At 66.9% G+C, this 111520-nt stretch carries 113 protein-coding genes, 2 tRNA genes and 2 pseudogenes (2 of these 117 only partly in view); 70 read left to right on the top strand and 47 right to left on the bottom strand.

The features are described from left to right. On the top strand, positions 1-487 hold the 3' portion of the coding sequence (locus tag ACIP5Y_RS40985; protein WP_400358460.1) for an SDR family NAD(P)-dependent oxidoreductase. Its footprint begins 281 nt before the window's first position; the window shows 487 of its 768 coding nt (coding positions 282-768); its start codon lies beyond the left edge, outside the window; it ends in the stop codon at positions 485-487. Between the two features lie 79 nt (positions 488-566). Then, positions 567-1457, top strand: coding sequence for a hypothetical protein (locus tag ACIP5Y_RS40980; protein WP_400358458.1), 891 nt, complete (start codon positions 567-569; stop codon positions 1455-1457). Between the two features lie 36 nt (positions 1458-1493). Here ACIP5Y_RS40980 and ACIP5Y_RS40975 read toward each other — a convergent pair whose 3' ends face one another. Beyond that, on the bottom strand, positions 1494-2366 hold the full coding sequence (locus ACIP5Y_RS40975) for a helix-turn-helix transcriptional regulator (protein ID WP_400358456.1): 873 nt from the start codon (positions 2364-2366) through the stop codon (positions 1494-1496). Positions 2367-2512: 146 nt separating this feature from the next. On the opposite strand from ACIP5Y_RS40975, the gene ACIP5Y_RS40970 reads away from it, so the two are divergent. The 3 genes from ACIP5Y_RS40970 to yidC all read left to right on the top strand — a co-directional run bounded on the left by ACIP5Y_RS40970 (position 2513) and on the right by yidC (position 4069). Then, a complete protein-coding gene (locus ACIP5Y_RS40970; RefSeq protein ID WP_400358454.1) occupies positions 2513-2800 on the top strand; it encodes a putative quinol monooxygenase in 288 nt (95 codons plus the stop codon). 47 nt (positions 2801-2847) lie between these two features. Continuing rightward, the gene (locus ACIP5Y_RS40965) at positions 2848-3141 is read left to right on the top strand and encodes a DUF6412 domain-containing protein (protein ID WP_400358979.1); all 294 of its coding nucleotides are present in this window, start codon (positions 2848-2850) and stop codon (positions 3139-3141) included. Between the two features lie 136 nt (positions 3142-3277). After that, on the top strand, positions 3278-4069 hold the full coding sequence (yidC, locus tag ACIP5Y_RS40960; RefSeq protein ID WP_400358452.1) for a membrane protein insertase YidC: 792 nt from the start codon (positions 3278-3280) through the stop codon (positions 4067-4069). On the opposite strand, the gene ACIP5Y_RS40955 is transcribed toward yidC, so the two are convergent. The 6 genes from ACIP5Y_RS40955 to ACIP5Y_RS40930 all read right to left on the bottom strand — a co-directional run bounded on the left by ACIP5Y_RS40955 (position 4012) and on the right by ACIP5Y_RS40930 (position 12040). Then, complete coding sequence (locus ACIP5Y_RS40955; RefSeq protein ID WP_400358450.1) at positions 4012-5814, bottom strand: hypothetical protein; 1803 nt, start codon at positions 5812-5814, stop codon at positions 4012-4014. The genes yidC and ACIP5Y_RS40955 overlap by 58 nt on opposite strands. A 10-nt stretch (positions 5815-5824) precedes the next feature. Next, on the bottom strand, positions 5825-6403 hold the full coding sequence (locus tag ACIP5Y_RS40950; protein ID WP_400358448.1) for a hypothetical protein: 579 nt from the start codon (positions 6401-6403) through the stop codon (positions 5825-5827). Between the two features lie 40 nt (positions 6404-6443). Next, entirely contained in the window at positions 6444-6731 is a 288-nt protein-coding gene (locus tag ACIP5Y_RS40945) for a hypothetical protein (protein WP_400358447.1), read from the bottom strand. Between the two features lie 43 nt (positions 6732-6774). Further along, on the bottom strand, positions 6775-7314 hold the full coding sequence (locus tag ACIP5Y_RS40940; RefSeq protein WP_400358445.1) for a hypothetical protein: 540 nt from the start codon (positions 7312-7314) through the stop codon (positions 6775-6777). A gap of 70 nt (positions 7315-7384) precedes the next feature. After that, complete coding sequence (locus tag ACIP5Y_RS40935; protein ID WP_400358443.1) at positions 7385-11653, bottom strand: hypothetical protein; 4269 nt, start codon at positions 11651-11653, stop codon at positions 7385-7387. Between the two features lie 78 nt (positions 11654-11731). Beyond that, positions 11732-12040, bottom strand: a complete 309-nt coding sequence (locus ACIP5Y_RS40930) for a hypothetical protein (RefSeq protein ID WP_400358441.1) — start codon at positions 12038-12040, stop codon at positions 11732-11734. A gap of 196 nt (positions 12041-12236) precedes the next feature. On the opposite strand from ACIP5Y_RS40930, the gene ACIP5Y_RS40925 reads away from it, so the two are divergent. From ACIP5Y_RS40925 to hisH, 5 genes are all read left to right on the top strand, one after another. Beyond that, positions 12237-12959, top strand: a complete 723-nt coding sequence (locus tag ACIP5Y_RS40925; protein ID WP_400358977.1) for a DsbA family protein — start codon at positions 12237-12239, stop codon at positions 12957-12959. A gap of 79 nt (positions 12960-13038) precedes the next feature. After that, on the top strand, positions 13039-14376 hold the full coding sequence (gene hisD, locus ACIP5Y_RS40920) for a histidinol dehydrogenase (protein WP_400358439.1): 1338 nt from the start codon (positions 13039-13041) through the stop codon (positions 14374-14376). Then, positions 14373-15527, top strand: coding sequence for a histidinol-phosphate transaminase (locus ACIP5Y_RS40915; protein WP_400358437.1), 1155 nt, complete (start codon positions 14373-14375; stop codon positions 15525-15527). Before hisD ends, ACIP5Y_RS40915 begins: the two co-directional genes overlap by 4 nt. Continuing rightward, entirely contained in the window at positions 15524-16168 is a 645-nt protein-coding gene (gene hisB, locus ACIP5Y_RS40910; protein ID WP_400358435.1) for an imidazoleglycerol-phosphate dehydratase HisB, read from the top strand. The genes ACIP5Y_RS40915 and hisB overlap by 4 nt, the downstream gene beginning before the upstream one ends. Continuing rightward, positions 16165-16803, top strand: coding sequence for an imidazole glycerol phosphate synthase subunit HisH (hisH, locus tag ACIP5Y_RS40905; protein ID WP_400358433.1), 639 nt, complete (start codon positions 16165-16167; stop codon positions 16801-16803). The genes hisB and hisH overlap by 4 nt, the downstream gene beginning before the upstream one ends. 26 nt (positions 16804-16829) lie before the next feature. On the opposite strand, the gene ACIP5Y_RS40900 is transcribed toward hisH, so the two are convergent. Beyond that, positions 16830-17351, bottom strand: coding sequence for a hypothetical protein (locus ACIP5Y_RS40900; RefSeq protein WP_400358431.1), 522 nt, complete (start codon positions 17349-17351; stop codon positions 16830-16832). Positions 17352-17377: 26 nt separating this feature from the next. On the opposite strand from ACIP5Y_RS40900, the gene ACIP5Y_RS40895 reads away from it, so the two are divergent. Both ACIP5Y_RS40895 and ACIP5Y_RS40890 read left to right on the top strand, forming a co-directional pair. Further along, on the top strand, positions 17378-17608 hold the full coding sequence (locus ACIP5Y_RS40895) for a type II toxin-antitoxin system RelE/ParE family toxin (RefSeq protein WP_400358429.1): 231 nt from the start codon (positions 17378-17380) through the stop codon (positions 17606-17608). 61 nt (positions 17609-17669) lie between these two features. After that, the gene (locus tag ACIP5Y_RS40890; protein ID WP_400358428.1) at positions 17670-18122 is read left to right on the top strand and encodes a MarR family winged helix-turn-helix transcriptional regulator; all 453 of its coding nucleotides are present in this window, start codon (positions 17670-17672) and stop codon (positions 18120-18122) included. Positions 18123-18147: 25 nt separating this feature from the next. On the opposite strand, the gene ACIP5Y_RS40885 is transcribed toward ACIP5Y_RS40890, so the two are convergent. Beyond that, positions 18148-18615 carry a hypothetical protein gene (locus ACIP5Y_RS40885; RefSeq protein ID WP_400358426.1) on the bottom strand — a complete coding sequence of 156 codons (468 nt, stop codon included), beginning with the start codon at positions 18613-18615 and terminating at the stop codon, positions 18148-18150. 93 nt (positions 18616-18708) lie between these two features. Continuing rightward, entirely contained in the window at positions 18709-19386 is a 678-nt protein-coding gene (locus ACIP5Y_RS40880) for an LppP/LprE family lipoprotein (protein WP_400358424.1), read from the bottom strand. 125 nt (positions 19387-19511) lie between these two features. Here ACIP5Y_RS40880 and priA point away from each other — a divergent pair, with 125 nt between their 5' ends. From priA to hisI, 4 genes are read left to right on the top strand one after another with little or no spacing between them, the layout of a single operon-like run. Further along, a complete protein-coding gene (priA, locus tag ACIP5Y_RS40875; protein WP_400358422.1) occupies positions 19512-20243 on the top strand; it encodes a bifunctional 1-(5-phosphoribosyl)-5-((5-phosphoribosylamino)methylideneamino)imidazole-4-carboxamide isomerase/phosphoribosylanthranilate isomerase PriA in 732 nt (243 codons plus the stop codon). Between the two features lie 4 nt (positions 20244-20247). Further along, a complete protein-coding gene (locus tag ACIP5Y_RS40870; protein WP_400358421.1) occupies positions 20248-21063 on the top strand; it encodes an inositol monophosphatase family protein in 816 nt (271 codons plus the stop codon). Between the two features lie 16 nt (positions 21064-21079). Continuing rightward, positions 21080-21853, top strand: coding sequence for an imidazole glycerol phosphate synthase subunit HisF (gene hisF / locus ACIP5Y_RS40865; protein WP_400358419.1), 774 nt, complete (start codon positions 21080-21082; stop codon positions 21851-21853). Further along, positions 21850-22218: a phosphoribosyl-AMP cyclohydrolase gene (hisI, locus tag ACIP5Y_RS40860; protein WP_400358418.1), complete on the top strand. Its 369-nt coding sequence runs from the start codon at positions 21850-21852 to the stop codon at positions 22216-22218. Before hisF ends, hisI begins: the two co-directional genes overlap by 4 nt. Positions 22219-22260: 42 nt before the next feature. Here hisI and ACIP5Y_RS40855 read toward each other — a convergent pair whose 3' ends face one another. The 4 genes from ACIP5Y_RS40855 to ACIP5Y_RS40840 all read right to left on the bottom strand — a co-directional run bounded on the left by ACIP5Y_RS40855 (position 22261) and on the right by ACIP5Y_RS40840 (position 24509). After that, complete coding sequence (locus tag ACIP5Y_RS40855) at positions 22261-22758, bottom strand: MarR family winged helix-turn-helix transcriptional regulator (RefSeq protein ID WP_400358416.1); 498 nt, start codon at positions 22756-22758, stop codon at positions 22261-22263. A gap of 189 nt (positions 22759-22947) precedes the next feature. Next, complete coding sequence (locus tag ACIP5Y_RS40850; RefSeq protein WP_400358414.1) at positions 22948-23544, bottom strand: permease; 597 nt, start codon at positions 23542-23544, stop codon at positions 22948-22950. A 115-nt stretch (positions 23545-23659) separates the two neighbouring features. After that, positions 23660-24118, bottom strand: a complete 459-nt coding sequence (locus ACIP5Y_RS40845) for a peroxiredoxin (protein ID WP_400358412.1) — start codon at positions 24116-24118, stop codon at positions 23660-23662. Between the two features lie 145 nt (positions 24119-24263). Then, positions 24264-24509 (bottom strand): hypothetical protein, encoded by a 246-nt coding sequence (locus ACIP5Y_RS40840; protein ID WP_400358410.1) that lies wholly within the window; start codon positions 24507-24509, stop codon positions 24264-24266. Positions 24510-24741: 232 nt separating this feature from the next. On the opposite strand from ACIP5Y_RS40840, the gene ACIP5Y_RS40835 reads away from it, so the two are divergent. From ACIP5Y_RS40835 to ACIP5Y_RS40780, 12 genes are all read left to right on the top strand, one after another. Beyond that, positions 24742-26307: an anthranilate synthase component I gene (locus ACIP5Y_RS40835; protein ID WP_400358408.1), complete on the top strand. Its 1566-nt coding sequence runs from the start codon at positions 24742-24744 to the stop codon at positions 26305-26307. Continuing rightward, complete coding sequence (locus ACIP5Y_RS40830) at positions 26304-27179, top strand: TIGR02234 family membrane protein (RefSeq protein WP_400358406.1); 876 nt, start codon at positions 26304-26306, stop codon at positions 27177-27179. The genes ACIP5Y_RS40835 and ACIP5Y_RS40830 overlap by 4 nt, the downstream gene beginning before the upstream one ends. A 149-nt stretch (positions 27180-27328) precedes the next feature. Beyond that, complete coding sequence (gene trpC, locus ACIP5Y_RS40825; protein WP_400358405.1) at positions 27329-28147, top strand: indole-3-glycerol phosphate synthase TrpC; 819 nt, start codon at positions 27329-27331, stop codon at positions 28145-28147. Between the two features lie 8 nt (positions 28148-28155). Then, positions 28156-29442 carry a tryptophan synthase subunit beta gene (gene trpB, locus ACIP5Y_RS40820; RefSeq protein WP_400358403.1) on the top strand — a complete coding sequence of 429 codons (1287 nt, stop codon included), beginning with the start codon at positions 28156-28158 and terminating at the stop codon, positions 29440-29442. Continuing rightward, a complete protein-coding gene (gene trpA, locus ACIP5Y_RS40815) occupies positions 29439-30239 on the top strand; it encodes a tryptophan synthase subunit alpha (RefSeq protein WP_400358401.1) in 801 nt (266 codons plus the stop codon). The genes trpB and trpA overlap by 4 nt, the downstream gene beginning before the upstream one ends. Positions 30240-30287: 48 nt before the next feature. Then, a complete protein-coding gene (gene glpT / locus ACIP5Y_RS40810) occupies positions 30288-31652 on the top strand; it encodes a glycerol-3-phosphate transporter (protein ID WP_400358399.1) in 1365 nt (454 codons plus the stop codon). 90 nt (positions 31653-31742) lie between these two features. Next, positions 31743-32993 carry a prolipoprotein diacylglyceryl transferase gene (gene lgt, locus ACIP5Y_RS40805; protein ID WP_400358397.1) on the top strand — a complete coding sequence of 417 codons (1251 nt, stop codon included), beginning with the start codon at positions 31743-31745 and terminating at the stop codon, positions 32991-32993. Between the two features lie 77 nt (positions 32994-33070). Then, positions 33071-33610 carry a TM2 domain-containing protein gene (locus ACIP5Y_RS40800; RefSeq protein ID WP_400358395.1) on the top strand — a complete coding sequence of 180 codons (540 nt, stop codon included), beginning with the start codon at positions 33071-33073 and terminating at the stop codon, positions 33608-33610. A gap of 196 nt (positions 33611-33806) precedes the next feature. Next, a complete protein-coding gene (locus ACIP5Y_RS40795) occupies positions 33807-34565 on the top strand; it encodes a transporter substrate-binding domain-containing protein (protein WP_400358393.1) in 759 nt (252 codons plus the stop codon). Between the two features lie 20 nt (positions 34566-34585). After that, the gene (locus tag ACIP5Y_RS40790) at positions 34586-35254 is read left to right on the top strand and encodes an amino acid ABC transporter permease (protein ID WP_400358391.1); all 669 of its coding nucleotides are present in this window, start codon (positions 34586-34588) and stop codon (positions 35252-35254) included. A 90-nt stretch (positions 35255-35344) separates the two neighbouring features. Then, positions 35345-36766, top strand: coding sequence for a pyruvate kinase (gene pyk, locus ACIP5Y_RS40785; RefSeq protein WP_400358389.1), 1422 nt, complete (start codon positions 35345-35347; stop codon positions 36764-36766). 12 nt (positions 36767-36778) lie between these two features. Then, positions 36779-37690 carry an acyl-CoA thioesterase gene (locus tag ACIP5Y_RS40780; protein WP_400358976.1) on the top strand — a complete coding sequence of 304 codons (912 nt, stop codon included), beginning with the start codon at positions 36779-36781 and terminating at the stop codon, positions 37688-37690. A gap of 67 nt (positions 37691-37757) precedes the next feature. Here the strand turns inward: ACIP5Y_RS40780 and ACIP5Y_RS40775 are convergent, their stop codons facing one another. From ACIP5Y_RS40775 to ACIP5Y_RS40760, 4 genes are all read right to left on the bottom strand, one after another. Next, a complete protein-coding gene (locus tag ACIP5Y_RS40775; RefSeq protein WP_400358387.1) occupies positions 37758-38123 on the bottom strand; it encodes a hypothetical protein in 366 nt (121 codons plus the stop codon). A gap of 220 nt (positions 38124-38343) precedes the next feature. Next, positions 38344-39045, bottom strand: coding sequence for a low molecular weight phosphatase family protein (locus tag ACIP5Y_RS40770; RefSeq protein ID WP_400358385.1), 702 nt, complete (start codon positions 39043-39045; stop codon positions 38344-38346). A gap of 51 nt (positions 39046-39096) precedes the next feature. After that, positions 39097-39579, bottom strand: coding sequence for a phenylacetaldoxime dehydratase family protein (locus tag ACIP5Y_RS40765; RefSeq protein ID WP_400358383.1), 483 nt, complete (start codon positions 39577-39579; stop codon positions 39097-39099). Positions 39580-39758: 179 nt separating this feature from the next. Beyond that, positions 39759-40679: a LysR family transcriptional regulator gene (locus tag ACIP5Y_RS40760; protein WP_400358381.1), complete on the bottom strand. Its 921-nt coding sequence runs from the start codon at positions 40677-40679 to the stop codon at positions 39759-39761. 55 nt (positions 40680-40734) lie between these two features. On the opposite strand from ACIP5Y_RS40760, the gene ACIP5Y_RS40755 reads away from it, so the two are divergent. Both ACIP5Y_RS40755 and ACIP5Y_RS40750 read left to right on the top strand, forming a co-directional pair. Further along, a complete protein-coding gene (locus ACIP5Y_RS40755; RefSeq protein ID WP_400358379.1) occupies positions 40735-41133 on the top strand; it encodes a muconolactone Delta-isomerase family protein in 399 nt (132 codons plus the stop codon). A 1-nt stretch (position 41134) separates the two neighbouring features. Beyond that, the gene (locus ACIP5Y_RS40750) at positions 41135-42307 is read left to right on the top strand and encodes a YbfB/YjiJ family MFS transporter (RefSeq protein ID WP_400358378.1); all 1173 of its coding nucleotides are present in this window, start codon (positions 41135-41137) and stop codon (positions 42305-42307) included. A gap of 52 nt (positions 42308-42359) precedes the next feature. On the opposite strand, the gene ACIP5Y_RS40745 is transcribed toward ACIP5Y_RS40750, so the two are convergent. From ACIP5Y_RS40745 to ACIP5Y_RS40735, 3 genes are read right to left on the bottom strand one after another with little or no spacing between them, the layout of a single operon-like run. Beyond that, positions 42360-42704 (bottom strand): hypothetical protein, encoded by a 345-nt coding sequence (locus tag ACIP5Y_RS40745; RefSeq protein WP_400358376.1) that lies wholly within the window; start codon positions 42702-42704, stop codon positions 42360-42362. A 36-nt stretch (positions 42705-42740) separates the two neighbouring features. Then, positions 42741-43301: an AAA family ATPase gene (locus ACIP5Y_RS40740; RefSeq protein ID WP_400358374.1), complete on the bottom strand. Its 561-nt coding sequence runs from the start codon at positions 43299-43301 to the stop codon at positions 42741-42743. Positions 43302-43349: 48 nt separating this feature from the next. Continuing rightward, positions 43350-44333 carry a hypothetical protein gene (locus ACIP5Y_RS40735; protein ID WP_400358372.1) on the bottom strand — a complete coding sequence of 328 codons (984 nt, stop codon included), beginning with the start codon at positions 44331-44333 and terminating at the stop codon, positions 43350-43352. A gap of 277 nt (positions 44334-44610) precedes the next feature. Between ACIP5Y_RS40735 and ACIP5Y_RS40730 the strand changes: the two genes are divergently transcribed. Genes ACIP5Y_RS40730 through ACIP5Y_RS40720 form a run of 3 tightly spaced genes read left to right on the top strand, consistent with a single transcriptional unit; the run spans position 44611 to position 47547 of the window. Further along, positions 44611-44952, top strand: coding sequence for a hypothetical protein (locus ACIP5Y_RS40730; RefSeq protein WP_400358370.1), 342 nt, complete (start codon positions 44611-44613; stop codon positions 44950-44952). A gap of 3 nt (positions 44953-44955) precedes the next feature. Continuing rightward, entirely contained in the window at positions 44956-46386 is a 1431-nt protein-coding gene (locus ACIP5Y_RS40725; RefSeq protein WP_400358368.1) for a hypothetical protein, read from the top strand. A gap of 9 nt (positions 46387-46395) precedes the next feature. Continuing rightward, positions 46396-47547, top strand: a complete 1152-nt coding sequence (locus tag ACIP5Y_RS40720) for a hypothetical protein (protein ID WP_400358367.1) — start codon at positions 46396-46398, stop codon at positions 47545-47547. A gap of 344 nt (positions 47548-47891) precedes the next feature. Here ACIP5Y_RS40720 and ACIP5Y_RS40715 read toward each other — a convergent pair whose 3' ends face one another. Together ACIP5Y_RS40715 and ACIP5Y_RS40710 are read right to left on the bottom strand one after the other, a co-directional pair. Further along, positions 47892-48101, bottom strand: a complete 210-nt coding sequence (locus ACIP5Y_RS40715; RefSeq protein WP_400358365.1) for a hypothetical protein — start codon at positions 48099-48101, stop codon at positions 47892-47894. 330 nt (positions 48102-48431) lie between these two features. Then, positions 48432-48956, bottom strand: coding sequence for a lytic polysaccharide monooxygenase auxiliary activity family 9 protein (locus ACIP5Y_RS40710; protein ID WP_400358363.1), 525 nt, complete (start codon positions 48954-48956; stop codon positions 48432-48434). Positions 48957-49202: 246 nt separating this feature from the next. On the opposite strand from ACIP5Y_RS40710, the gene ACIP5Y_RS40705 reads away from it, so the two are divergent. Then, entirely contained in the window at positions 49203-49616 is a 414-nt protein-coding gene (locus ACIP5Y_RS40705; RefSeq protein WP_400358361.1) for a secondary thiamine-phosphate synthase enzyme YjbQ, read from the top strand. 89 nt (positions 49617-49705) lie between these two features. On the opposite strand, the gene ACIP5Y_RS40700 is transcribed toward ACIP5Y_RS40705, so the two are convergent. The 3 genes from ACIP5Y_RS40700 to ACIP5Y_RS40690 all read right to left on the bottom strand — a co-directional run bounded on the left by ACIP5Y_RS40700 (position 49706) and on the right by ACIP5Y_RS40690 (position 52918). Next, positions 49706-49921, bottom strand: coding sequence for a hypothetical protein (locus ACIP5Y_RS40700; RefSeq protein WP_400358360.1), 216 nt, complete (start codon positions 49919-49921; stop codon positions 49706-49708). 174 nt (positions 49922-50095) lie between these two features. After that, on the bottom strand, positions 50096-50656 hold the full coding sequence (locus tag ACIP5Y_RS40695; protein ID WP_400358358.1) for a DUF2165 domain-containing protein: 561 nt from the start codon (positions 50654-50656) through the stop codon (positions 50096-50098). 1062 nt (positions 50657-51718) lie between these two features. Further along, positions 51719-52918 carry a hypothetical protein gene (locus ACIP5Y_RS40690; RefSeq protein WP_400358356.1) on the bottom strand — a complete coding sequence of 400 codons (1200 nt, stop codon included), beginning with the start codon at positions 52916-52918 and terminating at the stop codon, positions 51719-51721. Between the two features lie 314 nt (positions 52919-53232). On the opposite strand from ACIP5Y_RS40690, the gene ACIP5Y_RS40685 reads away from it, so the two are divergent. Together ACIP5Y_RS40685 and ACIP5Y_RS40680 are read left to right on the top strand one after the other, a co-directional pair. Next, a complete protein-coding gene (locus tag ACIP5Y_RS40685; RefSeq protein ID WP_400358354.1) occupies positions 53233-53910 on the top strand; it encodes a hypothetical protein in 678 nt (225 codons plus the stop codon). 278 nt (positions 53911-54188) lie between these two features. Beyond that, positions 54189-54461 (top strand): hypothetical protein, encoded by a 273-nt coding sequence (locus ACIP5Y_RS40680; protein WP_400358352.1) that lies wholly within the window; start codon positions 54189-54191, stop codon positions 54459-54461. 72 nt (positions 54462-54533) lie between these two features. On the opposite strand, the gene ACIP5Y_RS40675 is transcribed toward ACIP5Y_RS40680, so the two are convergent. After that, positions 54534-54971: a hypothetical protein gene (locus ACIP5Y_RS40675; RefSeq protein WP_400358350.1), complete on the bottom strand. Its 438-nt coding sequence runs from the start codon at positions 54969-54971 to the stop codon at positions 54534-54536. Between the two features lie 165 nt (positions 54972-55136). On the opposite strand from ACIP5Y_RS40675, the gene ACIP5Y_RS40670 reads away from it, so the two are divergent. The 6 genes from ACIP5Y_RS40670 (at position 55137) to ACIP5Y_RS40645 (ending at position 59743) form a co-directional block, all read left to right on the top strand. Next, entirely contained in the window at positions 55137-55457 is a 321-nt protein-coding gene (locus ACIP5Y_RS40670) for a hypothetical protein (protein WP_400358348.1), read from the top strand. A gap of 3 nt (positions 55458-55460) precedes the next feature. Then, positions 55461-55721 (top strand): hypothetical protein, encoded by a 261-nt coding sequence (locus ACIP5Y_RS40665; protein ID WP_400358346.1) that lies wholly within the window; start codon positions 55461-55463, stop codon positions 55719-55721. Then, complete coding sequence (locus tag ACIP5Y_RS40660) at positions 55658-57826, top strand: hypothetical protein (protein ID WP_400358344.1); 2169 nt, start codon at positions 55658-55660, stop codon at positions 57824-57826. Before ACIP5Y_RS40665 ends, ACIP5Y_RS40660 begins: the two co-directional genes overlap by 64 nt. Positions 57827-57849: 23 nt before the next feature. Beyond that, positions 57850-58632, top strand: coding sequence for a hypothetical protein (locus ACIP5Y_RS40655; RefSeq protein WP_400358342.1), 783 nt, complete (start codon positions 57850-57852; stop codon positions 58630-58632). Between the two features lie 128 nt (positions 58633-58760). Continuing rightward, positions 58761-58901, top strand: coding sequence for a hypothetical protein (locus tag ACIP5Y_RS40650; protein ID WP_400358341.1), 141 nt, complete (start codon positions 58761-58763; stop codon positions 58899-58901). Between the two features lie 458 nt (positions 58902-59359). Next, on the top strand, positions 59360-59743 hold the full coding sequence (locus ACIP5Y_RS40645; RefSeq protein WP_400358339.1) for a tyrosine-type recombinase/integrase: 384 nt from the start codon (positions 59360-59362) through the stop codon (positions 59741-59743). Between the two features lie 14 nt (positions 59744-59757). On the opposite strand, the gene ACIP5Y_RS40640 is transcribed toward ACIP5Y_RS40645, so the two are convergent. Continuing rightward, a tRNA-Leu gene (locus ACIP5Y_RS40640) sits at positions 59758-59844 on the bottom strand. A 222-nt stretch (positions 59845-60066) separates the two neighbouring features. Here ACIP5Y_RS40640 and ACIP5Y_RS40635 point away from each other — a divergent pair. From ACIP5Y_RS40635 to ACIP5Y_RS40610, 6 genes are all read left to right on the top strand, one after another. Then, entirely contained in the window at positions 60067-60690 is a 624-nt protein-coding gene (locus ACIP5Y_RS40635; RefSeq protein WP_400358337.1) for an ANTAR domain-containing response regulator, read from the top strand. 261 nt (positions 60691-60951) lie between these two features. Then, entirely contained in the window at positions 60952-62133 is a 1182-nt protein-coding gene (locus tag ACIP5Y_RS40630) for a branched-chain amino acid ABC transporter substrate-binding protein (protein ID WP_400358335.1), read from the top strand. Between the two features lie 74 nt (positions 62134-62207). Further along, on the top strand, positions 62208-63257 hold the full coding sequence (locus tag ACIP5Y_RS40625) for a branched-chain amino acid ABC transporter permease (RefSeq protein ID WP_400358333.1): 1050 nt from the start codon (positions 62208-62210) through the stop codon (positions 63255-63257). Next, positions 63254-64480, top strand: a complete 1227-nt coding sequence (locus ACIP5Y_RS40620) for a branched-chain amino acid ABC transporter permease (RefSeq protein WP_400358331.1) — start codon at positions 63254-63256, stop codon at positions 64478-64480. The genes ACIP5Y_RS40625 and ACIP5Y_RS40620 overlap by 4 nt, the downstream gene beginning before the upstream one ends. Next, positions 64477-65445 carry an ABC transporter ATP-binding protein gene (locus ACIP5Y_RS40615; protein WP_400358330.1) on the top strand — a complete coding sequence of 323 codons (969 nt, stop codon included), beginning with the start codon at positions 64477-64479 and terminating at the stop codon, positions 65443-65445. Before ACIP5Y_RS40620 ends, ACIP5Y_RS40615 begins: the two co-directional genes overlap by 4 nt. Next, positions 65442-66218, top strand: coding sequence for an ABC transporter ATP-binding protein (locus ACIP5Y_RS40610; RefSeq protein ID WP_400358328.1), 777 nt, complete (start codon positions 65442-65444; stop codon positions 66216-66218). The genes ACIP5Y_RS40615 and ACIP5Y_RS40610 overlap by 4 nt, the downstream gene beginning before the upstream one ends. Before the next feature lie 63 nt (positions 66219-66281). Here ACIP5Y_RS40610 and ACIP5Y_RS40605 read toward each other — a convergent pair. Then, positions 66282-66354: transfer RNA gene (locus tag ACIP5Y_RS40605), tRNA-Trp, on the bottom strand. 123 nt (positions 66355-66477) lie between these two features. Between ACIP5Y_RS40605 and polA the strand changes: the two genes are divergently transcribed. The 3 genes from polA (at position 66478) to ACIP5Y_RS40590 (ending at position 70161) form a co-directional block, all read left to right on the top strand. Beyond that, complete coding sequence (gene polA / locus ACIP5Y_RS40600) at positions 66478-69213, top strand: DNA polymerase I (RefSeq protein WP_400358326.1); 2736 nt, start codon at positions 66478-66480, stop codon at positions 69211-69213. 280 nt (positions 69214-69493) lie between these two features. Further along, complete coding sequence (locus tag ACIP5Y_RS40595) at positions 69494-69625, top strand: hypothetical protein (protein WP_397013548.1); 132 nt, start codon at positions 69494-69496, stop codon at positions 69623-69625. Between the two features lie 92 nt (positions 69626-69717). Then, a complete protein-coding gene (locus ACIP5Y_RS40590) occupies positions 69718-70161 on the top strand; it encodes an alpha-isopropylmalate synthase regulatory domain-containing protein (RefSeq protein ID WP_400358324.1) in 444 nt (147 codons plus the stop codon). 93 nt (positions 70162-70254) lie between these two features. On the opposite strand, the gene trxA is transcribed toward ACIP5Y_RS40590, so the two are convergent. Then, positions 70255-70623 carry a thioredoxin gene (gene trxA, locus ACIP5Y_RS40585; RefSeq protein WP_400358322.1) on the bottom strand — a complete coding sequence of 123 codons (369 nt, stop codon included), beginning with the start codon at positions 70621-70623 and terminating at the stop codon, positions 70255-70257. A 313-nt stretch (positions 70624-70936) separates the two neighbouring features. On the opposite strand from trxA, the gene ACIP5Y_RS40580 reads away from it, so the two are divergent. The 4 genes from ACIP5Y_RS40580 (at position 70937) to ACIP5Y_RS40565 (ending at position 74876) form a co-directional block, all read left to right on the top strand. Further along, positions 70937-72034 (top strand): isocitrate/isopropylmalate dehydrogenase family protein, encoded by a 1098-nt coding sequence (locus tag ACIP5Y_RS40580; RefSeq protein WP_400358320.1) that lies wholly within the window; start codon positions 70937-70939, stop codon positions 72032-72034. Positions 72035-72188: 154 nt separating this feature from the next. Next, on the top strand, positions 72189-73097 hold the full coding sequence (locus ACIP5Y_RS40575; RefSeq protein WP_400358318.1) for an ABC transporter substrate-binding protein: 909 nt from the start codon (positions 72189-72191) through the stop codon (positions 73095-73097). Between the two features lie 6 nt (positions 73098-73103). Continuing rightward, a complete protein-coding gene (locus tag ACIP5Y_RS40570) occupies positions 73104-74057 on the top strand; it encodes an amino acid ABC transporter permease (RefSeq protein WP_400358316.1) in 954 nt (317 codons plus the stop codon). 12 nt (positions 74058-74069) lie between these two features. Continuing rightward, positions 74070-74876 (top strand): amino acid ABC transporter ATP-binding protein, encoded by an 807-nt coding sequence (locus ACIP5Y_RS40565; protein WP_400358314.1) that lies wholly within the window; start codon positions 74070-74072, stop codon positions 74874-74876. Between the two features lie 112 nt (positions 74877-74988). On the opposite strand, the gene ACIP5Y_RS40560 is transcribed toward ACIP5Y_RS40565, so the two are convergent. From ACIP5Y_RS40560 to ACIP5Y_RS40550, 3 genes are read right to left on the bottom strand one after another with little or no spacing between them, the layout of a single operon-like run. Next, entirely contained in the window at positions 74989-75831 is an 843-nt protein-coding gene (locus ACIP5Y_RS40560; protein ID WP_400358312.1) for an alpha/beta fold hydrolase, read from the bottom strand. Then, positions 75828-76259, bottom strand: coding sequence for a helix-turn-helix domain-containing protein (locus ACIP5Y_RS40555; protein ID WP_400358311.1), 432 nt, complete (start codon positions 76257-76259; stop codon positions 75828-75830). Before ACIP5Y_RS40555 ends, ACIP5Y_RS40560 begins: the two co-directional genes overlap by 4 nt. 55 nt (positions 76260-76314) lie before the next feature. Next, positions 76315-77226: a LysR family transcriptional regulator gene (locus ACIP5Y_RS40550; RefSeq protein WP_400358309.1), complete on the bottom strand. Its 912-nt coding sequence runs from the start codon at positions 77224-77226 to the stop codon at positions 76315-76317. 71 nt (positions 77227-77297) lie between these two features. Here ACIP5Y_RS40550 and ACIP5Y_RS40545 point away from each other — a divergent pair, with 71 nt between their 5' ends. Continuing rightward, positions 77298-78668: an FAD-binding oxidoreductase gene (locus ACIP5Y_RS40545; RefSeq protein ID WP_400358307.1), complete on the top strand. Its 1371-nt coding sequence runs from the start codon at positions 77298-77300 to the stop codon at positions 78666-78668. Between the two features lie 23 nt (positions 78669-78691). Here ACIP5Y_RS40545 and ACIP5Y_RS40540 read toward each other — a convergent pair whose 3' ends face one another. Continuing rightward, positions 78692-79951, bottom strand: coding sequence for a hypothetical protein (locus tag ACIP5Y_RS40540; protein ID WP_400358305.1), 1260 nt, complete (start codon positions 79949-79951; stop codon positions 78692-78694). Between the two features lie 147 nt (positions 79952-80098). Between ACIP5Y_RS40540 and ACIP5Y_RS40535 the strand changes: the two genes are divergently transcribed. Beyond that, on the top strand, positions 80099-80968 hold the full coding sequence (locus tag ACIP5Y_RS40535; RefSeq protein ID WP_400358304.1) for an SPFH domain-containing protein: 870 nt from the start codon (positions 80099-80101) through the stop codon (positions 80966-80968). Beyond that, positions 80968-81138, top strand: coding sequence for a hypothetical protein (locus ACIP5Y_RS40530; protein WP_400358302.1), 171 nt, complete (start codon positions 80968-80970; stop codon positions 81136-81138). Before ACIP5Y_RS40535 ends, ACIP5Y_RS40530 begins: the two co-directional genes overlap by 1 nt. On the opposite strand, the gene ACIP5Y_RS40525 is transcribed toward ACIP5Y_RS40530, so the two are convergent. Beyond that, the gene (locus ACIP5Y_RS40525; protein WP_400358300.1) at positions 81135-82007 is read right to left on the bottom strand and encodes a class I SAM-dependent methyltransferase; all 873 of its coding nucleotides are present in this window, start codon (positions 82005-82007) and stop codon (positions 81135-81137) included. The two genes, ACIP5Y_RS40530 and ACIP5Y_RS40525, sit on opposite strands and share 4 nt — an antisense overlap. A gap of 278 nt (positions 82008-82285) precedes the next feature. On the opposite strand from ACIP5Y_RS40525, the gene rpsA reads away from it, so the two are divergent. Then, entirely contained in the window at positions 82286-83758 is a 1473-nt protein-coding gene (rpsA, locus tag ACIP5Y_RS40520; RefSeq protein WP_400358974.1) for a 30S ribosomal protein S1, read from the top strand. Positions 83759-83879: 121 nt separating this feature from the next. After that, positions 83880-84071, top strand: a pseudogene (locus tag ACIP5Y_RS40515) (TetR/AcrR family transcriptional regulator); the annotation flags it as partial. Positions 84072-84359: 288 nt separating this feature from the next. Here ACIP5Y_RS40515 and ACIP5Y_RS40510 read toward each other — a convergent pair. Further along, positions 84360-86714 (bottom strand): MMPL family transporter, encoded by a 2355-nt coding sequence (locus ACIP5Y_RS40510; RefSeq protein WP_400358298.1) that lies wholly within the window; start codon positions 86712-86714, stop codon positions 84360-84362. Positions 86715-87007: 293 nt separating this feature from the next. Here ACIP5Y_RS40510 and ACIP5Y_RS40505 point away from each other — a divergent pair, with 293 nt between their 5' ends. Continuing rightward, complete coding sequence (locus tag ACIP5Y_RS40505; protein ID WP_400358295.1) at positions 87008-88552, top strand: phospholipase C; 1545 nt, start codon at positions 87008-87010, stop codon at positions 88550-88552. Positions 88553-88631: 79 nt separating this feature from the next. Here the strand turns inward: ACIP5Y_RS40505 and ACIP5Y_RS40500 are convergent, their stop codons facing one another. Further along, the gene (locus ACIP5Y_RS40500) at positions 88632-88847 is read right to left on the bottom strand and encodes a hypothetical protein (protein WP_397013592.1); all 216 of its coding nucleotides are present in this window, start codon (positions 88845-88847) and stop codon (positions 88632-88634) included. 562 nt (positions 88848-89409) lie between these two features. Here ACIP5Y_RS40500 and coaE point away from each other — a divergent pair. After that, positions 89410-90345 (top strand): annotated as a pseudogene (gene coaE / locus ACIP5Y_RS40495) (dephospho-CoA kinase); the annotation flags it as partial. Between the two features lie 152 nt (positions 90346-90497). On the opposite strand, the gene ACIP5Y_RS40490 reads toward coaE, so the two are convergent. Continuing rightward, on the bottom strand, positions 90498-91022 hold the full coding sequence (locus ACIP5Y_RS40490) for a DUF402 domain-containing protein (protein ID WP_400358294.1): 525 nt from the start codon (positions 91020-91022) through the stop codon (positions 90498-90500). 105 nt (positions 91023-91127) lie between these two features. Beyond that, positions 91128-91637, bottom strand: a complete 510-nt coding sequence (locus ACIP5Y_RS40485) for a DUF402 domain-containing protein (RefSeq protein ID WP_400358292.1) — start codon at positions 91635-91637, stop codon at positions 91128-91130. A gap of 378 nt (positions 91638-92015) precedes the next feature. Between ACIP5Y_RS40485 and uvrB the strand changes: the two genes are divergently transcribed. Next, positions 92016-94181: an excinuclease ABC subunit UvrB gene (gene uvrB / locus ACIP5Y_RS40480; RefSeq protein ID WP_400358290.1), complete on the top strand. Its 2166-nt coding sequence runs from the start codon at positions 92016-92018 to the stop codon at positions 94179-94181. Between the two features lie 92 nt (positions 94182-94273). On the opposite strand, the gene ACIP5Y_RS40475 is transcribed toward uvrB, so the two are convergent. Next, entirely contained in the window at positions 94274-94744 is a 471-nt protein-coding gene (locus ACIP5Y_RS40475) for a VOC family protein (RefSeq protein WP_400358288.1), read from the bottom strand. A gap of 56 nt (positions 94745-94800) precedes the next feature. Here ACIP5Y_RS40475 and ACIP5Y_RS40470 point away from each other — a divergent pair, with 56 nt between their 5' ends. The 3 genes from ACIP5Y_RS40470 (at position 94801) to ACIP5Y_RS40460 (ending at position 96977) form a co-directional block, all read left to right on the top strand. After that, entirely contained in the window at positions 94801-95673 is an 873-nt protein-coding gene (locus tag ACIP5Y_RS40470; RefSeq protein WP_400358286.1) for a DUF6597 domain-containing transcriptional factor, read from the top strand. A gap of 92 nt (positions 95674-95765) precedes the next feature. Next, a complete protein-coding gene (locus ACIP5Y_RS40465; protein WP_400358285.1) occupies positions 95766-96185 on the top strand; it encodes a DoxX family protein in 420 nt (139 codons plus the stop codon). 339 nt (positions 96186-96524) lie between these two features. Beyond that, positions 96525-96977 (top strand): universal stress protein, encoded by a 453-nt coding sequence (locus ACIP5Y_RS40460; protein ID WP_397013619.1) that lies wholly within the window; start codon positions 96525-96527, stop codon positions 96975-96977. A gap of 133 nt (positions 96978-97110) precedes the next feature. Here ACIP5Y_RS40460 and ACIP5Y_RS40455 read toward each other — a convergent pair whose 3' ends face one another. Both ACIP5Y_RS40455 and ACIP5Y_RS40450 read right to left on the bottom strand, forming a co-directional pair. Next, the gene (locus ACIP5Y_RS40455) at positions 97111-99408 is read right to left on the bottom strand and encodes a HelD family protein (RefSeq protein WP_400358972.1); all 2298 of its coding nucleotides are present in this window, start codon (positions 99406-99408) and stop codon (positions 97111-97113) included. Between the two features lie 147 nt (positions 99409-99555). After that, on the bottom strand, positions 99556-100896 hold the full coding sequence (locus ACIP5Y_RS40450) for a diguanylate cyclase domain-containing protein (RefSeq protein WP_400358283.1): 1341 nt from the start codon (positions 100894-100896) through the stop codon (positions 99556-99558). A 165-nt stretch (positions 100897-101061) separates the two neighbouring features. Between ACIP5Y_RS40450 and ACIP5Y_RS40445 the strand changes: the two genes are divergently transcribed. Then, on the top strand, positions 101062-102258 hold the full coding sequence (locus tag ACIP5Y_RS40445; protein WP_400358281.1) for a beta-ketoacyl synthase N-terminal-like domain-containing protein: 1197 nt from the start codon (positions 101062-101064) through the stop codon (positions 102256-102258). A 116-nt stretch (positions 102259-102374) separates the two neighbouring features. Here ACIP5Y_RS40445 and ACIP5Y_RS40440 read toward each other — a convergent pair whose 3' ends face one another. Both ACIP5Y_RS40440 and ACIP5Y_RS40435 read right to left on the bottom strand, forming a co-directional pair. Beyond that, positions 102375-104105 carry a GAF domain-containing sensor histidine kinase gene (locus ACIP5Y_RS40440; protein WP_400358971.1) on the bottom strand — a complete coding sequence of 577 codons (1731 nt, stop codon included), beginning with the start codon at positions 104103-104105 and terminating at the stop codon, positions 102375-102377. 70 nt (positions 104106-104175) lie between these two features. After that, positions 104176-104823: a response regulator gene (locus tag ACIP5Y_RS40435; protein ID WP_397013639.1), complete on the bottom strand. Its 648-nt coding sequence runs from the start codon at positions 104821-104823 to the stop codon at positions 104176-104178. 218 nt (positions 104824-105041) lie between these two features. Between ACIP5Y_RS40435 and ACIP5Y_RS40430 the strand changes: the two genes are divergently transcribed. Together ACIP5Y_RS40430 and uvrA are read left to right on the top strand one after the other, a co-directional pair. Then, positions 105042-105878 carry a hypothetical protein gene (locus ACIP5Y_RS40430; protein WP_400358279.1) on the top strand — a complete coding sequence of 279 codons (837 nt, stop codon included), beginning with the start codon at positions 105042-105044 and terminating at the stop codon, positions 105876-105878. A gap of 107 nt (positions 105879-105985) precedes the next feature. Next, the gene (gene uvrA / locus ACIP5Y_RS40425; RefSeq protein WP_400358277.1) at positions 105986-109054 is read left to right on the top strand and encodes an excinuclease ABC subunit UvrA; all 3069 of its coding nucleotides are present in this window, start codon (positions 105986-105988) and stop codon (positions 109052-109054) included. A gap of 57 nt (positions 109055-109111) precedes the next feature. Here uvrA and ACIP5Y_RS40420 read toward each other — a convergent pair whose 3' ends face one another. After that, positions 109112-109711 (bottom strand): DUF2867 domain-containing protein, encoded by a 600-nt coding sequence (locus tag ACIP5Y_RS40420; RefSeq protein WP_400358275.1) that lies wholly within the window; start codon positions 109709-109711, stop codon positions 109112-109114. Positions 109712-109837: 126 nt separating this feature from the next. Here ACIP5Y_RS40420 and ACIP5Y_RS40415 point away from each other — a divergent pair, with 126 nt between their 5' ends. Then, the gene (locus ACIP5Y_RS40415; protein ID WP_400358273.1) at positions 109838-110410 is read left to right on the top strand and encodes a TetR/AcrR family transcriptional regulator; all 573 of its coding nucleotides are present in this window, start codon (positions 109838-109840) and stop codon (positions 110408-110410) included. Between the two features lie 39 nt (positions 110411-110449). On the opposite strand, the gene ACIP5Y_RS40410 is transcribed toward ACIP5Y_RS40415, so the two are convergent. Continuing rightward, entirely contained in the window at positions 110450-111235 is a 786-nt protein-coding gene (locus ACIP5Y_RS40410) for a glucose 1-dehydrogenase (protein ID WP_400358271.1), read from the bottom strand. Positions 111236-111304: 69 nt separating this feature from the next. Then, positions 111305-111520: the end of a helix-turn-helix transcriptional regulator gene (locus ACIP5Y_RS40405; protein WP_400358269.1), read on the bottom strand. It continues 615 nt past the right edge of the window; only the last 216 of its 831 coding nucleotides appear in the window; its start codon lies beyond the right edge, outside the window — the gene reads right to left on this strand; it ends in the stop codon at positions 111305-111307.

Here is a 111520-nt window from a genome sequence, read left to right as displayed (position 1 = left end):
CGTGTTTTTCGGCGCGCACACTCACGAGGCCAGCCTGGAATCCTGGCACGAGACCATCGCCACTAATCTCACCGGGACGTTTCTGACCACCCGTGCCGCGTTACCTGCTTTGCTGGGAGGCCGGGAGCCGGTAGTTGTGAACATCGGCTCTACCGCCGCGTCCGCTGCAAGCCCGTATATGGCGGCGTATGCGGCGAGTAAAGGTGGAGTGCAGGCTTTCACCCGCACCATAGCTCTCGAATACGCCAACCGCGGCCTGCGTGCGGTCTGCGTCCTACCTGGTGGCATCGATGCGAAAATGACTGTAGCCCCGCCGTTTCCGGCCGATATCGATCGGACATTGCTGACCAGGCTGCGCCCGGTGCTGGGTGGTGGCGCGCTCGGCGCGCCCGCCGCTGTCGCCCGCATCATCGTCACGCTCGCCTCGCCGGACAGCGCCTTCATAACCGGAACCGAGATCCGTGTCGATGGCGGCGCCCACATGTGATGGGTGCATCGACGATCACCGAGGAGATGTTGTGACCCTTGGATTTCTGATAGGCGGCCTCGTCGTCCTGAACCCCACCATGGTCGAGGAGTTCTGTTCGCGCGACTCTTATGTGGCCGCTTCGTTCGCGCAGGCCGCCACTTGGACCGGTCTGTCCATCCCCGAGCTCTACGAAGGAAAGCTCGCGGGCGGCAATGACACCCGTCTATCGCACGGCCAGGGCACCGTCGGTAGGGTCACGCAGGCAGCGCTGGTGTTCGGCATTCACGACAGCCTGGCGGCACGCGGCCGCCAGCCGGACGCAGTCGGTGGAGCAAGCCTTGGAGCCATGATCGCAGCCTGTCTGGCGGGCGCAGCCGAACGCCGCGAACTATTCGAGTTGGTCCACCATCAACGGCTCGCTCCGCCTCTCCCGCCGACTGCTCCGACGCAGGGGATGGCCGTGGCGGTTCTGGACGGCAGAGCGAACCGTGCTGAGTACTACGAGAATCGGCCCGGTGTCTATCTGTCTGTCGATCACGGTCCTGTCTTCGACGGAACTCGCCAGGTGTTGGTGCTGGCTGGATACCTGGACGCGCTGGAACAACTCGCGGCCGAAGCGCCACCCGAGGCTGTTCGAATCCTGCCCGGCTATTCCGGCGCCTTCCACACACCCTTGCAACAACATGTTGTCGACTTCATACGCCCGTATGTCACTGCAATGACCTTTCATCCCCCGAAACTGCCGCTCTGCTCTGCCGAGCGCACCGGCTTGGTGTCCACTGTCGAGGAGGTACGGGATTCGTTCCTATACAACGAGATAACTCCGATAGCCGTGGCTCCGTTGGTCACACAGCTGGCCCGCCTGGGCATTCGCTACGTGATCGAACTCGGTCCGGGACTGCCGCGGGGCATCTCCCTCGATCCCATGATTTCGGTTCGCGTCGCGTCCCCCGATGACCTGTTACAGCTCGACAAGCTGGAGGCATGAGCCTCGACACGTTCGGCAGGGCCCAGGATCGGGAGGTCAGATCGGGCTGCGGTCGACGCAGGGGGTGACCTCGGACTGCGCGGCCCAATTGGCGAGCAATCGCAGTGCGTTCGCGCTCGCCGAGTCCGGTTCGACCGTGTAGGCGATGAGGGCCTGGTCCGGGTCGTCCGGGAGGCGGAGGGTTTCGAAACCCAGGTCGATGCGGCCGACCACCGGGTGCAGGTAGGCGTAGCGGCCGTGGGTTTTGTCCTTGAGTTCGTGCTGTTCCCACAGGGCGCGGAATTCCGGGCTGGTTCGGTGCAGGTCGTCGATGAGGGTGGCGATCGCGGTGTCAGCGGGGTTGCGGGCGGCGTCCAGGCGGAGGTAGGCGACCACGTCGGCGGCCTTGGCGGGCCAGTCCTCGTAGAGTTCGCGCATGCCCTCGTCCAGGAAGACCAGGCGGGCCTTATTGCGTTCCGCGGGCGGCAGCGCGCCGAAATCGGTGATGAGGGCGGCCGCCAGGCGGTTCCACGCGAGCACATTCGTGCCGCGCCCGACGATGTAGGCGGGGACCTCGGTGGCGGCGTCGAGCAGCCGTTTCAGGCCGGGCCGGACCTGTTGCGCGGCGGCGGGTTCCGCACCGGACCAGGGGCGGGCCAGGCGGTAGAGGTGATCGCGTTCGATCGGGTTCAGTCGCAGTGCGCGCGCCACGGCATCCAGTACGGACTCGGAGAAGTGCAGGGTGCGGCCCTGTTCCAGGCGTACGTAGTGGTCGACGCTGACCCCGGCCAGCAGGGCCAGCTCCTCGCGGCGCAGACCCGGTACGCGGCGGCGGGCGCCGTGATCGATCAGGCCCACCTCCTCGGGTCGCAGCCGGGCGCGGCGGGAGCGCAGGAATTCGCCGAGTTCGGCACGCCGGTCCAAGGTCATGTGACCAGTATCCGGTCCGGGCCGGTCCGGAGCCTGGTCGCGGCGTGCCCAGGATCGCCCGGCTCTGTTTACCGGCTGCGCGACACACGACAGTGGTGAACGAGGCCGGAACGGATCCGGCATCCGGAGAGAAATCAGGAGCACTCATGTCGCTGCACGTCGTCGCCGAACTCCGCGCCGCCGAAGGGCACGAGGACCGGCTGCGGACCGCACTGGAATCGATGATCGAGCCGTCCCTCACCGAACCGGGCTGCCTCGCCTACCAGCCCTTCGCCAACCCGAACGATCCGGCGCACATGGTCATCGTGGAGGAGTGGACCAGCGCCGAGGCGCTCGAGGAACACTTCCGCACCCCGCACTTCGAGCACGTCGCCGGCGTCCTCGACGGGATTCTCGGCGAGCCCATGATCATTCGCCGCCTGGTGACCGAGTAACACGCCGTTCGCGTGCGGTCGAGCGCACCGGTACGCTCGGATCCGTGATGACGCGGATTCGATCGACGGCGCTGCTGCTGTGCGCGCTCGTGGTGTCCGCGTGGGCGGTGCTGTATCTGGCTGCCGCGCAACCCAACTCACTACTGGTGCTCGGTGCGGCCGTGCTGATCGCCACGCTCGCCGCGACCCTGGTCACCGCGCGGGCGGTGCCGCCGGTCACCGCGACTTACGGGCCGCCCGAATCGGCGAGCCGCCGCCGGCGCGGCGCCTTCCTGCGGCAGAGCAATCCCGACACTGCGGGCCGTCCGCGCCCGCGCGCGCCGGGAGCAGTCCTCGCCTGACCGTGCCCTCTGCGGCATCGGCCGGGCAGACGACTGTTCCCGTTCGCACCACCCGCGGTAATGCCTTCGTCAGCCGCGACCACACCTGACGGTCGCCGCAAGGGCACGCGGGTGCCTCGCAGTGAGGTGTCCTGCCATGCTCGATTTCATCTATTACCCCGTGTCCGCCGTGCTGTGGTTGTGGCACACGGCCTTCTCCTCGGTACTCGGGGCGGGCAGCGGGCTCGCCTGGGTGCTCGCCATCGTGTTCCTCGTCATGACCTTGCGCGCCCTGCTCATCCGGCCGTTCATGGCGCAGTTGCGCTTCCAGCGGACCATGGCCGAAATACAGCCCGAGATCAAGGAGATCCAGCGCAAGCATGCCGGTGACCGGGAGAAGCAGGCCGCCGAGATACAGAAACTCCAGCAGGAGAAGGGGTTCAATGTCCTGCTCGGCTGCCTGCCGCTGGTGGGGCAGTCGCTGGTGTTCATCGGGCTCTACCACGTGCTGCGTTCGTTCAAGAACCCGCACGTCGCCAACTACGTGTTCTCGACCACGCAGGTGCAGTCGTTCCTCGACGCCAAGTTGTTCGGGGTGCACTTGAGCGCGACCCTCGCCACGGCGGGTGGCTCACTGGGATCGGTTGCGGTGGTGGCGATTCCGCTCATGATCATTGCCGCCGTGGCCACCCATTTCACCGCGCGGGCCTCGGTGGCGCGGCAGCCGAAGCCCGCGAACGACGCGGCGGCCCAGCAGACGAGGATCATGAACATGCTGTCGCAGTGGGTGTTTCCGCTGGGTGTGCTGGTCTTCGGGCCGGTCATGCCGGTCGCCATCCTGCTGTACTTCGTCACCCAGAACGCGTGGACCTTCGCGCAGCAGCACCTGATCTACGGGCGCGAGGACAAGGCCGGGGTCGCGGTCCGGGCGACCGGCATCGAAAGCTGATCACCCGAGGCCGTCTGCTCGCTCACCGAGGCGCCGCGCCGCTCCTCAGTGGTCGAGGCGCGCGCCACGAACAGCGCCACGGCCAGCACCACCGCGATCGCCACCAGCACCGCGATCACCACCTGGAGCAGGCGGCGGCGTAGCAGGCGGCGGCGGTGCCGGGCCATGGCCTCGGACAGGAATTCGCGCGCCGGCCGGTTCGGCGTACCGGTGCGCCGCAACCAGGCCATGGCATCGTCGAGCCGGGCCCGCCGATACAGCAGCCGCGGCGGGCGGCCCTGCCGCGACCACTCCCGCGCATCGGCCTCGATGCGCGGGCGCAGCGCGGCGAATTCCCGTTCCTCGCTGAGCCATTCGGTCATGCGCGGCCAGGCGGTGAGCATGAGATCGTGCACCAGCTCGATCCGGTCCTTGCGCCGCACCAGGAACTGCGCGCGGGTGAGCCAGGCGATCACGGCGGCGGTGGCCGCCGGATCCTCGGACTCCTGGATCAGCAGATCGGGGGAGATACGGTCGCGCTGTGCGGCGGTCGGCCCGATGAAGGTGAGCGCCACCAACACGTGCCGGGTCGCCACCCGGTCCCGCTCGTCGAGCCGATCCCAGATCAACTCGCAGCCCTTGGCGAAAGCGCCCTCGACCCCGCCGGATTCGCGGTAGGCGTCCAGGGTGAGGGTGCTGCCGGTGCGGTGCACCCAGGTCTGGGAGAGCACATACGACAGCATCGGCAGCCGGATCGGGCTGTGCGGATCGAAGACGGCCAGATCGTGCAGCAGCACCTCGACCAAGCTGTCCTCCACCTTCAGGCCGACCGCCGCCGCCGGGCGCGTGATCACCTCGCGCAGTTCGGCCGCCGTCATGGGCTCCAGCAGCATGGTCGGCTTGCGCAGGGTCGCGGCCAGCGCCGGCTGCCGGGTGAGTTCGGTGAGATACGCACTGTCGCAGGAGATGACGACGGTGGTGCGCGGTTCGGCCCGCGGCGCGGCCAATTCCGTCAGCCGTTCCAGGAAACGCTGGGTCTCCTCGGGGGTGCCCTTGCTGAACAACCGCTCGACCCGGTCCACCACCAGGAGCCGATGTCCGTGCGGCGCCGCCTCCAGCGCCGCCTCCAGATCATCGTGCGGCGTCACCCGGATCGGTGCGCGCGGACCCGGATTCCCGAGCAGTCCCGCCGACAGCAGCGACGACTTGCCGAGTCCCCGTGCGCCGCACAGCACCACCAGCGCCGGATCCGGTCCGGACTCCGCGGCGATGATCAGATCCCACAGTCGCTGCAGCGCATCCTTCCGGCCGAAGAACAGGTCGGCTTCTTCCGGCCGGCAGGACCCCAGGCCGTGGTAGGGCGTGCGCCCGCGGTTCACCGGGGACTCGGTGGTCGTCCGGGCCGCCTGCCAATCCGCCCGCCAGCGTTTGAGATCCAGCAGGCTGGCGTCCAGCCGCGCATCCGGCGGCCGGGCGCTCACCTCCCGGATCAGCACCTCCAGCACCGGCAGCACCGATTCGAAGGCGGCGGGCGTGCGATTACCGCGGCGCCAGTCGCTGATCCGCTGCGCCGTGATCGGCGTGCAGCCGGGCCGCAGCCGGGTATTGGCCGCGCGGATCACGGATTTCACCGTGGCTTCGCGGGCCGCCGCGAACAGGGCCGTCAGCCGCGCCGCGAAGACGGCGCGGGCGTCCGGGCCGCCCGCTTCCACTCCGCCGGGCGAATCCGCCTGGCGGGGAAGCCGATCCAGTTCGGACTCCGGCAACTGTCCGTCCCTACCGGCCGTCCGTGCCGGATAGTGGCGCGCTCGCCGGAGCCGGATGCGCACCGGCCCGGCTCGGCGGCCCGAAGGCCGGGCCGGGTCCCGTGCCGGGCCGCGGCGAGACGGTCGAATCAGCGAAAACCGTTGAGCAGGACAACCGCATTCCCTCCACCGATGTGTCGAGTGCGTGCAAGGACCGCTGGACCGATTCGACGGTGTCCGCGGTGGGGGCGGTGCCGTCGATGGCCTGCGCGAGGTGCGTCAATGCGTCGTGCAGTGCGGTGCCGGCGTCGGCGACGGCCGTGAATGCCCGGCGGGACAGCGGCGATGTCATCGTATCCGTCGCGGCGCCGAACCGGGTGTCGATGGTCGCCGACAGGCGTGCCGCCTCCTGCACCCGGCGTTCCACCTCGGCGGTATCGCCGCGGTCGGAGGCGGGGCCGATGCCGTTCAGCTGATCGGACAGCGACTTGAAGGTGTCCTGCAGGCCGCCGGCGGCGCGGCCGCCGGTGCTGCAATCGGCGGTGTCCGGGTCGGGCGGGGCGGCGGCGTCCGGTTGCTTCGTGCAACCGGCCAGGGCGGCGACGGTCATCGCGCAACCTACGATGACCGCCGCCACCTGCCGTCCCGTGCTACGCGACATGGGCCAGCCCCGTCAGCACGGCATCCTGCACCGCGGGCAGGAATCCCAGATTCGCCACCAGCGCCATCCCGACACCGAGCCGGATCCGCCGATGCCGGTTCCACCAGCCCACCCGGCCGCGGATGCGGCGATGGTTGTGCGCGATGGTCGCGGCGTCGGCGGCGTTCTCCTCGTAGTATCCGAAAGCCACTGGGGCGGAACGGGTATCGAGCAGGCCGCCGATCGGATCCACGGTGCTCGCACCGGTGCCGCCAGTCATGAATTGTGTTTCCTTCATGGCGAACTCCTCTGCGTCGGAACGGATCTGGTGCCGGAGCGGATCAGGAGATGACGTCGGTCCAGGGCCGCAGCAGGGCGTCGTAGACGTCCTGGGTGAAGCGGCCGCGGCCGACCAGATCGCTCAGCACCGCCGCGGTGACGGCCTGGCTCACCACGGTCAGCGTGCCGATCGAGCCCAGCGACTGCAGCAGTGCGGTGACATCGGCGCCGGTCGCCGCCGGGGTGGCCGAGACCGCCTGGCCCGCCACCATTCCGGCGGTCTGCACATTGCGGGTGCGGCCGAATTCCTTGGCCGTCTCGGTCGCGATCTGCAGTGGCTGCGGATCGGTCTGCTGCTGCTGGCCCAGGCTCGACAGCAGGCCCGCGAGCCCGCCACCGCCGCCGGTGAAGGCGGCCATCCCGGCCTGCATCTGCTTGCCCGCCTCGGCGTTCATCTTTTCCCGCTCCTCGGCGGTGAGCTGCGCGGCGCGTTCCACGATGGACACCACGGTCCGCCACTGCGGGCCGTACAGGTATTCCAGGTGCAGGGACGGGTCGAAGGGGTCGAACGGGATGGTCTGGTCGGTCGGTTCGGTGTTCATGACGAGCTCCTTCACTGGATGTTCACCCTCGAAATGAAAGGGATTGGATGGGAAGGGATTTCGATACTGCTCAGACACCGACCTCGACCAACTGGCGAGTATCGCTGTCCCGCAGGCCATCCGCGGCATCGGCGCCCACCAACGGAATGTCGGCATGCGCCACGGCCGCGGCGGCCGGGGTATTCGACGCCACGGGACCCATGAGCCCCGCCAGCGAGGCGAGCACCTGATCCAGGCTCGCCGTATCGGTGATGTTGTCCAGGAACTGCGTTCCGGTAGCCGCCGCCCCACCCCCGGTCGCCCCACTCATCGCCGAGCGAATAGCGGAGATCAAATACGACCGGAAACCCGGATCCAGCAACACCAGCAACGGCAACAGCACCAACGCCACCAGGGCCAGCAGCGCCAACGCCGCCAAGGGCAGCCCCACACTCAACGCCACCCCACCGAACAGCAACGGCACCCCGACAGCGACCGCGCCACCAACAGCCACCGCAGTCGCGAGCGCCGCGACGCCCAGCGCGATTGCCCCGGCCACGGCCACCGCGGCGGCTACCGCCACTGCGGCCGCGATCGCGAGTCCGACGGCAACGGCGATACCCGCGGCAACTACGGCAGCAAGGCCCAATGCGATTGCGCCACCGACAACTACGGTGGCAGCCACTGCTATGCCGGCTGCGATCGCGAGCGCGACGCCCGCTGCCACTGCTGCGGCGGCCAGGGCCGCTACGCCGAGTGCGATTGCGCCTGCGATCGCTACCGCGACGGCTATTGCTGCGGCAACCGCTACCGCCGCCGCGATCGCCAGGCCCGCGGCCACGGCAATGCCGGCCGCTACCACTCCGGCGACGCCCAGTGCGATTGCGCCACCCACGACCACGGCGGCGATACCGGCCACGGCCGCGAGGGTGCCCACGATGCCCACGGCCAGTCCGGCGCCGGCGGCAAGAGCCGCCAGGACCGGCAGGCCGATCGCGGCGGCGAAGAGCCCCACCGGAATTGCCAGCAGGATGAGGGGGAGCAGCGCCAGGGCGATCAGGCCCACGATGGCCAGCGGGACGCCGAGCGCCAGCAGCGGCAGGCCGAAGACCGCCACGATTGCTGCGCCGATGGCGACCACCGGGGCGGCCGCCGCGGCGAGCGCACCGAGAGCGGCCAGGGCCAGGATCGGAATGACCGCTGCGGCAAGGGCCGCCAGTGCGGCCGCGATGAGGGCGAGGGCCAGGGCCGCCAGTACGCCCAGGATCACCGGGGCGGAGAAGTCGATGACCATGGACACCAGCCACGCGGCGATCACGATGCCCTTGACGGCGAACCACAGGCCACCGGCGAGCACCAGGGCGAAGAGCGGAATTCCGAAGAGGCCCAAGGCCATTACGGCCAGCGCGGCGCCCGCTACGGTCAGTCCGGCCACCGCGAACGGTGCCCAGATCGCCGCCAGCGCCAGGGCGATGATCGGCGACAGTGCGGTCGACAGGATCGGGGCGAAGGGACCCACGATCAGGAACGGCAGGCTGAACACGATGGCCACCGCCAGCGCGGCGACGCCGACCGGCAGCATGGCCACCACCGCCGCGAGGGCCACGGCCAGCGCGATCACCGTGCCCGCCATGCCCACCGCCCCGAGCAGTGCGAGTCCGGCGAGGATCACGGCGCCGATCACCGGGAACACCGCGAGGGTGGCGACGATCGCGATCGGGATGGCGACCAGCAGGAACGGCGGGAACAGGCTGGCCGCGTAGACGAACGAGCCGATGATGAGCAGCGCCGCGAGCGCCACCGGAATACCGCTGGCCACGGTCAGCACGGCGACCAGCCCGCCGAGCAGACCGGCGACAATGCCCGTGCCCGCGATGCCGCCCAGCACGATGAACAACTGTGCCGCGAGCAGCAAAGGCAAGGCCAGCAAGGCGAGCGGCGGGTTGATGAGAATCAGCCCGAGCAGTGTCACGGTCAGCATGGCGAAGCTGAGCACATTGATCGCCAGCCCGCCCACGGCCACCACTGCGACCGCGGCGACCGCCAGCGCGATCATGCCCGCCATGAGCACGATGAACGGCAGCAGGGTGAAGGTGAAGTTCAGCGCGACCAGACCCATGACGGCCGCTGCCGCGATCGCGGCGAACGCGATGAGCGCGGGCAGCACGAACGGAATCGTGTACGGCATCAACAACATCAGCAGGCCGCCCGCGATCACGGTGCCCGAGGCCCAGGTGACGCCGAGTACCAGGATCAGGGTGGTGCAGAGGGCGACCAGGAATCCGGACGCGCCCACCGCGGTGAACAGGAACAGCAGCCCGAGCGCGACGGGCAGTCCGACGAGCACCGCCAGCAGCACGGGCGCCAGCAGCGGGCCGAGGATCGGAATCGCGAAAACCAGTGCGGCGGTGGCGATCAGCCCCATGCCCGCGGCCACGACGGTGGCGATGACGCCGGCCGCGGCCAGAATCAGCGTGGCCGCGGCCGCGCCGAACCAGAGCACCACGGCGGCAGCGAGTTTGATGGCGAGCGCCGCCAGGGACAGTGCCAGCAGCCCGATCACGGCCGCCGAGGCGACCACGGACAGCGAGATCAGCCCGGCCAGCAGCACCGCGCCGAGCGCGATCCCGGACCCCAGCGCCATCGCACCGAGCACGATCACGCCGGCCAACCCCAGCACCGCCAGAATGGGCAGGCTGATCAGCCCGAACGGCGTGAAGAACGACGCCACCACCATGGCCGCGAACAACGCCAGCGCAACCAGCCCGGCGACGCCCAGCGTGCCGAATACGGCCGCGGCCACGGTCAGCAAGCCGAACACCAGGAAGCCCAGCGCCGCCGTGAATACGACCGGCGCGATGAAGAAGCCCAGGAACGGCACCAGGATCGACCCCACCAGCCCCGCCGCGAGCAACGCGACGAAAATGCCCGCGACACCGGTGATTCCGACGCCCAGCAGCACGGCCGCCAGCGCGACCCCACCGGCCACGATGAGCGCAAGGGTGACGATCCCCGCCACCAGCAGTACCGGCGCCAGCACCTGGAAGGCCACGAACAGCACCGGCAGCGCGATGAGCAGCACCGGAATAGCGATGATGGCGAGCACGATGAGCACCGGAATCGCGAGCACCGCCAGGATGAGCCCGCCGATGATCAGCGCACCGATAATGAAGGGCGCCAACACGATTGCCGCCAATACCACGATCGCGCCTATACCGATCGCGCCGATCGCCAGCGCACCTGCGAACAACAGCGGCACGATCGCGAACAGACCCACGATGGGCAGGGCCAGCAACGGCAGCGCCGCATCCCGGCGAACACCGTTGCCGGTGATCAGGTCTCGCAGGTCGTGCAGCATCGGCGCGAAAGCGGCCGCCGGATCCTGCATGAACCCGAGCACCGGGGTCAGGAAGCCGAGCATGGGCGCGAGCCCGCCCAGCGCCGGTGCGGCGAAGCCCATCACGGCCGCACCCAGCGCATCCAGCCCGGAAGCCGGGTTCGAGGTGAGGTTGCGCAGGGTTTCGGCGAGATGCTGCAGCGGATCGCCGTCGCCGATCGTATTGCCCAGCAACGGTTGCAGCACCTCACGCAGCCCCTGCGACCCCTCGGTGCCGTCCACGGGGAAGCCGAAGAGCGCGCGGCCGCGGTTGATCAGTTCGGCGATCGGATCGCCGGACCCGTCGCGCCGGGTGCCCGCCGCCTCGACCGCCTGATTGACGAAGCTCAGCAGGTCCTCGACCGGCTGCCGCAGCGGTCCCGACGGGAATGCGGTGTCGACCCAGCCCGCCAGCTTGGACAGATCCAGTCCGGATCCCACCACTTGCGCTGCGACGGAAGCGATTTCATTGACCGGTGCGCCTACCGGCCCGAGCAGTCCGGAGAAGTCGCCGCCGGGCGCGGAAGAATCACCGGCGGTCGGCGCCGCGCCGACGGTCCGGGTGGGCGCCGGCATCCCCGGCGCGGGCGCGGCATTCTGCGGTGCCAGCCCGTACCCGGGGGCCGCTTGATTACCGAAGGCGTTCACGGCCTGATCGATCACGTTCTGCGCGGTGGACCCCAGATCGGGGCCGAGCACATTACCCATGTCCGGAATCGGCAGATCCGGGATCGGGAGGCCGAGATCCGGAGTCTGCGGGTTGCCGACCGCCTGCTGCGTGCCGAGCCCGGGTACCAGCGGCGCGGTCGGTGGCAGTTGCGGCAGGGCGGGCAACTGGGCCTCGGCGTGGCCGGTCGACACCATGGCGGTGGCCAGCGAGGCGAAGGCGGCGGCCGCGTAGAGGCCGCGGCGGTTGCGTTTGCATTCCTTGCGGTGCTTGGCGGCCTGTTTGGTCGTGTGAGCACGGGTGAGTGATGCGGTCATGGGAGGAACCTTTCGATCGACGCGGAATCCGGCCGCGGCCGGACCTTGCCGAGCTCGCGCAGAGCTCCCGTGGAACGCTCAGGCCGGGCCGGTCTCGCCGTATGCGCAGTTGGCCTGGGAGACGCCGCCGTCGGCGCCCAGGGTGGGCCCGATGCGGGTGTGCAGTAGTCCGCCGATATCGCGGCAGCTGATGAAGGCGTGTTGTCCGTGTCCCGCGCCGGGCGGGCAGGTGAGGGTGGCCTGGTTGGGCACCGTCGTATCGATGACGCACCCGTCGGGAGCCGGGTCGGCCGAGGCCATGGGAGTTACCGGCTTGCCGAACGCAATGCCCGTGAGGGCCAGCACCGCCATCGCAGCGAATGCCACGAGTTTGCCGATGGAGTTCATGGGCTAAGGGTCCGAAGCTGCGGGTGGAGGGGTCAATGTGGGCCGGGTTACATGACCTGGGTTTTCCCTGCTGAAGTACCTGATACAGCTTGTCCGCAGCGGATTCTTATTACGGGCTTTTAACGACAGGAGATATTGACGCCCTTGGTGTCACCAGATCCTGATCAGTTGACTAGCAATATCATGGCAAACCGTGATGATGAATCGAAGTGGCCGGAAAGTCGCGAGTGCCGCGAACCAGCGACGCCTGATCACGCCCGCCCGCGCGGCCGGGGTCGTGGTGCTCGTCGCGCTCATCGCGGTGATCACCACGATGGTCGTGCACCGGCAGAAAGATAAGGACCAGGCCGCCGCCGCGGTAGCCCCACCCGCGGTCTTCACCGCCGACGGCCGGTTGCGCTTCGGCGACGCACCCATCACCGTCACCGTCATCACCGACTTCCAGTGCCCGGTGTGCAGGCAGTTCACCGCCACCACCGAGCCCACGCTGAACGACATGGTCAAGGCCGGCGCGGTCGCCGTCGAATACGACACCGTCGCCGTCCTCGACCGTGCGTCCAAAGACAACTACTCCTCCCGCGCGGCCAATGCCGGCACCTGCGTCGCCGTGGCGAACAAGAACGCCTGGCTCGACTTCGACCAGAAGCTGTTCGCCGCCCAGCCCGCCGAGGGCGGCGCCGGACTCGGCGCCGACAAGCTCATCGAGCTGGCCGGACAGGCCGGCGTGAGCGGTCCCGACGTGGCGTCCTGCATTCGCGACGACCGGTACGGCGGCTTCGTCAAGTCGCACGCGCAGCATGCGATCGATGCCGGTCTGACCCATGTTCCGGTGGTCAAGGTGGGTGATCAGGTGGTCGAGAACCTCACCCCCGACGGCCTGCGCGCGGCCATCGACCGGGCGCGATCGGCGGGCAAGTAGGCTGATAGCTGGTCGCAAGCAGTTTCGGCTGCCTGCCGGACCTTTTCGATTCAGCACAGACAAAGGACTGCACAGCGCTATGACCAGCCGCATCGAGCTCGCCCGCGTGGATCTCCGCGGACGTACTCCCACTGCTGCCGAACTGCGCGCGGCTCTGCCGCGTGGGGGCGTCGACGTGGACTCGGTGCTGCATCATGTGCGGCCGGTCGTGGAGGCCATCCGCGATCGGGGCGTCGAGGCCGCGCTGGAATTCAGCGAGAAGTTCGACGGCGTGCGGCCCGCGAGTGTGCGCGTGCCCGCCGCCGAACTGGACAAGGCGCTCGCCGAACTGGATCCGGCCGTGCGCGCCGCCCTCGAGGTCGCGATCGAACGCACCCGCAAGGTGCACAACGATCAGCGCCGCACCGACAAGACCACCCGGGTGGTGCCCGGCGGCACCGTCACCGAACGCTGGGTGCCGGTCGAGCGGGTCGGCCTGTATGTGCCGGGCGGTAATGCCGTCTACCCGTCGTCGGTGGTCATGAACGTGGTGCCGGCGCAGGCCGCGGGCGTGGAGTCGCTGGTGGTGGCCTCGCCGCCGCAGGCGCAGTTCGCGGGCCTGCCGCACCCGACCATCCTGGCCGCGGCCAAGCTGCTCGGCGTCACCGAGGTGTGGGCGGTCGGCGGCGCGCAGGCCGTGGCGCTGCTGTCCTACGGCGGTGTCGACACCGATGGCGCGCAGCTGGAGCCGGTCGACCTGATCACCGGTCCGGGCAATATCTACGTGACCGCCGCCAAGCGGCTGTGCCGCGGACTGGTCGGCATCGACGCCGAGGCCGGGCCGACCGAGATCGCGATCCTGGCCGACGCCACCGCCGATCCGGTACACGTTGCGGCGGATCTGATCTCGCAGGCCGAGCACGATGTGCTGGCGGCCAGCGTGCTCGTCACCGACAGCGTGGAGCTGGCCGATGCCGTGGACGCGGCGCTGACCGCGCAGATGGCGGTCGTCAAGCACCACGATCGGGTCACGGAAGCCCTGTCGGGCAAGCAGTCCGGCACCGTGCTCGTCGACGACATCACCCAGGGGCTGCGCGTGGTCAACGCCTACGCGGCCGAGCACCTGGAGATCCAGACGGCCGATGCCGCCGCCGTCGCGGCTCGGGTGCGCAGTGCCGGAGCGATTTTCGTGGGCGCCTGGGCGCCGGTGTCGCTGGGCGACTACTGCGCGGGCTCCAACCACGTGCTGCCCACCGCCGGATGTGCCCGGCACTCTTCGGGTTTGAGCGTGCAGACCTTCCTGCGCGGGATCCACGTGGTCGAGTACTCCGAGGCCGCGCTGAAGGATGTCGCCGGACATGTGGTGGCGCTGGCGAATGCGGAGGATCTGCCCGCGCACGGTCAGGCCGTGCAGGCGCGTTTCGGGGAGCTGCGGTGAGTATCGAGGCGGGCCTCGAAGAAGGCGCTGTGACAGTGCCCGGATCCAGCATTTCACTGGACGATCTGCCGCTGCGGGAGAACCTGCGCGGCAAGAGTCCTTACGGCGCACCGCAATTGACGGTGCCGGTACAGCTCAACACCAACGAGAACCCGCACCCGCCGAGCAAGGCACTCGTCGACGATGTCGCCGAGTCCGTGCGCGCCGCGGCCGCGGACCTGCACCGCTACCCGGACCGCGATGCGGTCGGGCTGCGCGGTGATCTGGCCGCGTACCTGACCCGGCAGACCGGTGTCCCCGTGGATACCGCGAACGTGTGGGCGGCCAACGGCTCCAACGAGATCCTGCAGCAACTGCTGCAGGCGTTCGGCGGACCGGGCCGCAGCGCACTGGGTTTCGTGCCCTCGTACTCGATGCACCCGATCATCTCCGAGGGCATCGACACCGAGTGGGTGGAGGCCAAGCGCAATGGCGACTTTTCCCTCGACATCGACTACGCGGTCATGGTGCTCGGTGAGCGCCGCCCCGATGTGGTGTTCGTGACCAGCCCCAATAACCCGACGGGGCACAGCATTCCGCAGGACGACCTGGTACGGATCCTGGAGGCCGCCACCGGCATCGTGGTGGTCGACGAGGCGTACGGCGAATTCTCCAGCGCCCCCAGCGCCATCGAGCTCATCGACCGGTATCCCGCCAAACTGGTGGTGAGCCGCACCATGAGCAAGGCGTTCGCCTTCGCGGGCGGACGGCTCGGCTACCTGGTGGCCGCGCCCGCGGTCATCGACGCCATGCTGCTGGTGCGCCTGCCCTACCACCTGTCCGTGGTGACGCAGGCGGCCGCGCGTGCGGCGCTGCGGCATGCCGACGAAACCCTCGGCAGTGTCGCGGAACTGGCGGCGCAGCGGGACCGCGTGATGGCCGCATTGCGCGAGCAGGGGTACGACGTCATCCCCTCGGACGCCAACTTCGTGCTCTTCGGCCGCTTCACCGACGCGCCCCGCGCCTGGCAGCGTTACCTCGACGAGGGTGTGCTCATCCGCGATGTCGGCATCCCCGGCTATCTGCGCACCACCATCGGCCTGGCCGCCGAGAACGACGAATTCCTGCGCGTGAGCGCCACACTGGTCGCGACCGAGCTGGTCGCCCCATGAGCACGGAAGCGAGCCTGCCCGTGAGCACGGACCGTATCGCCCGCGTCGAACGCACCACCCGCGAATCCAGCATCGTGGTGGAGTTGAACCTCGACGGGTCCGGGAAGACCGACATCTCCACCGGTGTCCCGTTCTACGACCACATGCTGACCGCCTTCGGCCAGCACGGCAGCTTCGACCTGACCGTGCAGGCCAAGGGCGACATCGAGATCGAGGCGCACCACACGGTCGAGGACACCGCCATCGTGATCGGCCAGGCGCTGGCGCAGGCGCTCGGCGACAAGAAGGGCATCCGCCGCTTCGGCGACTGCTACATCCCCATGGACGAGACCCTCGCGCACGCGGTGGTGGATGTCTCCGGCCGCCCGTACTGCGTGCACGACGGTGAGCCGGAACGCCTGCTGTCCACCGTGATTCCGAGCGCGGGCCCCGGGGCCTCCTACTCGACGGTCCTGAATCGCCATGTCTTCGAGTCGATCGCGCTGAACGCCCGCATCGCCCTGCATGTCCGCGTGCTGTACGGCCGCGACCAGCACCACATCACCGAGGCCGAATTCAAGGCGGTGGCAAGGGCTTTGCGTGCCGCCGTCGAATACGACCCGCGCGTCACCGGCATCCCTTCCACCAAGGGGACACTGTGACCAAGAAACTCGCGCTGCTGGACTACGGTTCCGGCAACCTGCACTCCGCCGCCCGCGCCCTGGCGCGCACCGGCGCCGAGGTGACGGTCACCGCCGACGCCGAAATCGCGTTGAACGCGGACGGTCTCGTGGTCCCGGGTGTCGGCGCCTACGCGGCCTGCATGGCGGGTCTGCGCGCCGTCCGCGGTGAACGCATCATCGGCAAACGCCTGGCCGGTTCCCGCCCCGTTCTCGGCATCTGCGTAGGCATGCAGATCCTGTTCGAGCGCGGTGTCGAATTCGGCATCGAAACCGAGGGCTGCGCCGAATGGCCGGGCGTGGTGGAACGTCTCGACGCTCCGGTTCTCCCGCACATGGGCTGGAACACCGTGCAGGCGCCCGAGGACTCGATCCTCTTCGCCGGCATGGACGCCGACACCCGCTTCTACTTCGTCCACTCCTACGCGGCCCGCAAATGGGAGTGGGACGACAACACCGGCAGCCACCTGAATCCGGCCAAGCTGACCTGGTCCGACCACGGCGGCCCCTTCCTGGCGGCAGTCGAGAACGGCCCGCTGTCAGCCACCCAATTCCACCCGGAGAAGTCCGGCGACGCCGGCGCCCACCTGCTCCGGAACTGGGTCGCCGCTCTGTAATTCGCCGCGTACCCCGGTGCGAGCGGTCAGCTGTTGCCGCTCACCGGGGTGCCCCGGCTGACCAGCCAATTCCCGTGCTCGTAGTCGAGGCCGACCGACATCACGACATGCTTGGTCTGCGTGCCGCTGTCGGAGGTGATGGTCTCGTAGGAGTCGTAACTCCCCTCGGCATGCCCGTGATCCACCGAGGTGACGGTGCAGTCCGGCGTCCCGATCTCCCCGCGCGCATGCGTGGAAATGATGTTGTCCCGCAGTGAGTCCTTCCACAACTGCTTGAACCAGCTCTGGAAGTCGCCTGTACTCCGATCCACCACCCGCTGCCAATACCCGTCGGCATCCCGATAGGTGTAATTCCCCATATTCCGCGCGAAATCGCAGATGGCACTGCGCACTTCGCCGGAGTCCGCGGCCGCCGGCCCGGCGAACGCGATGCCCGCGGCACCGATCGCCGAAATCGCCAATGTCATCGCGATGGCAGGTTTCGTCACGATGGTGTCCTCCAGGAGCTGTTCGGTATCCCGCCCGGTCACCCAGGCGAGATCAACCATAATGATCAACCCTGGCACCCGCCTGAGTGGTGACGGCGCGCGTCCCGGAGCGCATTGCCTGGGCGGTGCTGGAGTTCTGCTCGGGTCCGCTCGCTGAGGACCCGCAGCGGGTAGGAAAGCCCTTGATCGGCGGTCTTGCCGGCCTCTATTCGGCTCGGCGCGGCGAGTATCGGGTGATCTACGCGATCCATGAGGATCGTATTGTCGTCGAGATTGCGACTGTCAGGCATCGCGGCACGGCATACCGCCCTCGGTGAGACCGGAACAGGACGCCGATCGAATTGTAGGTTACGCCAACGGTATTGCTAAGGTGCCGGCATGGAGATTGCGCACGAGGGCGCGTCCGGCAGGCTCCGCGCCCTGCCCACCCGCCTGGTGAACCAGGTCGCCCTCATCGCCAACCGCGCCACCGACAAGGCCCTCGAGGAAACCGGCTCCCGCCGCTACCACTACGCCCTACTGGTCACCCTCGATGAAATCGGCCCCGCCAGCCAAGCCGACCTCGGCCGCCGCACCGGCATCGACCGCAGCGACGTGGTAGCCGCCCTCAACGAGCTCGCCGACCGAAACCTGGTCCGCCGCAACCCCGATCCCGCCGACCGCCGCCGCAACATCATCACCCTCACCCCGACCGGCTCCGCCCACCTCCGTGACCTCGACGACCGGCTGGAAGCCGCCCAGCGCGAATTCCTCCCCGGCTTCTCCACGGCCGAACGCGCCAACTTCGTCCTCCTCCTCACCCGAATCCTGGAGCAGCACACCAAGAGCTGAGGTCGTCGCCTCGGTGTGCAGTCGCTCAGTTCGCGGTGTCCGCGCGGCTGACCAGCCAAGTGCCGCCGACATTGTCGAGGCCCAGTGCCATTCGCATGTGGGTGGTGCGGGGTTGGTTGCCGGTTTCGCCGTAGGTCAGGATCTGGTCGAAGTCGGTGGTGGCCTCGGTGTGAGTATCGTCGCCGGATTGGAGTGTGCAGGTCACGTTGGTGGCTACAGCGTGGAGTTGCACCTTGGTCCATACCGTGCGCAGTGTGTTCGAATCGCGCTGGAGCGTGTCGTGGAGGTCGCCCGTGGTCAGGGCGAGGGTGGCGGCCAGATCGGCGTCCGCGGTGCGGTAGTCGGAGGTGGCGAAGGAGCGGGCGAAATTGCAGGACGCCAGCCGCGCGTCCTCCGGTGGCGTCGCACCCGCGGGTACGGTGAGGGCCGCGCCCGCGATGATGAACGGCACGGAAAATGCCAGGGCCGCAACGGGTGTCGAGCGAGTGCGCATGGTTCCCCCATGATTCGGATATCGGACCGGAGTGCCGGTCACGAGAGAATCTAGCGGGGTGGGGTGACAGGTGCCACAGGCGTGGATCGTTCGTTACTGCTCCGCCGAGCAGGGCTGGGTGCCGGGGGCGGTGCCGTCGGCGTTGAGCTCCGGGGGTTTGCCGATGGTGATGACTTGCTGTCCGTCCCAGTGGAATTGGACGCAGTAGTAGGTGGCGCCCTCGGAGCAGGCGTCGCACTTCCCCGGAATCTTGTAGCGCAGTCCCACGGTGTCGGCGGTGGTGCGGGATTTGTCCACCGAGATGAAGGCGTTCCATTTCGGCGTGGCGGGGCCCACGTAGGTGCCGTTGTGGAAGAGGAGGGCCTGCATGGGGGAGCTGGCGGTGGCGCCTTGGATGGTGACCAGGGCCGCGGACAGCGGTGCGCAGATGTCATTGGCGTCGGGGGTCGTGCCCGCGCCGGGGAGTGCCCACTTCCAGGTGTCGCCGTAGCTGGTCCGGATGGGGGCGAGGGTGGCGGCGGCGTCGTGGATCACGGTGGCTGAGGGGTAGCAGTCCTGGCCGGTGGCGGTGAGTCGGGCGGGGACGGTCGTCGTGCCGGGAACGCCGGTCTGTGGTGCCGTCAGGGTGGCGGTGACCTGGGTCAGGACCGTCGAGGACAGTTGGGTCGGCAGGGTGGTCGGTGCGGACTGATCGGTGGTTCCGCCGTCGCAACCCGAGATCAATGCGATGGCGGCCAGTCCGGCGCTGGCGATGATGGTCGGTCGGAACATGGTTCCTGCTCTCTCCCCGTCGGCGAATACCTCTCCGCTGTAAATCGGTTGTCGCGTGCCGGTATTAACCGGCATTTCCCCAGGCCGCCGCCGAGCCATCGTACGGCTACCAATAGGATGCTCCCGTGAGTCTTGTGCTGCTACCTGCCGTCGATGTCGCCAATGGTGAGGCCGTGCGCCTGGTTCAGGGGGAGGCGGGCAGCGAAACCGGTTACGGTTCGCCGCTCGACGCCGCCCTGGCGTGGCAGCACGGTGGCGCCGAATGGGTGCATCTGGTGGATCTGGACGCGGCATTCGGCAAGGGCAGCAATCGGGAACTGCTGGCGCAGGTGATCGCTCGGCTCGACGTGAAGGTCGAACTGTCCGGCGGTATCCGCGACGACGACTCGCTGAAGGCGGCCCTGGCCACCGGCTGCACACGCGTCAATATCGGCACCGCCGCCATCGAGAACCCGGAATGGTGCGCCCGCGCCATCGGCGAGTACGGCGACCAGATCGCGGTCGGCCTGGACGTGAAACTCATCGACGGCGAATGGCGACTGCGCGGCCGCGGCTGGGTCAGCGACGGCGGCGATCTGTGGGAGACCCTGGAACGCCTGGAACAGCAGGGCTGCTCCCGCTACGTGGTCACCGACGTGAGCAAGGACGGCACCCTCACCGGCCCGAACCTGGACCTGCTCGCGCATGTCGCGAACGCGGCCAGCGCGCCGGTCATCGCCTCCGGCGGCGTCTCCACCCTCGACGACCTGCGCGCCATCGCGACGCTGGTGGACGAGGGCGTGGAGGGCGCGATCATCGGAAAGGCCCTGTACGCGGGCCGGTTCACCTTGCCCGACGCGCTCGCAGCGGTCAGCTAGCCGGATGACCGACCTCGCCGAGCTGCTCGGTATCGCCCGCGATGTGCTCGACGGCGCCTCCTCCCGCTTCGTGGAGGGTGTGGGTGCGCCCAGTGCGGTTCAGAAGGGCCGCAACGACTTCGCCACCGAGGTCGACCTGGAACTGGAGCGCACCATCTCGCGGCAGTTGAGCGAGCGCACCGGAATCCCGGTGCACGGTGAGGAATTCGGCGGCCCGCAGCTGCTGACGGGCACCTCCTGGGTGCTCGACCCGATCGACGGAACCTTCAATTACTCTGCGGGACATCCGCTTTCGGGCATGCTGCTGGCGCTGGTGCAAGAGGGCGTGCCGGTGCTCGGCCTGACCTGGCTGCCCGGCCTGGGCCAGCGTTATGCCGCGGCCGCCGGTGGACCGGTCTACTTGAACGGGCAGCCGCTGCCACCGCTGGAGCCGGTCAAGCTTTCCGCCGCCATGATCGGTTTCGGTTCCTTCAATATCGATGGCGCGGGCCGGGTTCCGGGCATCTTCCGGTTCAATCTGCTGGGCGCGCTGAGCCGGCTGTCCGGCCGGGTTCGCATGCACGGGTCCACCGGTATCGACCTGGCGTACACGGCCTCCGGAATTCTGGGCGGCGCCGTGGTGTTCGGACATCATCCGTGGGACAACGCCGCGGGTGTGGCGCTGGTCCGCGCGGCCGGCGGGGTGGTCACCGACCTGCTGGGCCGGGAGTGGACCATCGAATCGGGTTCGGTGCTGGCCGCCGCGCCCGGAGTGCACGAGGAGTTACTGGACCTGATCAGCGAGACCGCCGATCGCGTCCGGGGAGAGGTGGAGCAATGAAGACAGGGGTAGTGCAATGACGCTGGCAGTACGCGTCATCCCGTGCCTGGATGTGGACGCGGGCCGGGTGGTCAAGGGCGTGAACTTCGAAAACCTCAGGGACGCGGGCGATCCTGTGGAACTGGCCGCCGCCTACGACGCCCAGGGCGCCGACGAACTCACCTTCCTGGATGTGACCGCCTCCACCGGCGACCGCGGCACCATGATCGACGTGGTGACCCGCACCGCCGAGCAGATCTTCATCCCGCTCACCGTCGGTGGCGGTGTCCGCACCGTCGAGGACGTGGACCGCCTGCTGCGCGCGGGCGCGGACAAGGTGTCGGTGAACACCGCCGCCATCGCCCGCCCCGAGGTGCTGCGCGAGATGTCGGAGCGGTTCGGCTCGCAGTGCATCGTGCTGTCGGTGGACGCCCGCACGGTCCCGGCGGATCAGCGGCCGACCCCCTCCGGCTGGGAGGTCACCACGCACGGCGGTAAGCGCGGCACCGGCATCGATGCCGTCGAATGGGCCATGCGCGGCGCCGAACTCGGCGTCGGCGAGATCCTGCTCAACTCGATGGATGCCGACGGCACCAAGGCCGGTTTCGATCTGCCCATGATCCGGCACGTGCGGTCGGCGGTCTCGGTTCCGGTCATCGCCTCCGGCGGTGCGGGCAAGGTCGCGGACTTCGCCCCGGCCGTCGCGGCGGGCGCGGACGCGGTGCTGGCGGCGAGCGTCTTCCACTTCGGTGATTTGACGATCGGCCAGGTCAAGGACGCCATGCGCGCGGAAGGTATCGTGGTCCGGTGAGTCTCGATCCCGCTATCGCCACCCGTCTCAAGCGCAATGCGGACGGTCTCTTCGCCGCCATCGCGCAGGAGAAGGACACCGGCGATGTGCTCATGATGGCGTGGATGGACGACGAGGCGCTCGCGCGGACGCTGGAAACCCGCAAGGGCACGTACTACTCGCGTTCGCGGCAGCAGTACTGGGTGAAGGGCGAGACTTCGGGCCACACCCAGTACGTGCACGAGGTACGGCTCGACTGCGACGGTGACACGGTGCTGCTCATCGTCGATCAGGAAGGCGCGGCCTGCCACACGGGCACCCACACCTGCTTCGACACCGATGTGCTGCTGGCGCAGGGCGACGTCCTGCTGGCCGACGAAGACTGAGTCCCAACGGCTTTCGATAAGGAAGGCTTTCGGTAGGGAGGCCTAGCGGTTCTCGTGGAGGTCCGCGTCGATGTGGCTCATCGGCCGCCCGGAGCGGCCGAGGCCGCGCGCCATGCCCTTCTCCAGCTGCGTCACCAGGGTCTCGCCCAGTTCCAGCAGTTGCCGGGTCTGTTCCTTGTCGAGTCCGTCGAAGACCAAGCCGCGCACCGTCTCCAGATAGCCGGGCGCGGCCTCGGTGACCTTGCGGAAGCCGGCGTCGGTGAGGACGGCTTGGGCGCCGCGGCGTCCGGTGACGGTGACGCGCTGGGCCCAGCCCAGGCGTTCGAGTTTGGATACGACATGTGAAAGGCGCGATAGCGATGCGTTTGCCTTTTGGGCAAGCTCGCTAAGTTGCAATCGGTGGCCTGGTTCTTCGGAGAGCAGGGTCATCACGAAGTATTCGAAATGGGTAATCCCGGACTCACGTTGGAGCTGGGTGTCCAGTGCCGCGGGCAGTCTGGTGGTGAGCGCGACAAGGGTACGCCAAGCTCGCTGTTCCATGGGATTCAACCACTTGGTCACCGTGCGCGCCCTCTCGTAGCAGCCAAGTGACGTGTTGTGCCGACCGGTCCGGAAACTGGGGGAGCAGCGACAACAAGTCACCCGCACGTCAAAGTTTGCCACGATTTCGCTCAGTACGCACGAGGTTACTGAATGACGTGACATCGATCACGCGTGTCGGACTGGAATTCAGTTCGCGCCGGGTTCTGGAGGATTTGGCGGAGTTTCCACGGGAACGCTCGGCTTTTCCGGTACGGCACGCTGCTTTTCGGCACGATGGCGGCGGAATCGCCTGCGCACCAAGAGAAATGCCACCAAGAGGAACAGCACCGCGGCGATGATCGCGCCGACGAGGGCCGCGCCGCGGAATCCCGGCGCGTCGACATCGAGGATGCGCTCGCCGGCGTGCGCGGCATTGGAGTCGCCGAGCACGATGGTCAAGGTCATCAGATTGGGGATGGCGGCGACGACCGCGAGAACCGCTGCGGCGCCGGCAATGAACGGACCGCCCCGTTTCCGCCAGCGCAGGCCCGCGATCAACAACAGCAGCAATGGCAGTAGCGTGCACACCGCACCCATGACGAGGCCGTACCAGATGCCTTTGGCGAAACTGCCGTGTACCCATTCGGCGAGCCGCTGCGCCCACCAGCGTGGAATGAACGCGGCCAGGATCAGATACGTCACCCACAGCACCACCGCCGCCACCACGAGCGCGATGATGCGATTGCGCCACGTGACGAAGGAGGAGCGTTTCTGCTCCGGCAGGTCCGCACCAGGCGTAGTCATAGCCTCAGCGTATGCCCGCGAGTCCGGCGCGACGGTCAGCGCCACTCCGGCGTACCGGACAAAAAGGGCTCGGGAGCGGGCTGGGCGGCACTCCAGAATCGGGGTGGGCGGAGCCTCAGGAGCGACTGCGGAGGAACTCGAGGGCGTCGTCCGCGTGCACATTGGCGCGCAGTTCGCTCGAGATGACCTTGGCGACCGTCCGGTCCGGGTCGATGACGAAGGTTGTGCGCTTCACCGGCACCAGCGCGCCCAGCAGCCCGCGCTTCACGCCGAACTCGGCCGCGACCTTCGCGCCGGGATCCGACAGCACCGGGTAACCGAGCCCCTGCTTGGCCGCGAATCCGGACTGGACATCCACCGAATCGGCGCTGATCCCGACGCACGATGCGCCGAGCGACTTGAATTCCGTTGCCAGATCCCGGAAATGGCACGCCTCGGCGGTGCATACGGGGGTATTGGCCGCGGGGTAGAAGAAGAGCACCACGGGACCGTCCGCGAGTAGCGACTCGAGCGAACGCACGGTGCCCGACTGATCCGGAAGCTCGAAGTTCGGGGCGAGCTGGCCTGCCTTCATAACCCGTACAGTACGCGATTACATCGCGCACAAGCTATACGCCGCAGGGTGCGGAAATCGGGCTCGGGCCGGGCGCCGCGATACCTGGAGGGCATGCGACGGCCCGCGGACCGGACGTCCACGGGCCGAAAGCATTCGGCACGGTTCACACGCCGATGAGGGCGGCGACCTCCGGGTTCTTGATATCCATGACATCGAGGATGCCGTGGGCGCGCAGGAAGGGCTTGAGCTCCCGGATGCGGTCGGTGTGCTCGGCGTACTCGTCCGGGAAGTGGCGCGGATCCAGCGCCTCCAGCGCCTTCACATAGGTGACGAAGGAGGCGATGGCGGAGTACTTACCGGCCGGGTTCATGTTCATCATCCGCGGCGGCTGGCCGGGGATGCTCCCCATGCCCTGCTGCGGAACTGCGTGCCGTGGACCCTCCGGTGCTACCGGCTGCGAGGGGTACATCTGATTTGAACTCCTCTCGTTTGGGATACCGCGTGCGACCTGTCGTTTTACTGCCTGAGCAGATCGCGACGAGTGTAGTGATGACCGCACCGTGTATTCGCTCCAGGTGGGGGTTCGGCTGGGGGAGGAGAGCGATTTAGATACCGTCCGACGGGCCTGGAATGATGAGCCCATGCACGGCGCGCACGGTTCCACCCAGACGTCCGGAATCACCTCGACCACCTCCCGCGAGCAGTTCCGCCTGCTAGCGGCCGATCACCGGGTCGTTCCGGTGACCCGAAAGGTCTTGGCGGACTCGGAGACTCCGCTCTCGGCCTACCGCAAACTGGCCGCCGACCGGGCGGGCACCTTCCTGCTCGAGTCCGCCGAGAACGGGCGGTCGTGGTCGCGATGGTCGTTCATCGGCGCGGGCAGCCCGACCGCCCTGACCGTGGTGGACGGGCAGGCGGCGTGGCTCGGGCAGGTGCCCGCGGACGCGCCCGCCGGCGGTGATCCGCTGCTGGCGCTCCGCGAGACGCTGCAGCTGCTGCGCACCGAGCGGCTGCCCGGCCTGCCCCCGCTGACCGGCGGCATGGTCGGCTACCTCGGCTACGACACCGTGCGCCGGCTGGAACGCCTGCCCAGCATCGCCACCGACGACCTGAAGGTCCCGGAGATGGTGATGCTGCTGGCCACCGATCTGGCCGCCTTCGACCACCACGAGGGCGCGATCACCCTCATCGCCAATGCCGTCAACTGGAACGGCAATGACGAGCATGTGGACCAGGCCTACGACGATGCGGTCGCCCGCCTGGACCGCATGACCGAAGCCCTCGCCGCGCCCGCCGAATCCACGGTCTCGGTCTTCGACCGCCCCGAACCGGACTATCGCCGCCAGCGCACCACCGAGGAGTTCGGTGCGGGCGTGCGCCGCCTGGTGAAGGAGATCGAGGCGGGCGAGGCCTTCCAGGTGGTGCTGTCACAGCGGTTCGAAATGGATTACAGCGGTACGCCGCTGGACCTGTACCGCATGCTGCGCGCCTCCAATCCGAGCCCGTACATGTATCTGCTGCACGTGCCGGACGGCTCGGGCGGCACCGCGTTCTCCATCGTCGGTTCCAGCCCCGAATCGCTGGTGACGGTGAAGGACGGCGTGGCGACCACGCACCCGATCGCGGGCACCCGGTGGCGCGGCAGCACCGAAGAGGACGACCTGCTGCTGGAGAAGGACCTGCTGGCCGACGAGAAGGAGAACGCCGAGCACCTCATGCTCGTCGACCTCGGCCGCAATGATCTCGGTCGCGTCTGCGAGCCCGGCACCGTGCGTGTCACGGAGTACCGCCACGTCGAGCGCTACTCCCACGTCATGCACCTGGTCTCCACGGTCTCCGGCCGCCTGACGGCCGGCCGGATCGCCTTCGACGCCGTCGAGGCATGTTTCCCCGCCGGCACCCTCTCCGGCGCCCCCAAGGTGCGGGCCATGGAGTTGATCGAGGAACTCGAACCCACCCGCCGCGGCGTCTACGCGGGCGTGGTCGGCTACCTCGATTTCGCCGGCGACGCCGACACCGCCATCGCCATCCGCACCGCCCTCCTCAAGGACGGCACCGCCTATGTCCAGGCGGGCGCCGGCATTGTCGCCGACTCCAACCCGGACTACGAAGACCTCGAATCCCGCAACAAGGCCATGGCGGTCCTCAAGGCCATCGCCGCCGCCGAAACGGTTCGCGCCTACCGCCCGAACGGATCCGGGCAATGACCGCTCCGGACCCGGACGGCGCTACGAAAGATCCGGCAGCGCAAGAAAACTCCGAATCCGATCGATCGACGGCCGGGCGGGCCGTACAGGCGGATCTCGACGAGGCCGCCGCCGATGTGGCGCAGGCCGAGGCGGATGCGCGAGCGGCCGCGGCCGCGGGCGGGAACAAGCGGCGGCCGATCGGGGCGGTGGTGCTGCTGGCGATCGCGGCGGCGCTGTTGTGGGCTTCTTCGCGGATGACGTGGGTGTCGCTGGAGGTCACCAGCGACAAGGGGCTGCCCAAGACGGTGCATTTCAATGGCAGCACCTGGTTCGGGGCCTTGACGCCGCTGGCGCTGGTGCTGCTGGCCACCATCGCGGCCGTGTTCGCGACCAAGGGGTGGATGCGGCGGCTGGTGGGTGTGGTGGTCGCGGTGTTGGCCGCGGTGGCCGCGGTGCCGGGGTTCGCGTTGCTGGTGGGCAAGGGCAAGACGGGGGATCGGGCGGCCACGCTGGCCGAATTGCATACCTACGAGGTCCCGGGGGCGGTGACCACGGTGACGTTGCCCGCCCTGCTGGCGGTCGTCGGGGCGATTGCGGCGTTCCTGGCGGGACTGCTGCTCACGCGCATGCCGTCGGGGTCGGCGCAGATGTCCGGGAAGTACGACAATCCGGTGTTCCGGAAGTCGGCGGCGGCCGAGCAGGTTGCCGAGCATCACGCCGTGAGTCGCGCCTCGGAATCCGGGTCACAGGGCGCCGCCGCGGGCGAATTGTCCGGTCGCGTGCTGTGGGATGCGCTCGATGCGGGTGCGGATCCGACCGACGATCAAGCCGATACCCCTGCCGCGCACGAGGATCCGGGTAGCGGGCCGACCGGCCGCGGGCCGCGTTGAGCTGGGGGTGAGAGCGGTATGAGACCACGGACCGGCCCCGCCGTCAACGGCAGGAACATAGCCATTTACTCTTTATCAGCATCGGTGAGACAGCGCCTGGGGGGATTCTCAGGCAGCAAGTCCGTCTCCCCAGAAAGGATTCGAGCCAGATGACGGTACTCGACTCGATTCTCGACGGGGTCCGCGCGGATGTGGCCGCTCGGGAAGCCCTCCTGGATTTCCAGGCCGTGAAGGCCGCCGCCGCGAAGGCCCCCTCCGCACGTGACGCCAAGGCCGCGCTGCACGGCGAGGGCATCGGCGTGATCGCGGAGGTCAAGCGGGCCAGCCCGTCCAAGGGCGCGCTCGCGGACATTCCGGACCCCGCCGTATTGGCCCGTGCCTACGAGGACGGCGGCGCGCGCATCATCAGCGTGCTGACCGAACAGCGCCGCTTCCACGGCTCCCTGGCGGACCTGGACGCGGTCCGCGCGGTGGTGGATATCCCCATCCTGCGCAAGGACTTCATCGTCGGCCCGTACCAGATCCACGAGGCCCGCGCGCACGGCGCGGACGTCATCCTGCTGATCGTGGCGGCCCTGCAGCAGGACGTGCTGTCCGCGCTGATCGACCGCACCGAATCGCTGGGCATGACCGCCCTCGTCGAGGTGCACACCGAGGAGGAAGCGGACCGCGCGCTCAATGCCGGCGCCTCCGTGATCGGTGTGAACGCCCGCAACCTGAAGACCCTCGAGGTGGACCGGGATGTGTTCGCGCGCATCGCCCCCGGCCTGCCGAGCGAAGTGATCCGCATTGCCGAGTCCGGTATTCGCGGCACCGCCGATCTGCTGGCCTACGCCGGTGCGGGCGCGGATGCCGTGCTCGTCGGTGAGGGCCTGGTGACCAGTGGCGATCCGCGTGCCGCGGTGGCCGAGCTGGTGACCGCCGGAACCCATCCGTCCTGCCCCAAGCCGGTGCGCCGGGGTCGGTGAAAGAAGCGATGACCTCTACCGACAGAACCCATTTCGGCAAGAACACTCTCGGCCTCCCGCAGGCCAGCGCGGGTGTCGCGAACAAGAGTCACGAGCCGGATCGGGGCGGCCACTTCGGTGTGTACGGCGGCCGGCATGTGCCCGAGGCGCTGATGGCCGTGATCGAAGAGGTCACCGCCGAATACGAGAAGTGCCGGGTCGATCCGAGCTTCCTGAACGAGCTGGACCGCCTGCAGCGCGACTACACCGGGCGCCCGTCGCCGGTGTTCGAGTGCAAGAACCTGGCGGAGCACGCGGGCGGCGCCCGCCTCGTGCTGAAGCGGGAAGACCTGAACCACACCGGTTCTCACAAAATCAACAATGTGCTCGGCCAGGCCCTGCTGGCCAAGCGCATGGGCAAGACCCGCGTCATCGCGGAGACGGGCGCGGGCCAGCACGGTGTCGCCACCGCCACCGCGTGTGCGCTGCTGGGCCTGGAGTGCGTCATCTACATGGGTGCGGTCGACACCGTCCGGCAGCAGCTGAACGTGGCCCGCATGCGCCTGCTGGGCGCCGAGGTCATCAGTGTCACAACGGGTTCGCAGACCTTGAAGGATGCGATCAACGAGGCGTTGCGCGACTGGGTCACCAATGCGGAGCAGACCTACTACTGCTTCGGCACCGCCGCGGGCCCGCATCCGTTCCCGCTCATGGTGCGCGACTTCCAGCGTGTGGTGGGCCTGGAGGCGCGTCAGCAGATCCAGGAGCTCACCGGGCGGTTGCCGGATGCCATAACCGCTTGTGTCGGTGGCGGTTCCAATGCGATCGGCATCTTCCACGCGTTCCTCGACGATCCGGGCGTGCGCCTGATCGGTTTCGAGGCCGCGGGCGATGGTGTCGAAACCGGCCGCCACGCAGCGACTTTCACCGGTGGCACGCCGGGCGCGTTCCAGGGCGCGTACTCGTACCTGTTGCAGGACGAGGACGGCCAGACCATCGAATCGCATTCGATCTCCGCGGGTCTGGATTACCCGGGTGTGGGTCCGGAGCACGCCTACCTGAAGGACATCGGCCGCGCCGAGTACCGCCCGGTCACCGATACCGAGGCGATGGACGCGCTGCTGCTGTTGAGCCGCGCCGAGGGCATCATCCCGGCCATCGAGTCCGCGCACGCCGTTGCCGGTGCGCTGCAGCTCGGTAGGGAATTGGGCGAGGGCGCAATCATTCTGGTGAATCTGTCCGGTCGCGGCGACAAGGACATGGACACCGCCGCCCGCTGGTTCGGGCTTTTCGACAAGCCGGAGGATCACCAGTGAGCCAGCAGTCCCGTCTCGCGAACACCTTCGCGGCCTGCCGCGAGGAGAACCGTGCCGCGCTGATCGGCTACCTGCCCGCCGGGTACCCGGATCTGCAGGGCTCGATCGACGTGTGCCGGGCCATGGTCGAATCCGGTTGTGACGTCATCGAAGTCGGTGTCGCGTACTCCGATCCGGTGATGGACGGCCCGACCATCCAGCAGGCCGCCGAGCAGGCGCTGGCCGGCGGCGTCCGGGTCCGCGACGTGTTCAAGGTCGTGGAGGCCATCTCGCAGGCCGGTGGTAAGGCCGTGGTGATGACCTACTGGAATCCCGTGCTCCAGTACGGTGTCGACCGGTTCTCGCGGGATCTGGCGGCGGCGGGCGGCCTCGGCCTGATCACGCCGAACCTGATTCCGGAGGAGGCGGACGACTGGTTCGTGTCCTCGTCCACGCACAATCTGGATCGCATCTTCCTGGTGGCGCCGTCCTCGACCGAGGAGCGGCTGGTCAAAACCCTCGAAGCCTCGCGGGGTTTCGTGTATGCGGCCTCCACCATGGGTGTCACGGGCGCGCGGGATGCGGTGTCGTCCATGGCTCCCGCGCTGTGCGCGCGGATCCGTAGTCACTCCGATATTCCGATCGGTGTCGGCCTGGGTGTGCGTAATGGTGTGCAGGCGGCCGAAATCGCTTCCTACGCAGACGGTGTCATTGTCGGCTCGGCGCTGGTGTCGGCCGCGGCGCAGGGCCTGGATGCGGTGCGGGCGCTGACGGCGGAATTGGCGCAGGGCGTGCGTTCGGCGCCGGCGGCGCTGTAATCCTGCCATTTGGAAATGTGCGGGACATTTAGTTAACATTCGGCTACTATGCTGAGCTTTCTCGCACCCGCACCCCACCGGGAGCGGCTGCCCGACAAAGACGTCGACCCGCTCTACAAGCGGCTGCGCTGGCAGATCTTCATCGGCATCTTCTTCGGCTACGCCGCCTACTACCTGGTCCGCAAGAACTTCGCCCTCGCCATCCCGTATCTGACCGACGGCACCAATGGTGAGTACACCAAAGGCCAGATGGGCCTGGTGCTTTCGGCGATCTCGCTGGCCTACGGTGTCTCCAAGTTCGTCATGGGCCTGGTCTCGGACCGCTCCAATCCGCGCCTGTTCCTGCCGCTGGGCCTGATCCTGTCGGCGGGCGTCATGCTGTTCATGGGCTTCGTGGACTGGTCGACCTCCAGCGTGCTGATCATGTTCGTGCTGCTGTTCATCTGCGGCTGGTTCCAGGGCATGGGCTGGCCGCCCGCCGGGCGCACCATGGTGCACTGGTGGTCGCAAAAGGAACGCGGCCGCATCGTCTCCGTCTGGAACACCGCGCACAATGTCGGCGGTGGCCTGCCGCCACTGCTGTTCCTGCTGGGTATGGCCTGGTTCCACGACTGGCGTTCGGCGTTCTACATGCCGGCCTTCTGCGCGATCGTGGTCGCGATCATCGCGTACTTCCTCATGCGGGACACCCCGCAGTCGGTGGGCCTGCCGCCGATCGAGGAGTACAAGAACGACTATCCGCCCGACTATTCGGCGGATGACGAGAAGGAGCTCTCCGCCAAGGAGATCTTCCGCGAGTACATCCTGCCCAACAAGTTGTTGTGGTGCATCGCCTTCGCGAACGTCTTCGTGTACCTGCTGCGCTACGGCGTGCTGGACTGGTCGCCGACCTACCTCAAAGAGGTCAAGCACTTCACGCTGGACAAGTCCTCGTGGGCGTACTTCCTCTATGAGTACGCGGGTATTCCGGGCACACTGCTCGCGGGCTGGATGTCGGACAAGGTGTTTCGCGGCAATCGCGGCGCCACCGGCGTGTTCTTCATGGGTCTGGTGACCCTCGCGACCGTGGTGTTCTGGATGGCGCCCGCGGACAACCCGGCGATCAGCATGGGCTGCATGATCGTGATCGGCTTCCTCATCTACGGCCCGGTCATGCTGATCGGCCTGCACGCACTGGAATTGGTGTCGAAGAAGGCGGCGGGTTCGGCCGCGGGCTTCACCGGCCTGTTCGGCTACCTGGGTGGTTCGGTCGCGGCGAGCGCGGTGATCGGATTCGTGGTGGATCACTTCGGCTGGAACGGCGGCTTCACGATCCTCATCGGCGGCGGCATCGGCGCGGTGCTGCTGCTGATCCTGACCATGGTCAGCGAGAAGAAGCACAAGCGACAACTGGAACTCGCCGACGCGAACTGATCGGCACAAGGTCACGACGCGCTGAGAGTTCGGCGGCCCCGGTACACGTGGTGTCCGGGGCCGTCGTGTATTCGACTACGGTGGGGTCTCGTGACCATACTCGCCCTGGCCGATAAACTTCCGGCCTCCGCCGACGTGCTGGCCTACATTCCCAGTCCCCCGCGGGGCGTCTGGGATATCGGGGGCTTCCCGCTGCGCGCGTATGCGCTGTGCATCATCCTCGGCATCGTCGTGGCCATCTGGTGGGGCGAGAAGCGCTGGCAGCAGCGTGGCGGGCAGGGCGGCATGGTGCTGGACGTGGCCATGTTCGCGGTGCCGTTCGGCCTGATCGGCGGGCGGCTGTATCACGTGGCCACCGACAATCAGAAGTACTTCGGGCCGGGCGGGCATCCGATCGACGCCCTGAAGATCTGGCAGGGCGGCCTGGGTATCTGGGGTGCGGTGCTGCTCGGCGGTATCGGCGCCTGGATCGGCTGCCGGGTGTACCGGATTCCGTTGGCCGCCTTCGGTGATGCGATCGCGCCGGGCATTCTGCTGGCGCAGGCGATCGGGCGGTTCGGCAACTACTTCAATCAGGAGTTGTACGGCCGGCCGACCTCCATGCCGTGGGGTCTGGAGATCTACTTCCGCTACGACTCCAACGGCAATCTGGACATGATGAACGGTGTGTCCAATGGCCAGGTGCAGGCCATCGTGCAGCCGACATTCCTGTACGAGATGGTGTGGAATGTGCTCGGGGTCGGATTGCTGATCTATCTGGATCGCAAGTTCCGCATCGGGCACGGGCGATTGTTCGCCTTGTATGTGGCGGTGTACTGCTTCGGCCGGTTCTTCGTCGAGTTGCTGCGCAATGACGAGGCGACGCATATCGCGGGTATCCGCATCAATTCGTTCACCTCGGGCATCGTGTTCATTTGTGCCGTGGCGTATTTCGTGTTCGCCACCAAGGGGCGGGAGACCGCGGAGCAGGTGGCGGCGGGGGTGGATCGGCCCTGGCCGTGGCAGTTCGCGGCGGTGCGCGCGTACGGCGCCGGGACCGCGGTCGCTGCCGAGGGCACCGGCGAGAACGCTGCCGAGACCGATGAGCCGGCCGAGACCGAAAACGCTTCCGCGACTGAAAAGTCCGAAGAGTCCGAACCTGACGATCCGGTGGGGGAATCCGGCGCCCCGGATGCCGCCGAATCTCCCTCGGAAGACAGCGAATCCGCGAAGGATCTTGATAACCCCCAGGACGCGGAACGCGATAACTCTGCAGAATCCGGCGGTTCCGAGCCGGGGGAGACGGAGTCCACTGCGTCCGACACGACGAAAAAGGTCGAGTCGGGCAAGAATGGCTCCTGACCACCGCGCGGCGAAACCCGCACGGCGGGTTCAGCACGGTGGGGCCGAGCCGCAGGGGCGGCCCGTGATTCAGGAGGATGCGTGTGACCGATCCCTATAACCAGCAGCCCGGTCAGGGCCCGCAATACGGCGCGCCGGGTACCGGCCCGCAGTACGGTCAGCAGCCGTACCAGCAGCAGCCTTACGCCGCGCCGGGGCAGCCGCAGTTCGACGCGCCCGCGCAGCCGCAGTTCGGTGCGGCGCCCGGTCAGCCGGGTCAGTTCGGTCAGCCGGGCCAGTACGGTCAGCCCGCCCCCTACGGTCAGCAGGCGCCTTATGGTCAGCCCGGCCCGTATGGTCAGCCCGGTTACAGCGGTGACCCGGAGGCCCCTTACGGCCGGGACATCTACGGTGTCCCGTTGTCCGATAAGAGCAAGCTGACCGCGGGCCTGCTGCAGATCTTCCTGGGCGGCTTCGGGATCGGCCGTTTCTATCTGGGCTACACCACGATCGGTGTGCTTCAGATCGTGGTCACCTTCTTCACCTGTGGCATCGGTGCGATCTGGCCGCTGGTCGACGGCATTCTCATGCTGGTCGGCAAGGTGCCCGACCCAGAGGGCCGCCCGCTGCGCGACTGAGGTCGCGGCGACACACCTACATCGGGTGGGCATCTCCGGGCAGGGAGGTGCCTGTTCGCCGATATCATCACTGCGCCGGATTGCGCAAGGTTTTCTCGCATCAGGATGTTTTCTGCGCAGGCCGGTCGGTATCCGGCGTACCCTTTGTCGGTTGTTTGTCGCGTGGTCCGGCCACGCCCGAGGAGAGGTCCGATACGTGCGCCGTAAGCTCGTCGCCGCCGTGCTCGCCGTCGTCGCCGCCACCGCCGCGCTCACCGCGTGCAGCAGCTCCAGCGACTCGAACGTGCTGAAAGTCGGGACCGAGGGCACCTACAGCCCCTTCAGCTACCAGGACAGCAGTGGCCAGCTGACCGGCTACGACATCGATGTCATCAAGGCCGTCGGCGACAAGCTCGGCCGCAAGGTGGAATTCACCCAGGCGCCGTGGGATTCGCTGTTCGCCGCGCTGGACTCCAAGCGCGTCGACCTCATCGCCAATCAGGTGACCGTCAATGACGCACGGCAGCAGAAGTATTCGCTGTCCGACCCGTACACCGTGTCCGAGGGCGTCATCGTCACCAAGACCGGCAACAACGGCATCCACGCCCTGACCGACCTCAGCGGCAAGACCTGCGCGCAGTCCGAGACCAGCAACTGGGCCGGCGTCGCCAAGGACGCGGGGTGCAAGATCGAGGCCATTCCGGGCTTCGTGGAGGCGGTGCAGCTGCTGCAGAGCGGCCGCGCGGACGCCACCGTCAACGACACCCTCGCCGTGAACGCCTTCACCAAGGCGAAGGGCACCGGTGTGGTGCAGGTGGTCGGCAAGACGGGCCAGACCTCCAAGCAGGCCTTCGCCGCCCGCAAGGACGAGCAGGACCTCACCGGCAAGATCAACACCGTGCTGCAGCAGCTGTCCGCGGACGGCACCCTCGCGAAGATCTCCGAGAAGTACTTCGGCGCCGACGTCAGCAAGTAAGCCGGACAGCGTAATTCGACATGGATGCCTCCACCTGGGCTCTCATCAAGCACAACCTGTGGCCCATGCTGCAGGCCACCGTCGATAAAACCCTGCCGCTGACGGCGATCAGCTTCGTCATCGGCCTGGCGATCGCGCTGTTCGTGGCGCTGGCGCGGATGTCGTCGATCCGGCCGCTGTCGGCGCTGGCGCGGTTCTACATCTCGATCATTCGCGGCACGCCGCTGCTGGTGCAGCTGTTCATCATCTTCTACGGCCTGCCGCAGTTCCACATCGTGCTGGATCCGTTCCCGGCGGCGATCATCGCCTTCAGCCTCAATGTGGGCGGGTATGCGGCGGAAGTGGTTCGCGCATCGATTCTTTCGGTCGCGAACGGGCAGTGGGAGGCGTCCTACGCGGTCGGGATGACCTATCCGCAGGCGCTGCGGATGATCATCCTGCCGCAGGCGTCGCGCATTGCCGTACCGCCGCTGTCGAACACGCTCATCTCGTTGGTGAAGGACACCTCGCTGGCGTCCACCATCCTTGTCACCGAGTTGTTGCGCACCGCGCAATCGGCGGCCGCGCCGACGTTCGACTACTTCGCGCTGTATGGCGTTGCCGCTATCTACTACTGGGTAATTTGCCTGGTCCTAGGTTTCGGGCAGACCCGGCTCGAGACCCGCCTGGCCCGCCATGTCGCACGTTGACCAGGGATTAGCTGTTTGCCTTCGATATATCTTGCTGAACACCCCGTGCCCGTAGAGCAGGACATTCGTCACAGGTCTAGGGTTGAGCGCGTGATGCGACGAACGAAGATTGTGTGCACCCTCGGACCAGCAGTGTCATCCGAGGATCGTATTCGTGAACTCGTCGAGAGCGGCATGGACGTAGCTCGGCTGAACTTCAGCCACGGTGAGCATTCCGACCATGCCGAGAACTACAAGAAGGTACGGCAGGCCAGCGATACGCTGGGCCGCGCCGTCGGTATCCTCGCCGACCTGCAAGGGCCGAAGATCCGCCTGGGGCGGTTCATCGAAGGCAAGACCGTGTGGGCCACGGGTGAGGAAATCCGCATCACCGTCGATGACATCGAAGGTACTCACGACCGAGTTTCCACCACCTACAAACACCTGGCCAAGGACGCCAAGCCGGGCGACCGCCTCCTGGTCGACGACGGCAAGGTCGGGCTGACCGTGATCCGCGTGGACGATAACGACGTCGTCTGCCGCGTGACCGAAGGCGGCCCCGTCTCCAACAACAAGGGCGTCTCCCTGCCCGGCATGGACGTCTCCGTGCCGGCCCTGTCCGAAAAGGACATCGACGACCTGGAATTCGCGCTGAAGCTCGGAGTCGACTTCATCGCACTGTCTTTCGTGCGCTCGCCCTCCGATGTGGAGCTGGTGCACGACATCATGGATCGGGTCGGCCGTCGCGTGCCGGTCATCGGCAAGCTCGAAAAGCCCGAAGCCATCGATAATCTGGAAGCCATCGTGCTGGCCTTCGACGCTGTCATGGTCGCCCGTGGTGACCTCGGCGTGGAGCTGCCGCTGGAGCAGGTGCCGCTGGTGCAGAAGCGTGCCGTGCAGATGGCCCGCGAGAACGCCAAGCCGGTCATCGTGGCCACCCAGATGCTGGAATCCATGATCACCAACTCGCGCCCCACCCGCGCCGAGGCCTCCGATGTGGCCAATGCGGTGCTCGACGGCGCGGACGCGGTCATGCTCTCCGGTGAAACCTCCGTGGGCGAGTACCCGATCGAGGCCGTGCGCACCATGGCCCGCATCGTGCACGCCGTGGAATCCGAGTCCTCGACCCGGGTGCCGCCGCTGACCCACGTGCCCCGCACCAAGCGCGGCGTCATCTCCTACGCGGCCCGCGATATCGGTGAGCGGCTCAATGCCAAAGCGCTGGTGGCGTTTACGCAGTCCGGCGACACCGTGCGCCGTCTCGCGCGCCTGCACACCCCGCTGCCGCTGCTCGCCTTCACCCCGCAGCCCGCGATTCGCAGCCAGCTCTCCTTGACGTGGGGCGTGGAAACCTTCATCGTTCCTACGGTGGCCACGACCGACGAGATGATCCACCAGGTGGACAACGCGTTGCTGTCTATCGGGCGGTACAAGAAGGGCGACCTCGTCGTCATCGTGGCCGGCTCGCCGCCGGGTACCGTCGGGTCCACCAACCTGATCCACGTGCATCGCATCGGCGAGGAGGACCACTAGGTGAGTGCGTCGCTGGACGAGACGTCACACGACGTCGTCGCGGACCCCGAGGGGGCCGGTCGCTCCGACGATCTGCGGGAGCTCTTGAGCATCCTGGATCTCGAGGAGAACGGTCCCGACATCTTCGTCGGACATCATCCGGAGAAGGTGTGGAGCCGCACGTTCGGCGGCCAGCTGGTCGCCCAGGCGCTGATCGCGGCCGGGCGGACCGTCGGACCGGAACGCCCGGTCCACGCGATCAACGCGCACTTCGTGCGTGGCGGCGACCCCAAGCAGCCGATCGAATACCACGTCGACCGGCATCGTGACGGACGCTCCTTCGCCAACCGGACGGTCACCGCGTACCAGGGCGGGCAGGAACTGTTCGTCATGCTCGCGGCCTTCCAGGACTACGGCAAGGGCCTCGAGCACGGGTCGCCGCTGCCCGAGGTGGCGGACCCGGAAGGGCTTCCGCGCGTGGAGGAGTCGTTCGCGGGGCTCGAGGACAAGCTCGAAATGTTCGTGAAGGCGCCGCATCCCATCGAGATGCGGTACACGAACGATCCGGCGTGGATCCTCAAGGGCACGGGGGAGACCCTCGACCACAACCGTGTCTGGATGCGGACCGACGGCTCGCTACCCGAGGATCCGCTGGTTCACGTTGCGGCGCTGGCCTATTCGTCCGACACCACGGTGCTGGATTCGATCATCACCACGCACGGGCTGTCGTGGGGGTTCGATCGGATCATCGCGGCCACGGTGAACCACTCCATCTGGTTCCACCGGCCGTTCCGCTTCGACGACTGGGCGCTGTACGCGACCGAGTCGCCGGTGGCGGCGGGCTCGCGTGGCCTGGCTCGCGGGCACTTCTACTCGCGCAGCGGCGAACTGATCGCGACCACCGTGCAGGAGGGCGTCATCCGCCACTTCCCGGCCCGCCGCTGACTCGGGGCGTTCCGGGAGGACAGCAAAATTCAGGCCGCACCCGACGGGTGCGGCCTGTTTCGTTTTCTCAGATCAGTTCGCGGTTCTCTTCGAGGTCGAAGTTCTCTCGCTGCAAGGCATGCACGATGTAGGGGACGGCGGGCTCACCTTCGGAGAGTCCGAGGATCAGTTTCTGTTCCAGCTTTGCGATTCCGGCCTTGGTGAGTTTGCGTGCCTCGCCGACGAGACTCAACGCGATCTCGTACGTGCGGCGCGGGCCCGGGTCTTTGCCGGGATGCTCCAGCCGCCACTGGGTTTCGAGCAGCGTATGCGTGGGTTCATCGCATTCCACGGGAAGCGTGAAGCGCCACGCGAAGATATCTCGGTCGGCCACGTATTCGTCGACCACGCGGCACACCGTCTTGGTGACGCGTTCCAAGGTCTGGGGTGTCACATAAACATGGAGCGAAACATCCGAAATTCGCTTCGGCATGTCCTTGGTCCTGTTCTTGTGTCGAACCACCGGCGGTGGTGTTCCGCGCGGAAGTGTAATCCTTTACCGGACCATCCGGGCAACCAGGTCCATTGACACGCGGGGAATCCGGTTCGTCCCGTCACTACAGTACGCCTTCTCGCGGCGGGGTGATCCGGCCTGTGAGCGGCGGGATGCGTTCCTACCCGGCCGATTCCACCGAGCGGCGCATCGGTTGCACTGACAGATTGGGGGATTCGGCGTGTTTGGGCGGTTCGGCATTGCGGGCGGGCTCGGCCTGACCGCCGGGGATGACCAGCAGCGGCGGCCGTTGCGCACCCGCGCCGTCACCGCCGCCGCGATGCTGGATGGTGGCCTGCGGATGCTGATGCGCGTGCAGCGCCAGCAGCAATGGCACCAGCGCCTCCGCAATCGCGTCACCGACCTCGGTGAAGGTGTGCGGTGACAGGCCGACCGGGTCGGAGATGTTCTCGCGGCCCACATAGGCGAGATCGTCACGCGCGGCGTGCAGTCCGAGCACACTGCGCGCGCCGGACACCTTGGCGATCCGGTAGGCCTCGAGCAAGGTGAAGGTGCGGGGCAGCGCCTCGGGCACTTGATCGCGCACCTGGTCGCGGATCTTGTCGGTCATGGTGAGCACGAGATCGGCGCGGTGCACCAGCTCGGGCTTCAGGCGGCGGGCCTTGAAATTGTTCGCATCTCCGCCGAGCCCGACAATCGTTTGCGCCGCAAGGGGTTCCACCGGAAAGCCGACCAATGCGCGGACACCGGCGCTTTCGGCGGTGAGATCATCCAATCCGTGCTCGGCTGCGACCGCGAGGGTCAATCGTTCCGCAATGACGGATCTGCAGACATTTCCGGTACAAACGAACAGCACGTGCACGAACTCAACTTAGTCCCGCCGAGATCTGTTCGAAATGCTTCCGAGACCGAATCAGGCCTTTTGCTCGGAATGTTCATCTCGTGGCCGAGTGTCGGTCGTCTTCCGTTCGTTCAACCGCCCGCGAGCAGGCACGACGGGTGCGAAACGGGCCAGTCCCGCGGGCACATTCATATCATCGTAGACGGAATCGATTCCACCGCTGAGGAAATAGGCTTCGTGCCAGAAACCTGTTCCACCGGAATCCCGCAGGAATTTCTGCCACCAGATCCGATGCGGCTCCGAACGCGTCCACCGCTCCAGGCTTTCCGGGTCCCGCCAATATTGCCGGGCGCCCCAATGCGGCGGGAACAGCGACCAGATCACGTCCTCGTGCGAGAGCAATCCGTCGGGTCGATCATGATGCGACCGATACAGCTTCGGCCCGATCCCGAGCAGCCTGATCATGCCCAGTGGTCTGCGTACTCGCATACCCAGCAGGATCACTACCAGATCCGGATACTCCGACAGGTCCGCGGTCAGCCTGTTCACCCGCATTAGCCCTCCGCACCTCGCACCGGCTAATGCGGGTCTACGAACGATCCGCCGTCCCGGTTCGAAACGTCGATGATTGGCGGCTCGACCTGCAGTGTAGGCCCTTCGGCGGGCGGGGACGAGGATTCCTGGCGGACACCGGAATTCGATCGGCGACCCGGCCGGCTGGGAGACGCAGGCTCTCAGCGCCGGCGCTGGTGCGGATCGTTCGCCGGCAACCAGGCCGCAGGGCCATGGATACGCGCGGTGCCGACACCGTCGCAGAGCGCGTCCATGACGGCGAGCACGCCGGCCCGTTGCTCGTCGGCGCGGCACACCAGGGACCACGTCCAATACACCTCGGGCGCAACGATCTCGCGCCGCACCAGATCCGCCGGAATCGGGGCCGCCATGTCCTTGGGGGAGCGGAGCACCGGCCGGTCACTGCGCCGGACGTGATCGAAGAACGCCGAACCGGTGATGCCGCTGTCGGCAATGCGCCGCACGGCCGCACCGGTGTCGTGCGCCAGCTGCTCGGCGTAGAGATTCCACTGCGCCCACGAGGTGACGTCATCGCTGAGCAGGACCACGATCCCGGCCGCCGGCACCGGCCCGGTCCCGGGGCCCGCCGAGACCGCGTGCAATCGATCCGCACCGAGCAGCCGCGCCCGTAAACCCAACTCCGCCAAGTCTTCCGAACGCACCCAGCACACCGCGAGATCCAGGCTCCCGTCCGCGACCCGCGCCGCCTGCGTATGCGACGGCGCCACCCACGCATCGATGTGGATCCGCGCGACCGCCGTCGCATGCGCGGTCAGATCCGGTGGCAGCCAGCTCACATAACCCAGCCGCACCGCCTCGGTGCCCGACAACTGCCGGGCCCGCAACCGCAGCTCGTCCGCCCGGCCCAGCAGCGCCCGGGCATCCGGCAGCAACGCCGAACCGGCCGTCGTCAATGTCACCGACCGCCGATCCCGATCGAAAAGCCGCACGCCCAGATCCCGCTCCAGCGCCTTGATCTGCTGCGACAGCGACGGCCCGGCAATCAGCAACCGGGCCGCGGCCCGCCCGAAGTTCAACTCCTCGGCCACCGCCACGAAGTACCGCAACTGCCGCAACTCCATCCATCGATCCTAGGCCGGTAGGAGGCTGCGCCTCGCACAGGCGAGGAAGCAGGTCGTGGCGCCGGCCCGCGTGCGGGCGGACGATGAGTTCGCGGCACCCGACGTGCCCGTCACCTACAGACAGAGAAATCCGATGCGCGAGTTCCTGGTCGAGATCACCACCGACAAAATCCCCGCGGGCACCACCGCGGAAGAGATCGCCGATTGCCGCGCCGCCGAAGCCGTCCGCGCGCACGAACTGGCCGCCACCGGGCATCTCGCCCGCCTGTGGCGGCCGGTCGGGGAAGCCCGCAGCATCGGCATCTGGCGCGCCACCGACGAGGCCGAACTGCACGAAAAAGTGCTCGGCACGCTGCCGCTGCATCCCTGGATGACAGCCCGGGTGACCGCTCTCGAACCGCATCCGAACGATCCGGGCGTTGCCGCTGCGGCACGGGATATCCGAGGGGACTGATATGGGGTCACTATCGGTACGGCTACCCGCGGCGCGGGATTCCACGATCGAATCACCCTGGCGGACAGTGGTTCAGGCGGGAGCGTCCTTGGCCGCCGCCATGGGAGTGGGCCGATTCGTCTACACGCCGATACTTCCGTTGATGCAGGAACGGGCGGGGCTGTCGGCCGTCGGCGGCGCGCATCTCGCGACCGCCAACTATGTCGGATATCTGCTGGGCGCCTTGGCGGGCATCGCCTTTCCCGGCGTCTCCCGCTCACCGATGGCGTTCCGCACAGCATTCGTGGCGCTGATCGCGAGCCTGGTCGCCATGCCCGCCACCGAGAACACGGTCGCGTGGATGGGTCTCCGCCTCATCGCGGGGTTCACGAGTGCGCTGATCTTCGTGATCACCGTCAATGCCCTGCACGCGCGCCTGCGCGGTCATCCGGGTCACCTGTCCGGCTGGGCTTTCGGCGGTATCGGTGCGGGCATCGCCCTGTCCGGGGCGCTGGTGCTCGTGCTGCACACGATCGGCGATTGGCGATCGGCATGGATAGCGTCGGCCCTGGCGGCAGCGGTACTCGCGGCGGCCGCCTGGCGCATCCGGCTCACACCCGACCCGATGCCCGATTCGGATCCCATTGCGGCAGCACCACTGCCGCCCCGCCGCTGGGGAATGTTCGCGGCCCTCTTCACCTCGTACACGCTGGAGGGCGTCGGCTACATCATCGCCGGCACCTTCCTGGTGGCCGCCATCGCGCAGACATCCTCCGCCGCGCTCGCCAGCGGCGCCTGGGTGCTGGTGGGCGTCGCGGCGCTCCCGTCGGCCGCCTGCTGGGCCTGGCTGGCACACCGCCGATCCAGTGCGCTGCTGCTGATCACGGCGCTGCTGCTGCAAGCCATCGGCATTGCGCTCCCCGCCCTGACGGCGTCCCCGGTGGCCGCCCTGATCTCCGCGGTTCTGTTCGGCGCCACCTTCGTCGGCATAGTCGCGCTGTCCCTGGCAACCGGTGCGGCCCTGCGCTTCCCGCATGCGGTAGCCCTCCTGACAACGGGCTACTCGGTCGGCCAGATCGCCGGCCCGCTCCTGGCCGCCCCGCTCCTGCACACCGGCTACCGCCCGGCCATGGCCTTGGCCGCCGCCATCATCCTCGCCGCAGCCTGCGCGACCATCCCATTGCGCAGGGCGTAAACGAAAAGCCCGCCATAGCGGGCTTTTCGGCGATATCGAATAGTGTGCGTGCCTAAGCGGACCCGCCGGGCCCCGGTTGCACCTGGACCTGAATGGGATCCAGATCCACCCCATTACAGAAGGCGTTCACCGTATGCGGCCCACCCGCGATCGGGCTGACCACCTTCGAAGCGACCCCGGGATCGGCGAACACCAGGAACTGCGAGTTCGGCACGATGTTCCCGTCCACTCGCACATCGCAGTTCGCGCCGGCGCCATCGGCCTGCACGGTGAGCTCGATCTGCCCCACCCCGCCGACCGCACTGGACCCGGTCGCCTGTGCTCCGGCGACCGCCCCACCGGCCACCAACATCCATCCCGCAATGCCCGCAATCGCACTCACCTGGATTCGGTTCATGGGCATGGACCTTAGGTGGCGGGACCGGCTACCCACTCAATCCCTCGAACAGTCGCGTGTCGACCGCACCGGTTCGGCCCGGGCGAGTATCTCGTCCGCGGTCTCGGCGACCGTGAGGTCGGAGGTATCGAGCCACAGTCCGATGCGCGCGGTACCGCCGCGTAGGCCGGTGTCGAGGTCCGCCACGGTGAAGGTTCCGTAGGCTTTCTTGTCGCGCCCCGCCTCGCGCCGCTCCACGACGTCCGGTCGCGGCGCGAGCACCACGACGTACAGCGGATCGGTGTGGATCTGCTCGATCAGGTAGGGCAGCATTTCGCCGAGCACGACATCCTGCAGTACGGCGGTGAACCCTGCCGCCGCATACGCATCCGCCGCCTGTGCCGCCAGCCGATGCCGGAGCCGCAGTTGCGCGAGCGCCTCCGGGCTCGGATCCGGTGTCATCTCCTCGCGTCCGCCGACCACGAAGCGCCGGAACACATCCCCGCGCACATGTGCGGATCGTGGCAGGCGCTCGGCGAGCGCCTGGGCCACAGTCGATTTCCCGGCCGCTTGAATGCCGGTGAGCAGATAGATCGCGGCGTCATCGAGTCCAGACATGATCATGAACGTATCGAGCCGGCACCGGCATCGCAGCTGTATTTCGGTCTAGGCCTTGGTCTGGGCCGCTGCCGCCGATGTCGGTTCGAGGACGCTCTGCAGCGGGGCGACCGCCGCGGTGAGGGCGGCGCCGCCGGCGGTCCAGCTGACGTCGGAGGGCTGCGTGGTCAGGACCACCACGGCATAGCGCAGCGGCTGGCCCGGGCCCGATCCGACCAGGCCGGTGGTGTCCAGGGTGGTGGAGGCGTCCAAGGTCATCCAGCCCTGTTTGATCGCCCAGGCGTCGCCGGTCATCGCGTCGGGGATGCCGAAGTACTGGTTGGTGCCGTCGGCCGCGATCTGGTCGGCGCCGCCGAGGGCGTTCATGATCAGGTCGCGGGAGGGCTCGGGCACCACGGTGGTGATGTAGTGGTAGATGGTGACGACATCCTGTGGCGTGGTGAGGGTTTCACCCCACTCGTCGGGATCGAGCGGCGGTTGCGTGTTCGTCAGGCCGATGAGGCTCACCATGCGGCTGACGATCGCGTCCCCGCCGTCGGCATCCCACAGCGAGTCGGCGATATTGTCGTCACTGGCCGACAACATCTGCGATATCTCCGCCGAGGTCGCCGAATCCGGCTGCCAACCTTGACTATTGAGCGCATCCAGCGCGATCAGCAGTTTCACCACCGACGCGGTATAGAACTGCTCTCCGGTATTGAGCCCGACCAGCTGCGTCCCGGTAGCGGTATCGGTGACATCGATCCCCACCTGAGTCCCCGGCGAAGCGGCCTGCACCGCCGCCTGCATAGCCTGCGCCAGCTGCGTAGCCGCGGCCGGCGTCAACGCCACCGCCTGCGCGGTAGCAGCAGACCCGGTGGCCGCCGGCGCAGCCGCAGGTGCCGAGCTGGCCACCGCCTCCGGCCCATGGGCATGCGCGATGGCCACCGGCGCTCCGAACACGGCCGCTCCGGTAACCACTGCCGCACCCACCCCAGCTCCCAGTCGCCGCCACACCCGCGCCCCCGACACCTGCATCCGATTCCGAGTCATACCCCTTATGTCGTCCGGAACCTGCCCCCATCCAGTGAGCCCGCTGTGACCCACCTGTGAGCATCAAACCCCCTGTTCGCCCCACACCACCATCTCACTCCTCGTGAGAAGCAAGCCCTTGCCACGGAAAGATCGACACTGGACAGTTGAGTGGAAGATGTCCCGGTCAGAAGATGATTCGGGAGAGATCGCGCGCGGAATTCCTGGTGGCGGTACAGAATCAGGTAATTCCCATGTCCACGGCGTGGGGGAGGGGGGCTACTGATGAGGGGTAACAGTGACTGAGGAATTCGTTCGCTTCGACTTCGACGCGGCCGCCGCCTATACCAAGGCCGCCAACGAGGCTGCTGGTCTGCTGCGTACCGCGGCAGGGCAGGCGACCACGGTGGCGGGCATCGACCTATCCGGGTTGGGTGCGCTGGGAAGGGAATTCGCCGCCGCTTGGAATACCGCGTGGAGCGCCCATGCGGGGACGCTCGGGACCGCCGGTGCGCTCACCGACGGGTACGGGCAGGCGATCACCACCTGGGGCCGGGTGCTGGGACAGGTCGATCGGGACGGCGCGGGGCAGATCACTGCCGCGGGCGACGGGACCGATCCCTCGCGGGTGGAGGTATAGACGGTGGCTACCACCGGTACCCAGGACGGGGATACGACCGTCACCGTGACCGAACCCGCCCTCGTGACCAGACTCGTCGCGCCGCTGCTCGAATTGCGGGCCTCGCTGGGAGACGGTGCGCGGCCGGATGGTTCGGCGTTCGATGCGCTGGCCGCCGCCGGAACCAGCACCAGGAACAGCGACGACCCGCATCGGGTCGGGGCCCAGGCGCTGACCGATGCGGGGACCGCGCTGGCGGCGGTGCCGGCGATCAACCGGACCCGAACCCAGGTCGCGGGGCTCGCCGACGTATCCGATCGGTTGGCGCCCATTCTGTCCGACGCCTACGACACCCGTGACCGGGCCGCGCGGAGCCTCGACGTGCTGATCGCCGATTTCCGCAGCAAGGCAACCAACCTCGTGCAGAATGCGCGTTCGCAGGCCGATCTGGATCCGATCCTGGCCATGGCGGCGGACTACATTCGCGACGGCGTGGGTGTGGTCGAGCAGGCCGATGGCGAAATGGATGCGCACACCGCCAAGGTGCAGCAGATCTCCGATGATTCGCCGCAGGTCACCATTCCGCCCGCGGTCCAGAACGGCGTCGACCCGAATGCGGCCGCGCCCGCCTCGAATACCGATGGCAGTCCGCAGAACAGCCAGTACCCGAATCCGGGTCAGACCAGCCCGGACACGAACAACGACGGGTGGAACAACAACAGCAGCTGGAACAATAATGGCTGGAACAACAATGGCGGTTGGAACAACGGCTGGAACAATAACAGCGGTTGGAACAACGGCTGGGATTCCGGCCAGAACAGCGGCGTCAATTACATGAATTCGCCGCTGGCCCAGACCGATCCGCAGTTGGCCGCGCAGTTGACCCTGCAGCAGGCGCTGATCGCCGGCGGCGTCACGCTCGGTTCCGGGCTGATCAGCGCGGGCGTCACCATCGGCGGGAATCTGGTCGACAAGGTCGGCGAGGTCGTCACCCATGTGATCGACAAGGGCGCCGAGATCGGCGAGAAGGGCATCGACACCCTCGCCGGCAAGGGCGCCGACCAACTGCAGCAAGCCATCAACCCCAATGCCAACCCCGCGGCTCCGGGCGCGGCCAATCCGGCTGCCCCGAACAACAACAACCTGTTCCCGGGCTTGGCGCCCGCGGCGCCCTCCGGCGGCGACCCCAACGCTGCCGCACCCGCCGCCCCGGATACCTCCACGATCATCGGTGGCGCACCGTCGCATCCGAATACGGTCGCCCCGTCCGTACCCGATACCAATGACGGCGGCGCCCCGGCCGCGCAGCCGCAGGCGAGCGTGCCCGCGGACCCGAATGCGGGCAGCCCCGGCGGCGTCGTACCGCCGGTCACCGCGAAACCCCAGCCCGACACCGACAAGACAACGCCGCGCAGGGACGGCCAAGCCGGCGTCACCCCGCAGCCCGCCAACTAGGAGGGTGCGGTGAACACCGAAAACCCTTTCGCCTTCGAAGGACTACCCGGATTCGCGGGCGTATCCGATCCGGCACCGACCGGTCGGCACGCGCGGGTCGATGACGAAAGCCGCTCCAACGGCATCGCATCCCGCGGCCGCCACCACACCGACTACGACGACTACTTCGAAGAACCGGTGGATATCGTGGATCGCAGCTGGACCAACCTGCCCATCGTCAAATCCGTCCCGCCCGAGGAGGAAGCCGAGCGCGCGCGGCCGTTCCTCCCCGGCGATCCCGACGAGCAGGCCGCCGTCTACGGCCCGCCCATCCGCGCGGTCGATCCCGTGATCGGCACCGACGCAACCGATGTCGAGGTCCGGACCGCCACCGCGCTCGGCCGCACCACCCGGGTCGGCGCCTGGGACGAATGGCTCGCCCGCCCCCGCCGCCCCGGCGACTACGACGACGAAGAAGAGCATGACGGCGCGCACGGCGAAACCTGGGGTGATGTCGCGCGCCGCGGCTTCGTCGACCGTACCGGCGGCCGCACCCTGCTCGACCGATTACGCCGCACCGAAGACGATTTCGACGACGAACCGGGCCCCGGCCGCAGCCGCGGCGCCAGTATCGTGCTCGGCGTCCTGGCCGTCGCCGCGGTGCTCATCGTGGCGATCCTGGTCATCTCCGTCAATGCGGGCATGGGCAAGAACAAGACCGGACATCCGGCGATGGCCGTACCCACCCCCGCTCCCGCCCCGGCACCTACCCTCGCGGGCACCCCGGAGCCGTATCCGCACGCCACCGCGGACTGTCTCGGCACCCACACCGACGCCCTCACGGTCGGCGCCGGACCGGGCGACCCGACCACCGGCCCGGGCGCGATCCTCGGCTTCGAATGGAGCTACTACGTCGACCGGAATGCCGCGCGCGCAAGAGAATTCGTCGCGCCCGACGGCACCGTGAGCGACACCAAGACCATCCAGTCCGGCATCGACTCCGTCCCCGCCGACACCCGCTACTGCGTCCACATCACCGGCGCCGACCACGACCCCAACACCTGGAATGTGGTGCTGTCCGAACAGTTCCCGACCGACAAGACACCCCGTCAGTGGCCGCAGACCGTCACCACCCGCACCGACCACGGGCGGGTCCTGATCACCGGCATCCGCGCCAACTGACCCTCGAACCCGCCCGCCGCGGAAATTGCGCTGCTAGCCGCTGAGGCTGGGCAGCAACGCGCCCAATCCGCCACCGGGAGCATTCGATCCGCCCTGATCATCATCGGGCGGCGGGTTCGATCCGCCATCCTGATCATGGTTCTGGTTGTACATCGGATTGGCCGGATTGGCGGGATTCAACGGACTGTTCGGATCGCTCGGATTCGCCCACAAGCACGTGAAATCGGTCAGCGCACACGGCTCGGTCGTATTCGGCAGGGGCGGCGGCGCCGGGATCGGATCGGGCGTCGTGGGCGGTGGCACGGGCGTCGTCGGCGGCGAAGGAATATTGGGCCCACCGGGATTCACCGTCCCGGGTGATCCCGGCGTCGTCCCCGGACCGGTATCGGTGCCCGGTCCCGTCCCCAGACCAGCGCCTGCTCCCGCGCCGGCACCTGCGCCTGCTCCCGCCCCTGCTCCGGCGCCTGCGCCAGCTCCCGCCCCGGCTCCATCACCGGCGCCTGCCCCCAGACCCGCTCCGGCGCCCGCGCCTGCCCCCGCACCCCCGGTGTCACCAGCCCCAAGTCCGGCGCCGGCCCCCGCGCCGGCCCCACCGCCCCCGGTATCGAGCGGGTCAGGCGTGCTGGGCGCGGGCGCACTCGGCGCGTCGCCGGTGCCGATATCAGCGGAGGCAACGGCCGGCACCGAGGCAAGCGCACCGGCCATCAGAACGGCAGCGAAGACACGACTGAAACGAGGCACGAGTGAAGTGGACAACTGCTCTCCTACAACTCATCCGGTCCGCCGTGGTCCGGCGAACCTCAGCCTCGACCCAATCAAGTGAGAATCCGAAGAAGTTCGGACTTCGGTGCCAATCTCCTGTGAGTCCGACCAGTTTCTTGTGTTCAGGATGGGCTGGCGATCTGCAGATCCACGCAGGAGTAGAAGGCGTTGGGGGTGTCGGCGATGTTCCAGATGCCGATCAGCTTCTGCCGCCCGGGGAACTTGGTGAGGTCGATCGTGTGGGTGACGGTGGAGTCGGGTGGGGGCTCGTTATTGCCGTCGATGACGGCTACGCGGGTGTTGCCGATCCAGTATTCGTAGTTGAGGGTGCGGTGACGGGCGGTGAAGTTCCAGGTGAAAGTCACTGTGCCGTCGGTGTTGTAGGCCTGCCAGGGTTTGGTGTCGTCGTCGAGTTCGGCCCAGCGCGGGTCGCCGGCGCTGCAATTGAGTTGTCCTTTGACGCCTTCCACGCTTTGCGGTTCGTACTTGATGGGGCCGCAGGGGAGTATTTCTTCCGCGCATTGCGCCTGGCGGCTCGCGGGTGAGGAGATATAGCCGTGGGCATTGGCCGCGCCCGCGGGCAGTAGGGCGACGAGGAACGGCGCGATGCCCGCGGCGCCGAGGATGGACAGCTTTCTCCGATTCATGGGGTACTCCTTGCCGAGATGGGGGCGGCAGGGGCCGGCGTGCTGTCCCAGGAATTGAGCGATCCAGACCATCTTCAGGGGGCATCCGGAGACGGTCAAGGATGTTCAAGGTTGGCGAATAGTCCTCCCTGGCAATTGATTTCGGACCGTCTACTGGCGGGCGGCCCACGTTCGGGCCTGGTGCGAATACCCAGATGAACGGGCCGCGTACCGGTGCTCTCCCGCCGTGCGAGGACGATGGTCCCCATGGAGACCAGGCTGATCGAGGTGAAGACAGGCCGTAGCGAGGTCGTCCACGACCTCACACCGCAGTGTGCGGCGTTTCTGCACGAAACCGCGCCGGACCGCGACGGGCTGCTGCACGTGTTCGTGCCGCACGCGACCGCGGGCATCGCACTGATCGAACTCGGTGCGGGCAGCGATGACGACCTGCTTGCCGCCCTCCGGGACCTGCTCCCCGCCGACGATCGCTGGCGGCACGCCCACGGCTCACGCGGGCACGGACGCTCGCACGTGCTGCCCGCACTGATCGCGCCCTACGCCAGTATTCCGGTGCTGCGCGGTGAAATGGCGCTGGGCACTTGGCAATCCGTCGCGTTCGTCGACCTCAATGTCGACAATCCGGTGCGATACGTGCGATTGTCCTTCCTGGCAGGCTGAAACCGGCTGCTCAGGGTGCCGGCACCAGTCCCGTCTCACGGCACCAGGCGACGGTGTCCCGGAGCGTCTGCTCGCCCGATCGGCCGCTTTCAGCAGCGCCAGCGTGCCGTCGACATTGATTGCCTGCAGTAGGTCGTCATGGTTGCCGGCTGGAATGTCTCGTGGAAATACGCGGCCGTGTGGAACAGCGCGTCGCACCCGTGCAGCGCGTGCGCGAACCCTTCGACCTCGAGCAGATCGCCCACCACGAGGGTCGCCCCCGTCTCGCCGAGCAGTCCGGTGCCACCAGTGACGAAAGCCTTCATTGCCGTATCTCTCGAGTTGTTCGTACTCAATAGCTTTGGGCCCGAGGAACTCGGGCAGCGCCCGGCGCACCGCCGGATCCGACCCGCCCGCAGCGGCGATCTAGTGGTGTGCGGCGTAAGGGCGCGACGGGATTGTTCTGGGTGGCAGGTGGTTTCGGGCGAGGCACGATGGCGTCAATCCGGTGCGGCAGGTGCGGTTGTCGTTCTTCCTGGCCGGGTCGGGCTTTTCGGGAGGTGGACGAGGATCAGGCCGACTGCGGCGATGAGGAAGTTCTGGAGCGCTGCGGTTGATGCGTTGACTTCCTTGTTGGCCCACATGCGGAACCACTCGCCGCCGATGGTGAGGAATCCGCCGAAAAACAGGATGACGACCATGGTCCAGCCCGAGCTCGCCAGCTTTGCGGCAATGGCATCGTCCGACCCTCGTATCAGTGCTCGAATCCACGCGATCGTCGCGCCCGTCATTACGAGGGCGATCGAGAACTCCCAGAACACGATGAGGATGTAGGCGATCAGCACCACGGTGCTGTTGTGAATCGCCCGCCAGTCCGTGGCCGGGTTGTGGACCGTCGCGGCCATCGAGAACACGGCGGCCACCCCACTGCGATTGGTGTGCGGGTCGGCGCAATTCGTGATCGCGACGATCAGGTAGTACAGCGCCGTGATCGCCGCCAGGACGGCGACAGCCGCACGCAGGCTGCCGGCCGCATCGAGGAACTTCAGCACGATCCTCATGGATCGATCATCCCCGGCCGGCTCCGGCTGCGGGGCCGCCGGCCGGATCCGGCGCGCCGCAAAAGGGTTTACGGCAGCCTGCTTTCGGATCTGCGACGTACCGCATGCGGGAAAGGGCTGTTCCGGTTTTCACCGAAACAGCCCTTCACCTCGGTGCCGAGTGTGGGACTCGAACCCACACATCCTTCCGGACAACGGTTTTGAGGTTGACCTTCTCGACGTTTGGTGGATTGCGGTCTAGTTGATGATGCTGAAATCGTGGTCTGAGCCAGCAGGTTTGGGTGTTGGATCCGTTGACGGTAATGGTCTCGTGCGGCATCACTGCGGGCCTGTCACGGGCCGCCTCTGGCCTCGTCGGTTGGCCTGAAACCCCTTCGTCCAGCACGACGGGTCCGGTGGTTGCGGCTGAATGGGGTATTGGTCTTGTTTGACTTCCGGCTGCGACCAGGTCATTTCGGTGTTTTCCATGCTGCACTCGGGCTCGCTGTCGCGGGCCGCGCCGATCGCACCCATCAAGGCCCGGTCCGTTAGCTGGTCGAGTTGACAGTCACGGACCTCCATAATGTGAATTACGTCACAGGTCAACTGTCCAACTACTCTTGCCGCGTGTTTGCTTTTCCCCCACCCAAACTGCCACGCAATCTTAGGTCATCCGACGGAAATTGCCAAGGTAGCGGGCATATGGTCAGCGCCCTAATCTCTGCATTAGCCCAATGTTTGGGCGCTGACTTCACTTCGGCAGCAAGAAAATGAAGGCAGCCCAGTGACCCAGTTGGAAGGAGGAGGAAGACCAAATGGCAGTCGGTCAACCACCCGAGGTGAAAGCAAACCTCGATGCCGTCGGAGGCAGGGGGGTGGCAATTCGAGCATGGATCACTGCGTTGACTCCGATGCTTACCGCAGTAGCGGGAGTCCTCGCCGCCGTAGCCAACATCCTCTCTAGCCTACTCAATCATTGAGCCTGTGGTACGGACCGCTTCGCGCGTTGAGACAGAGGCTGTCATGCTCGCTCGACGTGCGAGCGGCGGCACCACTTCAATTGAAGGCACTTTCGGGAGACGGCTACGTCTCCGCCAACCACGGGTCTCCCGGCGGCCATGGATCTACAAACCCGAGTAGCTCAGCGGCACTGATCGGCGCGGGTCTGTCACGCAATTGTGTTTCGTCGAGTTCGGTTGTCGCCCAAGGAAGTCCGAGGTCAGTGTGGAGGGCTTTTGCGGGCGCCGGATGGCGCCATAGCGTGGCATCGGCATCGATGAAGTGGTATGGCATCACATTATTGATCACGAGGAGCCCAGAGACCTGGTGGTTGCGCCAGCTCGGTGGGGTGCCGAAGTAGCCGTCGGGCTGTCTGATCTCACGGTCGAAGACCAGCACTCCGGTCGTATCCCTTCGAAAAGACACTGCGACATGACCGTACAAGGCGTTGCTGACGTCCCATCGTGGTGAGCCCAAGATATCGACGCCTACCGCAATGATGAACGGCGCGTTCAGATTTGGGTAGGCGTGATCCTTCTCCGCCAGCGCGGCATGCAGAGTAGCAGTGTCATCGCCGCGCGTGATGATCGTTTCGCCGTGGACCCCGATAATTCGGTCCCCGGGTCGGATTCCGCGTCTCTCGATGTCCTTCGGGATGGCTCTGAACGTCACTGACCATCCATCACTGGACCAGGACCACTCGGGTAGGTTGTTAGCGTCGTGGTAGTCGTCGGGGTCCAGGCCAGCTAGCCAGCGCTTCAGTTCTTTGCGCAGCTTACCTGCCGCGGGTGCTGCTGATCCTTGCTCAAGGTGCGACAACCAGAGTAGGAAATGCGGATCCTGGAGCTGGTTTACGATGTCGAACATGGCGCCTCGGCGGTTGGCTGCGGCAAGTTCGGCGGCGCTGCTGCTCGGTGCGATCGCTTCCAGATAGAAGCCTTCGCCAGCGCGTTCGGCATAGAAGTCCGGGTGGCGGTTGGTTCCGGGCAGGTTCGGGTGAACGGTCACCGTGTAGCCCGCTTTGCGGAGGCACTCGTGTAGGTAGAGCTCAAGGAAAGCGCTTCGGAACTGGTCGTCGCGACCTGAACGCAGATAGCCGCGAACTGCCCGGTAGTCGTGTGGGTCGTCAAGATGATCAGCCCACGTTTGCACCAGCTGACGGGCATGTTCCCAGTATGAGCCGGCGACTCGGTTGAAGAACGAGAAGAGACTTTCCCCGTGTCTCTTCGGAACGGGATGGGTCCGCTTGGTGGTGTCGAATATCGGCTCCCTGGCCGCGCTCATCGCTGTCGCCTCCGCTGATCTCGCATCGGCATCGACGCTACCGGCGAAGTCGGGCGCGGACCGGGAACACGCAGACAACACGCTGGAGCATCGCCACCTCGCCATGAGAACGGAGCGCCTCTTCTGCAACGTGCTGTGCGGCGGCATAGAGGATGTGCTTAATGGTCAGATGACGGACTGTGGTTCGAGATAGTGCAAATGTTGTTGTGCTGCAACACTTCACCGCACCGCATAACAGGTGATTTCGATAGAATCGAGTACCTTCTCCGGCCGGTTCTCGGTCACCTCTTACGCAGTGAATTCGAGGGATTCTCATGTTCATCGGTGGTCCATTGGCGACAGCGATCGATCGGGTCTGGGACGGCATCCGCGGCCGTCACCCGGATGTGCCCGAAGCGGTGGTGGCGATCGCGTCCGGCTCGCCCGGGCGGGGACGCGCGGTCCGGCGTGGGCACTTCGGCCCGGATCTGTGGAGCCGCGCCGGCACCGCGATGCCGGAGTTGTTCCTCGGGGCTGAGGGCCTGGCCGCCGGCAACCATGATGTACTCGGCACCCTGCTGCACGAAGCGGCACACGGAATCGCGCTCACTCGTGAGGTGCCCGCAGTCAGCGACGGCGGCCGCTATCACAACAGCAAGTACAAGACGATCGCCGAGGAGATCGGGCTGACTGCCGAACGGCATGCCCGCACAGGCTGGTCGGTGACTTTGCTGCCAGACGGCACCCTCGGCGAATATCGGCGCGCGATCGGCATTCTGGAAAGGGCGATCGTGGCCCACCGCCTGCCGGAACCGGCCGCCGAGCTTGCCGACCCGGCCGCCGAACCCGCCGACGGTGGTGACGGTGTAGCGCCGGGCGCGAAGTCGGCTGATCGGAACGGCAGCCCACGGGTCTGCCGGTGTGAGCCGCCGCGCCGGATCCGCGCGCACAAGAAGATGATTGCTGCCGGTCCGATCCTCTGCGGGGTATGTCAGCAGCCGTTCGCCTCGTAGCGTAGGTGTTCAAAATCGAACACCCGGGCACCTCGCCGGACGGCCTGCCCAACCGTTCGGCCGCCGACGCTGGTGGTGTCAAATGGCACCTTCCCTTCGTAAGTGGTGACCTCGCTACCCGCTTAGGAGGGGGCTGCTCGGGCGCGGCAGGTGGTCCAAAGTGAACCACCTGTACCGCTGGCGCCTTCAGCACGGGAAGCGACTCTGGTTCTGGCTCAGCTGTTTTCGCTTGATACGCGCTATTCGATGTCGCCGCCTGAGTTCGAAAGGCTCGCGAAATGCGAAGTCTCGAGCAGCGATACGACGACATCATGGCAAGGGCGAAGCGCATCGATCACCGCACCACGCGGACGGAGATCATCGTGATCCGTCAGGCGATCGAGAGCCTCGACGGCGAGTCGGAGCGCACCACGATGCCGCCCGAGCGGCGCCGGAGGCTGACGGAGTCGAGCCGTGACGCGATGACGATGCTGCGCCGAAGGCTCCGCGCTCTTAAATTTCCTCTCACCATCGATCCGACACCGCGGAAGGACAGGCGCAGAGAGCGATAACCACTCGTCTGTGCCGGGCCGACGGCCGGTCCACATGGAGCCAGCGGATTTTGATTGATGTGACCGATCAGTTCAGTCGGCAGAGATTCGGGACTTGCCCCGATGGTAGAAGTCCTCGTCGTCGTCCCATGCATCGTCGTAAATGCCGGTCGGCGGCGTTGGGGCGGGAGGAATCGGCGTAGAGACGGGTGTCCTGGGATCTGGAACAGTTGGAGCGGTGTCGGGGAGGGCGAGTCCGAATCCGGCGCGAACCTCGGCGCGGGCGCAGGTACCTGCCTGTCCAATCAGGTCGATCACGGTGGCAACGAGTTGTGCGGGGTCTGTGCCGCGGGCCCGATCGGTGATTTGCCATCGGTGGATCGTGCCGTCGGAGCTGACGTCGACCGATATCGAGCCGTCCGGTGCGGTCGCGGTGGCGATATAGGTCCCCAGCGCGATCTGGAAAAGCTCGGCATCGTCGTCAGAAAGGCCAGGCACAGCGCCGATCGGCGGGTTGACGGTGTCTCCCATGTATACCCCTTCCAAGTTCGGATGCTCGCGCGACAGAAGAGCAAGCCTGACGGCTGCTATATAGTTTGCGCAAGTACAGGCTTGGCAAAGGGTCGGTAATGCAGGGGCCGCCGACCTTGCCGGGCGACGTTCGTAGTCTTCGCGTTTGGGGGTTGTATGAGTCTGGTGGTTGATCTTGAGATCCTGGGCAAGCTGGCGACGACACTGCACGGACTCGCTCAGGAGGCCGCAGGGATCAAACCCAAGGATGCACCGGATCCGAACGCGCACAACGGCTTGCAGTCCGCCACGGGTGCGGGGGTGATCACCACGGAGCTGATCTACGGGGCGCTGGTCGCTACCGCCAAGCAGCGGTTGGACGAGACCGGAACCGTGATGAGCGAGTGCGCCACCGAGTTCAAGAACATGGATGACAGCAACTACGACAAGTTCGTCGCCGCATACACCGGCGGGACCGGCGACTGGACCGTGCCCTCGGGGAAATAGCCGATGTCGCTTACCTGGCTACGCAACGTCAATCCACAGATCCTCGAGCAGTACGCGACCGAATGGGAGCAGATCGGCAGCGGTCTGGAAGGGGTTTACCAGAAATACGTCGACGCGGTCACCAAGACCAACGATCAGTACTGGGAGGGTAAGGCCGCCACCGCTGCCCAGGATCGCGCCAACGGTGATCTCAAGACGGGGTGCAGACCCTGGCCGACAAGCTCAACGGACTCGCCGGCCAAGCCCGGACCGGAGCGTCGCTGATCAACGAAGCACTCCGCAAGGCGCGGGGCCTGCTCGACGAATGCGACCAGAAGCACTGGACCGTAACCGAGATGCTCAGCGTCATCGGCAATGGTGATGTTCGCGCACTGGCGCAGATGAACAAGGACCTCGCTGCCGCCTACAGCGCCGCGGTCGCTGCGGATCTCGCGGTCTACGACGCGTTGAATCTCACCCGCAGTTCCCTGTCGGTCGCCTTCACCTCCGGCGCCTCACTCGGCGGCGATCAAGGCAAGAACGACGGCAAGCACCTGGTCACCGATCCCTCGCACCTGACCGAAGCAGAGATCCAGCGCCTCCTCGATGCAGGGAAGCTCTCCGACGACCAGCTCGCCCAGTTGCAGAACGGTGACACCGTGAACATCCCGGTGGCGCAGATGGACTACCTCAACCAGCTGGCACGCTCCCTGGACGACAAGAGCCCTCAAGAGATCCAGGCGATCATCGACAAACTCCCGCCGGATGCCGGTGTGGCCCTGCGCAATTCCTTGCAGATGATCTCCACCAGCAACATCACCACACCGGTCAAGGGCGACCCCGGCATCCCTGATCAAGGTGGCGCGAAACTGCTCCCAGCCAAGCTGGAACAGTCACTGACACGCCCAGACCTGGTGGAGAACCATCCGGACTCGGTCGCGCTACGCGGCTACGGGAACATCGGGCAGTACATCAAACTGAACGGAGTCCCGGACAACCAGGCCATCGCCAAGATCGCCGGAGGCTCCGATCCCCGCTACCGCGCCGGCACCGACCTCGACAAGCAAGTCCTCGACGTCAGCGCGAAATACCTCAACGCACAGGTAACTGTCGAACAGAACCCAGATGGCGGCAAAGCCCGCCAGCTCATCGGCGACGGCGTCGGCGCGGGCCCGCACTCGCCATTGACCGAAGACATGTTCAAGGCCGTCGGCAATGACAAAGCGGCCGTGCAGAGCCTGGTCGTCGGCAACGACGGAAAGCCCAACGAACAGTTCTTCCACGATGCGCTCACCCACCAGTGGACGGACCAGGGTGATGCCATGTCGTCTCTGTTCTCCTTCGACCACAGCGCCACCCCGGACTCGCATCAGACCGCGATCATGAACTCGTTCGCGCAGTTCGCCGCTGGTGACAACGTGCCCGGCCACTATGCGGGCGGGGACGACAAATGGCACCTCTACGACATCCCCGGCACCGAGCACAAGTCGGTCGGCGAGCTGAACCCCAAACTGCTGCAGACCTTGTCGACCAGCATGACCCCCTACGTCAACGACCTCACCATCGCGAAAAACCCGCTGGACGATGGATTCCACGTCACCTACAAGGGCGACGACAACCAGCTCCACAGCTGGACCGACCCGCTGTCCGACGGCAACAACACATTCACCGGCACCAAGAACATCTTCTCGCTGTTCGACACCGATGACACCGCAGGCAAGACCTTCAACGCCGCAGCACTCACCTCCGCAGTCCAGCAAGAACTCACTTACGGGAATGACCACGACAATCAGGATGCATACGCACACCTGCAGTCCTCGGGACGACTACAGGGGCTCGTCGACGCCGGCCTGCGCGACGAGATCAGCTCACATATATCCAACGGCGACGCCATCGCCAAGGAGGTCTACGACAAGAAGGCCCAGACCTACGACTTGGTCAAGAGTGCCTTGGAAGCCAGCGTCCCGCTCGGCAGCGGCGAGGACAAGGTCGAGCTCAAGATCCCCGGCGGCGATCTGGTAGGCAAGGCCGTCGACCTCGGCGGCGACCCGCTGAAAGAAGCGATCATCGGCCCGTCTCCCACCACATCCAACAATGCCATCGGGCTCAACCCGCCGAACTTCGACCGGCAGGCCTACGACGTTCTCACCAACACTGACGTGCCGGACAGCATTCGACAGAAGTACTCGAGCCTGTTCGATAGCAACGGGCAATTGCGGCCATGGCAAGATCTTCAGTCGACCACTCTCAACTCCAGAGCCGCAACGAGCCCGACTGACAACCTCACGGCCTTGCTCAACGAACTCGGCGCCGGCCACGGGGATGCGATGCGATTCGGGTACGACGATGTGACCCGCAATGTCAGAGCCGACGACAAGGGATCCCATTAGTGACTGCCAGATACCGAAAACCATTGGCACTCATTGTCATCGGGCTCGCTCTGACCGCCTGCGGCAAATCGTCGACGCCGTCTCCTCCGCCGAAAACCGTGCCCGACATCCCGGACACCAGCGTTTGGTCCGCCGACGAAGGGATCGATCTCTTCTCGCGCGGCGCCGAGCTTATCCGTGCCACCTTGGAGGCCGGCGGCAACGCCACCTATACGGGCGTCGATAACGCGGCTTACCCCGGCTACGCCCGTGCTGTTGCCGATTTGACCAAACAGGTCGAAAATGCCCGACAGCCTATCCTCGGCGTCCGCCAGTACGTCTCGCGACAACCAGTCAACCCGGACTGGAAAGAACGTCCGATGACGACCTACCTGCATATCACCGGGTACACCGCAACCGATACCAAGGTGAGCGCGATTGTCTGCGGCTATTCGGTACTACCCGAACAACTTCCGCAAGAAGACGACCGATTCCAAGGTGGCGGAATCAGAATCGAACTCGACAACACCACCTCGCAGCCGGGCCTGCCCGGCATCGCTAACCGCGATCCCGGCCACCATGACCCACGCGCCCAGTTGCCACCTCGATGGGACGTATTCGGCACCTGGAAGGTCACCACCATCAAGGCGCCGGTCGGCAACGACCAATACGCCGCGGAATGCCTGCCATGGCTACAAGAACAATTCCCGACCTTCACCAAAGATCCCAACTACAACGTGCTCAACGCCCCACCCGGCTACGTCGCACCCCACCACCCGGTCACCCCGCAGTTCCCCGAATGGATCGGACCATCCGACCGCGGATAGCCCGATCCAGCGGTGGCATCGTCGCTCCGTGACCAGGGGATTCGTGTGCTTGTCGTATTGGTGGGTGCTTGTGTCTGTCGGGGGCGGGCCAACTCCGGGCCGTATGCGGTGGACGCACTCATCTCATCATGACCGACTGCGCGGTCGCGCTCTTCGAAGCTTTGTCCCGAGATCCCGCGGATGCCGGCACCCCGCATAAGAAGGCGCGAGTGCCCTCGAACCTGGAACCGACGATTCAGGCCTGGGCGCAGATGTTCGACACCTCCTGAACCACTCGCTCCGTTGTGGTCGTTCGACACCAGGACCGCGGACCAGAGGTTCCTCGACAGCGACATCACTACGAAGGTTGTCATAGGAACTGGGTCGATCCGGATCGGAGCGGCGTTCACTTCCGGGCGTGGAAATGGTTCACCACGAAGAAGTTGCGCATCAAGTCGAAGCGTCTGGCTGTGAACCGGGCGATGAAGTCGATCTGCCGTCGATGAGTGCGGGGGAGCGGCGCTAGCTGACTCATCTGGGTGTACTCCGGTTGGCGATGGGCGCCCGCCGGTTCCGGCCGTTGGTGTTCACATTGGCCTACACCGGTATCCGGTTCGGAGAAGCCATCGCACTGCGGGCCTGGGCGGTAGACCTAGATACCCAGCGCATCACGGTGGCCCGTTCAGCGATTCCCGTCACGGACCGGGGATAGGCGGAGGCTGATACCAAGAACCACACCACTCGGGCTGTGCCGATCCCTGCCTCCTTGGCGAAAGAGCTCCGCGTGCTGCTTGCCGACTGCGAGTCGGATGCGCTCGTCCTTCCGAGCCATAAGGGAGACTTCTTGACATCCACCGAGTTCCGCTGGGTGTTCGACCGGGCGGCGAAGGATGTCGGTCTGGACGGCGTTGTGACGCATGCGCTTCGGCACACAGCCTCATCGCTGGCCATCAGTGCCGGCGCGAACATCAAAGTGGTGCAGCGGATGCTGGGGCACAAGACGGCGACGCTAACCCTCGACCTGTACGGAAACCTGTTCCCGGATGATCTCGACGCGGTAGCTGAGGGGATGGAAGCTGGCGCGCGGGCTGCTGCGGGCCGGATGAATCAAAACGGCGGACGTGATCACTGATCACGCCCGCCACCTGGTGCCGAGTGTGGGACTCGAACCCACACGTCCTTCCGGACAACGGTTTTTGAGACCGTCGCGTCTGCCAGTTCCGCCAACCCGGCGCACCGGGGAGAAAGCATAGCGGGTGTGGGGGGTTACCCACTAATCGAGGGGGTGGGTGGATCACACGGTTGTGATACTGGTCGGTTTGCGCTGGGTAGATGGGTTGTGCGGGGAGGTGGACGGTACGCTTTGGGGTACTCGGGTGCGTGCCGGTCCCGCGAGGGGTGCGCCGGACGCGGTGGCATCGAGTGTTGGCAATCGGAGCGACTAGGGGTTCATCTATGGGAACGACAGCAGGGGGCGGTTCGAAGAAGGATGGTGCGGCGTCCGCCCCCAAGCGGGTGGTGGTTGCCGAGGACGAGGCGCTCATCCGGATGGATCTCGTGGAGATGCTCTCCGAGGAGGGTTATCTGGTGGTGGGTGAGGCGGGGGACGGCCAGCAGGCCGTCGACCTGGCGGAGGAGTTGCGTCCCGATCTGGTGATCATGGACGTGAAGATGCCGCGCCGCGACGGGATCGACGCCGCGGCCGAGATCGCCTCGAAACGCCTTGCGCCGGTGGTGATCCTGACCGCCTTCAGCCAGCGTGACCTGGTGGAACGGGCCCGCGACGCCGGCGCGATGGCCTACCTCGTGAAGCCGTTCACCAAATCGGATCTGGTACCGGCCATCGAATTGGCCGCATCCAGATTCCATGAGATCGCGGCGCTCGAGAGCGAGGTCGCGAATCTGACGGATCGCCTCGAAACCCGCAAGCTGGTGGAGCGTGCCAAGGGTGTGCTGATGCAGACCCAGGGCCTCTCGGAACCGCAGGCCTTCAAATGGATTCAGCGCACCGCCATGGATCGCCGCACCACCATGAAGGCAGTGGCCGAGGTCGTTTTGGAGAACCTCGCGCCGAAGTGAGGCTGAGTTAGCCCGCGGATCGCCCTGTTGTTGCCATGAATGAGCTGTAGCAATTTACAGCCCGGCAACACAGGGCGCTCTTTGTTTGTTGCGATGTCACATGAATGATTCGATTGTGATGCGGACCTAACGTGGCGGGGCTATGTTCTGGACGGGCCGATCGATGGGGCGGCCCTCCTCGGTGACCCGAGGGAGCAGAGAACATAGAGGTGAATCGTGCTTGGTTCAATGACTCGCACGTCTGCCTTGCGGCATAGCCGCATGGCAAGACTGGTGGTCGTCGGAGCTGTAGCGGTACTTGCGCTCGGGGCTGCCGGTTGTAGTAGTAAAACCACGAGCAGCAATCTGAGCATCCAGCCCTTGGCCCAGCTCGACAAGGACGGTAAGGAAGTCCCGCAGGCCAACAATTCCGCCGCCGCGAATCCCGCCAGCAATGGCCAGGACAAGTGCGCGCCGGCGACGATCGCCATGGCGGGCCCGTTGACCGGCGGCAACGCCAACCTCGGCCTCAATATCATTCGTGGCGTGAAGCTGGCGCTCGACCAGCACAACAAGGCCAACCCCAACTGCCAGGTGACGGTCAAGCAGTTCGACACCGAGGGTGACCCGCAGAAGGCCACCCAGGTCATTCCGACCATCATCAACGACCCGTCGATCGTGGCCCTGATCGGCCCGACCTTCTCGGGCGAGACCAAGGCCACGGGTCAGATCCTCAGCGATGCCGGTCTGCTGTCACTGACCCCGTCGGCCACCAATGTCACCCTCACCCAGAACGGGTGGAAGACCTTCTTCCGCGGTCTGGCCAATGACGGTGTCCAGGGCCCGACCGACGCCAAGTACCTGGCGGCCTCCGGCAAGTACAAGAAGATCTGCGTCGTCCAGGACGACTCGGATTACGGTACGGGCCTGGCCAAGACGCTGAACGCGGGTCTCGGCGCGCTCGCCGACCCGAGCTGCGCGGCCCAGGTCAAGACCGGTGACAAGGACTTCTCCGCCACCGTCTCCAAGTTGGCTGCGGCCAAGCCCGACGCGATCTACTACGCCGGCTACTACGCCGAGGCGTCCCCGTTCGTATCGCAGCTGCGTTCGGGCGGCGTGACCGCCACCTTCGTCTCCGATGACGGCACCAAGGACGAGGAATTCGTGAAGCAGGCGGGTGACGCCTCGAAGGGCGCGCTGCTGTCCTGCCCGTGTGCGCCGTCCTCGGACACCTTCGCCACCGCGTTCAAGGCGGACAGCGGTTTCGATCCCGGCACCTACTCGGTCGAGGGCTACGACCTGGCGACGATCGTGATGAAGGGTATCGCCGCCGGTAACACCACCCGGCCCGCTCTCGTCAACTATGTCCGGACTTACGACGGCCAGGGCCTGGCCCGCGAATACAAGTGGGACGCAACAGGCGAACTGTCGAACGCCTTGATCTGGATGTACGAGGTCAAGTAAGTCCCACCGATTCGGTAGCGGCGTGCGCCGGTGATCCCGGTGCACGCCGCTTTCCTCGACGGCGAGAGTAACGAATGTCTTCAGCCCTGGTCGCGGATGCGACCCTGCTAGCAAATGGGACCATCAATTTCGATGTCTCAGACCTGTTCCACCAGTTCTGGCGGCTCACCGTCGACGGCCTGGAATACGGTTCGATTTATGCCTTGGTCGCGGTAGGTTACACCCTGGTCTACGGTGTTCTCCGGCTTATCAATTTCGCCCATTCGGAAGTATTCATGGTGGGCATGTTCGGGCAGTACGTCGGCCTGATGGTGCTCGGCTTCACGCCCAGCGGCGACGTCTATTCCGAAGGCATAATCCTCACGATCGTCTATCTGCTGGTGGCGCTCGTGTTCGGCATGCTGGTCTCCGGCGGCACCGCGGTCGCCCTGGAACGCATTGCCTATCGGCCGCTGCGCAAACGCGGGGCCAAACCCCTGATCTTCCTCATCACCGCGATCGGCATGTCGTTCGTGCTGCAGGAACTCGTGCACGTGGTGCTCCCGAAGCTCACCTCGGGCATGTCGAACCCGCTGGGCGGCACCAATGCCCAGCATCCGATCAAGCTGGTGGCGCCCACCACCGAGTTCACGCTCTTCGGCGCCCAGGTCAGCAATGTGACCCTGGTGATCATCGCCTCGGCCGTCGCGCTGGCGATCGTGACCGAAATCCTCATCAACAGAACCAAATTCGGCCGCGGTATTCGCGCGGTCGCGCAGGATCCCGATACCGCGACCCTGATGGGCGTCTCGCGGGAACGGATCATCGTGACCACCTTCCTGCTCGGTGGTCTGCTGGCCGGCGCGGCGGCGCTGCTGTACACGTTCAAGGTGCCGCAGGGCATCATCTACAACGGCGGATTCATCCTCGGCATCAAGGCCTTCAGCGCGGCGGTGCTCGGCGGCATCGGCAATCTGCGCGGCGCCCTGCTGGGTGGTCTGCTGCTCGGGCTCGCGGAGGATTACGGGCAGATCGTATTCGGCACCCAGTGGCGTGACGTGGTCGCATTCGTGGTGCTGGTGGTCGTGCTCATGTTCCGGCCCACCGGCATTCTCGGTGAGAGCCTGGGGAGGGCGCGGGTATGACCGACACTCTCACTCCGCCCGCGGCGCCGAAACGCGGCCGCGGGGTCGGGGACGCCATCCGCTATTGGTGGGGCGGACTGTCGCGCCCCGCGCAGTGGGGCATCGGCGTACCGGTGATCATCGTGCTCGCGCTGATCCCGTTGTTCCCGCCGCCGCTGCTGAACACCCCGGGCACCAGTTTCGGCGGTGTGATGGCGCAGTTCGCCATGACGGCGCTGATCGCGGTCGGCCTGAATGTCGTTGTCGGCCAAGCGGGTCTGCTCGACCTCGGTTACGTCGGCTTCTATGCGGTCGGCGCGTACACGGTCGGCCTGCTCACCAGCCCGAACAGTCCGTGGAATGCGACCAACAGCTGGCTGAACCACAGTTGGGCGTGGGTCATCTGCGTCCCGCTGGCGATTATCTTCACCGCGGCGACCGGTCTCATCCTGGGCACGCCGACCTTGCGCCTGCGCGGTGACTATCTGGCCATCGTGACCCTCGGCTTCGGTGAGATCGTGCGGCTGCTCGCCGACAACCTGGGCGATATCACCAATGGCAGCCTCGGCCTGTCCCGCATCGAGTATCCGCGGGTCGGCGTCTCCGGCACCCACCCCAACGGCTACTTCTCCTCGGGCAACCTCGGCGACAGCAACAGCTGGAACCTGCTGGACCGCGCCAACTCCGGCGTCTGGTGGTTCTGGGTCGGCATGATCCTGGTGGTCGTGGTGCTGCTGTTCGTCGGCAATCTGGAGCGCAGCCGCGTCGGCCGCGCCTGGGTCGCGATCCGCGAGGACGAGGACGTCGCCGAGATGATGGGCGTTCCCACCTTCAAGTTCAAGCTGTGGGCGTTCATGATCGGCGCGGGCATCGGCGGCATGTCGGGCGCGCTGTACGCGGGCCAGGTGCAGTTCATCAACCCGACCGGATTCAACATCATCAACTCGATGCTGTTCCTGTGCGCGGTGGTGATCGGCGGTCAGGGCAACAAGCTCGGCGTCATCGTCGGCGCGTTCGTGATCGTCTACCTGCCCAACCGTTTCATGTCGGTGAACCTCGGCGGGGAATCCCTGGGCGACTACAAGTATCTCTTCTACGGCGTCACCCTGGTGATCGTGATGATCTTCCGCCCGCAGGGCCTGTTCCCGGTGCGGCAGAAGCTGCTCACCTACGGGCGCAAGGTGTTCCGTGCGGTGCACCGCGAACCACAGGTGGCCGTGCAGACGAGCGGAGGACCGCGATGACCGGGCCGGACGAGGGCGGCGCGCTGTTCGACAACGAGGACATGGCGGCCGGATACACGAAACCCGATATCGAACCCAGCGCGGGGACCCTGGATGTCACCGAGGTAATGCCCGTGCTCGGGGACGCCGGTGTGGTCGCGGAAGTCGTTGCGCCGCACCGGGAAATCGATACCCCGGTCGGTGCGCCGCTGCTGAGCACCACTGGGCTGACGGTGAAGTTCGGCGGTCTCACCGCCCTCGACGATGTCACCTTCGACATTCGCCGCGGCGAGATCCTCGGCATGATCGGCCCGAACGGCGCCGGCAAGACCACCTGCTTCAATGCCATCACCGGTGTCTACCGGCCGTCGTCGGGCACGGTGTCCTTCGACGGCAAGCCGCTGGCCAAGTCCAAGCGCAACGAGATCACCCGGCTCGGCATCGCCCGCACCTTCCAGAACATTCGCCTGTTCCAAGAAATGACGGCGCTGGAGAACGTGGTCGTCGGCACCGACGCGCGGCACAAGACCTCGGTGCCGGGTGCGGTGTTCCGGACCGCGCGGCATCGCCGCGAGGAGAAGGACGCCGTCGAACGCGGTATGGCGCTGCTGGAATTCGTGGGCATCGCGCCGCGCGCGGTGGAGAAGGCCCGCAACCTCTCCTACGGTGATCAGCGCCGGCTGGAGATCGCCCGCGCGCTGGCGACGGAACCGAAACTGCTGTGCCTGGACGAGCCGGCCGCGGGCTTCAATCCGAGCGAGAAGGCGTCGCTCATGGATCTGATCCGCAAGATCCGCGACGACGGGTTCACGGTGCTGTTGATCGAGCACGATATGCGTCTCGTGATGGGTGTGACCGACCGGATCGTGGTGCTCGAGTTCGGCCGCAAGATCGCCGACGGCCTGCCGTCGCAGATCCGCGAGGACCCCAAGGTGATCGCCGCCTATCTCGGCGTGCCAGACGCGGAAGCAGGTGAGGACCAATGACCACTTCAGAACAGACGACCGGCGCGAGGGGCCAGCTCCCACCGCCCGATCCGAACGCATTGCTGCAAGTCGACGATCTGGTTGTGAGCTACGGCAGAATCCAAGCCCTGCACGGCATTTCGCTGTCCGTGGCACAGGGCGAACTGGTGACGCTGCTGGGCGCCAACGGTGCGGGTAAGACCACCACCATGCGCGCCCTGTCCGGCCTGCTGCCGCTCACCCGCGGCCGCATCATCCTCGAGGGCCGCGACATCACCCGGGTGAAGGCGCATCAGCGGGTCGGCCTGGGCCTCATCCAGGCGCCCGAGGGGCGCGGTGTATTCCCCGGCATGACGGTGCAGGAGAACCTCGACATGGGTTCGTACGGGCGGCCTTTCAAGGACAAGGCCGAACAGCAGCGCACCCTGGACTGGATCTTCGATCTGTTCCCGCGCGTGCAGGAACGCCGCAAACAGGTCGGCGGCACCCTGTCCGGTGGTGAACAGCAGATGGTGGCCATCGCCCGCGCGCTGATGGCCCGCCCGAAGCTGCTGCTCCTCGACGAGCCGTCGATGGGCTTGGCGCCCATGGTGATTCAGCAGATCTTCCGGATCATCGCGGATATCAACAAGCAGGGCACCACGGTCCTGCTGGTCGAGCAGAACGCCCAGCAGGCCCTCACCCGCAGCGACCGCGCCTACATCCTGGAGACCGGTGAGGTCACCAAGACCGGCGCCGGCCGCGAGCTCCTGCACGACCCGGCCGTCAAGTCCGCCTACCTCGGCGTCGGCTGAACCGGCCCCTCCCCGAAAAGCATTCGGGCCGGTCACCACTGGTGACCGGCCCGAAGCCTTCTGCAGGGGCGACAGGAATCGAACCTGCAACCTGCCGCTTTGGAGACGGCTGCTCTGCCAATTGAGCTACGCCCCTTTGCGAGGGGTCACGCTACCAGGTGCCGGGGCCGGGGCGAAAATCGGTTTTCGTGACCTGCGGCGACGGGCCGGGTAAGCCCGCTGCCCACGGATGTCGGTGGGGATACCTAGACTCTCTCGGGTGACCCCTGCCTCTACCGATCAGCGTCCGAGTGCCGTGTCCGCGACCGCGTCCGGCGAGCAGCCGACCCTGCTGCTGTTGGATGGCCATTCGCTGGCCTATCGCGCGTTCTATGCGCTGCCGGCGGAGAACTTCAAGACGCACAGTGGGCAGACCACGAATGCGGTCTACGGGTTCACGGCCATGCTGATCAACCTGTTGCGGGACGAGAAGCCGACGCATGTGGCGGCGGCGTTCGATGTGAGCCGCAAGACCTTCCGCACCGAGGCGTTCCCGGAGTACAAGGCGAACCGGGCCACCACGCCGGACGAGTTCCGTGGGCAGGTGGAGACCACGCAGGAGGTGCTGGGGGCGCTCGGTATCCCGGTCATGGCCATCGACGGCTACGAGGCCGACGATGTGATCGCGACCCTCACCACGCAGGCCGTGCCGGAGGGGTTCCGCGTTCTCATCGTCACGGGTGACCGTGATTCGCTGCAGCTGGTCAACGAGAACGTCACCGTGCTCTACCCGAAGAAGGGCGTCTCCGAGTTGACCCGGTTCACGCCGGAGGCGGTGGAGGACAAATACGGGCTGACACCGCAGCAGTACCCCGACTTCGCGGCGCTGCGCGGCGACCCGAGCGACAATCTGCCGGGCATTCCGGGCGTGGGGGAGAAGACGGCCGCCAAATGGATTCGCGAATACGGCGATCTGGCCGCGCTCGTCGACCGCGTCGACACGGTGAAGGGCAAGGTCGGAGATGCCTTGCGCGCCAACCTGTCCAGTGTGGTGCTGAACCGTCAGCTCACCGAGATGGTGCGCACCGTCCCGCTGCCCTACACGCCCGATCAGCTGGCCATGCAGCCGTGGGACCGGGACAAGATCCATCAGCTCTTCGACGAGCTCGAGTTCCGGGTCCTGCGCGACCGGCTCTTCGACACCCTCGCCCCCGTGGAGCCCGAGGCCGAATCCGGCTTCGAGATCAGCGGTAGCGCACTGGCCGCCGGCGCGGTCACGGACTGGCTCGCCGAGCATGCGAAAGCCGGTGTCCGGCACGGCGTTTCCGTGGTCGGCAACGGTTCGCCGGTGCACGGGGACGTCCAGGCCATCGCCCTGGCCGCCGCCGACGGGGAGGGCGCCTACATCGATGTGCACCTGCTGACCCCCGAGGACGAGAAGGCGCTCGGTGACTGGCTCGCCGACGCCGAGACGCCGAAGGCCTTGCACGAGGCCAAGACCGCCATGCACGCGCTGCACGGTCGCGGCTGGCAGCTGGGCGGGCTCAGCAGTGACACCGCGCTGGCCGCCTACCTGATCCTGCCGGGCCAGCGCACCTTCAACCTCGAGGACCTGTCCCTGCGCTACCTGAGCCGGGAACTGCGGGTGGACAACGGCGGCGAATCGCAGCTGTCCCTGCTGGACGACGAGGAGACCGTCGACGCCGAGATCGCCAATGCGCAAATGCTGCGCGCCCGTGCGGTTTCCGACCTCGCCGCCGCCTTCGACACCGAACTCGAGCGCATCGAATCCACCGCCCTGCTCGGCGATATGGAGCTGCCGCTGCTGGGCGTGCTCGCCGATCTGGAGAACGCCGGCATCGCCGTGGATTCGGCGCAGCTGGAGGAACTACAGCGCGAATTCGCCGACCGTGTCGCCGAAGCCGCGAGCAACGCCTACGAGGTGATCGGTGAGCAGATCAACCTGGGCTCACCCAAGCAGCTGCAGGTGGTGTTGTTCGACAAGCTCGACATGCCCAAGACCAAGCGCACCAAGACCGGCTACACCACCGACGCCGATGCGCTGGAAGGGCTTTACGAGAAGACCCAGCATCCGTTCCTGCAGCATCTGCTGGAGCACCGCGACGCGACCCGCCTGAAGGTGACGGTGGAGGGCCTGCTCAAGGCGGTCGACGACGACGGGCGTATCCACACCACCTTCAACCAGACGGTGGCCGCCACCGGCCGGCTCTCCTCCACCGAGCCGAACCTGCAGAACATTCCGATCCGCACCGATATGGGCCGCCGCATCCGCGACACGTTTGTGGTGGGTCCCGGCTACGAGTCGCTCATGACCGCGGACTACAGCCAGATCGAAATGCGCATCATGGCGCACCTGTCCAAGGACGAGGGCCTGATCGAGGCCTTCAATTCGGGTGAGGACCTGCACAACTTCGTGGCGTCCAAGGCCTTCGACATCCCGATCTCCGATGTCGATCCGGAACTGCGCCGCCGCATCAAGGCCATGTCTTACGGTCTCGCCTACGGCCTGTCCGCGTACGGCCTGTCCCAGCAGTTGAAGATCAGCGCCGACGAGGCCAAGGTCCAGATGGACATCTACTTCAACCGTTTCGGCGCCATCCGCGACTACTTGCAGGCCGCCGTCGAGCAGGCCCGCAAGATCGGCTACACCGAAACCCTCTTCGGGCGCCGCCGCTACCTGCCGGATCTGGACTCCAGCAACCGTCAGCGCCGCGAGGCCGCCGAGCGCATGGCCCTCAATGCCCCCATTCAGGGCACGGCCGCCGACATCATCAAGGTCGCCATGATCGACACCCAGCGCGCGATCCGCGAGGCGGGCCTGAAATCCCGCATGCTGCTGCAGATCCACGACGAACTCGTCTTCGACGTGGCGCCCGGTGAGCGGGAGCAGCTGGAAGCCCTTGCCCGCGAACACATGTCGAACGCCATCGAGTTGTCGGTGCCGCTGGAGGTCTCGGTCGGCGTCGGCCGCAGCTGGGATTCCGCCGCCCACTGATGTAGCTGTGGATGCGCTGACACGGCCTCCTGCCCCGCGGCAGGGGGCCGTGTCGCGTTTGCCGGACCCCGCTGTCTCGTTTGCTCGGTTTCACCGTTCCGGCGTGTCGCCCACGGGAGTTCACGAAGGGTTCGATCACGGGTCCGGCAGGGTTTGCCCAGGGCGCGACCGGTTGGTGTTACCGGCGTCACCGCATGCCTCATGACCTGCGACGAAGTTACTCGTGGGTCGATTGCGAATATGGTTGCCATCGCCCGGGTTCGCACCTATGCTCGACCCCGTGCCGAATCCCGCCCACAGCCGCAGCGCTGCGCTTCACGTCGCCGACCGCGACGGCGCCGCGCTCATTCCGCTCACCGCGATGGTGGCTGCTGTGCGAGTACTCGTAGTTCTCCGCCGTAGCGGGGTCTGATTCGGACCGGCCCCTCGCTGCGGCCGTTTGAACTTTTTTTTGCGCTGGTCCCCTCTGCCAAATTCTGGGAAGAAGTCGGGAAGACCTGTTCAATGACCATCACCATCGATACCCACGCCATCATCTCCGCCGCCCCTGCGAGCCTGCGGGCCGAATGCAGGGACCTGACCCCCGCCGAGTTCTACGACCGGTACTGCGATAAGGCCGGCCCGGTCAAGCTCAGCGAATGGACGCCCATCGGGGCCCGCCACACCGGCGCGCACTGTGCGGCGACCATCGAGATCGCCGATCGCCTCCGGACCGTCACCGCGGCCGGAAACCCGGTGGCCGCGCTGACCTCCGCGCTCTACGACGAGGGCTACCCCGTCGAAATCCTGGCGTTCCATCAGCGTCAGACCGAAAGTGGCGCCGCCACCTTCATCCAGTGCGAGTTCAACGGCCGTCGAGGCTGGGGCGCCGCCCTCGCCGATGACAGCGCGGAATCGACCTTCCGGGCCATCATCGCCGGCATCAACCATCTCGGCGCCCGCATCTAGCGATACGACGCGTCAAAACGAATGCGCCGCAACCGTTTCGGGGTTGCGGCGCATTCGGTGTATTACCGGTCGGTTCCGGTTCATGCTCGTGGTTCAGGCTTCGGCCTGCTGCTCGGCGAGCTGCTTGCGGACCTCTTCCATATCGAGGCCCTTCACCTGGGTGACGAGGTCCTCGAGCGCGGCGGGCGGCAGGGCGCCGGGCTGCGCGAAGACGAGCACGCCCTCACGGAAGGCCATGATGGTCGGAATCGAGCGGATGTTCGCGGCGGCGGCCAAGCCCTGTTCGGCCTCGGTGTCCACCTTGCCGTGCACGACGTCGGGGTGCTTCTCCGACGAGGCCTCGTAGGTGGGGGCGAAGCTGCGGCACGGACCGCACCACGACGCCCAGAAGTCGACGAGGACCACGTCGCTGCTGGTGACGATTTCGTCGAAGTTCTGCTCGGTCAGGGTCTGGGTGGCCATGGTGTCCTCTCATATCGGATTTTCCCGGTCCAACACCGGGCCAGTGACTTATCTTCCCCGCACAACCTAAGGCACGAGCGCGCATGGCCTGAGCCACGGGCGGTTTCGCCTCCCGGTCGCCGTCCCACGCCGGATACCCACCACGGTAGCCCGGAAATCCTCACCACGATCTCGAGCGCCGAGGCGCCTGGCGCATTCGGGCCGCTGTCGCGCGGCAGGCCGCCCGGCCCCGAATCGGCGTCCAGGTCTCGAATTGTGTGATCCGTGTGTGCCAGCGTGTCACCGCCGCGAGGTTTGCGGGAGGATGACCGGCATGAGTGAAGGCATCGATCCCCTGCTGGATTCCTTGCGCCTGGGGCTGATCGAGGGCGACGGCATCGGGCCGGAAATTGTGCGCGCGACCCGGGAAGTGGTGGATGACGCCTTCGACGGGCTGAAGCTGCCGAAGGTCGAATGGGTGCCGCTGCTCATCGGGCATGCCGCCATCGAGGAGTTCGGCGATCCGGTGCCCGAGCCGACCTTCCAGGCCCTGGCCGAACTGCCGGCCTGGATCATGGGCCCGCACGACAGTGCCTCCTACGCCGTGGAACACCGGATCGGGCTGCCGCCGGCGGGTGCGGTGCGCAAGCGTTTCGGCATGTACGCGAACATTCGCCCGGCCCGGACCATGGAGGGTGTGCGTTCGGTGGCCCCGGCCATGGATCTGCTGATCATGCGCGAGAACACCGAGGGCCTCTACGCGGACCGCAATATGGCAGCCGGCTCGGGGGAGTTCCAGCCGTCGCGGGATGTCGCGCTGGCGGTCGGAGTGTTCACGCGGGCGGCGATCGAGCGGATCGCGCATCTGGGTTTCGAGATCGCGAGCGAGCGCGACAAGCGGGTCACCATCGTGCACAAGGCGAATGTGCTGCCCATGACCATGGGCATGTTCCGCGACGTCTGCTACGAGGTGGCCACGCACTACCCCGAGGTCGTGGTGAACGATGAGCACGTGGACGCGGCCGCGGCGCATCTGGTCCGCGCGCCACAGGATTACGACGTGATCGTGACCGAGAACCTGTGCGGTGACATCCTCTCCGATCTGGCCGGCGAGCTGAGTGGTTCGCTGGGCATGGCGGCCTCGGTGAACTGCTCGGACACCCAGATCATGGCGCAGGCCGTGCACGGTGCGGCGCCCACGCTGGCCGGGCACAATCGCGCGAATCCGGTGGCGCTGTTCAATTCGGCGGCGGGCATGTTGCGGTGGATGGGCAGGACCCAGCGGTACAGCGCGCTGCGCCGGGTCGGCGAGCGAATTGAACACGCAGTAGCGGATACGTTGCGGGCCGGAGTCGCCACGGGCGATTTGGGTGGGTTAGCATCTACCACCGAATTCACCGAGCAGGTGCGGGCCCGGCTGCACCGCTGGTGAGCGCGCACTTCCGGGACCGGGCGTGTTCGGCCACGCAACGGCGTGTCGTCGGATTAATGTTCCGTTACCGACCCGCACGGAAGGTTTCACTCGCTTACATTTCAAACGGCGAGGGACCCCCGGACGTCGCGCAACCGAACTGTGGAGGACTGCTGTGTCTGTTCGAATCGATTTCCGTGGGCGTGGCCTGCGGGCTGCCGTCGTACTCGCGGCCGGCGCACTCGCGCTGACCGCGTGTACCAACAACTCGGAGTCGACGACTCCGGCGGCGCCCACCGTCGACGTCACCAAGGTCGACTCCATCGCCGCGAACGTGCCCGCCGACATCAAGTCCTCCGGCAAGCTCATCGTCGGTGTGAACGTGCCCTACCAGCCGAACGAGTACCGGGATCCCAGCTCCGGCAAGATCGTCGGCTTCGACGTGGACCTGATGAACGCCGTCGGCAAGGTGCTCGGCCTGAACACCGACTACCAGGAAGCCGACTTCGAGAAGATCATCCCGGCCATCGAGGCCGGCACCTACAACCTCGGCATGTCGTCGTTCACCGACAACAAGGACCGGGAGAAGACCGCCGACTTCGTCGACTACTTCTCCGCGGGCAGCCAGTGGGCCCAGCAGAAGGGCAAGCCGGTCGACCCGAACAATGCCTGCGGCAAGCGGGTCGCCGTGCAGCGCACCACCGTTCAGGACACCGATGAGATCCCGGCCAAGTCCAAGGCGTGCACCGACGCGGGCAAGCCGGCCATCCAGAAGGTCGCCTACGACGAGCAGTCCGCCGCCGCCAATGCCCTGGTGCAGGGTCAGGTCGACGCCATGTCCGCCGACTCCCCGGTGACCGCGTACGCCATCAAGCAGGCCAGCGACAAGATCGAATCCGCCGGGCCCATCTTCGATTCCGCGCCCTACGGCTGGCCGATCAAGAAGGGCTCCGCGCTGGGCACCGTGCTGCAGCAGGCCGTGCAGTACCTGATGGATCACGGCCAGTACAAGCAGATCGCCACCAACTGGGGTGTCCAAGAGGGCGCGATCACCAAGTCCGTCATCAACGGAGCGCAGAGCTAACCGCATATGTCGTCCGACGAGAGCAAGACCGCAGCACCCGCTGCGAAGAACACGAATCCCGCTGCGCCCGAGGCGATCAAGGCGATCCCGCTGCGACGCCCGGGCCGGTGGCTCGCCGCCGCAGTGATCCTGGTGGCCGTGGGACTGTTCGTGTACGGCGCCGCCACCAATGACGCCTACCACTGGGACACCTACTGGGCCTACCTGCGCGATGCGCGAATCGCCAACGGCGCGTTGGTGACCCTGGAACTCACCGTGCTGGCCATGGCCATCGGCGTGGCGCTGGGCGTGCTGCTGGCCGTCATGCGGCTGTCACCCAACCCGGTGCTGCGCTCGGTCGCCTGGGCGTACCTGTGGGTCTTCCGTGGCACCCCCGTCTACGTGCAGTTGGTGTTCTGGGGCCTGTTCCCCTCGCTGTACAAGGTCATCACCATCGGAGTGCCGTTCGGCGGGCCGTCGTTCGCGCATTTCGACGTGCTGCACTGGCAGGCGCCGTTCTTCTTCGCCATGATCGGCCTGGGCCTCAACGAGGCCGCCTACATGGCCGAAATCGTGCGCGCCGGAATCAATTCCGTCGGTGAGGGGCAACGCGAGGCATCGGTGGCGCTGGGCATGTCGTGGTCACAGACCATGACCCGCACGGTGCTCCCGCAGGCCATGCGGGTGATCATCCCGCCCACCGGCAACGAGCTGATCTCCATGCTGAAGACCACCTCGCTGGTCACGGCCATCCCGCTCACCACCGACCTGTACGGCCGGGCCCGTGACATCTACAGCGTGAACTTCCAGCCGATCCCGCTGCTGCTGGTCGCCGCCACCTGGTACCTGCTGGTCACCAGCGTGCTCATGGTGGGGCAGTTCTACCTGGAGCGGTACTACTCGCGCGGCTCCTCGCGGCAGCTGACCGGAAAACAGTTGCGCGCGTTGGCCGATGCCCAAGTGGCAGGCGGGACGGGATAGGTGAGCACCGAAATGTCGAAGGACACAGAACCAGTGCAGGATGCCCCGCCCGCGACGGGCACCCCGATGGTGCGCGCCGAACGGGTATGCAAGGACTTCGGTGCGCTGCAGGTGCTCAAGGGCATCTCGCTGGAGGTGAAGCGCGGTGAGGTGCTCTGCCTCATCGGGCCGTCCGGCTCCGGCAAGTCCACCTTCCTGCGCTGCATCAACCACCTCGAACAGGTCAATGCCGGGCGGCTCTACGTCGACGGCGACCTGGTCGGGTACCGCGAGAAGAGCGGCAAGCTCTATGAGCTGCACCCGCGCGACGCCGCCAAACAGCGCCGCGATATCGGCATGGTGTTCCAGCACTTCAACCTGTTTCCGCACCGCACGGCGCTGGAGAACATCATCGAAGCGCCGACCCAGGTCAAGAAGATCAAACGGGCCGACGCCATCGTTCGCGCCCGCGAGCTGCTGGCGCGGGTCGGCTTGGCGGACAAGGCCGATGCCTACCCCGCCCAGCTTTCCGGCGGACAGCAGCAGCGCGTCGCCATCGCGCGGGCGCTGGCCATGGATCCCAAGCTCATGCTCTTCGACGAGCCGACCTCGGCGCTCGACCCGGAGCTGGTGGGCGAAGTGCTCGGCGTCATGCGGGAACTCGCCGCCTCGGGCATGACCATGGTGGTGGTGACGCACGAAATGGGCTTCGCCCGTGAGGTCGCCGACCAGCTGGTGTTCATGGACGCCGGCGTGGTCGTCGAAGCCGGCGACCCGCGCGAGGTGCTCGCCAACCCGCAACACGACCGCACCAAGGCGTTCCTGTCGCGGATCCTCTGAGGAGAGCTCCTCGGAACTCTCAGGGGGCTCTCGGGGGCCGGAGCCCCCGAACCCCGCTGTGCCCCGCTCCGATTCACGGAGCGGGGCACAGTCTTGTTCAGGTGCGGCGTATTCAGCTGTCCAGCAGAAACTTCAGCACCGGGTCCGTCTGGCCGGTCACGGCGTGGCCCATGCCCGGGAGCAGATTCACCTGGGCGGCAGGGATATTCGCACGTATGCGGCGTGCGGTATCCGCGGAGTCCAGCATGACGTCCTGATCGCCGACGATCACCAGGACCGGCATGGTCAGGCGTTGCAGCTCGGCGTCGGTGAAGCGGGGAAGTTTCTCCCGGCGCGGGTTGAAGTGCTCGAAGATCAGGACCACGTCGTCGAGGACGGGGGCGAACTCCGGGGCGGTCAAACCCGTTACGGTCCTGGCGGATCGGCGTACATCGTGGCGGCCGAGCAGGCGGGGGAGGATCTCCTTCACCAGCCAGCCGTACTTCTGCTTGCCGATCCCGCCGGGGCACAGCAAGACCAGGCGCGTCACCCGTTCCGGTCGGCGGGTGGCGTAGTCGGTGGCCATCCAGCCGCCGAGGGACATTCCCGCCAGGGCGAAGCCCGACAGGCCGAGGCCGTCCGCTACGTCGTCGAGCCACAGCGATACGGCGTCGGTGCCCAGCACCGGCCGGGAGCGTGCGCTGCCACCCGGCTCGCCGACGATATCCACCGCGTACACGCGGAAATGCGTTGCCCAGGAGGTGATATCGCCGCGCCAGGTGCTCGAGTTGCTGCCGGATCCGTGCAACAGCACCAGTGGTGGGGCATCCGCCGGGCCCGAGGCGAGCACGAAGGTGTCGCCCTCGCGGGTAGGGATGTGCAGCTCTTCGGCGGGAACGGGCCAGGCCCGCAATAGCTCCCGGTAGCGGTCCCGGATCACCGCCGCGCCGGCTTCCGACTTGTAGATCGCGGTCATGACGACAGCACTCCTTCGGTGTATTCGAGCAGGCGGGCGGTATCGGCCGGGCCGCCCACGATGATGACCTTGAGCCGGGCGCGTTCCCGGTCGTAGTAGGTCTGGACCCGCAGCGGTTGCGCGCCGGGCCCGTTGGTCTGCGCCGCGCCGGTGAGCAGGATGATCACCCGGTCGGCGGTGGCGGGATCGATGGCGTCGATCTCGAGGATGCTCGATACCTCGGCGTGCCGCGTGCGTCCGACGGTGTCGCGCAGTGGATCCGGCACCGGCAGCCCGGTGAACGCCTCCAGGTCCGCATGCGCGATGCGGTACTGCTTGCCGATGCGGACGGCATGGAGTTTGCCGTCGCGCACGTAGTTGCGGACCGTGCGGACGTGCAGGCCCAGTCGCTCCGCGACCTCCTCCACCGAGTACAAGCGTTCGTTCACGCTATATACCTTAAACATCCCTATGAAAGGGTGCAATAGGGTATTTTAGAGAATGTTAGGGAGTGGGTTTCTTCCACTGCGTAGTGAGCGCAATGCGCAACTGGCCCAGCAGCACCTTCGATGCCGGCGCCGTGGGCCGATCGGCGCGCCAGGTCAGGGCCAGCTGACCGCGCAGTTCCGGCGTGATCTCCACCTGGCGCACGCCGAAGGCGGCGGCATCCCCGGGCCGCAATGTCGGGACCACCGCCACGCCCAGTCCCCGCGCGGCCAGCCGCAGCAGCAGCGGTGGCGCGGCGGCCTCGAACGCGATATCGGGCACGACATCGGCTGCGGCACAGGCACGTTCGAGCTGACCGCGCAGACCGGTGCCCGGTGGCAGGCAGATCAGCGGATGCTTGCACAGCTCGGCCAGGCCGAGCTCCGGCCCGAAATCCGTATCGCCCGCGGCGACGGCCGCCACGATGCCCGTCTCGAGAACGACGTCCACACCGATGCTCGGGTCCAGCTCCGCCCCGGTGAGACCGACCATGGCGATATCGAGCTCGCCGTGCGCGACCGCGGCCAGCATGCGATCGGACGTGTCCTCGGTGAGACTGATGGCCACCTGCGGATGATCCTGGTGGAAGTCGGCGAGCACGGACGCCACATCCAGCTCGTCGATGGCCGCACCCGACACCAGCCCGACCCGCACCTGCCCGCGCAGCAGACCCGTGAACTCGTCCACGGTGTGCGTGATCTGCCCGGCCGCCGCCAGCGCGGCCCGCGCCAGCGGCAGTACCGCGGCCCCGACCGGGGTCAGCGTGACCGAACGACTGGATCGGTCCAGAAGTGGTTGTCCCAGTTCGCGTTCCAGCTGCCGGATCTGCGCGCTCAACCCCGGCTGGGCCAGGTGTAGCTTGGCGGCGGCGCGGGTGAAATTGGCTTCCTCCGCCACGGTGACGAAGTAGCGCAGCTGACGTAACTCCATAACCGATAATTATAGTTCCGAGAAAAACTATCTGTTGGAGTTCTCGATAGAACCCGGGCAGAGTCGGTGCCATGACGAACACAGCGGATGCCGGCACCGAACTCCCGGCCACCACCGGTCCCGTCCTCACCCCGGCCGACGACGGCTACCAGGCCGAAACCAGCGGATTCCAAGCCGGTTACACCCACCGCCCCGCCGTCGTGGTCGGCGCCCTGCACGCCGAGGACGTCCGCGCCGCCGTGGAATACGCGGCCCGCCAGGGTCTTCCGGTCGCCGTGCAGGCCACCGGGCACGGCCTGTCCGTCGCCACCGACGGCGGCGTGCTCATCAATACCCGCCGCATGACCGACATCCGCATCGATGCCGCCGCCCGCACCGCCCGGGTCGGCGCCGGCGTCCAGGCCGGGGCGCTCATCGCCGCCGCGGCCGCGCACGGGCTGGCCCCGCTCAACGGCTCCTCGCCTTCGGTCGGCGTGGTCGGCTACACCCTCGGCGGCGGCCTCGGCATCCTGGCCCGAGAATTCGGTTATGCCGCGGACCATGTGCGCGCCATCGAACTGGTCACCGCCGACGGCCGCTTGCGCCGCGTGCTGCCGGGCGACGAACTGTTCTCGGCCGTCCTGGGCACCGGCGGCAACTTCGGGGTGGTCACCGCACTGGAATTGGCGCTCGTGCCGGTCACCACCGTGTACGGCGGCCGGCTCACCTTCCCGGCCCGCCTCGTCGAACCGGCGGTCGAGGCCTGGCGGCTGTGGACCGCGGACCTGCCCGAACAGCTGAGTTCCGCGATCAGCATGCTCACGCTGCCCGATATCCCGCAGCTGCCACCGCACCTGCGCGGCCAGTACACGGCCACCATCAATATCGCCTACACCGGAACGGAATCCGAGGGGGAGCGCCTCGTCGCGCCGTTGCGCGCCATCGGCGAACGCCTCAACGACGATCTGCGCGGCATGCCCTACCTCGAGAGTCACGGCATCTACCGCGATCCCGAGCAGCCGCACCCGTACACCGCCACCAACGCACTGCTGTCCGAGCTGCCCGCCGACGCGGCCGACGCCTTCCTCGACGCCACCGGACCGCGTTCGGCGGGCGGACCGGTGGTGGCCGGGTTCCGTCACCTGGGTGGGGCGCTGGGCCGTCCGGGCCCCGCCGGTATCGCCGTGGACGGCCGGGAGGCGGCGTATGTGGCGCGTGCCATCACCATGCCGCAGGTGCCCGCCGATGAGGTCCGCGACCGGCTCGACGGGATCCGGAAGCCGCTGGCGCCGTGGACGATCGGCGCCAACCTGAACTTCCTCTACGGCGGCGGCGATTTCGCCGATGAGGCGCAGACCCGGGAGATCTTCGGCCCGGCCACCTACGACCGGCTGGCCGCGCTGAAGTCGAAGTACGACCCGGCCAACATGTTCCGCTTCAACCGCAATATCCGTCCCCGCTGAAACACGCACCCGGCGGCCGGGAACTACTGCGGCACAGGTAGTTCCAGGAACCATCGCGCGGCCGCCGCGGTGCCCGCGATCCCGGACTGGTCGTGGTTCAGGGCCCCGAGGTCGATGCGCTGCGCATCGGCCCCGTGGGCGTGGAAGTCCGCCTGGCAGTGGTCACTGTTCGCGGTGGCCACATCGCCGTCCTGATTGCCCGTGTAGAGCCGGATCGCCGCCTGCGGTGTCCAGTCGGCACAGGTGCCGTCCGCGATCCGCAGCGCGTCGGCCAGCCGTCCGGACGGGTGGTTCAGCATGTCCGTGGCGTGCGGGGTCAGCAGCAGATCGAGGCTTGCCGGCAGGCCCGCGACAATGTCCTGTTCGCTGTGATTGCCGTCGAACAACTGCTCCACCGTGCCGTCGTACGGCGCCCGGAACACCTCGCTCGGCGAATTGTAGAGCTGGTGCAGGCGATTCCAGGCCACCAGGAAGTACGCCGAATAGAAGACGCTGGAGCCCGGATTCAATTGGCCCGACATGGCGGGGAATTCGGCGTTCTGCACATCGAAGGGGCCGCTGACCGCGGCCACCGCGCGCGCCCGGAACGCGTCGGCCGCGCCGTCCTGCATGGCCCGCGCCACGCCGAGCGAGGCCGGACCGCCCTCCGAGAAGCCCATGATGTCCACCCCGTCCCGCAGTTGTCGGCCGGTGCCGCTCACGAAGGAGCGGGCGGCGCGCAACATGTCCACCGACGCCGTGGTCTCCGACGGCACATCCATGTACGGATGCGTGCCCGGTCCGAGCCCCAGGCCGAGGTAATCCGGTGCGACTCCGGCGAACCCGGCGCCGGCGAAGGTGAGCGTCGCGGCCAGATCCCCGCCTTGATCGGAGACCGAGGGCGCATCGGATTTGGTGGCCATGGTGCCGTGCTCGTACATGACCGCGGTGAGTTCGTGATCGCTCCCGGCGGGGACGGCGAGCAGTCCGGTGGCGGTGGTGGCCTTGCCGGCCGGATCGACGGTGGCGTACACCAGCCGGTAGGTGTCCACCGCGAATCGCACTGCGCTCGTGTCGAATCCGGCATCGGTCATTCGCGCCTTCACCTGATCGGGGGTCAGCGTCAGCAGATGGTCGGCGCGGACCACCCGCCCGCGATCGGCCTGGGCGGGATCGGCCGGTTTCGTGGAGCTGTCGCATGCCCCGGTGAGGGCCGCACCGCTCAACAGCAGTCCACCCGCCGCGAGTGCGGCGATGGTCCGCCGGAGCCCGGACCGCCGGGCATCGCGTGGCATCTGTGTCATACCGAAAGCTCACCGCCGCAGGGCGGATCGGGGCAATGCGACGCGGGTATGACAACTCCCGGCTGCCTCACCCCCGGGTATGGGGCCTTGCCGCGGTCCTATCATCGCGCTATCGTCGTGATATCACTTCGATACTAGGAGAATGTCATGGAGTTGCGTCGGGCCTTCCGGGTGAACGGGTTCGTCATGCTCGTGGTGGTGATCCTGCTCGGCATTGCGATCTACCTGCTCATCGATCACCTGAAGAACGGCGGCAACGGGTCGACCGCCCTGGGCGTCACCCTGGCCGTGGCCATCCTGGCCGAGGTCGTCGTACTGAGCGGCTTCGCGGTCGTGAACCCCAACCAGGCCAAGGTGATCCAGTTCTTCGGCCGCTACATCGGCTCGGTCTCCGATGCGGGCTTCTTCTGGGTGGTCCCGCTCAGCACCCGCCGCAGCCTGTCGCTGCGGGTCCGGAACTTCGAGACCCAGAAGCTGAAGGTCAACGATTCCGACGGCAACCCCATCGAGATCGCCGCCGTCGTCGTGTACCGGGTGGTCGACAGCTACAAGGCCGTCTTCGCCGTCGACAGCTACATGAACTTCGTGCAGACCCAGTCCGAGACCGCCGTCCGGCACCTGGCCACCACCCACCCCTACCAGACCGATGAGGGCGGCGCCCCCAGCCTCCGCGACGGCGCCGAGGTGGCCGGCGAACTCACCACCGAACTCCGCGCCCGCACCGGCCAGGCCGGCATCGAAATCCAGGAAGCCCGCATCACCCACCTGGCCTACGCCCCCGAGATCGCCCAGGCCATGCTGGTCCGCCAGCAGGCCGCCCAGGTAGTCGCCGCCCGCACCCGCATCGTCGAAGGCGCGGTAGGTATGGTCGGACTCGCCCTCGACCGCCTGGCCGAACAGGGCCTGGTCGAACTCGATGAGGAGCGCAAAGCCGCGATGGTCTCCAACCTGCTGGTAGTCCTCTGCGGCGACCGCTCCACCCAGCCGGTCATCAACACCGGATCCCTCTACGCCTGATGGCCGCGGCGAAACGCGAGCCGAAACGCGTACTGCTGCGACTGGACCCGGCCGTCCACGACGCCATCGCCCGCTGGGCGGCCGACGACCTCCGCAGCATCAACGCTCAGATCGAATATGCGCTCCGGCTCGCACTCAAACAGGTTGGCAGAGAACCCAAATCCGACTAGACGGGCTTTTCGGTGACGAAAATGGCTGTACCGGGAAAGATTTCACCGCGCAGTGGACTCCACTGCCCCCACTCCCGGTCCAGCCATTCCGGCCAGTCCGGCTCGATGATGTCGACGAGTACGAGTCCCGCCGCCACGATCTCCCGGACCCGATCGCCGATGGTGCGGTGATGTTCCACGTAAGTCGGTTCGCCGTCCGAGTCCAACTCCACATAGGGCGTGCGGTCGAAGTAGGGGATGGTGGCGCGCAGGCCCTCGGGGCCGGGGTCGTCGGGGAAGATCCAGCGCATCGGGTGGTTGACCGAGAAGACCCAGCGGCCGCCGGGCTTCAGGACGCGGTGCACCTCCCGCATCACCTGTCCGGAATCCGCTACGAAGGGGACCGCGCCGAAGGCCGAGCAAGCAAGATCGAACGATGCCGCGGCGAACGGCAACTCTTCAGCACCCGCTTGGATAAGAGGAACGCGCGGGCCGCCGCCGGCCATGGCCTCGAGGCCGCGATCCAGCATCGAGCGGGAGATGTCGAGTCCGACCGGATGCGCGCCGTGCGTGGCCAGCCAGCGGGAACAGGGCGCCGACCCGCAGCCGATCTCCAGGATCCGCTTACCGGCGATATCGCCGAGCAGGTGCCAGTCGCCCTCGTGCAAGCCCTCCGGGCACCAGACGAATTCGCCGGCGGGGGAGTCGACACCCAGGAAATCTGCGTGCGTTTCGTGGTAGGCGGCCGCGTCGGCATCCCACCAGCGACGGCTCGCGCGCTGGCTCACCCCGGAGTCGACCTTGGTCCGCGCCACGCCAACGGTCCCTAGCAGGGCGTTGGCCTCGGCATGGCGAGTATCGTCGGGGGTGGCAAGGTGATCTTCGGCCATGGCGTCACCCTATCGACCCGTAGCCGGGTACCTGTGTTTGCTTGGTACAACGGACGTCGCGTACGCTGTTTTCCGCGAGTGTCTTCTGTACCCGGTTTCTCGAGACCGAGTAGAGCAGACAACCGTGCTGTGAGTCCGCATGCTTAGGGCAGCGTTGTGCAGCGTCGCAGCGGTGTGCTGTGCATGGCCAACGTTAGTTCCACCGCTGTGTGTTCGCAGCAATACCGAAAGTCCACATGTCCACTACCGACCACAATCCGTCCGGAGCCTCCCAACACATGCCCACCACCGTCACCTCGCCGCAGGTAGCCGTCAACGATATCGGCACTGCCGAGGACTTCCTCGCCGCTATCGACAAGACCATCAAGTACTTCAACGACGGCGATATCGTTGAGGGAACCATCGTCAAGGTCGATCGTGACGAGGTCCTTCTCGACATCGGTTACAAGACCGAAGGCGTCATCCCGTCTCGCGAACTGTCCATCAAGCACGATGTCGACCCGAATGAGGTCGTTTCCGTGGGTGATGAGGTCGAGGCCCTCGTTCTCACCAAGGAGGACAAGGAAGGCCGCCTGATCCTGTCGAAGAAGCGTGCTCAGTACGAGCGGGCTTGGGGCACGATCGAGGAGCTCAAGGAGCGTGACGAGGCCGTCAAGGGCACCGTCATCGAGGTCGTCAAGGGCGGCCTGATCCTGGATATCGGCCTGCGTGGCTTCCTGCCCGCGTCGCTCGTCGAGATGCGCCGCGTCCGCGACCTCCAGCCGTACGTCGGCAAGGAGATCGAGGCCAAGATCATCGAGCTGGACAAGAACCGCAACAACGTGGTCCTGTCCCGCCGTGCCTGGCTCGAGCAGACCCAGTCCGAGGTCCGCTCCGAGTTCCTGCACCAGCTGCAGAAGGGCCAGGTCCGCAAGGGCGTCGTGTCCTCCATCGTCAACTTCGGTGCCTTCGTGGACCTGGGTGGCGTCGACGGCCTGGTGCACGTCTCCGAGCTGTCCTGGAAGCACATCGATCACCCGTCCGAGGTCGTCGAGGTCGGCAACGAGGTCACCGTCGAGGTTCTCGACGTCGACCTGGACCGCGAGCGTGTCTCCCTGTCGCTCAAGGCGACTCAGGAAGACCCGTGGCGTCAGTTCGCCCGGACCCACGCGATCGGTCAGATCGTGCCGGGCAAGGTCACCAAGCTGGTTCCGTTCGGTGCGTTCGTGCGCGTCGAAGAGGGCATCGAGGGCCTGGTGCACATCTCCGAGCTGGCCGAGCGCCACGTGGAGGTCCCGGACCAGGTTGTGGCCGTCGGCGACGACGCCATGGTCAAGGTCATCGACATCGACCTCGAGCGTCGCCGGATCTCGCTGTCGCTGAAGCAGGCCAACGAGGACTACTCCGCCGAGTTCGACCCGTCGAAGTACGGCATGGCCGACAGCTACGACGACCAGGGCAACTACATCTTCCCCGAGGGCTTCGATCCCGAGACCAACGAATGGCTCGAGGGCTTCGAGAAGCAGCGCGAAGAGTGGGAGTCCCGGTACGCCGAGGCCGAGCGTCGCCACAAGATGCACACCGCTCAGATGGAGAAGATGGCGGCCGACGCCGCCGCCGAGGCCGCCAACGGCGGACCCTCGAACTACTCCTCGGAGAGCGGCGCGCAGGCGCAGGCTTCGTCCTCCTCCTCGGCGGAGCCGGCCGGTGGCTCGCTCGCGAGCGACGCCCAGCTGGCCGCCCTGCGCGAGAAGCTGTCGGGCAACGCGTAATTCGCAATCCCTGACGGGATAACGACTGGGAAATCCCCCCGGGTCCTGCTGGACCCGGGGGGATTTTCTGTCGGTGCGGGGCTCGTTGGACACCGGCCCTCTTCGCTATTCTCGGAAGGCCATGTCCGAGTCCTCCGCTGAGTCCTCCCCGTCGCTGTGGGAGCGCCGCAAGATCGAGGCGATGAGCCGTATCCAGCGGGTCGCGCTGGAATTGTTCGATCAGCACGGCTACCGCGAGGTGACGGTCGAGAAGGTGGCCGCGGCCGCCGCCGTCTCACCGAGTTCGATCTACCGGTACTTCGGCAACAAGGAGATGCTGGTCCTCTACGACGAGGCCGATCCCGAAGTCCTGGAAGTGATCCGGACCGCCAGCGGTGGCGAAGTCCAGGATTTCCCCGCGCTGCTGGCGATTGCCCGGACGGTCGCCGGACCGGTGCTGGCAGCCGTTGTCACCGACGAGGTCGAACGCCGCACCCGGCTGCGCATGCAGTACGTGCGCGCGATCCCGGAGGTGAAGGTCCGGCACACCCAGCGCATGCAGGAGGTGGAGGATCAGTTCCGGCTGGCCTTCGCCGCGCGCAGCGGCCGCGACGCGAGCGATCTACAACTCCGGGCCGCCGCCGCGATCACCGTCTGGAGCTGGGCGGCCGCCGTGGACCACTGGGTGGACACGGGTTTCGCCGCCCGGCTCGTCGACGTCTACGCCGAGGTCACCGAGTTGATCCTGGCCGCGCTCGAGGCCGTCTTCCCCTGATGTACGGCGCAGCGTCGGCAGCCACCAGTTCCAGCGGCCGAACAGTTGCATGAAGGCCGGCACCAGGATCAGCCGCACGATCACCGCGTCGATGGTGATGGCCACCGCCAGCGCGAACCCGATCTGCTTCAGCTCCAGCACATTCGCCGACAGGAAGCTGGCGAACACCGCCACCATGATGGCCGCCGCCGCGGTGATCGGCCGCGCGGTGTGCTGTAACCCCTCCGCGACCGCGGAAGCATTGTCCGGGTGGCGATTCCAGGCCTCCCGCATGCGGCGGATGAGGAAGACCTCGTAGTCCATGGACAGTCCGAACAGCACCGCGAACACCAGCATCGGCAGGTACACCTGCAGGAATCCGGCGCTGTGGAAACCGAGCAGGCGCTGCCCGATGCCGTGCTGGAAGACCGCCACCGTAATGCCCAGCGCCGCACCGGTGGCCAGCAGATTCAGCAGAATCGCCTTGACCGCCAGCACGATCGAGCGGAACGCGGCGATCAGGAACACCAGCGAGACGGTGAGCACCAGGGTGATGAGCAGCGGGAAGCGGCCGGTGATCGCGCGCGACACATCGATGAAGATCGCGGTGGTGCCGCCGACCGTGAGCTGCGCGGAGCCGAGAGTGGTTGCCCGGGTGCGGATATCGTTCGTCAGTCCGGTGACATCGGTGGAGTCGAAGGCGTCCTTGGGTACGACGGTCAGCAGGTAGCGGCCGTCGGACTGCTGCGGCAGTACGGCGGCGACCCGCGCGTCCCCGGTCAACTCGGTGGACAGCCGCAGCACCTCCGTGCGGCCGTCGGCGGAGAGCGGCGTGTCGTCGGCGCCCGTGGCGACGATCTGGATCGGCGACAGCAGTCCGGGCCCGAAGTTGTCGTTCACCAGCCGGGTAGCCTGCCCGCTGAGCCGATCACCCAGCGAACCCATCCCCATATCGATGCCGTAGCGGATGCCGGTGATCGGAATCGCCGCTACCGCAAGCAGTATCACCCCGGCCGCGCCGAACATGATGGGCCGCCGCATCACCGTGTGCGCCCAGCGCGCCCAGGAACCGGTGACCCCCGAACGGGTTTCGGCCGGGCGCAGCCGCGCGGGCAGCGCACCCCGGTTGATGGCCGGACCGAGCATGGCCAGCAGTGCGGGCAGCAGGGTGAACGCCGCGGTCAGGGTCGCGGCCACGGCGGTGACCACCCCGATGGCAATGCCGTTCAGCATCGGCAGCCCGACCACCGCCAGCGCGGACAGTGCGATCATGACGATGAACCCGGACGCCAGGATGGTGCGTCCGGTGGTGTCGAGCGCGGCGCCGACGGCCTCGTGAATCTCCTTGCGGGCTCGGCGATCCCGCACGCCGCGCCGGGTCAGTTCCTCGTTGAACCGGCTGACGATGAACATGGCGTAGTCGATGGCGGTGCCGGTGCCGATCATGGTCGCCACCGAGAACACCAGCGAATCGAAGGTGAAATACGTGGTGAGCCCGAACAGCAGTCCCACGGCGAGCGCGATCCCCGCGCCGGTGACGCCGACGGGCAGCAGCGCGGCGACGAGGGCGCCGAGCGCGATCACCAGCACCAGTACGGCGATGGGCAGACCGATCGTTTCGGCGCGTTCGAGGTCGGTGTTCTCCATAGCGACGAGGTCGGCTTCGATGGGCGAGTATCCGGTGAGCGCGGCCCGGACCTGTGCGTCGGAGGCGGCGGTGAGCGCCGGTTGCAGCCGATTGACGATATCGGCGCGTTCGGTCACCGAGCCGTTGATCCCGACGATGCCGAACGCGGTGTGCCGGTCCGCCGAGATCTGTTGTGCGGGACTGCCGTCGAACGGTCCGACCATGCCGGCGACGCCGTGCACCGCGCGGGCGGCGTCCAGCACCCGGGTGGTGGCGGCCCGGAACTGTGGCTGGTCCGCGGTATAGGTGGCGGAATGCAGGACGATCAGATCCTGTTCGGTGCCGAGTTGTGAGAAGTGCTGGGAGACAAGCTGTTCGGCGTGGCTCGATTCGGATCCGGGGAGGGTGTAGTCGGGTGCGGCCAGCCGGTGTTGCAATACCGGATAGGCGGCGCCGCAAGCCACCAGGAGCAGCAGCCAGAGCGTGATGGCGAGGGTGCGTCGTCGCGCCATGAGCAGGCCCCAGCGTCCGACGAATCCGAGTCGTGGTGCGGATCCGGGGCGTGCCGATCGATCGGTGACCGTGGGCTGTGCCATGTTGTCTCCCCGCTTCATACCTGAGAGTGACTGTCAGGTATCCCTCGCCAGCATAGGAACGGGCGGGACGCGAGGGCAAGGCGCTGTCCCAAATCCGCTGCCGCGGTTTGTGAGGATGTGATGTGAAAAACCGACTCACCGGTTGTTCGTCCCGGCGGCTGCTGCGATGCTGCAATACGCTGCCTGTCCGACAGGCCGTAAACCGCATGTTTGCCGGTCGGTCATCCGCTACGGGTTGGATGCGACGGTGACCCCGGGCCGACAACGATGTGGCTCACTAATGTTTCGTATGGATGGAAGGGCACTACCGGACCATGGGCGTTTTCGCCGGCATGAACAGACGAGACTTTCTGGCGAAGGCGATGGCCGCGGGCGGTACCGCCGCCCTCGCGTCCCTGGCGAGCCCGATCATCGAACGCGCCTACGCCGCCGATCCGGCCGGCATGGGCGGCCTCGGCGATATCGAGCACATCGTCCTGCTCATGCAGGAGAACCGCTCCTTCGACCACTACTTCGGCACCATGTCCGGCGTGCGCGGGTTCAGCGACCCGTCCGCGGCCTGGAACCAGTACGGCTACCAGCCCGGCGTCGGACCGACCGCGGACGGCTTCATCAACCCCTTCCGCCTCGACACCGAACGCGGCGCCAGCCTCGACGGCGAATGCATCAACGACCCGGACCACAGCTGGCCCGCCATGCACAAGGCGTGGAACGGCGGCAAGAACGACGGCTGGATGCCCATGTCCATCGCCTCGGTCGGCCCCGACAACGGCCCTGCCGCAATGGGTTACTACACGCAGGCCGATATCCCGGTGCACTGGGATCTGGCCAATGCCTTCACCCTGTGCGACTCCTACCACTGCTCGGTGCTCGGCCCGACCGACCCGAACCGCCTCTACTGGATGTCCGCCACCATCGACCCGGATGGTCTGAACGGCGGCCCGCTGCTCGAAACCCCCACTCTCATACCGCAGAACGCGTACAGCTGGCGCACCATGCCGGAGAACCTGTCCGATGCCGGCGTGAGCTGGAAGATCTACAACAACCGCGACGTCGGCCCGATCTCCTCGGTGATCCTGGACGGCATGCTGGGCTGCTTCAAGCAGGCCGCCGACCCGAATTCCGAACTGGCACGGCGCGGTAAGGCCCCGGTCTACCCGAGCGATTTCGCCGCCGATGTGGCCTCCGGGCAACTGCCCGCGGTGTCCTGGGTGATCCCGCCGCTGTTCAACTGCGAGCATCCGGCGCTGCCGCCGGCGCTCGGCGCGGTCGGCATCATGCAGGTGCTGGACATCCTCACCTCGAACCCGGCCGTGTGGGAGAAGACCGCGCTCATCGTCAGCTACGACGAGAACGGCGGCTTCTTCGACCACGTCACCCCGCCGACCGCGCCCGCGGGCACGCCGGGGGAGTACGTGACCGCGCCGCTGGCCGCCAAGTACGAGGGCATCACCGGGCCGATCGGTCTCGGCTACCGGGTGCCGTGCTTCGTCATCTCCCCGTACAGCCGTGGCGGTCTGGTCGCTTCGGAGACCTTCGACCACACCTCGCAGCTGCGTTTGATCGAGAAGCGTTTCGGCGTGGACGTGCCGAACCTGACCTCCTGGCGCCGCAGCGTCACCGGCGACATGTCCTCGACCTTCGACTTCGCGGCGTCCCCGGACGCGACGAAACCCGCTTTCGCACCGGCGGATCGGAAGGTCCAGGCCGCGCTGGCGCAGTGCGGTCCGAACATCGCGCTGGGCACCGCGGACAAGGGCATTCCCTACCCGGTGCCGCCGAACTCGATGCCGGTGCAGGATCCGGGAACTCGCCGTAAGCCGAGCGGTCTGGTCTGAGTCGTACCGGAAGTGATGTCCGCGACCGTTTTCCGTGTGAACGGTCGCGGACATTTGCTGTATCGGCCGGGGCCGTGAATCAGGCTGTCGCCGGAACCCATTGGGGAGTAGCAGCCACCGCGGGAGTGCGTTTTCGCATGGCGGCGAAGCTGTGCCGAGCCGGGCTGAGTAGTGTGCTGAGCCACGAACGGCGGTACTCGGAGAGTGCTGCCGCGACCGCGGGGATCTCGATGCAGTGCACCGTGCCCGGCAGTCCCAGACGGTGGCGACCCGTCTGGATGATTCTGGTGCCCAATGGTGTTCCTTCTCTTGCGTTTACCGGCCCAATATCGCCTGCGGCGAACCTTAGCCGAACAAAAGTGTGATGCACCGTATTTTGCGGACCTTCGACCCCGGCGTGTCGGAATCTTGCCGACAAACGGTCCGGAATCCCAGAAAAAGTTGCGATACGGTCTCGTCGAAGTCACGGAACGAGCAAGGACCGTAATCGCATGTGAAATTGCCACCGTGAGTGGGTAATACGCATTGTTCACGCCGTACGGTCATAGCCCATTGCGATCGGACCATGTCCGCGGCCTCCCGCTGCCGGGCCCCAGCTGCCCGAGCGGCCGCCGCGAGCTGCGGCTCCGCAGCGGCAACGGCCCCCGTCCCGGCATCGGCCGCGGAAACGGCGACCATTGATTTCGGAGCCGTGTTTATCGTCGGCAATCGGTGAAAGTCCGGTCCCGGCAATGTCATCGGGGAATTACGCGCCGAACGCGCTGCCGCATTTCAGGGAAACACATCGGCGGATGCTATCGGATTGCATGAGGCGGCTCGGCTGCGCCGCGCGCGCGTGGTTCTGAGACACTGGTCCAATGTTGCGAATCGGTCTCACCGGAGGCATGGGTGCGGGTAAGTCGACCGTGGCGCGCATCCTCGTCGAACAGGGTGCCGTGCTGGTGGACAGTGATGTGATCGCCCGCGAGGTGGTCGCGCCGGGAACCGAGGGGCTGGCCGCGCTCGCCGAGGCGTTCGGCGACGGGATTCTCGCCGCCGACGGCAGCCTGGATCGACCGGCCCTGGCCGCCAAGGCCTTCGCCAGTGACGAGGCCCGCGCCACGCTCAATGGCATCACCCATCCGCTGGTCGGCAGGCGCACCGCCGAACTCATCGCCGCCGCGCCCGGGGATGCCATTGTGGTGCAAGATATCCCGCTGCTCGTGGAGAACGGCCTCGCGCCCTTCATGAACCTGGTGGTGATCGTGGACGCCGCCGAGGAGACCCGCGTGCACCGCCTGGTGGAGTTCCGCGGCATCGACGAGGCCGATGCCCGCGCCCGCATCGCGGCCCAGGCCACCGATGCCCAGCGCCGGGCCGTCGCCGACGTACTGCTCGACAACAACGGCCACAGCGGCAGCATCGACGCGGCCGTGCACCGCCTCTGGACCGAACGCCTGGTCCCCTTCGAGCGCAACCTCCGCACCGGCGCCCCCGCGAGCCGCCCGGAACTGCCCGTCGTGGAATCGAATCCGGATTGGCCGGCCCAGGCGCGGCGCATCATCTCCCGCCTCGCCGTGGCCTGTGCCGCCGACGCCCGCCGCATCGAACATGTCGGCCCCACCGCCGTCCCCGGCAAGCCCGCCCCCGACCTCCTCGACATCCGCATCACCGTCGCCGACCCGGCCACCGCCGACTCGCTCCGAAACCGCCTGTCCGACATAGGTTTCCCGCCCGCAACCCCGGACGGCACCGACCTCGCCCCCGGCGAACGCCTGCACGCCAACACCGACCCCGGCCGCCCCGCGAACATAATCCTCACCCCGGAGGCGTAACCGCCGCCGCTGTGGGAGTCGGCCGCACCGGCATCGGCCGCGATGCCCGGTGGTTGCCGTCGGCGCTCGCCAATGACAAGGCCGCCCGCACCTGCTGGTGCGGGCGGCCCCTTTTTCCTTGTGGCGCTTGCCTACATCCAGGTCAGCTGAATGCCCTGGGAGGCCAGCCAGGCGTCGAAGTCGTGGCCGTGGGCGGCGATGCCGTCGATGGTGGCGGTGGAGGATTCGATGGCGCGCTGGGCGGCGGCGAGGTCCAGGTAGCCGGCGGCGTGGGCCGCTAGTAGCTCGTCGACGTCGAGGAGTTCGACCTCGCGGCCCTGGCGCACGACCAGGTCCAGGTAGTGGTCGACGGACTTCCACTGCTTGGGCCCGACCTGTGCGAATTCACCGATATCGACGTAGTAGTCCTGGTCGCGCCGGTGCGCGGGCGTGAAGTGGAAGACGGTGGCGCGCAGCGACACCGTCGGCAGCAGCCAGGATTCGATGTAGTGGAACTCCGGATGATCGGAGGTCCGCGCCATGTACAGCCCGAACGGCTCCACCTGGTAGCGCTCGACCTGCCGCACGAAACCCTTGGGATCGATATTGGTGAGCTCGTCGATATTGAAGTACTCGACCTTGGGTCGGTGCAGGTCCACCGCGGGCGCCTGAGTCATGTCATTCAGCATCGCGTGTTCGGCCGCGGTCGTCCAGGGCAGCGGCTGCGGCGTCGCCCACTGTTTGCAGAACACAGCGCAGAGACACGGCGCGGAGACGTTGCGCTACAGCCAGGTGAGGACGACGCCCTTGGCGGCGAGCCAGCGATCCACATCGTGGTCGCAGCCGGCGATGCCGTCCACCACCGCGGCGGCGTGTTCGATGGCCCGGTGCGTCCGGTGGGTATCGAAATGCCCGGCGGCGTGCGAGGTCAGCAGTTCGTCGATGCCGAGCAGTTCGGGCGCCTGGCCGGGACGGGCCACGACATGCAGGTAGTAGCTTTCGGCGCGCCACTTCTTGCCGCCGTTCACCGGCCCGTAGTCACCGATGTCCAGGTAGTAGGTCTGCCCGCGGTCGTGACCGGGCCGTAGGTGATAGACCGTGGCGCGCAGTCCGAGGTCGGGCAGCAGCCAGGATTCGATGTAGTGGTATTTCGGGTTGTCGACGACCCGTTCCACGTACAGTCCGTGCGGTGCGGCGTGCATGCCGTCGACCGAGTGACAGAAACCCCGATGATCGGTCCACGACAGATCGGCGGGGTTGAAGTATTCGAGTCTGGGGCGATGCGGGGACACCGGGGGAGTATTGCCGATCGAGTCCTGCGGCAGTGCCCCATTTGTGGAATTCCGTTGTGGCGTATGCAAACCGGTCATCGCCTCGCCCTTCTCGAACCTCGTGCGACCAGCTTGCCTAGGTTACACCTGGGAGGGCCGAGCGGAACCCCTGTGAGCAGACCGGAATTTCACCGTCATCAAGCCGGAATTCCTGCGAGGATGCTTCGAAGAACGGATAATTCGGACAATTTACGCAGTGGTGATGTGTTCGAAGGAACAAAGGGCGCTCTGACCGGCCGTCTCCGGAGACACGCCCGGCGGGCGGTCCAGGCGGCACCGGTCCGGCCTGCCCGGGCACTCGCCCGGAATCTGTCGGTGGGTCGTTCTAGGCTGGTCACCATGGCGTTTGCAACCGAGATCCCGGACGACCTGCCGCTGGCCCACTCGGAGTTCCGGCCCATCGGCGAGATCGAGCGCATCGAGGGCCGGTTCGAGGTCGTCAGCGAGCATGTACCCGCCGGTGACCAGCCCGCAGCCATCGAGGAGCTGCAGCGGCGCATCAACGGCGGCGAGCGGGACGTGGTGCTACTCGGCGCCACCGGTACCGGTAAGTCGGCCACCACGGCCTGGCTCATCGAGCGGTTGCAGCGGCCGACCCTGGTCATGGCCCCCAACAAGACCCTCGCCGCGCAGCTGGCCAATGAGTTGCGCGAGATGCTGCCGCACAATGCCGTCGAGTACTTCGTCTCGTACTACGACTACTACCAGCCCGAGGCGTACATCGCGCAGACCGACACCTACATCGAGAAGGACAGCTCGGTCAACGACGATGTCGAGCGCTTGCGGCATTCGGCCACGTCGAGCCTGCTGTCCCGGCGCGATGTGGTGGTGGTGGCGTCGGTGTCCTGCATCTACGGCCTGGGCACGCCGCAGTCCTATCTGGATCGGTCGGTGCAGCTGGAGGTGGGCACCGAGATCGATCGGGACCGGTTGCTGCGCCTGCTGGTGGATGTCCAGTACACCCGCAACGACATGTCCTTCACGCGCGGTTCCTTCCGGGTGCGCGGTGACACCGTCGAAATCATTCCCTCCTACGAGGAATTGGCGGTGCGGATCGAATTCTTCGGTGACGAGATCGAGGCGCTCTATTATCTGCATCCGCTCACCGGTGATGTGGTGCGGCAGGTGGATATGGTCCGTATTTTCCCGGCCACCCATTATGTGGCGGGCCCGGATCGGATGGAGCGCGCGGTCGCCGATATCGAAGTGGAACTCGAAGCGCGGCTGGCCGATTTGGAGAAACAGGGCAAATTGCTGGAGGCGCAGCGACTTCGCATGCGCACCCAATACGACCTGGAAATGATCAAGCAGGTCGGATTCTGCTCGGGCATCGAGAACTATTCGCGGCATATCGACGGCCGCCCGGCGGGGTCCTCGCCGGCCACCCTGCTCGATTACTTCCCCGAGGACTTCCTGCTCGTCATCGACGAATCCCATGTGACGGTGCCGCAGATCGGCGGCATGTACGAGGGTGACATGTCGCGTAAGCGGAACCTGGTGGAGTTCGGCTTCCGGCTGCCCTCGGCGGTCGACAATCGGCCGCTCACCTGGGAGGAGTTCGCCGACCGCATCGGGCAGACGGTGTATCTGTCAGCTACGCCCGGCCCGTACGAATTGGGCCGGACCGGTGGCGAATTCGTCGAGCAGGTCATCCGTCCGACCGGGCTGGTGGATCCGCACGTGGTGGTGAAGCCGACCAAGGGACAGATCGACGATCTGGTGCACGAGATCCGGGTGCGCGCCGAGAAGGACGAGCGCGTGCTGGTCACCACCCTCACCAAGAAGATGTCGGAGGATCTCACCGACTATCTGCTGGGTCTGGGTGTGCGGGTGCGGTATCTGCACTCGGAGATCGACACCCTGCGCCGGGTGGAATTGCTGCGGCAGCTGCGGCTCGGCGAATTCGATGTGCTGATCGGTATCAACCTGCTGCGTGAGGGGCTCGACCTGCCGGAGGTGTCGCTGGTCGCGATCCTGGATGCCGATAAGGAAGGCTTCCTGCGTTCCAGCACCAGCCTCATCCAGACCATCGGCCGTGCGGCGCGCAATGTCTCGGGCGAGGTCCACATGTACGCGGACAAGATCACCGATTCCATGCGCCAGGCCATCGACGAGACCGAACGCCGCCGCGCCAAGCAGGTCGCCTACAACGAAGAGCGCGGCATCGACCCGAAACCCTTGCGCAAGAAGATCGCCGACATCCTGGACCAGGTCTACCGCGAAGCGGAAGACGTCGAGGTCGAGGTGGGCGGCTCGGGCCGCAATGCCAGCCGTGGCCGCCGCGCCCAGGGCGAACCCGGTCGTGCGATCAGCGCCGGCGTCTACGAGGGCCGCGACGTGAAGAACATGCCCCGCGCCGAACTCGCCGACCTCATCAAGGACATGACCGCCCAGATGATGAACGCCGCCCGCGAACTCCAATTCGAGCTAGCGGGCCGCCTCCGCGACGAGATCGCCGACCTCAAGAAGGAACTCCGCGGCATGGACGCCGCCGGCCTCTCGTGAATTGCTGGGCTGCAGGTGTTTTCGCTCGGTGTGTGTGGCTGATTCCAGTCACACACACCGAGTCTGGAACGCTCTTCCGGGGCGGTTCCGGATCAGCTTTGCTCGGCCATCCATTCGTTGACGCGGCGTTCGGATTCTTCGCGGGAGATGTCTTCTACGCGGGTCATGACGATCCAACGGTGGCCGAAGGGGTCCATGACGCGGCCGTAGCGGTCGCCGGTGACGAAGGTGGCGGGGTCGGCGACGAATTTGGCGTTGTTCTCGCGGGCCAGCTGCGAGACGACGTCGACGTCGGGGCAGTAGTGGACGATGCTGGCGTGCACCCAGTCGTCGGCGGGGGCGCGCAGGCCCTCGGAGGGGATGGGCATGCCGACCTGGATGGTGGAATCGCCGATCAGGAGTTCGGCGTGAGCGGCCTGACCGTCCGGAAGGTCATTGCGGCTCAGCACCTTCGCGCCGAACACATTCGTATAGAAGTCGATGGCCGCATTGGCATCGGCAACCGCCAGGAAGCAGGTGATGGAGTGGTAGCCCTCGGGGATCGGATTCACTGCGTCGCTCATGAACTCCACTCTGGCCGCACCGGCCGGCACGGTCTTGTAAGAATGCGACAGGCTCGATGAACAACGAAAACGGCACGAACAACGGCGCTTTCACCCCGGTCCCGGTCCCGCCTCCGGAGACCGCGAAGGGGATCCTGCGCCCGCGGGATCACCTGCGCATCAGCAATCACAGCCGCCTGCCCGCCGGACAGCAGGTCTGCCGCTATGTGGAGTGGTACTGGGCGGTGCACTGGGATCGCCGTGGCCTGCCGCCGTTTCCGGCCGAGGTGCTGTCCTATCCCTGCGTGAATATCACCTTCGAGCGCACGCACGAGCGCACGGGCGGCTTCCTCACCGGCGTGTGGACCACGAAGTACGTGCGCGAATTGGCCGGGGAGGGCGAGACCTTCGGCGTGAAGTTCCGCGCGGGCGGTTTCGGCGCCTTCACCGGTCTCGACGTCGCCGAGTGGACCGATACCTCGGTGGACCTCACCGATATCTTTCCGGAGGCCGCGGGTCTGGCCGAGCGGGTGCTGGCCCTCGGCACGGACGAGCAGCGCCGCGCACTGATCGAGGAGTTCCTGGCAGCTGCCGCCGAGCGGCGGGCCGTCGCCGACGACACCGCCTACCTGCAGGTGCTGGACCTGATCGAGGTCATGGCGAAGGACCGCGCCCTGACCCGCGTCGATCAGGTCACCGAGCGCTTCGATATCCCCGTCCGCACCCTGCAGCGCCTGTTCCGCCGCTATGTGGGTGTGACGCCGAAGTGGGTGCTGCGCCGCTATCGCCTGCAGGACGGCGCGCATCTGCTGGCTGCGGGCCGGACCTCCGATCTGGCGGCGTTGGCGGTGGAGCTGGGCTACTTCGATCAGGCGCACTTCTCCAACGAGTTCGCCAAGGAGATCGGGATGGCTCCACTGGAATATGCCCGGATCTCGCTACTCTCCTGATATTCGGCGAGATCGGGAATAATCACGCCGCGGATGAAGTTGGTTGCCGTGTCACCCATTGGCGAGTGATCAATCGACTAAGGAGCGGGGCCATGGATGTTCTGGTGTTGATCGGGCGGGTGTTGTTCGTACTGTTGTTCCTCGGCTCGGGCTTCGGCCATATCGCCCAGCGCAAGCAGATGGTGGAGTACGCGAAGTTCAAGGGGGTCCCGCTGGCGGAGGTGGCGGTGCCCGCGTCGGGCGTGCTGCTGCTCGCGGGTGCGTTGAGTGTGCTGCTGGGCGTCTGGGCCGATCTGGGCTCGCTGCTCCTGCTCGTGTTCCTGGTGCCGACCGCGTTCCTGATGCACGCGTTCTGGAAGGAGACCGACGCGGAGGCCAAGCAGCTGGACATGATCCAGTTCAACAAGGACATCTCCCTGGCCGGCGCCGCGCTCATGCTCTTCGCCTTCTTCGCCTATGTGGGCAGCGACCTCGGATTGACTCTCACCGGACCGCTTTTCAGCCTTTCGTAGGACCTGCCACGATTTACCGGCCCGCCTGTTGTGCACCCTCACGAACAGGCGGGCCGGACCGCATCCGGGACATATCGGACTTGTGACGAATGTCCCAGGCGCGCAATGGAGTTGGCAATTTCGGACGTGCGTCACAACGCCGGGAGAATTCGCAGGTAGCCGAGGCCCTTTCCGGGGCCCCGCGGGAATGTGTGCCACGGCGGACACGGCGCGTGAGTGTGATGTGTTGCGATATCGAAAATTTCCGTCGGATATGCCGCTATTGTCAGGCGAAGTTGCCGCGGCGGTAACCGCACAGTGCGGCCGCCAAGGCCCCGACCCTTGCACTTGGAGGAGAGAATGACCGCCTACCGGACGATCGTCGTCGGTACCGATGGCTCGGACTCGTCGTACGTCGCCGTCGAGCGGGCCGCGGCTCTGGCCGGCGACGAGGGCGCCACGCTGTACGTGGCCTGCGCGTACTACCCCACCGACGACCGTGATGTCGCGGCCGCCGCGGACGTGTTGAAGGACGAGGCGTACCAGGTGCGCGGCTCCGCGCCCACCAGCGAGATCCTGCGCGTCGCGCGTGACCGCGCCGTCGCCGCGGGCGCCGCCAACGTGGTCGAGAAGGCCGTCGTCGGTGAGCCCGTCGAGTCGCTGCTCAACCTGCTCAAGGAGGTCGACGCCGACCTGCTCGTCGTCGGTAACCGCGGCCTCAATACGCTCGCGGGCCGCCTGCTGGGTTCCGTGCCCTCCGATGTGGCGCGCAAGTCCCGCAGTGACGTGCTGATCGTGCACACCACGCGCTGAGTATCGAACGCTTCACAGCGAACACCGAAGCGGCGCTTCGACAGCGGACACAGCAGCGGCGCTTCGACAGAGAACACAGCAGCGGCCGTGCCCAACCGGGCACGGCCGCTGCTGCGTTCGATACGGCCGCCGCTCAGTACAGCCGATGCAGCACCGGTGGCAGGTGGGCCGTGTGGACCACGTTCAGCCGCTGCGTGGCACGCGTCAGCGCCACGTAGAGATCGTTCAGACCGCGCGGCGACTCACTCAGCATGCGGTGCGGCTCGACGAGGATGACCCCGTCGAACTCCAGGCCTTTCACCTCGTGCACGGTGAGCACCCGGACCGAATCATCGGTCAGATGCGCCAGTTCCGGCGCGAGATCGTGCGGCACGATCACGGCGCTGGTGCCCGGATGCTCGGCCTCGGCGTCGATGAGCCGCTTCACCTCCGCCTCGAGCTGGTCCGCGGCCACGCGGTGCGCGGCGGGCCGGAAACCGGAGTCGCGCACCGACCGCGGTGACGCTGCCCCCGGATCGATCTCCGCGAGCACGTCACCCGCGACGGCCATGATCTCCGACGGCGTCCGGTAGTTGACCGTGAGCTCCGTGAGCTTCCACCGTTTGGCCACATACGGTTCCAGCATCTGCTGCCACGACGACGCGCCCGCCGGGTCGCCGGTCTGCGCCACATCGCCGACGGCGGTGATCCACCGGTTCGGGATGCGCCGCATGACCATTCGCCAGGCCATCTCCGAAAGTTCCTGCGCCTCATCGACGATGACGTGCCCGTAGGTCCAGGTGCGGTCGCCGGCGGCGCGTTCGGCGGTGGTCTGCCGGGTGCGGACCTGCTGGCGTTCGGCCAGCTGGGAGGCGTCGATGAGGTCGTAGGCCATGAGCAGTTCCGGGTCCAGGTCGTCTTCGAGATCCTGTGGCGCGGAACCGGTCAGGATGTCGAGGGCGTCCTGCGCCTCGGCGAGCTGGGCGCGCCAGCGGCGGCGGGAGCGTTCCCGCTCCTCGGAGTCGTCGACGCCGAGCAGTTCGGCGATCTCGTCGAGCAGCGGTGCGTCGGCGTCGCTGAACTCGCCGTTGTCGGGGCGGTGCAGTTCGGCGCGGTCGGCCTCGCTGAGATGCGGTGCGGCACTGGCCAATCGCTTGGGGTCGGCCCACAATCCGCCGAGTACGTCCTGCGGGGTGAGGATGGGCCACAGGCCGGCGATGGCACGCTGGATCTCGGCGTCGGCGCGCATTTCGTCGCGGATCTCGGTGAGATCGGTCTGGCTCAACAGGTTCCGCCCGCCGAGCGGGTCGCCGCCGATGAGCTGGGCGAGCTGATCGGTGAGCGCGTCCACCACGCCGGCGGCGAAGACCGGCCGGGCCAGGTTGTGCGGGCGGCGTGAGGACCGGGCGCGGCCGCGCGCCTTGCTGACGATCCGGCGGTCCAGCAGTAGTTCCCGCCCGTCGAAGTGCAGCCGAATCGGATCCTTGGGCACTTCCTGCCAGTCGCGGACGGCCTTCTTGAGCACCTCGAGGATGTCGAGCGAGCCCTTGAGCTCGCCGGCGCGCAGCGAATCCTCCAGCGTGGCCTGCACTCCCGGGTACAGGTTGCCGACGGTGGACAGCAGCACACCGGTCTCGCCGAGCGACGGCAGCACCTGCCCGATGTAGTCCAGGAAGGTGGAGTTGGGCCCGATGATGAGCACGCCGGCCTTGTCCAGCTGCTGCCGGTAGGTGTACAGCAGGTACGCCGCGCGGTGCAGCGCCACCGCGGTCTTGCCGGTGCCGGGCCCGCCCTGCACCACGAGCACGCTCTTGTGCTCGGAGCGAATGATCGCATCCTGTTCGCTCTGAATGGTTTCCACGATGTCGTTCATGTGGCCGGTGCGCGCGGCATTGAGCGCGGCCAGTAGTGCGCTCTCGCTGCCGACGCCGCCGTCGCCGCTGATCACGCCGTCGGCGCGGGCGGCCTCCAGGCTCAGGTATTCGTCGTTGATCGCGGTGACCCGGCGATTACGGGAGCGGATGTGGCGCCGCCGCGTGACGCCGTCGGGTGCGGCGGTGGTGGCCAGATAGAACGGCCGGGCCAGGGGAGCGCGCCAGTCCAGCAGCAGCGTCTCGTAGTCCTTGGCCTCGTCGAGGATGCCGATGCGGCCGATGTAGCGGTTCTCGCTCTCACCGTTGCCGTCGGTATCGCCGTCGGCGCCGGGCGCCAGATCGATGCGCCCGAAGCACAGACCGTGTTCGGCGGCATCGTATTTGGCGAGATCCTCGGAGTAGAGCTGAGTGAAGGATTCGCGTTCGCTGCGGGCCTGTGGCGTGCCGCCGGTTTCCAGCAGGACGGTTTTGAGTCGCCGTTGCGCGTACTCGCGCATACCGTCCAGGCGGTCGTAGAGCACGTCCAGGTACTGCTGCTCCCGTTCCGTGTCCGCGCCGACAGCATCGGACACCGGCACGGAACGCTCCTCGGTGAGGTCGGGCAAAACAGAACTCCTTGTCACCACGCCGGTCGTCGGAACACGACGCGCGCACCATCGAGAACAGAGTTGTCGAGTCTAGTGGCCGTTTCGCGAACGCGCCGTATCGGCTGGTGAAAGCCGCACTCAGGAGGCGTGAGTCGAGTCACTCCGGCGGCTGAGGGCCCCGTTCTGACTGGGGGGTTTGGCGCGGTACATGGCGAGATCGGCGTCGTGCAGCACGGTTTCGGGGGTGCGGCTGTCGCCGGCGTGCAGGGGGGTGACGCCGACGGAGGCGTCGACCTGGATGCGGTGCCCGCGCGCGATGATCGGTTCGGCCATGGTTTCGCGCAGTCGCGCGATCAGCGTGTCCAGGTCCTCGCCGAGGGTGCGGCCGGACAGCAGCACCAGGAATTCGTCGCCGCCGATGCGGCCCACGATGTCGTCGGCGCGCAGGCCGCGTTGCAGCCGCTGCGCCACGATCTGCAGCACGGTGTCGCCGATGGCGTGCCCGAGCGAGTCGTTGATGGCCTTGAACCCGTCCAGGTCGATGAACAGCACGGTCGAGACGGGCAGTGTTTCGGTGGTGCCCAGTGCCGCCGACAGCCGGGACAGCACGAGCGCCCGATTGGCCAATCCGGTGAGCGGGTCGTGGGTGGCCTGATACTCCAATTGCCTTCGGCTGGCCCGGAATTCGGTGATGTCGTTGAACGAGGACACGGCCGGCGAGTTGGGGTCGCCCGGGTTGAGCAGCCGGCTCGACGCGGACAGCCAGCGCCGCTGCCCGTCCGGCCGGTCCACCCCGAACACGAAGCGGGTGACGGTCTCGCCGGTGGCGAGGGTGCGGATGACCGGGTACCAGGTGCTGGGCATGGGCTGGGCGTTGGCGTCCAGCAGGGTGAGCGGCAGATCGTCGATGTGGCTGCCGATCAGGTCCTCGGCGTCGTAGCCGAAGATGCGGCGCGCGGCCGGATTGGCCGATTCGATGCGCCCCTCCCGATCGATCACCACCACGCCCTCTTCGAGCTGGGACACGACGGTGGTGAAGAACTGTTCTGCGCGCCGCTGTGCGGCCTCTGCGCGGCGTTGCGGGGTGAGGTCGTGCACGACCACCTGATAGGCCAGCCGGTCGTGCCAGGCGGCCAGCACGGACACGGTCTCGACGTCCACGCTGCTGCCGTCGCAGCGCAGCAGGGTCATTTCGGCCGGGTCGGAGGCGGTGCCGGCGATGGTGAGGTGGCGGATGCGTTCCAGCATGGGCTGGATGAACTCGGGGGAGACGAACGAGGCGACGGGCTGCCCGACCACGTCGCCGGGTGAATCGGCGCCCAGCAGCCGCAGCATGGCGGGGTTGGCGTAGACGATGGTGCCGCGTTCGTGCACGACGATTCCGTCGGGGCTGTAGTCCACCAGGGATCGATAGCGCTGGGCCAGTTGCTCGGTGTCGGTCGGGCTGTTTGCCCGATCGTTACCAACCACCTCTTGCACCCCCTGATCGTCGTTGCACCACGTCGCTGGAGCACGGCACCATTTCGGTATCGGCATATTTGCTGGGGCGCCCTGCAAGCCCCGTATTGAATGAATCACAGTTCTGCACAGCATCGGCCCGGCAATGGTGATCATTACGGGCAAGGCCCGAGAAGGAGCGATGCAATGCCAGGCACCATCCCCGACCTCAATACCGCAGAGCAGCACCAAGATCATATGACTATCGCCGGAATCGGCGCCGTCACCGGGTACGGCTGGGGCCGTGAAGCCCTGTGGGAGGGTTTGCTGAGCGGCAAGCACGCAGCCCGCCCGTACCCAGGGTACGGCCCCGAACGCGACCGTCACGGATGGGTTGCCCGCGTGCCCGAGGGCGGCGACCCGGAGGCCGGACCCGCGCTCTACGGGCGCGCCGTGCAGGAATCGGTGCGCGAGGCGGTGGCCGACGCCCGGGCGCGCGGCTGGCGGCCGGGCCGCACGGTCGGCCTGCTGCACGCCATCGTGCTCGGCAATGTGTACGAGTGGCGCGACTTCTACGTGGTCGACCACGGACAGCGCCGCTCCCGCGACTATTTGCGGCTGCTGCCGTCCACCCCGAACGCGATGATCATGCGCGAGTTCGGCTTCCACGGACCCGCCATGAACGCCACCGCCGCCTGCTCCTCGGCGAATGTCGCACTGCTCACCGCGCAGATGTGGATGGCCCAGGGCGTCGCCGACGATGTGATCGTGGTGGCGAGCGACCTGTCCGCGACCCCGGACATGGTGCAGCCCTTCGTCGCGGTGGGCGCCGCGATCGACGATGACGAACCCTTATCCGCCTGCCGCCCGTTCCAGCAGGGCAGCCGCGGCTTCTGCTTCGGTGAGGCCTCGACCGCGTTCGTGGTGACCCGCGAGGCCGCGCGGCCCTACGCGGCGGTGCTGGGTGGCGCGATGACCAATGACGGCTACCACGTGATCTCGGTGGAGCCCTCGCACGAGCAGATCTTCGAATGCGTGCGGCGCGCGCTGGTCAGCGCCGATGTCCGGCCGGAGGAAGTGGCGTACCTCAACTCGCACGGCTCCGGCACCCAGCAGTGCGATGACGCCGAAACCGCGCTGCTCGCCCGGCTGTTCGACGATCGCCCGCAGGTGACCGCCACCAAACCGCTGACCGGGCACTGTCAGGCCGCCTCGGCCGGCGTCGAGGTGGCCGCCACCGCGCTCGGATACGACCGCGGCATCGTGGTTTCCTCGCCCATCGTGGCCGCCGCCCACCCCCGACTAGTCGACGGCACCACCCCGTACAACGGCGGCATCACCGTGAAGACCGCACTCGGCATGGGCGGCAACAACTCCGCGCTGGTGCTCGGCCCGGTCGGCTGAGGCCGCGGCGGCGCCACCGATCGTTCGCACGGTGCGGCGGCCCTACCCCCCGGGTGTGATCGGCCCTGCCCGCCAGTGCGATCGGCCTTGCACGCCGGCGCAATCGGATTCGCGCGTCAGTGCAGCGGCACGGACCAGTGCAGCTTGGTGCCCTTTTCCTCGCCGTCGGCTCCGCGATGCGGATACACCGCCAGCCGCCCGCCGGATTGTTCGGCGCGGCGCGCGAGATTGGTGAGACCGCTGGGCGTGATGCCGTCCGGGATCCCGCACCCGTTGTCGGCCACCACGATGGTGAGATCGTCGCCGACGCCGATATCGATGGTCACCGTATCGCCCCCGGAATGCCGCACCGCATTGCTGACCGCTTCGCGCACAACGGCTTCCGCATGATCGGCCAATCCCGGCTCGACCACCGACAGCGGCCCGGTGATGTGCATGAGGGCCCGCATCTCGGCCCCGGTGGTCTGCTGTTTGACCGCCTTCTCGATGCGCTGCCGCAGTCGCGTGCTGTGCCCGTCGCCGCCGTGCAGATCGAAGATGGAGGTGCGGATCTCCTCCACCACATCCTGCAGATCGTTGATGGCGTCGGAGAGTCGTTGCCGCACTTCGGGAACGCGGGCGCGGGGCACCGTGCCCTGCAGTGACAGGCCCACCGCGAACAGCCGCTGGATGACGTGATCGTGCAGGTCGCGAGCGATGCGGTCGCGATCGGTAAGGATGTCCAGTTCCCGCATGCGCCGTTGCGCGACCGCCAATTGCATTGCCAGCGCGGCCTGATCGGTGAAGGCGGCGATCAGTTCCACGAGTTCGTCGTCGTAGGGCGCGGATTCGGCCGAGCGCAGTGTGATCAGCACGCCCAGGGTGGAGTCGGGGGTATGGAGTGGCAGTACCAGTGTCGGTCCGCTGTCGCTGAGGGAGCGTCCGAGGTCCACCTGCCGGGCGTCCTGGAATCGCAGGGGCGTGCGGGTGGCGAGCGCTTCGCCGATGGCGGTGCCGGCGGTGTGCACGATCCGGCCGACGGGCCGGGGTCCCGGACCGGACCATTGCGCCACCACGAGTTCGGTGATCTCCTCCGGCCCGGTGTCGGGATCGGCGACCACCGCCAGCAGGGCGCGCTCGGAATTGGTGAGCTCGCGCGCATGCTCCACCACGTGCGCGAGGACCTCGCTGGGATCGGTGCCGGCCAGGAACTCGGTGGCGATATCGCGGGTGGCCGCGATCCAGGCCTGCCGGGTGCGGGCCTGTTCGTAGAGCCGGGCATTGTCCACCGCGATGCCGGCCGCGGCGGCGAGCGCCTGTAGCAGCACCTCGTCGTCTTCGGTGAAGGGGTGCCCGCCGGATTTCTCGGTGAGATAGAGGTTTCCGAAGACCTCGCCGCGAATCCGCACGGGCACACCGAGAAACGTGTGCATGGCCGGATGGTGCGCGGGCACGCCGACGGCGGCCGGATGCCTGGTCAGGTCCTCGAGGCGGACGGCGGCGGGCTGATTCGACAGCAGGCCGAGGACGCCGTGTCCCTCGGGCAGGTCGCCGATGAGGACGCGGGTGCGGTCGTCGATGCCGTGATAGATGAACTGGCTGAACTGTTGTTCGTGCCCGAGCACGCCGAGGGCGCCGTAGCGGGCGTCGACCAGGGTGGTGGTGACGCGCACGATGGTGCGCAGCGTCTGGTCCAGGTCGAGCCCGGAGGTGACCGCCAGCATGGCTTCGACCAGCCCGTCGATGCGATCACGGGCGTCGATGATCTGCTCGACCCGATCCTTGACCTCGGAGAGCAATTCGCGCAATCGCAGCTGTGACAGCGTTTCACGCACCGAGGGCGGGCCGGTGCGGTGTGCATCGTGCATGGTTGTCCTGCGGTCCGGCGTGCGAACTGGCATCGAAGATTCTACGTGCGTGCGGGTTGCCGCAAGGTTGTCATGCCGGACGTGGTTGTCCCGCACGCAGTTTCGAGGCGAGTACGGCGGCCTGGGTGCGGCGTTCCATGCCGAGTTTGGCGAGCAGGCGGGAGACGTAGTTCTTGACGGTCTTCTCGGCGAGGAACATGCGTTCGGCGATCTGCCGGTTGGTGAGGCCGTCGCCGAGCAGGTCCAGCAGTTTGCGTTCCTGTTCGGTCAATCCGGCGAGGGGACCGTCGAATTCGGTGCTGCGGCGCAGTCGCGCCATGAGGGCGGCGGCGGCGCGATTGTCCAGCAGGGAGCGGCCGGCGCCGACTTCCTTGATGGCCTTGGCCAGTTCCATGCCCTTGATGTCCTTGACGACATAGCCGCTGGCGCCGGCCAGGATTGCGTCCATCATGGCCTGTTCGTCCGTATAGGAGGTGAGGATCAGGCAGCGCAGGTCGTCGAGTTCGGCGAGCAGGTCGCGGCAGAGTTCGATGCCGTTGCCGTCGGGCAGCCGCACATCGAGGACGGCCACGTCGGGGCGCAGTGCGGGGATGCGCGCGAGGGCCTGCGCGACATCGCCGGCCTCGCCGACCACGGTGAGGTCCGGGTCCTCCTCGAGGAGGTCGGTCAGGCCGCGGCGGACGATTTCGTGGTCGTCGACCAGGAAGACATTGATCACAACGGCACTCCAAGCGCGTGAGTCTCTGACTGGCAAACGTAACTCGCGGCCGCGCGGTGGGATACGGGAAAAGGTCCCTTGTTTTCGGTTTTGTGCCGGGTCGCGGCGGTTTTGCCGGAGTAATTTCCCGGAAAGTGGTCACCTTGGGACTTTCGGCACTGTCCGGATGCGGCGGCGCGTGTTGCCATGGATGCGGGTTGCCGGGTCGGAATCAGGAAGTGGGGTCGACTATGGGCGGTTTCGACGTGTGGTCGAGTGGCATCGATCCCGATTTCGTGGTCGTCACCCACGGACCGGTACCGCCCGCCGAGGTGACCCGTGTGGTGCGCGGGCTGGGCAGAGTGCTGCGCCGGCACGGGGTGGAAGGGCCGGTGCGGGTTCGCCTGCACTGGCCCGACCACCAGGACGACCAGGACGAGAGCACCCTCGTGCAGGTGACCATCCGAGCGCTGGGGAAGGCGCTCCGGGTGCAGGTCGCCGGGCCGGGCCGGTTCGCGGCCACCTTCGCGCTGGAGCGGCTGGATCTGCGATTGGGCTGTCCGCCCGATGAACTGTCGCGCCCCTGGCCGGATCCCGCGCGGCCCGGCCTGGCCCTGGTGACCCGCCCGCGACCGATCGTGCGGCGCAAGGATTGCCGACTACAGGTGGCGGCGCCGGCCGCCGCCGCACGGGTGCTGGACGCCATGGATTACGACGCCCACCTGTTCATCGATGCCGAGACCGGCTCGGACGCGGTGGTGTGCTGGACCGGGCCATCGGGTGTGCGCACCCTGCGGCAGCATCGCGATACCGTGCCCGCCCTGCTGGACGACGAGGCCGCGGCCCGCCTCTGCACGGGCGGCCTGCCCTACCTCTTCTATACGGACCCGGACACGCGCCGGGGCCGGCTGCTCTACCGCCGCTTCGATTCCGACCTCGCCCTGGTGACCGCGGTCGGTTCCGAGGATCGTTTCCGCGATCGGGATCGCGGCCTGCAGCCGCGCGCCATCCCCGGCTGCGGCCGCCGCGCGCTGCCGCCGGTACTGTCTCTGCAGGATCTGCCCGTGGAGAAATAAACACGCTGTGACCAGCGTTGAGGCGCGCAGAACGAAACTTGTCGGTGGGCGCGCCTAGCATGGCGTCGGGGGTAATTCTGGATGCCGAAACGTTGGAAGGACGGCTTGTGGCGGATCGCCTGACGGTGCGCGGAGCGCGGGAGCACAACCTCAAAGGTGTCGATCTGGACCTACCCCGCGACAGTCTCATCGTTTTCACTGGTCTGTCCGGGTCCGGTAAGTCCTCGCTCGCCTTCGACACGATCTTCGCCGAGGGTCAGCGTCGCTATGTGGAATCGCTGTCCGCCTATGCGCGTCAGTTCCTCGGGCAGATGGACAAACCGGATGTGGACTTCATCGAGGGCCTCTCGCCCGCGGTGTCCATCGACCAGAAATCCACCAACCGCAATCCGCGTTCGACGGTCGGCACCATCACCGAGGTGTACGACTATCTGCGATTGCTGTTCGCGCGCGCGGGCACTCCGCACTGCCCGGTCTGCGGTCATCTGATCGAGAAGCAGACCCCGCAGCAGATCGTGGATCAGGTGCTCGCCATGGAGGAGGGCATCAAGTTCCAGGTCCTCGCGCCCGTGGTGCGTACCCGCAAGGGCGAATTCGTGGACCTGTTCGAGAGCCTGAATTCGCAGGGCTACTCGCGCGTGCGGGTGGACGGCGTGGTGTATCCGCTCACCGAGCCGCCGAAGCTGAAGAAGCAGGAGAAGCACGATGTCGAGGTGGTGGTCGACCGCCTCAGCGTGAAGTCGAGTTCCAAACAGCGCCTGACCGATTCGATCGAGACCGCGCTGCGGCTGGCCGACGGCATCGTGGTGCTGGACTTCGTGGATCGTGACGAGCACGCGCACGATCGCGAGCGCCGCTTCTCGGAGCGCCTGGCCTGCCCGAACGGGCACCCGCTCGACATCGAGGATCTGGAACCGCGGTCCTTCTCCTTCAACTCGCCGTACGGCGCCTGCCCGGATTGCACCGGTCTCGGCATCCGCAAGGAAGTGGATCCGGATCTCGTTGTGCCCGACACGGAATTGAGCCTCGCCGAGGGTGCCATCGCGCCGTGGTCGCGCGGTCAGACCGCCGAATACTTCACCCGCCTGCTGTCCGGCCTGGCCGAGGCGGTCGGGTTCTCCATGGATACGCCCTGGCAGGAGCTGCCGCTCAAGGCGCGGAAGGCCGTGCTGGAGGGCAGTTCCGATCAGGTGCACGTCTCCTACACCAACCGGTACGGCCGGAAGCGTTCGTATTACGCCGATTTCGAAGGCGTCATGCCGTTCCTGCAGCGGCGCATGGATGCCACCGAATCGGAGGCCATGAAGGAGCACTACGACGGGTACATGCGGGATATCCCGTGCCCGGTGTGCAATGGCGCTCGCCTGCGGCCGGAGATCCTGGCGGTCACGCTGTCGGCGGGGGAGCAGCGCAAATCCATTGCGGACCTGTCGGATCTGTCCATCGGCGATGCGGCGGACTTCCTGAACACGCTGACCCTGGACGATCGGCAGGCGGCGATCGCCGCGCAGGTGATCAAGGAGATCCAGGCGCGGCTCGGCTTCCTGCTGGATGTCGGCCTGCAGTATCTGACGCTGTCGCGTGCGGCGGCCACACTGTCCGGCGGTGAGGCGCAGCGTATCCGGCTGGCCACGCAGATCGGTTCGGGTCTGGTGGGTGTGCTGTACGTGCTGGACGAGCCGTCCATCGGCCTGCATCAGCGCGACAATCGCCGGCTCATCGAAACCCTCACGCGGCTCAAGAATCTCGGCAATACGCTGATCGTGGTCGAGCACGACGAGGACACCATTCACGCCTCGGACTGGGTGGTCGACATCGGCCCGCTGGCCGGTGAGCACGGCGGCCGGGTGGTGTACTCGGGTCCGTACGAGGGGCTGCTGCAGGACAAGGAATCCCTCACCGGCGCATACCTTTCCGGTCGTGAGCAGATCGAGGTGCCGATGGTGCGCCGCCCGATCGACAAGAAGAAGCAGCTCACGGTGGTCGGCGCGGTCGAGCACAATCTGCGCGATATCGAGGTGCAGTTCCCGCTCGGCGTGCTGAGCGCGGTCACCGGCGTCTCGGGTTCGGGAAAGTCCACGCTGGTCAACGACATTCTGGCGACCGTGCTGGCGAACAAGCTGAACGGTGCGCGGCAGGTGCCGGGCCGCCACACCCGGGTGAACGGTCTCGATCATCTGGACAAGCTGGTGCAGGTGGATCAGTCGCCCATCGGCCGTACCCCGCGCTCGAATCCGGCCACCTACACCGGCGTCTTCGACAAGATCCGCACTCTCTTCGCCGCCACCACCGAGGCCAAGGTGCGCGGTTACCAGCCCGGCCGGTTCTCCTTCAATGTGAAGGGCGGCCGCTGCGAAGCCTGTTCCGGCGACGGCACTCTCAAGATCGAGATGAACTTCCTGCCGGACGTGTACGTCCCGTGCGAGGTCTGCCACGGCGCGCGCTACAACCGCGAAACCCTCGAAGTCCACTACAAGGGCAAGACCATCGCCGAAGTCCTGGACATGCCCATCGAGGAGGCCGCCGACTTCTTCGAACCGGTGACCTCCATCCACCGCTACCTCAAGACCCTGGTCGATGTCGGTCTCGGTTATGTGCGCCTGGGCCAGTCGGCCCCCACCCTGTCCGGTGGTGAGGCGCAGCGCGTCAAACTGTCCGCCGAACTCCAGAAGCGTTCCACCGGCCGCACCATCTACATCCTCGACGAGCCCACCACCGGTCTGCACTTCGAAGACATCCGCAAGCTCCTCGCCGTCATCAACGGCCTGGTCGACAAGGGCAATACGGTCATCGTCATCGAGCACAACCTCGACGTCATCAAGACCTCCGACTGGGTCATCGACATGGGCCCCGAGGGCGGCTCCGGCGGCGGCATGGTCATCGCCGAAGGCACCCCGGAAACCATTGCCGCGGTAACCGAAAGCTACACCGGCCAATTCCTGAAGGAAGTCCTGGCAGCCCCACCCGCAACGGCCCCCCGCGCGGTGCCCGCGAAAGCCAAGGCCCCCACCAAGGCCGCGGCAACAGCGGTAGCCGAGCCCCCGGCCAAGGCTCCCGCAAAGAAGGCCGCCAAGAAGGCCCCCGCGAAAAAGGCTGCCACCCAACAGTCCCCGGACCAGGCCGCCGCAGCCAAGAAGGCCGCCGCCGCCCGCCGCAAGGCCGCCGCCCTCCGCTGACCGCAACCAACCCCGAAACGCCGAAACCTCCTGTCGAACAGGAGGTTTCGGCGTTTATCACTGTTTCGAGCCCGCTCGATCTCGGTTTCGCCAGGCGCGTTCCCATTGCTGGGTCATGGCGGGGTAGACGATCAGGTATCGGAAGGGCTTGATTCCGGCCATGTACAGCTGACCGCACAGGCCGTTGGGTTTGACCAGGGCCGTCATGCGCAGCTCGTATTCACCGTTGGGGGCCGGAACCCAGCCGAGGTGCGCGATTGCGTGGACGGTCTTGTTGGCCAGTTCGATGGCGCACTCGTCGTCGAGTTCGTAGACGGGGGTGAACGGGGTTTTCGGAAAGGCTCTGCCGGTTCGGGTTTCGCGCAGATCCGGTGGCAGACGGTCGCGTAGTGAGGGGATACGTGCGCCGATTCCTTGCCCGGGTTTGTCCCAGCCGAACAGGGCGCCGAGTTTCCAGCGGACCTCGAACAGGAAGTGGACCAGCGGTGGGTTCCGGTCGAGCCCGCCGTCCGTCTGCAACGCGGCGAGCATGATGGGAAAGTCGTGCGGGCCCGCGCCGGGCGTGCGGAACCCCCACACATCTTCGACGGTGAAGTCGGGCGCGAGGTCGTGGATTCGCCACGGGCGACTCGTGAATTCGGTGGCAGGCAGTCTCATCAGCGTGTCCCCTCTCGCTGTGCCGGGGCGCATCCAGCCCCCGGTCTGATATACGGTGCCGTATATCAGAGAGTAGTCCTGATATACGGTGCCGTATAGAAGGCGCGGTATGGGAGGAGTCACAGCATGGGAGTGCCCCGTACACCGCGTGCGGCCTGGATCGAGCAGGGGCTGCAGACCTTGGCCGCGAGCGGTGTGGACGCTGTCCGTATCGAGGTGCTGGCCAAGGCGCTCGGCGTGACGAAAGGCGGGTTCTACGGCTACTTCGCCGACCGCAATGCCCTGCTGGACGCCCTGCTGGAGGCCTGGCAGCACGAGAGCGTCGACGAGGTGCTCGATCGCATCGCACGCGAGGAGGATCCGCGGGACAAGGTGGTGCTGGCCGGCCGGCTGACCCTGTCCGCGGACCGTCTGCTGGCCATCGACCTCGCCATCCGCGACTGGGCCCGCCGGGACGATTCGGTCGCCGCGCGGCTACGCCAGGTGGACAACCGGCGCATGGATCTACTGCGCGAGATGATCGGCACCTTCTGCTCCGACCCGGACGAGATCGAGGCCCGCGCCCTGCTCGCCTTCTCCCTGGCCATCGGCAATCAGTTCCTCGCCGCGGACCACAACGGCCGCACCCGCGAAGAGGTCCGTGCCCGCGCCTCCGCCATCGTCCTCAACCGTCCGCCGGACCGGAAACCACCGGCCTGATGCCGGCCGGCGCTCAGCGCGGCGGACCCGTCGAGGGCGTCAGAGCATCGCCGCAGGGGTGCTGGTGGCGATGCCGCCGTCGATGACCAGGTCCTGGCCATTGATGTAGCTCGCTTCGTCCGAGGCCAGGAAGGCGACGCTGCCTGCGATGTCCTCGACCGTGCCGAGTCGCCCGGCGGCGATTGCCCCGACGATGTCCGAATGTGCCTCGGGCGCCACATTTTCGTGGAACATCGGGGTGGTGATGTAGCCCGGGCTGATCGAGTTGACGCGAATTCGCCTGGCGGACAGTTCGGCGGCGAGGGTGCGGCTCAAGTTGTGTACCGCTGCTTTGGTCGCGGCGTAGACGCTCGCGCCGGGCAGGCCGCGGTGCAGGGTCCAGGAGGCGTTGATGACGATCGAGCCGCCGTCGGTCAGCAGCGGCAGGGACTGCTGGATGGTGAAGTACACGCCGCGGAAGTTGACGCCGACGATCCGGTCGAATTCCGCCGCGGTGACTTCGCCGATGGGAGCGAAGGCTCCCACACCCGCATTGGCGAACAGCACATCCAGTCGGCCGCAGCGTTCCCGGATGGTTTCGGCGAGCGCCGCGAGGTCGGTGAGGTCGGCGGAGTCGGCGCGCACCGCGAGCAACCGGTCGGCGAGTTCGGCCGTGCCGCCGGTGATTTCCGCGACGGCGGCGTCGAGCCGGGTCTTGTCGCGTCCGGTGATGATCACCCGCGCGCCTTCGGCGAGCAGCCGCCGTGCGGTGGCAGCGCCCATGCCGCTGGTTCCGCCGGTGATCAGAGCGGTTCTTCCGAGGAATCGAGAGTTGTTCTGCGTCATGTGATTCAGCTTGCCGAGCCGGTGGACCGGCCCGGCAGTGCGCAGCCAACGTGGGTTTGTCACCACCAGTCAGGCGGACACGGGCTGCCGGTCCATGAGTACGGCCAGCCGTTCTTCGGTCCTCGTGCCGGGTTGCGGGTTGTACAGCTCCAGGTACCAGTCCGGATGGTCGACCACGGCCAGGGTGACGGTGTCGAAGAGCAGCTCCCCGGCTTCGGGATGCCGGACGGCCTTGAGCGCCGGCTGTGGGGTGGCGACGTCGTGGCGGTCCCAGAGTTCGCCGAA

The sequence above is a fragment of the Nocardia sp. NPDC088792 genome (genome assembly GCF_044750615.1).
Taxonomy (GTDB): Bacteria; Actinomycetota; Actinomycetes; order Mycobacteriales; family Mycobacteriaceae; genus Nocardia.
This window is presented reverse-complemented; position numbering and strand designations above follow the sequence as displayed.

Excerpts from the sequence above, each read along its gene's own strand:
- ACIP5Y_RS40980 (WP_400358458.1), top strand. The coding sequence starts at position 567 with ATGGTCGAGGAGTTCTGTTCGCGCGACTCTTATGTGGCCGCTTCGTTC.
- ACIP5Y_RS40975 (WP_400358456.1), bottom strand. The coding sequence starts at position 2,366 with ATGACCTTGGACCGGCGTGCCGAACTCGGCGAATTCCTGCGCTCCCGC.
- ACIP5Y_RS40970 (WP_400358454.1), top strand. The coding sequence starts at position 2,513 with ATGTCGCTGCACGTCGTCGCCGAACTCCGCGCCGCCGAAGGGCACGAG.
- ACIP5Y_RS40965 (WP_400358979.1), top strand. The coding sequence starts at position 2,848 with ATGACGCGGATTCGATCGACGGCGCTGCTGCTGTGCGCGCTCGTGGTG.
- yidC (WP_400358452.1), top strand. The coding sequence starts at position 3,278 with ATGCTCGATTTCATCTATTACCCCGTGTCCGCCGTGCTGTGGTTGTGG.
- ACIP5Y_RS40950 (WP_400358448.1), bottom strand. The coding sequence starts at position 6,403 with ATGACCGTCGCCGCCCTGGCCGGTTGCACGAAGCAACCGGACGCCGCC.
- ACIP5Y_RS40945 (WP_400358447.1), bottom strand. The coding sequence starts at position 6,731 with ATGAAGGAAACACAATTCATGACTGGCGGCACCGGTGCGAGCACCGTG.
- ACIP5Y_RS40940 (WP_400358445.1), bottom strand. The coding sequence starts at position 7,314 with ATGAACACCGAACCGACCGACCAGACCATCCCGTTCGACCCCTTCGAC.
- ACIP5Y_RS40935 (WP_400358443.1), bottom strand. The coding sequence starts at position 11,653 with ATGACCGCATCACTCACCCGTGCTCACACGACCAAACAGGCCGCCAAG.
- ACIP5Y_RS40930 (WP_400358441.1), bottom strand. The coding sequence starts at position 12,040 with ATGAACTCCATCGGCAAACTCGTGGCATTCGCTGCGATGGCGGTGCTG.
- ACIP5Y_RS40925 (WP_400358977.1), top strand. The coding sequence starts at position 12,237 with ATGATGAATCGAAGTGGCCGGAAAGTCGCGAGTGCCGCGAACCAGCGA.
- hisD (WP_400358439.1), top strand. The coding sequence starts at position 13,039 with ATGACCAGCCGCATCGAGCTCGCCCGCGTGGATCTCCGCGGACGTACT.
- hisB (WP_400358435.1), top strand. The coding sequence starts at position 15,524 with ATGAGCACGGAAGCGAGCCTGCCCGTGAGCACGGACCGTATCGCCCGC.
- ACIP5Y_RS40900 (WP_400358431.1), bottom strand. The coding sequence starts at position 17,351 with ATGGTTGATCTCGCCTGGGTGACCGGGCGGGATACCGAACAGCTCCTG.
- ACIP5Y_RS40890 (WP_400358428.1), top strand. The coding sequence starts at position 17,670 with ATGGAGATTGCGCACGAGGGCGCGTCCGGCAGGCTCCGCGCCCTGCCC.
- ACIP5Y_RS40885 (WP_400358426.1), bottom strand. The coding sequence starts at position 18,615 with ATGCGCACTCGCTCGACACCCGTTGCGGCCCTGGCATTTTCCGTGCCG.
- ACIP5Y_RS40880 (WP_400358424.1), bottom strand. The coding sequence starts at position 19,386 with ATGTTCCGACCGACCATCATCGCCAGCGCCGGACTGGCCGCCATCGCA.
- ACIP5Y_RS40870 (WP_400358421.1), top strand. The coding sequence starts at position 20,248 with ATGACCGACCTCGCCGAGCTGCTCGGTATCGCCCGCGATGTGCTCGAC.
- hisF (WP_400358419.1), top strand. The coding sequence starts at position 21,080 with ATGACGCTGGCAGTACGCGTCATCCCGTGCCTGGATGTGGACGCGGGC.
- ACIP5Y_RS40855 (WP_400358416.1), bottom strand. The coding sequence starts at position 22,758 with ATGGAACAGCGAGCTTGGCGTACCCTTGTCGCGCTCACCACCAGACTG.
- ACIP5Y_RS40850 (WP_400358414.1), bottom strand. The coding sequence starts at position 23,544 with ATGACTACGCCTGGTGCGGACCTGCCGGAGCAGAAACGCTCCTCCTTC.
- ACIP5Y_RS40845 (WP_400358412.1), bottom strand. The coding sequence starts at position 24,118 with ATGAAGGCAGGCCAGCTCGCCCCGAACTTCGAGCTTCCGGATCAGTCG.
- ACIP5Y_RS40840 (WP_400358410.1), bottom strand. The coding sequence starts at position 24,509 with ATGGGGAGCATCCCCGGCCAGCCGCCGCGGATGATGAACATGAACCCG.
- ACIP5Y_RS40835 (WP_400358408.1), top strand. The coding sequence starts at position 24,742 with ATGCACGGCGCGCACGGTTCCACCCAGACGTCCGGAATCACCTCGACC.
- ACIP5Y_RS40830 (WP_400358406.1), top strand. The coding sequence starts at position 26,304 with ATGACCGCTCCGGACCCGGACGGCGCTACGAAAGATCCGGCAGCGCAA.
- trpC (WP_400358405.1), top strand. The coding sequence starts at position 27,329 with ATGACGGTACTCGACTCGATTCTCGACGGGGTCCGCGCGGATGTGGCC.
- trpB (WP_400358403.1), top strand. The coding sequence starts at position 28,156 with ATGACCTCTACCGACAGAACCCATTTCGGCAAGAACACTCTCGGCCTC.
- glpT (WP_400358399.1), top strand. The coding sequence starts at position 30,288 with ATGCTGAGCTTTCTCGCACCCGCACCCCACCGGGAGCGGCTGCCCGAC.
- ACIP5Y_RS40800 (WP_400358395.1), top strand. The coding sequence starts at position 33,071 with ATGCGTGTGACCGATCCCTATAACCAGCAGCCCGGTCAGGGCCCGCAA.
- ACIP5Y_RS40790 (WP_400358391.1), top strand. The coding sequence starts at position 34,586 with ATGGATGCCTCCACCTGGGCTCTCATCAAGCACAACCTGTGGCCCATG.
- ACIP5Y_RS40765 (WP_400358383.1), bottom strand. The coding sequence starts at position 39,579 with ATGCGGGTGAACAGGCTGACCGCGGACCTGTCGGAGTATCCGGATCTG.
- ACIP5Y_RS40760 (WP_400358381.1), bottom strand. The coding sequence starts at position 40,679 with ATGGAGTTGCGGCAGTTGCGGTACTTCGTGGCGGTGGCCGAGGAGTTG.
- ACIP5Y_RS40750 (WP_400358378.1), top strand. The coding sequence starts at position 41,135 with ATGGGGTCACTATCGGTACGGCTACCCGCGGCGCGGGATTCCACGATC.
- ACIP5Y_RS40745 (WP_400358376.1), bottom strand. The coding sequence starts at position 42,704 with ATGAACCGAATCCAGGTGAGTGCGATTGCGGGCATTGCGGGATGGATG.
- ACIP5Y_RS40740 (WP_400358374.1), bottom strand. The coding sequence starts at position 43,301 with ATGTCTGGACTCGATGACGCCGCGATCTATCTGCTCACCGGCATTCAA.
- ACIP5Y_RS40735 (WP_400358372.1), bottom strand. The coding sequence starts at position 44,333 with ATGACTCGGAATCGGATGCAGGTGTCGGGGGCGCGGGTGTGGCGGCGA.
- ACIP5Y_RS40710 (WP_400358363.1), bottom strand. The coding sequence starts at position 48,956 with ATGAATCGGAGAAAGCTGTCCATCCTCGGCGCCGCGGGCATCGCGCCG.
- ACIP5Y_RS40705 (WP_400358361.1), top strand. The coding sequence starts at position 49,203 with ATGGAGACCAGGCTGATCGAGGTGAAGACAGGCCGTAGCGAGGTCGTC.
- ACIP5Y_RS40700 (WP_400358360.1), bottom strand. The coding sequence starts at position 49,921 with ATGAAGGCTTTCGTCACTGGTGGCACCGGACTGCTCGGCGAGACGGGG.
- ACIP5Y_RS40695 (WP_400358358.1), bottom strand. The coding sequence starts at position 50,656 with ATGAGGATCGTGCTGAAGTTCCTCGATGCGGCCGGCAGCCTGCGTGCG.
- ACIP5Y_RS40690 (WP_400358356.1), bottom strand. The coding sequence starts at position 52,918 with ATGAGCGCGGCCAGGGAGCCGATATTCGACACCACCAAGCGGACCCAT.
- ACIP5Y_RS40685 (WP_400358354.1), top strand. The coding sequence starts at position 53,233 with ATGTTCATCGGTGGTCCATTGGCGACAGCGATCGATCGGGTCTGGGAC.
- ACIP5Y_RS40680 (WP_400358352.1), top strand. The coding sequence starts at position 54,189 with ATGCGAAGTCTCGAGCAGCGATACGACGACATCATGGCAAGGGCGAAG.
- ACIP5Y_RS40675 (WP_400358350.1), bottom strand. The coding sequence starts at position 54,971 with ATGGGAGACACCGTCAACCCGCCGATCGGCGCTGTGCCTGGCCTTTCT.
- ACIP5Y_RS40665 (WP_400358346.1), top strand. The coding sequence starts at position 55,461 with ATGTCGCTTACCTGGCTACGCAACGTCAATCCACAGATCCTCGAGCAG.
- ACIP5Y_RS40650 (WP_400358341.1), top strand. The coding sequence starts at position 58,761 with ATGACCGACTGCGCGGTCGCGCTCTTCGAAGCTTTGTCCCGAGATCCC.
- ACIP5Y_RS40635 (WP_400358337.1), top strand. The coding sequence starts at position 60,067 with ATGGGAACGACAGCAGGGGGCGGTTCGAAGAAGGATGGTGCGGCGTCC.
- ACIP5Y_RS40630 (WP_400358335.1), top strand. The coding sequence starts at position 60,952 with ATGGCAAGACTGGTGGTCGTCGGAGCTGTAGCGGTACTTGCGCTCGGG.
- ACIP5Y_RS40625 (WP_400358333.1), top strand. The coding sequence starts at position 62,208 with ATGTCTTCAGCCCTGGTCGCGGATGCGACCCTGCTAGCAAATGGGACC.
- ACIP5Y_RS40620 (WP_400358331.1), top strand. The coding sequence starts at position 63,254 with ATGACCGACACTCTCACTCCGCCCGCGGCGCCGAAACGCGGCCGCGGG.
- ACIP5Y_RS40615 (WP_400358330.1), top strand. The coding sequence starts at position 64,477 with ATGACCGGGCCGGACGAGGGCGGCGCGCTGTTCGACAACGAGGACATG.
- ACIP5Y_RS40610 (WP_400358328.1), top strand. The coding sequence starts at position 65,442 with ATGACCACTTCAGAACAGACGACCGGCGCGAGGGGCCAGCTCCCACCG.
- ACIP5Y_RS40590 (WP_400358324.1), top strand. The coding sequence starts at position 69,718 with ATGACCATCACCATCGATACCCACGCCATCATCTCCGCCGCCCCTGCG.
- trxA (WP_400358322.1), bottom strand. The coding sequence starts at position 70,623 with ATGGCCACCCAGACCCTGACCGAGCAGAACTTCGACGAAATCGTCACC.
- ACIP5Y_RS40580 (WP_400358320.1), top strand. The coding sequence starts at position 70,937 with ATGAGTGAAGGCATCGATCCCCTGCTGGATTCCTTGCGCCTGGGGCTG.
- ACIP5Y_RS40570 (WP_400358316.1), top strand. The coding sequence starts at position 73,104 with ATGTCGTCCGACGAGAGCAAGACCGCAGCACCCGCTGCGAAGAACACG.
- ACIP5Y_RS40565 (WP_400358314.1), top strand. The coding sequence starts at position 74,070 with ATGTCGAAGGACACAGAACCAGTGCAGGATGCCCCGCCCGCGACGGGC.
- ACIP5Y_RS40560 (WP_400358312.1), bottom strand. The coding sequence starts at position 75,831 with ATGACCGCGATCTACAAGTCGGAAGCCGGCGCGGCGGTGATCCGGGAC.
- ACIP5Y_RS40550 (WP_400358309.1), bottom strand. The coding sequence starts at position 77,226 with ATGGAGTTACGTCAGCTGCGCTACTTCGTCACCGTGGCGGAGGAAGCC.
- ACIP5Y_RS40545 (WP_400358307.1), top strand. The coding sequence starts at position 77,298 with ATGACGAACACAGCGGATGCCGGCACCGAACTCCCGGCCACCACCGGT.
- ACIP5Y_RS40540 (WP_400358305.1), bottom strand. The coding sequence starts at position 79,951 with ATGACACAGATGCCACGCGATGCCCGGCGGTCCGGGCTCCGGCGGACC.
- ACIP5Y_RS40535 (WP_400358304.1), top strand. The coding sequence starts at position 80,099 with ATGGAGTTGCGTCGGGCCTTCCGGGTGAACGGGTTCGTCATGCTCGTG.
- ACIP5Y_RS40530 (WP_400358302.1), top strand. The coding sequence starts at position 80,968 with ATGGCCGCGGCGAAACGCGAGCCGAAACGCGTACTGCTGCGACTGGAC.
- ACIP5Y_RS40525 (WP_400358300.1), bottom strand. The coding sequence starts at position 82,007 with ATGGCCGAAGATCACCTTGCCACCCCCGACGATACTCGCCATGCCGAG.
- rpsA (WP_400358974.1), top strand. The coding sequence starts at position 82,286 with ATGCCCACCACCGTCACCTCGCCGCAGGTAGCCGTCAACGATATCGGC.
- ACIP5Y_RS40510 (WP_400358298.1), bottom strand. The coding sequence starts at position 86,714 with ATGGCACAGCCCACGGTCACCGATCGATCGGCACGCCCCGGATCCGCA.
- ACIP5Y_RS40505 (WP_400358295.1), top strand. The coding sequence starts at position 87,008 with ATGGAAGGGCACTACCGGACCATGGGCGTTTTCGCCGGCATGAACAGA.
- ACIP5Y_RS40490 (WP_400358294.1), bottom strand. The coding sequence starts at position 91,022 with ATGACTCAGGCGCCCGCGGTGGACCTGCACCGACCCAAGGTCGAGTAC.
- uvrB (WP_400358290.1), top strand. The coding sequence starts at position 92,016 with ATGGCGTTTGCAACCGAGATCCCGGACGACCTGCCGCTGGCCCACTCG.
- ACIP5Y_RS40475 (WP_400358288.1), bottom strand. The coding sequence starts at position 94,744 with ATGAGCGACGCAGTGAATCCGATCCCCGAGGGCTACCACTCCATCACC.
- ACIP5Y_RS40470 (WP_400358286.1), top strand. The coding sequence starts at position 94,801 with ATGAACAACGAAAACGGCACGAACAACGGCGCTTTCACCCCGGTCCCG.
- ACIP5Y_RS40465 (WP_400358285.1), top strand. The coding sequence starts at position 95,766 with ATGGATGTTCTGGTGTTGATCGGGCGGGTGTTGTTCGTACTGTTGTTC.
- ACIP5Y_RS40460 (WP_397013619.1), top strand. The coding sequence starts at position 96,525 with ATGACCGCCTACCGGACGATCGTCGTCGGTACCGATGGCTCGGACTCG.
- ACIP5Y_RS40445 (WP_400358281.1), top strand. The coding sequence starts at position 101,062 with ATGCCAGGCACCATCCCCGACCTCAATACCGCAGAGCAGCACCAAGAT.
- ACIP5Y_RS40440 (WP_400358971.1), bottom strand. The coding sequence starts at position 104,105 with ATGCACGATGCACACCGCACCGGCCCGCCCTCGGTGCGTGAAACGCTG.
- ACIP5Y_RS40420 (WP_400358275.1), bottom strand. The coding sequence starts at position 109,711 with ATGAGACTGCCTGCCACCGAATTCACGAGTCGCCCGTGGCGAATCCAC.
- ACIP5Y_RS40415 (WP_400358273.1), top strand. The coding sequence starts at position 109,838 with ATGGGAGTGCCCCGTACACCGCGTGCGGCCTGGATCGAGCAGGGGCTG.
- ACIP5Y_RS40410 (WP_400358271.1), bottom strand. The coding sequence starts at position 111,235 with ATGACGCAGAACAACTCTCGATTCCTCGGAAGAACCGCTCTGATCACC.